Annotated in this window: 86 protein-coding genes, 1 tRNA gene and 2 pseudogenes; 54 read left to right on the forward strand and 35 right to left on the reverse strand. The window is 69.2% G+C overall.

The window, feature by feature from the left end; translation table 11 throughout:
• The 4 genes from F4X11_26570 to F4X11_26585 all read right to left on the reverse strand — a co-directional run.
• Positions 1 to 287, reverse strand: a 287-nt coding sequence (locus F4X11_26570) for a hypothetical protein (protein ID MYN68538.1), incomplete at its 3' end; no start/stop codon positions are given.
• A 41-nt stretch (positions 288 to 328) separates the two neighbouring features.
• On the reverse strand, positions 329 to 958 hold the full coding sequence (locus F4X11_26575; GenBank protein ID MYN68539.1) for a hypothetical protein: 630 nt from the start codon (positions 956 to 958) through the stop codon (positions 329 to 331).
• A complete protein-coding gene (locus F4X11_26580; GenBank protein ID MYN68540.1) occupies positions 958 to 2,331 on the reverse strand; it encodes a PQQ-binding-like beta-propeller repeat protein in 1,374 nt (457 codons plus the stop codon). The genes F4X11_26575 and F4X11_26580 overlap by 1 nt, the downstream gene beginning before the upstream one ends.
• Before the next feature lie 52 nt (positions 2,332 to 2,383).
• Positions 2,384 to 3,532 carry a histidinol-phosphate aminotransferase family protein gene (locus F4X11_26585; GenBank protein ID MYN68541.1) on the reverse strand — a complete coding sequence of 383 codons (1,149 nt, stop codon included), beginning with the start codon at positions 3,530 to 3,532 and terminating at the stop codon, positions 2,384 to 2,386.
• 146 nt (positions 3,533 to 3,678) lie between these two features.
• Here F4X11_26585 and F4X11_26590 point away from each other — a divergent pair, with 146 nt between their 5' ends.
• Positions 3,679 to 5,943: a PQQ-binding-like beta-propeller repeat protein gene (locus F4X11_26590; protein ID MYN68542.1), complete on the forward strand. Its 2,265-nt coding sequence runs from the start codon at positions 3,679 to 3,681 to the stop codon at positions 5,941 to 5,943.
• Between the two features lie 107 nt (positions 5,944 to 6,050).
• On the opposite strand, the gene F4X11_26595 is transcribed toward F4X11_26590, so the two are convergent.
• Positions 6,051 to 7,340 carry an alpha-hydroxy-acid oxidizing protein gene (locus F4X11_26595; protein MYN68543.1) on the reverse strand — a complete coding sequence of 430 codons (1,290 nt, stop codon included), beginning with the start codon at positions 7,338 to 7,340 and terminating at the stop codon, positions 6,051 to 6,053.
• Positions 7,341 to 7,446: 106 nt separating this feature from the next.
• On the opposite strand from F4X11_26595, the gene F4X11_26600 reads away from it, so the two are divergent.
• Together F4X11_26600 and F4X11_26605 are read left to right on the forward strand one after the other, a co-directional pair.
• Positions 7,447 to 8,352, forward strand: coding sequence for an outer membrane beta-barrel protein (locus F4X11_26600; protein MYN68544.1), 906 nt, complete (start codon positions 7,447 to 7,449; stop codon positions 8,350 to 8,352).
• 32 nt (positions 8,353 to 8,384) lie between these two features.
• On the forward strand, positions 8,385 to 9,170 hold the full coding sequence (locus F4X11_26605; protein ID MYN68545.1) for a TonB-dependent receptor: 786 nt from the start codon (positions 8,385 to 8,387) through the stop codon (positions 9,168 to 9,170).
• On the opposite strand, the gene F4X11_26610 is transcribed toward F4X11_26605, so the two are convergent.
• Positions 9,133 to 9,390 carry a hypothetical protein gene (locus F4X11_26610; GenBank protein MYN68546.1) on the reverse strand — a complete coding sequence of 86 codons (258 nt, stop codon included), beginning with the start codon at positions 9,388 to 9,390 and terminating at the stop codon, positions 9,133 to 9,135. The genes F4X11_26605 and F4X11_26610 overlap by 38 nt on opposite strands.
• A gap of 522 nt (positions 9,391 to 9,912) precedes the next feature.
• Between F4X11_26610 and F4X11_26615 the strand changes: the two are divergent.
• Together F4X11_26615 and F4X11_26620 are read left to right on the forward strand one after the other, a co-directional pair.
• Positions 9,913 to 10,576 (forward strand): annotated as a pseudogene (locus F4X11_26615) (hypothetical protein).
• Between the two features lie 106 nt (positions 10,577 to 10,682).
• A complete protein-coding gene (locus tag F4X11_26620) occupies positions 10,683 to 11,279 on the forward strand; it encodes a hypothetical protein (GenBank protein ID MYN68547.1) in 597 nt (198 codons plus the stop codon).
• Positions 11,280 to 11,404: 125 nt separating this feature from the next.
• Here F4X11_26620 and F4X11_26625 read toward each other — a convergent pair whose 3' ends face one another.
• On the reverse strand, positions 11,405 to 14,116 hold the full coding sequence (locus F4X11_26625; protein ID MYN68548.1) for a serine/threonine protein kinase: 2,712 nt from the start codon (positions 14,114 to 14,116) through the stop codon (positions 11,405 to 11,407).
• Between the two features lie 124 nt (positions 14,117 to 14,240).
• Entirely contained in the window at positions 14,241 to 14,840 is a 600-nt protein-coding gene (locus F4X11_26630; protein MYN68549.1) for an RNA polymerase sigma factor, read from the reverse strand.
• A gap of 552 nt (positions 14,841 to 15,392) precedes the next feature.
• Between F4X11_26630 and F4X11_26635 the strand changes: the two genes are divergently transcribed.
• From F4X11_26635 to F4X11_26665, 7 genes are all read left to right on the forward strand, one after another.
• The gene (locus tag F4X11_26635; protein MYN68550.1) at positions 15,393 to 16,727 is read left to right on the forward strand and encodes a Rieske 2Fe-2S domain-containing protein; all 1,335 of its coding nucleotides are present in this window, start codon (positions 15,393 to 15,395) and stop codon (positions 16,725 to 16,727) included.
• 27 nt (positions 16,728 to 16,754) lie between these two features.
• Entirely contained in the window at positions 16,755 to 17,294 is a 540-nt protein-coding gene (locus tag F4X11_26640; protein ID MYN68551.1) for an aromatic-ring-hydroxylating dioxygenase subunit beta, read from the forward strand.
• A 2-nt stretch (positions 17,295 to 17,296) separates the two neighbouring features.
• Entirely contained in the window at positions 17,297 to 19,957 is a 2,661-nt protein-coding gene (locus F4X11_26645) for a TonB-dependent receptor (protein ID MYN68552.1), read from the forward strand.
• Between the two features lie 56 nt (positions 19,958 to 20,013).
• Positions 20,014 to 21,636 (forward strand): solute:sodium symporter family transporter, encoded by a 1,623-nt coding sequence (locus tag F4X11_26650; protein MYN68553.1) that lies wholly within the window; start codon positions 20,014 to 20,016, stop codon positions 21,634 to 21,636.
• 91 nt (positions 21,637 to 21,727) lie between these two features.
• The gene (locus F4X11_26655) at positions 21,728 to 22,306 is read left to right on the forward strand and encodes an RNA polymerase sigma factor (GenBank protein ID MYN68554.1); all 579 of its coding nucleotides are present in this window, start codon (positions 21,728 to 21,730) and stop codon (positions 22,304 to 22,306) included.
• On the forward strand, positions 22,299 to 25,031 hold the full coding sequence (locus F4X11_26660; protein ID MYN68555.1) for a serine/threonine protein kinase: 2,733 nt from the start codon (positions 22,299 to 22,301) through the stop codon (positions 25,029 to 25,031). Before F4X11_26655 ends, F4X11_26660 begins: the two co-directional genes overlap by 8 nt.
• A 164-nt stretch (positions 25,032 to 25,195) precedes the next feature.
• On the forward strand, positions 25,196 to 28,450 hold the full coding sequence (locus F4X11_26665; GenBank protein MYN68556.1) for a TonB-dependent receptor: 3,255 nt from the start codon (positions 25,196 to 25,198) through the stop codon (positions 28,448 to 28,450).
• A gap of 159 nt (positions 28,451 to 28,609) precedes the next feature.
• Here F4X11_26665 and F4X11_26670 read toward each other — a convergent pair whose 3' ends face one another.
• A complete protein-coding gene (locus F4X11_26670) occupies positions 28,610 to 28,924 on the reverse strand; it encodes a hypothetical protein (GenBank protein ID MYN68557.1) in 315 nt (104 codons plus the stop codon).
• A gap of 80 nt (positions 28,925 to 29,004) precedes the next feature.
• Between F4X11_26670 and F4X11_26675 the strand changes: the two genes are divergently transcribed.
• Positions 29,005 to 29,337: a type II toxin-antitoxin system HicB family antitoxin gene (locus tag F4X11_26675; GenBank protein MYN68558.1), complete on the forward strand. Its 333-nt coding sequence runs from the start codon at positions 29,005 to 29,007 to the stop codon at positions 29,335 to 29,337.
• A gap of 55 nt (positions 29,338 to 29,392) precedes the next feature.
• On the forward strand, positions 29,393 to 29,641 hold the full coding sequence (locus F4X11_26680) for a hypothetical protein (protein MYN68559.1): 249 nt from the start codon (positions 29,393 to 29,395) through the stop codon (positions 29,639 to 29,641).
• Positions 29,642 to 29,682: 41 nt separating this feature from the next.
• Here the strand turns inward: F4X11_26680 and F4X11_26685 are convergent, their stop codons facing one another.
• The 10 genes and pseudogenes from F4X11_26685 to F4X11_26730 form a co-directional block, all read right to left on the reverse strand.
• Positions 29,683 to 30,009, reverse strand: coding sequence for a type II toxin-antitoxin system RelE/ParE family toxin (locus F4X11_26685; GenBank protein ID MYN68560.1), 327 nt, complete (start codon positions 30,007 to 30,009; stop codon positions 29,683 to 29,685).
• Complete coding sequence (locus tag F4X11_26690) at positions 30,009 to 30,281, reverse strand: type II toxin-antitoxin system Phd/YefM family antitoxin (protein ID MYN68561.1); 273 nt, start codon at positions 30,279 to 30,281, stop codon at positions 30,009 to 30,011. Before F4X11_26690 ends, F4X11_26685 begins: the two co-directional genes overlap by 1 nt.
• 118 nt (positions 30,282 to 30,399) lie before the next feature.
• Positions 30,400 to 30,588: a hypothetical protein gene (locus F4X11_26695; GenBank protein MYN68562.1), complete on the reverse strand. Its 189-nt coding sequence runs from the start codon at positions 30,586 to 30,588 to the stop codon at positions 30,400 to 30,402.
• A complete protein-coding gene (locus F4X11_26700; GenBank protein MYN68563.1) occupies positions 30,567 to 30,767 on the reverse strand; it encodes a hypothetical protein in 201 nt (66 codons plus the stop codon). Before F4X11_26700 ends, F4X11_26695 begins: the two co-directional genes overlap by 22 nt.
• Before the next feature lie 543 nt (positions 30,768 to 31,310).
• On the reverse strand, positions 31,311 to 31,784 hold the full coding sequence (locus tag F4X11_26705; GenBank protein MYN68564.1) for a c-type cytochrome: 474 nt from the start codon (positions 31,782 to 31,784) through the stop codon (positions 31,311 to 31,313).
• A gap of 457 nt (positions 31,785 to 32,241) precedes the next feature.
• Complete coding sequence (locus tag F4X11_26710; GenBank protein ID MYN68565.1) at positions 32,242 to 32,583, reverse strand: hypothetical protein; 342 nt, start codon at positions 32,581 to 32,583, stop codon at positions 32,242 to 32,244.
• A gap of 114 nt (positions 32,584 to 32,697) precedes the next feature.
• Positions 32,698 to 33,387, reverse strand: coding sequence for a hypothetical protein (locus F4X11_26715; protein ID MYN68566.1), 690 nt, complete (start codon positions 33,385 to 33,387; stop codon positions 32,698 to 32,700).
• Positions 33,388 to 33,460: 73 nt separating this feature from the next.
• Complete coding sequence (locus F4X11_26720) at positions 33,461 to 34,729, reverse strand: cytochrome-c peroxidase (GenBank protein ID MYN68567.1); 1,269 nt, start codon at positions 34,727 to 34,729, stop codon at positions 33,461 to 33,463.
• Between the two features lie 102 nt (positions 34,730 to 34,831).
• Positions 34,832 to 34,969, reverse strand: a pseudogene (locus F4X11_26725) (IS630 family transposase).
• A gap of 328 nt (positions 34,970 to 35,297) precedes the next feature.
• Positions 35,298 to 35,537 carry a hypothetical protein gene (locus F4X11_26730; GenBank protein ID MYN68568.1) on the reverse strand — a complete coding sequence of 80 codons (240 nt, stop codon included), beginning with the start codon at positions 35,535 to 35,537 and terminating at the stop codon, positions 35,298 to 35,300.
• An 82-nt stretch (positions 35,538 to 35,619) separates the two neighbouring features.
• Between F4X11_26730 and F4X11_26735 the strand changes: the two genes are divergently transcribed.
• The 3 genes from F4X11_26735 to F4X11_26745 all read left to right on the forward strand — a co-directional run bounded on the left by F4X11_26735 (position 35,620) and on the right by F4X11_26745 (position 38,477).
• Positions 35,620 to 37,134 (forward strand): multicopper oxidase family protein, encoded by a 1,515-nt coding sequence (locus F4X11_26735; GenBank protein MYN68569.1) that lies wholly within the window; start codon positions 35,620 to 35,622, stop codon positions 37,132 to 37,134.
• A gap of 430 nt (positions 37,135 to 37,564) precedes the next feature.
• A complete protein-coding gene (locus tag F4X11_26740) occupies positions 37,565 to 37,969 on the forward strand; it encodes a DUF385 domain-containing protein (GenBank protein MYN68570.1) in 405 nt (134 codons plus the stop codon).
• A gap of 4 nt (positions 37,970 to 37,973) precedes the next feature.
• Positions 37,974 to 38,477 carry a TonB-dependent receptor gene (locus F4X11_26745; protein MYN68571.1) on the forward strand — a complete coding sequence of 168 codons (504 nt, stop codon included), beginning with the start codon at positions 37,974 to 37,976 and terminating at the stop codon, positions 38,475 to 38,477.
• Here F4X11_26745 and F4X11_26750 read toward each other — a convergent pair.
• The 7 genes from F4X11_26750 to F4X11_26780 all read right to left on the reverse strand — a co-directional run bounded on the left by F4X11_26750 (position 38,393) and on the right by F4X11_26780 (position 48,672).
• On the reverse strand, positions 38,393 to 41,929 hold the full coding sequence (locus F4X11_26750; protein MYN68572.1) for a DEAD/DEAH box helicase: 3,537 nt from the start codon (positions 41,927 to 41,929) through the stop codon (positions 38,393 to 38,395). The genes F4X11_26745 and F4X11_26750 overlap by 85 nt on opposite strands.
• A 160-nt stretch (positions 41,930 to 42,089) precedes the next feature.
• Entirely contained in the window at positions 42,090 to 43,448 is a 1,359-nt protein-coding gene (locus F4X11_26755; GenBank protein ID MYN68573.1) for a restriction endonuclease subunit S, read from the reverse strand.
• The gene (locus F4X11_26760; protein ID MYN68574.1) at positions 43,441 to 44,412 is read right to left on the reverse strand and encodes a nucleotidyl transferase AbiEii/AbiGii toxin family protein; all 972 of its coding nucleotides are present in this window, start codon (positions 44,410 to 44,412) and stop codon (positions 43,441 to 43,443) included. Before F4X11_26760 ends, F4X11_26755 begins: the two co-directional genes overlap by 8 nt.
• The gene (locus F4X11_26765) at positions 44,409 to 44,987 is read right to left on the reverse strand and encodes a transcriptional regulator (protein MYN68575.1); all 579 of its coding nucleotides are present in this window, start codon (positions 44,985 to 44,987) and stop codon (positions 44,409 to 44,411) included. Before F4X11_26765 ends, F4X11_26760 begins: the two co-directional genes overlap by 4 nt.
• Positions 44,988 to 45,140: 153 nt before the next feature.
• Positions 45,141 to 47,252, reverse strand: a complete 2,112-nt coding sequence (locus tag F4X11_26770) for an SAM-dependent DNA methyltransferase (protein MYN68576.1) — start codon at positions 47,250 to 47,252, stop codon at positions 45,141 to 45,143.
• 36 nt (positions 47,253 to 47,288) lie between these two features.
• Positions 47,289 to 47,693 carry a hypothetical protein gene (locus F4X11_26775; GenBank protein MYN68577.1) on the reverse strand — a complete coding sequence of 135 codons (405 nt, stop codon included), beginning with the start codon at positions 47,691 to 47,693 and terminating at the stop codon, positions 47,289 to 47,291.
• Positions 47,694 to 48,129: 436 nt separating this feature from the next.
• Positions 48,130 to 48,672: a nucleotidyl transferase gene (locus F4X11_26780; protein MYN68578.1), complete on the reverse strand. Its 543-nt coding sequence runs from the start codon at positions 48,670 to 48,672 to the stop codon at positions 48,130 to 48,132.
• Between the two features lie 1,017 nt (positions 48,673 to 49,689).
• Here F4X11_26780 and F4X11_26785 point away from each other — a divergent pair.
• Positions 49,690 to 51,090 (forward strand): hypothetical protein, encoded by a 1,401-nt coding sequence (locus F4X11_26785; protein ID MYN68579.1) that lies wholly within the window; start codon positions 49,690 to 49,692, stop codon positions 51,088 to 51,090.
• A gap of 649 nt (positions 51,091 to 51,739) precedes the next feature.
• Here F4X11_26785 and F4X11_26790 read toward each other — a convergent pair.
• Positions 51,740 to 51,815 (reverse strand) — tRNA-Thr (locus F4X11_26790).
• Positions 51,816 to 51,931: 116 nt separating this feature from the next.
• Positions 51,932 to 52,327 carry a hypothetical protein gene (locus F4X11_26795; GenBank protein MYN68580.1) on the reverse strand — a complete coding sequence of 132 codons (396 nt, stop codon included), beginning with the start codon at positions 52,325 to 52,327 and terminating at the stop codon, positions 51,932 to 51,934.
• Positions 52,328 to 52,481: 154 nt separating this feature from the next.
• Here F4X11_26795 and uvrA point away from each other — a divergent pair, with 154 nt between their 5' ends.
• The 4 genes from uvrA to F4X11_26815 all read left to right on the forward strand — a co-directional run bounded on the left by uvrA (position 52,482) and on the right by F4X11_26815 (position 57,251).
• Positions 52,482 to 55,430, forward strand: coding sequence for an excinuclease ABC subunit A (gene uvrA, locus F4X11_26800; protein MYN68581.1), 2,949 nt, complete (start codon positions 52,482 to 52,484; stop codon positions 55,428 to 55,430).
• A complete protein-coding gene (locus tag F4X11_26805; protein MYN68582.1) occupies positions 55,366 to 56,052 on the forward strand; it encodes a DNA-3-methyladenine glycosylase in 687 nt (228 codons plus the stop codon). The genes uvrA and F4X11_26805 overlap by 65 nt, the downstream gene beginning before the upstream one ends.
• A gap of 61 nt (positions 56,053 to 56,113) precedes the next feature.
• Positions 56,114 to 56,677: an elongation factor P gene (gene efp / locus F4X11_26810; protein ID MYN68583.1), complete on the forward strand. Its 564-nt coding sequence runs from the start codon at positions 56,114 to 56,116 to the stop codon at positions 56,675 to 56,677.
• A gap of 133 nt (positions 56,678 to 56,810) precedes the next feature.
• Positions 56,811 to 57,251 (forward strand): hypothetical protein, encoded by a 441-nt coding sequence (locus F4X11_26815; GenBank protein ID MYN68584.1) that lies wholly within the window; start codon positions 56,811 to 56,813, stop codon positions 57,249 to 57,251.
• Between the two features lie 94 nt (positions 57,252 to 57,345).
• Here F4X11_26815 and F4X11_26820 read toward each other — a convergent pair whose 3' ends face one another.
• A complete protein-coding gene (locus F4X11_26820; protein ID MYN68585.1) occupies positions 57,346 to 57,549 on the reverse strand; it encodes a hypothetical protein in 204 nt (67 codons plus the stop codon).
• Positions 57,546 to 58,148, reverse strand: a complete 603-nt coding sequence (locus tag F4X11_26825; protein ID MYN68586.1) for a CDP-alcohol phosphatidyltransferase family protein — start codon at positions 58,146 to 58,148, stop codon at positions 57,546 to 57,548. The genes F4X11_26820 and F4X11_26825 overlap by 4 nt, the downstream gene beginning before the upstream one ends.
• Before the next feature lie 45 nt (positions 58,149 to 58,193).
• Between F4X11_26825 and uvrC the strand changes: the two genes are divergently transcribed.
• The 12 genes from uvrC (at position 58,194) to F4X11_26885 (ending at position 70,021) form a co-directional block, all read left to right on the forward strand.
• A complete protein-coding gene (gene uvrC, locus F4X11_26830; GenBank protein MYN68587.1) occupies positions 58,194 to 60,098 on the forward strand; it encodes an excinuclease ABC subunit UvrC in 1,905 nt (634 codons plus the stop codon).
• A 210-nt stretch (positions 60,099 to 60,308) separates the two neighbouring features.
• Complete coding sequence (trpS, locus tag F4X11_26835) at positions 60,309 to 61,325, forward strand: tryptophan--tRNA ligase (protein ID MYN68588.1); 1,017 nt, start codon at positions 60,309 to 60,311, stop codon at positions 61,323 to 61,325.
• Between the two features lie 19 nt (positions 61,326 to 61,344).
• Positions 61,345 to 62,226, forward strand: a complete 882-nt coding sequence (locus tag F4X11_26840; protein ID MYN68589.1) for a segregation/condensation protein A — start codon at positions 61,345 to 61,347, stop codon at positions 62,224 to 62,226.
• Positions 62,223 to 62,870, forward strand: a complete 648-nt coding sequence (scpB, locus tag F4X11_26845; protein MYN68590.1) for an SMC-Scp complex subunit ScpB — start codon at positions 62,223 to 62,225, stop codon at positions 62,868 to 62,870. Before F4X11_26840 ends, scpB begins: the two co-directional genes overlap by 4 nt.
• Before the next feature lie 33 nt (positions 62,871 to 62,903).
• Positions 62,904 to 63,701, forward strand: coding sequence for an rRNA pseudouridine synthase (locus tag F4X11_26850; protein ID MYN68591.1), 798 nt, complete (start codon positions 62,904 to 62,906; stop codon positions 63,699 to 63,701).
• Positions 63,698 to 64,378, forward strand: coding sequence for a (d)CMP kinase (locus tag F4X11_26855; GenBank protein ID MYN68592.1), 681 nt, complete (start codon positions 63,698 to 63,700; stop codon positions 64,376 to 64,378). Before F4X11_26850 ends, F4X11_26855 begins: the two co-directional genes overlap by 4 nt.
• Before the next feature lie 246 nt (positions 64,379 to 64,624).
• Entirely contained in the window at positions 64,625 to 66,295 is a 1,671-nt protein-coding gene (locus F4X11_26860; protein MYN68593.1) for a 30S ribosomal protein S1, read from the forward strand.
• A 72-nt stretch (positions 66,296 to 66,367) separates the two neighbouring features.
• Positions 66,368 to 66,820: an integration host factor subunit beta gene (locus F4X11_26865; protein MYN68594.1), complete on the forward strand. Its 453-nt coding sequence runs from the start codon at positions 66,368 to 66,370 to the stop codon at positions 66,818 to 66,820.
• 29 nt (positions 66,821 to 66,849) lie between these two features.
• Positions 66,850 to 67,380 carry an HIT domain-containing protein gene (locus F4X11_26870; protein ID MYN68595.1) on the forward strand — a complete coding sequence of 177 codons (531 nt, stop codon included), beginning with the start codon at positions 66,850 to 66,852 and terminating at the stop codon, positions 67,378 to 67,380.
• Positions 67,365 to 68,519, forward strand: coding sequence for an acyl-CoA dehydrogenase (locus F4X11_26875; GenBank protein ID MYN68596.1), 1,155 nt, complete (start codon positions 67,365 to 67,367; stop codon positions 68,517 to 68,519). Before F4X11_26870 ends, F4X11_26875 begins: the two co-directional genes overlap by 16 nt.
• A 209-nt stretch (positions 68,520 to 68,728) precedes the next feature.
• Positions 68,729 to 69,247, forward strand: coding sequence for a DUF4236 domain-containing protein (locus F4X11_26880; GenBank protein ID MYN68597.1), 519 nt, complete (start codon positions 68,729 to 68,731; stop codon positions 69,245 to 69,247).
• Positions 69,248 to 69,538: 291 nt separating this feature from the next.
• Positions 69,539 to 70,021, forward strand: coding sequence for a hypothetical protein (locus F4X11_26885; GenBank protein ID MYN68598.1), 483 nt, complete (start codon positions 69,539 to 69,541; stop codon positions 70,019 to 70,021).
• Positions 70,022 to 70,123: 102 nt separating this feature from the next.
• Here the strand turns inward: F4X11_26885 and F4X11_26890 are convergent, their stop codons facing one another.
• Both F4X11_26890 and F4X11_26895 read right to left on the reverse strand, forming a co-directional pair.
• Positions 70,124 to 71,671, reverse strand: a complete 1,548-nt coding sequence (locus F4X11_26890) for an ATP-binding protein (protein MYN68599.1) — start codon at positions 71,669 to 71,671, stop codon at positions 70,124 to 70,126.
• Between the two features lie 144 nt (positions 71,672 to 71,815).
• Positions 71,816 to 73,003 (reverse strand): acyl-CoA dehydrogenase, encoded by a 1,188-nt coding sequence (locus tag F4X11_26895; GenBank protein ID MYN68600.1) that lies wholly within the window; start codon positions 73,001 to 73,003, stop codon positions 71,816 to 71,818.
• Here F4X11_26895 and F4X11_26900 point away from each other — a divergent pair.
• From F4X11_26900 to F4X11_26940, 9 genes are all read left to right on the forward strand, one after another.
• The gene (locus F4X11_26900) at positions 73,002 to 75,191 is read left to right on the forward strand and encodes a VWA domain-containing protein (GenBank protein ID MYN68601.1); all 2,190 of its coding nucleotides are present in this window, start codon (positions 73,002 to 73,004) and stop codon (positions 75,189 to 75,191) included. The two genes, F4X11_26895 and F4X11_26900, sit on opposite strands and share 2 nt — an antisense overlap.
• An 8-nt stretch (positions 75,192 to 75,199) precedes the next feature.
• Positions 75,200 to 76,822 carry a methylmalonyl-CoA mutase gene (locus F4X11_26905; GenBank protein MYN68602.1) on the forward strand — a complete coding sequence of 541 codons (1,623 nt, stop codon included), beginning with the start codon at positions 75,200 to 75,202 and terminating at the stop codon, positions 76,820 to 76,822.
• Positions 76,822 to 77,241 carry a cobalamin B12-binding domain-containing protein gene (locus F4X11_26910; GenBank protein ID MYN68603.1) on the forward strand — a complete coding sequence of 140 codons (420 nt, stop codon included), beginning with the start codon at positions 76,822 to 76,824 and terminating at the stop codon, positions 77,239 to 77,241. The genes F4X11_26905 and F4X11_26910 overlap by 1 nt, the downstream gene beginning before the upstream one ends.
• Positions 77,242 to 77,275: 34 nt before the next feature.
• The gene (locus tag F4X11_26915) at positions 77,276 to 78,244 is read left to right on the forward strand and encodes a response regulator (protein MYN68604.1); all 969 of its coding nucleotides are present in this window, start codon (positions 77,276 to 77,278) and stop codon (positions 78,242 to 78,244) included.
• Positions 78,245 to 78,314: 70 nt separating this feature from the next.
• On the forward strand, positions 78,315 to 80,984 hold the full coding sequence (locus tag F4X11_26920; protein MYN68605.1) for a valine--tRNA ligase: 2,670 nt from the start codon (positions 78,315 to 78,317) through the stop codon (positions 80,982 to 80,984).
• Positions 80,981 to 81,838, forward strand: coding sequence for a carboxylating nicotinate-nucleotide diphosphorylase (gene nadC / locus F4X11_26925; GenBank protein MYN68606.1), 858 nt, complete (start codon positions 80,981 to 80,983; stop codon positions 81,836 to 81,838). Before F4X11_26920 ends, nadC begins: the two co-directional genes overlap by 4 nt.
• On the forward strand, positions 81,835 to 82,650 hold the full coding sequence (locus F4X11_26930) for a biotin--[acetyl-CoA-carboxylase] ligase (protein MYN68607.1): 816 nt from the start codon (positions 81,835 to 81,837) through the stop codon (positions 82,648 to 82,650). The genes nadC and F4X11_26930 overlap by 4 nt, the downstream gene beginning before the upstream one ends.
• A gap of 30 nt (positions 82,651 to 82,680) precedes the next feature.
• Positions 82,681 to 83,472 carry a type III pantothenate kinase gene (locus tag F4X11_26935; protein MYN68608.1) on the forward strand — a complete coding sequence of 264 codons (792 nt, stop codon included), beginning with the start codon at positions 82,681 to 82,683 and terminating at the stop codon, positions 83,470 to 83,472.
• A 36-nt stretch (positions 83,473 to 83,508) separates the two neighbouring features.
• Positions 83,509 to 84,261 carry a hypothetical protein gene (locus F4X11_26940; protein ID MYN68609.1) on the forward strand — a complete coding sequence of 251 codons (753 nt, stop codon included), beginning with the start codon at positions 83,509 to 83,511 and terminating at the stop codon, positions 84,259 to 84,261.
• Between the two features lie 37 nt (positions 84,262 to 84,298).
• On the opposite strand, the gene F4X11_26945 is transcribed toward F4X11_26940, so the two are convergent.
• Complete coding sequence (locus F4X11_26945; GenBank protein ID MYN68610.1) at positions 84,299 to 86,299, reverse strand: arginine--tRNA ligase; 2,001 nt, start codon at positions 86,297 to 86,299, stop codon at positions 84,299 to 84,301.
• A 72-nt stretch (positions 86,300 to 86,371) separates the two neighbouring features.
• Entirely contained in the window at positions 86,372 to 86,968 is a 597-nt protein-coding gene (locus tag F4X11_26950; GenBank protein MYN68611.1) for a molybdenum cofactor guanylyltransferase, read from the reverse strand.
• A gap of 149 nt (positions 86,969 to 87,117) precedes the next feature.
• Between F4X11_26950 and F4X11_26955 the strand changes: the two genes are divergently transcribed.
• The 5 genes from F4X11_26955 to F4X11_26975 all read left to right on the forward strand — a co-directional run bounded on the left by F4X11_26955 (position 87,118) and on the right by F4X11_26975 (position 92,521).
• Positions 87,118 to 88,461, forward strand: coding sequence for a nodulation protein NfeD (locus F4X11_26955; GenBank protein ID MYN68612.1), 1,344 nt, complete (start codon positions 87,118 to 87,120; stop codon positions 88,459 to 88,461).
• The gene (locus F4X11_26960; GenBank protein MYN68613.1) at positions 88,458 to 89,213 is read left to right on the forward strand and encodes a slipin family protein; all 756 of its coding nucleotides are present in this window, start codon (positions 88,458 to 88,460) and stop codon (positions 89,211 to 89,213) included. The genes F4X11_26955 and F4X11_26960 overlap by 4 nt, the downstream gene beginning before the upstream one ends.
• Before the next feature lie 2 nt (positions 89,214 to 89,215).
• Positions 89,216 to 89,851 carry an SPOR domain-containing protein gene (locus tag F4X11_26965; GenBank protein ID MYN68614.1) on the forward strand — a complete coding sequence of 212 codons (636 nt, stop codon included), beginning with the start codon at positions 89,216 to 89,218 and terminating at the stop codon, positions 89,849 to 89,851.
• Positions 89,852 to 89,859: 8 nt separating this feature from the next.
• Positions 89,860 to 91,365 (forward strand): apolipoprotein N-acyltransferase, encoded by a 1,506-nt coding sequence (gene lnt, locus F4X11_26970; protein MYN68615.1) that lies wholly within the window; start codon positions 89,860 to 89,862, stop codon positions 91,363 to 91,365.
• A 121-nt stretch (positions 91,366 to 91,486) separates the two neighbouring features.
• Positions 91,487 to 92,521, forward strand: a complete 1,035-nt coding sequence (locus tag F4X11_26975) for a peptide chain release factor 2 (GenBank protein MYN68616.1) — start codon at positions 91,487 to 91,489, stop codon at positions 92,519 to 92,521.
• Positions 92,522 to 92,606: 85 nt separating this feature from the next.
• Here the strand turns inward: F4X11_26975 and F4X11_26980 are convergent, their stop codons facing one another.
• Complete coding sequence (locus F4X11_26980; GenBank protein MYN68617.1) at positions 92,607 to 95,018, reverse strand: PBP1A family penicillin-binding protein; 2,412 nt, start codon at positions 95,016 to 95,018, stop codon at positions 92,607 to 92,609.
• A 96-nt stretch (positions 95,019 to 95,114) separates the two neighbouring features.
• Between F4X11_26980 and dnaK the strand changes: the two genes are divergently transcribed.
• The 6 genes from dnaK to F4X11_27010 all read left to right on the forward strand — a co-directional run bounded on the left by dnaK (position 95,115) and on the right by F4X11_27010 (position 101,373).
• Complete coding sequence (gene dnaK, locus F4X11_26985) at positions 95,115 to 97,067, forward strand: molecular chaperone DnaK (GenBank protein ID MYN68618.1); 1,953 nt, start codon at positions 95,115 to 95,117, stop codon at positions 97,065 to 97,067.
• 27 nt (positions 97,068 to 97,094) lie between these two features.
• Positions 97,095 to 98,210 carry a DnaJ domain-containing protein gene (locus tag F4X11_26990; protein ID MYN68619.1) on the forward strand — a complete coding sequence of 372 codons (1,116 nt, stop codon included), beginning with the start codon at positions 97,095 to 97,097 and terminating at the stop codon, positions 98,208 to 98,210.
• Positions 98,211 to 98,215: 5 nt separating this feature from the next.
• Complete coding sequence (locus F4X11_26995; protein MYN68620.1) at positions 98,216 to 98,671, forward strand: helix-turn-helix transcriptional regulator; 456 nt, start codon at positions 98,216 to 98,218, stop codon at positions 98,669 to 98,671.
• 164 nt (positions 98,672 to 98,835) lie between these two features.
• Complete coding sequence (locus F4X11_27000; GenBank protein ID MYN68621.1) at positions 98,836 to 99,591, forward strand: AAA family ATPase; 756 nt, start codon at positions 98,836 to 98,838, stop codon at positions 99,589 to 99,591.
• Positions 99,210 to 100,808: a radical SAM family heme chaperone HemW gene (gene hemW / locus F4X11_27005; protein ID MYN68622.1), complete on the forward strand. Its 1,599-nt coding sequence runs from the start codon at positions 99,210 to 99,212 to the stop codon at positions 100,806 to 100,808. Before F4X11_27000 ends, hemW begins: the two co-directional genes overlap by 382 nt.
• Before the next feature lie 64 nt (positions 100,809 to 100,872).
• Positions 100,873 to 101,373, forward strand: a complete 501-nt coding sequence (locus F4X11_27010) for a hypothetical protein (protein ID MYN68623.1) — start codon at positions 100,873 to 100,875, stop codon at positions 101,371 to 101,373.
• Positions 101,374 to 101,593: the final 220 nt, after the last annotated feature.

Genomic DNA, 101,593 nt, shown 5'->3' on the forward strand with positions numbered 1-101,593 from the left:
ATCGGGGCGTTCGTCTCGATGTCCATGAGGCCTCGCGCCTCGAAGTGGGTGACGGGGCCGCGCCGCGCGACGACGGTGACGGCGCCGGAGATCTGTTCGGCGTCGATGGCGCGCTCGATCACCGCGCCGATGCGCTGCAGACGCTTCGCGGACAATCCCACGTCCTCGGGCGCCCCGGCGGGCACCTGGGCGCCGGCCGCGGCGACCGCGAGCAGGGAGGCGAGGGCGAACATCGACGACAACCGGAGTACGAAACGGGCTCCGTGACGGGCAGTATCAGCGCGCACCGGCAACTCCTTTGCTCGAGAAATGAACCGCGAGCCGTAGCTTACCGCATCATCGCTGCCGACCCGGTACCGGCTCGACGAATCCGGGGTCCGAGCACGGACAGCGCCGCCGCGGCGGCCACCTTGTGGTCCTTGCGCCACGGCGTTCCCGCCTCCCGGCCGAACCGGGCGATGATCGACGCGACCTCGCGCACGCCGACGCCCATGGCTTCGGCCGCCAGCACCGTCGGGTCGGTCCTGCGCGGATACCGCCGGACCTCCATGCCGATCCCGGCCGCGGCCTCGGCCAGCGACTCGCGGTAGAGCATGCCGTCGGCGGCATACGTCAGGGGACGCGAGCGCAGTACTTCCTCCAGCGAGTCGGGCAGGCGGTCGTACGGACTCGCGGGCAGGATCAGCACCCGGGCGCGACAGCCCGCCAGCAGGGTCGAGAGCGCGGCGCGCGCGTGCTCGGCCACCGACCGCCTCACCCGGTTCACGAGGTCGATTGCCACTCCGATGTCGAGTTCCATAGCCTCGTGATGGTAGGGCGCGCTCGGAAGGCCCTTGTCGATCAGCTCGACGCGCCGCCGATCGAGGAAGACGGGGACGGCGTCCCTTGCCGCGAGGGTGACGAGCTCGGCCCGCCCGTAGTGGTCGGAAGCGCCGATGACGGATTCGGCGAACGACACTACTCGTAGTCCGCGGCCGCCAGCGAGACGCGCACGACCTCGGCGTCGTTGCGCGCGATCACGTGCCGGTTGGCGAACGCCGGGTGCGCCCACAGGACCGGGCGATCGACGCCTCTCCAGCGACCGGAGCCGCCGCCGCGGGTACGGGTCGTGGGCGTCAGCAGGTGCGTGCGGTCGACCTCGTGGTAGCCGACGCGCGAGAAGCGGGCGATGACCAGCTCGCCCGTCTCGACGGAGATGAACGAGCGGTCCTGGTGCCGCACGAGGTGCGAGCTCGCCCAGCGGTCCTCGGGCACGAGCCGGTCGCTCGACCACAGCCGCTCGCCGGTCGCCGCGTCCACGCCGCGCAGCTCGCCGTAGCTGTTGAGCCCGTAGATCGCGTCGCCCACCACGATGGGCGTCGACGTCATGGATCGCTGCACCGGCCGGTCGGTGCGGTTGGGGTTGGCGCCGGTCCAGACCACCCGCGCCGCCGGCCGGTCGGGGTTGAGCGCCAGCATCAGGCCGCCGTTCTCCACCTGCGTGATGAGCAGGAGGCGCCCGCTGCGGACCGGCGTGCCGATGGTCAGCCCGCTGGGGATCGGAAAGTCGTGCTCCCACCAGGTGCGGCCGGTGGCCGGGTCGAGCGAGGTGACCCCGGCCGGGTGCCAGACGATCAACTGCCGCACGCCCCCGGCGGTGGTCACGATCGGCGAGGAGTAGCCCGCTTCCACGTTCGTATCGAGTGCGCGCCACGCCTCGGCGCCCGTCGCCTTGTCGAACGCCACGACCATGGCGTCGGGCTCGCCGCCCAGCAGCGTGATCAGGAGCTCGCCCTCCACGAGCGGCGAGTGCGCGACGCCGTAGACCGGCACCGTGACGTCGTAGTCGGCCGCGGTGTCGATCTGCCAGATCAGATCGCCGCCGGCGGTGTCGAAGCACGACAGCATGCCGGCCGCCCCGAGGATGTAGACGCGGTCGCCGTCGACGGTCGGCGTGGCCCGGGGGCCGGTGGCGAACACCGGGACGATGTTGCGGTAGGTGGCCGGCCATTCGCGCGTCCAGAGGACCGCGCCGGTTTCCTCGTCGAGCGCCACGAGCCGCTCGCGGCCGTCCATCGTGCGGCTGCCCGGCGTCTCCTGGTAGTCGAGGACGAAGACGCGTCCGCCGGCGACGGCCGGTCCGGCGAAGCCGGCGCGCACCGGCGTGCGCCACTTGACGATGAGCCCGTCCTCGGCGAAGCGCTCGACGATACCGGTCTCCTGCCACACGGCGGCCCGGTCGATGCCGCGCCACTGCGGCCAGTCTTCGGCGTCGAGCACGGCGGTCGAGCAGCAGACGGCGGCGCAGGCGAGCGCCGCCGTCATCCGGAAGGGCGTACGATGGTCAGACATCAAGGGACTCCAGATTCTCCCGGGACGAGCGCCGCGGCCATCGTCGGTCCCCCTACGCCAGGACCTCCTTGAACACCTCCATTGCCGCCGCCATCTCTTCCCGGCTGCCGATCGAGATTCGGCAATGCGTGGTGTGCAACGGCGGAAAGTCCCGGCCTACCAGCACCTTGCGCTCCAGGCACGCTTCGCGGAACTCCTGCGCGGGGCGCCCGATGTGGACGAAGATGTGGTTGGTGTTCGAGTCGGGCACGTCGAAGCCCATGTCGCGGAAGGCGGCGATGACGCCGTCGCGAATCTCGGCGTTCTCCTTGACTTCCTTGTCGATGTGCTCCGTGTCCTCGAACGCGGTGATCGCGGCGATCGCGCCCAGCATGTTGACGTCGCCCATGCCCCAGGCGTTGCGGATCTTGGCCAGGGTCTGCTCCTGGCCGAGGCCGTATCCGACACGCAGGCCCGCAATGCCGTGCGCCTTCGAGAAGGAACGGGTGACGAACACGCGCTCGTCCTCCAGGGCCAGGGGCACCGCGGTCTCGATGGCGCCGGGCCGGGCGTAGTTGATGTAGGCCTCGTCGACGTGAATCATGGTGTCGGGCGATTCACGCAGCACGCGGCGCACGAAGCCCTCGACGGCGCCGGGTCCGTGCACCGTGCCGGTCGGGTTGTTCGGATTGCAGAGATAGACCAGACCGGCGCCGCGGGACGCCTCCGCCAGCGCATCGAGATCGATGGCGAGCGAGCTGTCCAGATCCACCTCGATCGTCTTGGCCCCGATCCGCCGGGCGGTGGCCAGGCTGGTCGAGTAGGTGGGCATGGGGGTCACGAAGGCCCTGGTCGCCGAGGAGAATGCCCGCGCGGACCCCTGCAGCAAGGGGGTGGAGCCGGTGGCGAGCTGCACGTTGCCGGTACCGACCTTGTAGTAGTCGGCGATGACCTCTCTCAGCTCGTTGACGTGATCGGGCGAATAGCCGCGGCCCATGCGCTTGTTGGTGTGGGCCTGAATGGCCTGGACCGTCTTCGGGCCGGGGCCGCGCGCGCTCTCGTTCTGGTTGAGCTGGATGACGCCGCCGTCATAGACGCCGGACTTCGCGGCCTCCCGAGTCTGGGCGCTGGCCCGCTTGCCGAACGGTGACGTGCCGGTCAGGGCGCCGGCCGCGGCGCCCAGCGCGATGGTTCCTACGAATCCACGGCGTGTCGTCTTCATTTCGATTCCTCCCCGGGAAGCGATGGCGCCTGCTTCTTCCGCCGCCGGCCGGCGGTGAGCGCCTCGGCACCCGCGCAAGACGCCCCCGTCCCGGTCGTGTCCGTCCGTACGATTCCAGCATTCTATAACGCCTATAATCGCGGGCCATGCGGGCGGCCCGGCGAGGTCGTTCGGAGGGAGAAGCGCCGATGCCGAGACAGACACGCGCGGGACACGGCGGCGGAGCGAGTGACGGTCGGGCGCCGCGGAGGATACGACCGCTCGCCGGCGCCGCGGGTTTGGCCGCTTTCGGGCTGGCGCTCGGCATCGCTGCACCGGCCGCGGCCCAGCCCGCGGCGGGCGGCGCGTTCCTCGACGCGCAGGCCGCAAGCGGACGCACGGCCTACGGCCGCTCCTGTGCCTCCTGCCACGGCACGACGCTGCGGGGCGCGGTTCACGGGCCGGATCTGACCGGTCCGGGCTTTCTGGGCAACTGGGGATCGCAGACCGCGGCGGCGTTGTACGAGTACGTGCGGGCCGAGATGCCGCCGGGGCTCGGCGGATCGCTCCCGAGCGAAACCTACCTGAGCATCGTCGCCTACCTGCTGCAGGTGAACGGCCACGCGGCGGGACCGCGGGCGCTCACCGCGGACGCCGCCGCCATCGTCGGCGAGCCCGGCGCCGCGCCGGCAGGGGGCGCCCCCGCCACGGCGGATGCGTCCGACGCGGCGGCGGCGGACGAGCCCCGTGACGTGGACGCCGTGCCGGCGCGGCGCGCGTTCGTCAACCGCGAGGTCTCCGGCCTCACCCCGGTCACCGACGCGCTGCTCCGGAATCCGCCGGCGGAGGACTGGCTTACCTGGCGGCGCACCCGAGACAACCAGGGCTACACGCCGCTGGACCAGATCGGGCCCGACAGCGTGGCCGGCCTGCGCTTGGCCTGGGCGCTGGCCATGCCCGAGGGCACCAACCAGACCGCGCCGCTCGTCCACGACGGGGTGATGTTCCTGGCGAGTCCCGGCAACGTCGTGCAGGCCCTCGACGCGGCCACCGGCGAGCTGTTCTGGGAGCACCGGCACCAGTATCCCGAGGACGCGGAGAGCCGGCGCGCGACCCGCAGCATCGCCCTCTACCGGGACAAGGTCTACCTGGCCACCTACGACGCGGCCATCGTCGCCCTCGACGCGCGGACGGGCGAGCCGGTCTGGCAGACCACGCGGGCCGACTACCGGAAGGGCTTCGCCCAGACGGGCGGGCCGAGCATCGCGAACGGCATCGTCGTCAGCGGCATCAACGGCTGCGAGCGCTTCGAGGACGAAGGCTGCTTCATCACCGGCCACGACCCGGACACCGGCGAGGAGCTCTGGCGCACCTCGACCATCGCGCTGCCGGGCGACGTCAACAGCGGGACCTGGGGAGACATCCCGCCGCACCTGCGCGGCGGCGGCGACACCTGGATTCCGGGCGCCTACGATGCGGACCTCGACCTCTTCTTCATCGGCACCGCGCAGGCGAAGCCGTGGGTGGCGGCGAGCCGCGGGATGTCGACCTACAACGACGCCCTCTACACCAACTCGACGCTCGCCCTGCACCCCCGCACGGGGCAGGTCGCCTGGTACTTCCAGCACGTGCCGGGCGAGACGCTCGACCTGGACATCGTCTTCGAGCGGGTGCTGGTCGACGTCGACGATCACAAGTGGCTGTTCACGGCCGGCAAGGACGCCATCCTCTGGAAGCTCGACCGGCGCACGGGGGCCTTCGTCGACCTGGCCGAGATGCTGCCCCAGGACATCTTCGATTCGATCGATAGGGAGACCGGCCGCGTGAGCTACCGGCAGGACATTCGCGACGCCGGCGTCGACGACGCGGTGGATGCCTGCCCCAGCCTGTACGGCGGCCACAACTGGCAGGCGTCGGGCTACAGCCCCGAGGCGCAAGTGATCATCTATCCGCTGCACCAGGTGTGCATGACGCTGACCGGCCGTCACGTCGAGCTGGTGGAGGGGGGCGGCGGTCTCGGGGTCTCCGCCATCGAGCTCCACGAGATGCCGGGCACGAACGGCATGCTCGGACGCCTCGCCGCCTACGACGTGCGAACGATGGAGGAGGTCTGGAGCCGCGAGCAGCGCGCCATCTTCCTGACGTCGGTCCTGACGACGGCCACCGGGCTGGCCTTCGTCGGCGACGTCGACCGCTACTTCCGCGCGCTCGACGTGGGCACCGGCCAGGTCCTCTGGGAAACGCGCCTCGGCCAGTCCGGCCACGGGTTCCCGATCTCGTACGCCGCGGGCGGCAGGCAGTACGTCGCGGTCCCGACCGGCGTCGGCATCTTCCGCGGCCTGAGCGGCGTGCTCAGCCCGGACATCTACCAGCCCCCGTCGGGGAACGGGCTCTACGTCTTCGCCCTCCCGGACCGGGCCTCGGCGCCGTAGGGCGGCCCGCACGCGCTGCCGCGCAGGTGGCCGTCCCGGCTGCCCGCTTCGGGTTGCGACTGCTTCGCCGGGAGCCCGGTTTGCACGCCGAGCCTCGCGTCCGGGACCTACCAGGCCGGCATCCGGCGATCGCGCACGTGGGACGACGTGATGCGCCCGAGGCTGGGGGTGCCGGCCTGCCGCATCACCATCCGCAGCTCACTGTCCAGGATGTCGAGCGCCGTCTCGACGCCGGGCTGCCCGAACGCGGCGAGGCCGAAGATGTAGGGGCGTCCCACGCCCACGGCCGTCGCGCCGAGGGCCAGGGCCTTGAAGATGTCGGTGCCGCGGCGGAAGCCCCCGTCGACGATGATCGGGGCGCGCCCGGCCACGCCCGCCGCCACCTCGGGCACGCACTCGACCGACGAGCGCAGGCTGTTCTCCATGCGGCCGCCGTGGTTCGAGACCCAGATGCCGTCGGCGCCGCACTCCAGCGCGAGCTCCGCGTCCTCGCGCGTGACGATGCCCTTGAGCACCACCTTCATGGAGGTGGCGTCCTTCAGCCGCTTGACGTAGTCCCAGGTGGCGATGCGTCCGTCGAGCTGCGGCGGCCCCAGCGGCGGCGTGGTCGTCATCGGCTTCCCGTCGGGGTTGATCGTCGAGCCCAGGAAGCCGGGCAGCGCGAGGCCTTGGTCGTCGGGGTTCAGCGTGTGGCAGGTGCCGCAGAACGCGCGGTCGCGGCGCCGGGCGCGCGCGTGCACGATGCGCTTGCCGCCGCCCTGGCTGTCGATGGTCCAGGCCAGCACGGGGGAGCCGGCCGCCTCGGCGCGCTTGATCATGGCCAGCGTCCGGCTCCAGTCGGGGTCGCGGTAGAGCTGGAACCAGACGGGCCCGCCGCGGGCCGCCGCAACGTCCTCGATCGGCTGGCTCGCCGCGTTCGAGAGCGTCATGATGTGCCCGCGGGTGTTGACCGCGCGGGCCACCTCCACCTCGCCGCCCCGGTGGAAGGCGCTGAGCGCGCCGCAGGGGCAGAGGAGGATCGGGGAGTGCGCGCTCGACCCGAAGAGCGACACCGACATGTCCATGCGGCTGATGTCGACCAGGCGCCGGACGCGGAGCTGATACTGCGTGAACCCTTCCCGGTTCGCGCGGTACGTCGCCTCGTCCTCGGTGCCGCCGAGGAACGCCACGTGCCCGTAGTGCAGCTTCTCCTTGGCGACGGCCTCGAAGTCGAAGACCGTCAGCGCCTCTTCCGGCGACGCGATCAGCTCGCCAGCGGGGCCGCCCTCCCGGAACGGTTCCTGGCCGAGCGCGTGGAGGAGCTTCGGAGAGAGCGTGACGTACGGCAGGGCGGGGCTGGCGGCCAGCATCCGCAGGAACTGACGCCGGTCGGTGTGCGGGGCGCTCGGGTTGGGCATGTCACGCTCCTTTGGACATCGAGCCTTCACAGTATCACGCCGGATCGAACAGGACGCGGTGCCGGTGGCCAACCCGTAGCAGGCCGTCCGGGCTCCACTCGGCCGTATCGGTCGCAAGGTCGTGAATTGCGGTACTCTCTTGGCCGGGAGCTCGACTCCGCGTTTCGGATTCCGCAACGTGCCCACCAGACTGGTTGCCGGCTTCGGTGCCGCGCTGTGCGCCCTCGCGTTCTCGTTCTCGGGCCCGGCTGCGCTGGCCCAGGAACCCGGGGAACCTCGGGCCTACGTCAGTGTTGGAATAGCCGGTGCCTTTCCCGGAAGCGCTCGCTTCTCGGACGGCGAGGACGCCGGCCACGCCAACCTCTACGACCGGCCGGACCTGTTCACGCAGGGGGACTTTGCCGGCGCGCCGCAGTCGCACGCCGCCGCCGGCTATCGCGTCGCATCGCGCCTGCGCACCCAACTGGAGGTCACGATGGGTTGGGCGCACCAATACCGTGGCAACGCGAACTATGACCGGTCGGGCGTCGTCCAGCCGTCCTCGGCGGAGTTCCGCGGATGGCAGTTGTTGGCCATCGGCTTCTACGATTTACCGGCGTGGCGGTTGGGAGGGACACTGCGGGTCGAGCCGTATCTGGGCGGAGGCGCCGGCGTCACCGGCTACCGTCTGGACGACTTCCGGCAGGAGTTTCCCGAGCCCGAGAATCCGGACGGAGGCCTTCGGCGGGGGCCCGCCGCCGAGGTTCCGTACACCCGTCTGCCGCCGGGTCGCGGCCGGACCCGGACGGCGATGCTCGCGGCCGGCGTGGCACTCCCCATCACCGGCCGCGTGCGGCTCGATGTCGGCTATCGTTACACGGATGCCGGCGCTGTCCGCACCGACCCGGGCAACATCCTCGTAGTCCGCTACGGACGCGACGGCGGGCGCCGGGAGATCGGCGTGCCCATCAACGAGACGGCCGCCGACTTCCGGATGCACACACTGCTGGCGACGCTGCGGTTCGGGCTCTGACCAGGACCGCTCGCCGGCTATCTCCTGGCGCCTTGGCGCGAGGAGACGGTGGGTCCGACCGGCTCGGCATCACGAGCAACTTCACGTTGACGCCGGCGGAGATCGCCGAGGTCGTGGCCGGCGGATTCGAGGCGGCGCAGAGCGTGCGGAACTACCGCTTCTTCACCAACGCCTTTTCCACGACGTCGCAGGGCATCGACGTCGTCTCGACCTGGACGCCGCTGGCGCTGCGCGGGAACACGGTCATAAGCGCCGTGTTCAACCACACCGACACCGAGGTGACGGACAACGCCCGGGGTCTGCTCGACGGCCGGCGGCTTGCGGAGTACGCCTACGCCCTGCCGCGCACCCGCTGGAAGGTCGGCGTCACGCAACGCGTCGGGCGGGCGAGCCTGCTCGGCCGCCTCAGCTGCTACAGCGGCTGGTACGACTACGACAGCGGACGCGGAACGGTCTTCGATTCGTCCGGCGGCCTGGAGCAGGGCTTCTTCGACGGCCGGCCGATCGTCGACCTGGAGCTGAGCCTTCCCCTCGGACAGGGAACGACGCTGGCCGTCGGGGGCCAGAACGTCTTCGATACCTACTCGCAGGTGTCCGTCATTGCCAATGCGGTCGGCGAGCAGTACAGCGAGTACATGCCGTGGGGCTACAGCGGCGCTCTACATACTACGTGCGCATCGGTTACGACTGGGGTGGCTGAGGTTTCAACGACACGGGCTCCGGGCTCCGCTCGCAACTCACCGGCAGACGGTCTTGCCGTCGACGATCTGCGTCTTCGGATCACTCGGGGGCATCCCGGCCGTAGTCGCTGGATGTGAAGTCGATCGGAGCGTCGACCTCACGCGCCGGCAGATCGAAATCGACGGCATCGTCGCCGACGATGCGGCGGATCATCGCGCCGGCCGGCTCCACGTCCACGACGGCGTCGGCCAGGATGCGACGCACGGCCTCTTCCACGGACAGGCCGTCGCGCTGCGCCCGCATCTTCAGCCGCCGGAAGACCTCGCCGTCCAGACGGCGTACGCTCAAGCTCGCCATGGTTTCGCTCCGCTGGTTCCCTTGAAAAATGCTAGCACAATCCGTCTAAGTGCTTGCAGTCGACGACGACGGCGACGCTCAAAGCCGCGGTGACCGCGCAGAACCCCGAGATCATCGCCGACAGGCAAGATTTCGTCGCTATTCCCTGGTAGTCATGGGGAAAGCCGGCTCCTCCGATTGGCGCACCAACGTCCCTGACCCGGAAGATGCAGGCGCATGGACGCGAGGCCGAACTGCCGCGGCACTTCCGATGCGACGAAGGGCGACCATGGAAGAGTCCCGACCTGTTCAGAATCGCCTCGCTGACGTCTTGTACATTGAGAGTTGGATCCGGTGGACGCGGCAGGCGGTTCTGGCTGCGGGCGCCAACCGGACTGTACGAGGAGGTGTGCCCGATGGGTAGCGAGAGTCGCGACGATTCCTTCGTCGACTCGGCGGCCGCGCTCACGCTGCGGCAGCAGGTCTCGCAATGACCGAACGATCTGAAGGCCGCGCTGGCTTGAGGCTGTGAGGGTGCGCAGCATGGACATCGGCAGTCTGGTCTACGACCGCCCCGACCTGGGCCGATTCAAGGTGCACCGTTCCACCATGGTGTCGCGGCCCATCCACGAACTCGAGCGTCAGCGGATCTTCGACCGCTGCTGGCTCTACCTGGGACACGAGTCGGAGGTGCCTACTCCCGGCGATTACGCGCGGCGAGTGGTCGCCGAAAGGCCGCTGTTCTTCGTCCGCACCCGCGACGGCGAGGTGGCGGCGTTCCACAACACGCGAGTACCTGGCCGGGGCCGCCGAATACCTCGACATGGCCGTCACCATTCGTGTGTTCCAGCCTACCGGCCCCGCCGGCATGGACGTCACGGCGTGGGAGATGGCCCCCACCGGGGAAGCCGGCGCCAGGCTGCGCCGCCGCCTCGATTCGTTCCTGACCTTCCTGGGACCGGGCGGATTCGCCACGCCGGACGACATCGAAGCCCTGGAGTCGTGCCAGCAGGGATTCCGTTCGGGCGGCGTCGAGTGGTCGGATCTTTCCCGCGGGTTGCACCGCGAGCCGCACGCGAACGACGAGTTGCAGATGCGCTGCTTCTGGCGGCGCTGGCAGTCGCTAATTGCCGGAACACCGCACGTCGAGCAGTACGAAATGGGACTACCGCCCGGCGCGGTCCCGGAGTCTCCAACGTCATGGTGACGATGGTGGAAGGTGACGAAATCGAGGCCACCGCCGCGGTTGCCGTTTGGCGCTTTCGCGCGGGCGAATCACGGCGCCTTGAGCATCATCTTCTGAGATCAGCGCCGTGTTCAACCACACCGACACCGAGGTGACGGACCACGACAAGGGTCTGCTCGACGGCCGCCGGATCGCGGAGTACGCCTACGCCCTGCCGTGCAAATACCGTCTTGTTGTTTCATACCGAGCCGAGAAGTGCGACGGTAGGCTGAATGGCGACAGGGCAGAGCCTCGCCTTAAACAGATGACGGACCAGCGCCTGCGGGTGCCCCCGTGCCCCCGCCGAACCAGCGGGCACGCGTGGCGCCTGGCACGCGAGCGTTCGACGAGGGAGTGCGAGGCCGATGTCTGCCAAGCCTGCGCTCTGGTACGGCTGACCTCGTACCGCACGGGGCAGGTCGTGCGCTACGTGACAGCGGAGCCGATGCCGGCCGGGACCGAGCACACTTCGGGCGGAGGCGAGCTGCCCTCGGTCGCTCTGACAACCCGGTTCCTGGTGCTGTGCCAGCACTACGGCTCCGAAACGCTCGCGGTCCACATCGTGGCCGCAGGGCGCAGTACCGGAATATCGAACCTGCCGCCAGGCGACGACTGGACGAAATGGGACAGGGAGCAGTTGCGAGCGGCCATCGACTACCTCGAACAGAAACGCAGGGGGCGGTAGGCAGCCGACGGTGCCGCCGTCGGGAAACGGCCTGTCGCCGGGCGCCTGCAGTTGCGGCGGCAAGGCCGACAACGAGCCCAAGCAGGCGTCCGGCGCGCCGGAACTCGGCGACGCACCGTGTTCTCTCAGTTGAGAATCTCGGCCAGCGCCCGCCCGAACGCGTGCGCGGTGGCCGCGCGCGCCGAGCGGGGCGACGCCAGCATCGACGCCGTGAACGCGAGCACGCGCGACGATGAGTCCGAGCCCGCCGCAAAGCCGGCGCCGGGAGCGAGGTGCCGACGCCGAATGCGCCCCGCCACCTCCTCGATGTCGCCCCCCGCGAACGGATGCTCGCCCGACACCATTTCATGCAGCATCACGCACAGCGACCAGAGGTCGTCGGCCTCGTCGGCCGCGCGGCCGGACAGCACCTCGGGCGACTGATAGGCCAACGTCCCGCCCATCGTGGCGGCGTCGTTGGCCGCGCGAGCCAAACCGAAGTCCAGCAGCTTCGGCGACCCGCCGGACGTGAACCCGACGTTGCTCGGCTTGACATCCCCGTGCAGATAGCCCGCGTCGTGCAGTGCCGCCAGGGCATCGGACAACAGGGCGGCCGCGGCGACCGCCTGCGGCGCCGGCAGCGGGCCGTGCCGCAACCGGTCCTTGAGCGTGCCGCCGGCCAGGAACTCGACGACGAGGAACGGACGGCCCCGCCAGGACTCGACGCCGTAAATCTGGACCACCGCCGGATGTGTCACCGTCGCCATGGCCCACGCTTCCGGCTTCATTCCCATCAGCCGCGAGGCCGACATGCCCGTCAGCGTCTTGACCGCGACGTCGCGCTCGAGCCGGAGGTCGCGCGCCAGATACACTGCGCCCATTCCACCGCGGCCCAGGCGCCGGATCAGTCGATACTTGCCGGCGAGAAGCTTGGGGACCTCGGCCTCGACATACGCCGACCCGCAGTCGCAAGCCGGCGAGTCGGCGGTGTCGGTCACGGCGCGGCACACGGGGCACTCGTGCGCCGCCGCCGCCTCCCGCGGCCGGGCGCCCGGTCCGCGTGTAACGTGCAGGCGCGCGACCGCCAGCCCCGCGGCCGCCCCCAGCGCCTCGAGGAACGGCACGTCGACCGAGCGCACGATCCGGCCGTCGAGGCGACGCCCCACCACCACGACGCCGAACAGCTCCGCGCCGGGTCCGGGCACCGGCACGATCGCATCTGCCCCGGTCTCGATCACCCACGCCGCATCGTCAGGCGGCAGCAAGGCGAAGATCGACGTCCTGTCGCCCGGATGGACGCGCAGCGACCCGCCCGCCGTCTCCAGGATGTGCAAGATGGCCGACGCGCGCGCCAGCGGCGCCATCTTGTCGTCCGGCGCGCGGAAGTCATCCGCTTCCGTGTCGGTGTCGGTCGTGAGCAGCAGGACGGCAGGCGCACCGCAGCCGCGCGTCGCCGTCCGGTGCACCGTTCGGTTGACCGTCGTGATCCGCCCGACCCTGGCCAACGTCGCCGCCGCGTGGGCCAGCACCGCTCTTTGGTCCGTGGTCTCCGGAAAAATCCAGGCGTCGAGACGGAGCAGGAGTTGCTCGCGGCCGACGACCAACAGCAGCATGAGCGCGAGGGCGGCTGCGAGAGACTGCGCCAGCGGATCCGCGATGACCGCCCCCACCGTACGCTCCGGACGGCTCGCCATCAGCCACCCCAGCGCCACCATTGGCGCCACGGCAGCCATGCCGAGCAGGTGGGGGCGCAGCAGCAGCCGTCGGTAGAACGCCCGGACCACCTCGCGCAGGTGCGGCACGCGCACCGCGAGCATCGCATACCAGAGCAGGACCATCCCGGGAAAACGCATCAGCCCGATCACCGTCACCGATGGCGTCCATTCATAGGTGAACAACCAGTTCTCCCCCGGCGAGAACACAGCGATCACGTCGTAGGTCAGCGCCGAGCCCACGTACAGCACAAACCCACCGCTGAACACCAGGACGCGCCTTGCCTCGTCGGCCGGCGCCGAGCGCGCGCGCAGCCCGACGACCGCGAACGCCGCGAGCGCCGACAGATGCAGAGCAGGGATGGTCGCATCGCCGACCGGGAAGACTATCGCCGTTCCGTACCCCGCCGTCGCGAGCTCGAACGATAGAGCGAGCGCGACCCACATCGTGCAGCCGACCCCCAGGCTGACCGGCACCATGCGGCGCGTGAGGCCATCGAGCCGGGTCCGGCGGCGGATACGCGGACACTCGCGAGCGAACGCCCAGAGGAAGGCGGGCGCGAACAGGAACGGCAGTACGTAGACGTGAGCGAGCAGCTTGGCCGGCGCGGGCGCTTCCAGGGCAAACCCGTCGATCAGGTGAGGCTGAATCTCCCACACAGACGCGTACACCATGTGTAGCGGCGCCAGCGTGGCCTTCAGCAGGAAGAACCCCCCGAGCAGCCATGCCCGTTGGTCGCCGCGGCCGGCCAGCAGCAGCACGCAGGCGGTCGCGACATGCCCGAGGAACAGGGTCGTCAGGAAGACGGCAAGCTCGCCATGTGCACCTCGGTAGTCGTTCCATGTCGATGAGAGCACCAGCAGTGCCGCCGCCACGTCGAGAGCGGCGATGGCGAGCAATGCGTGGAGGACGCGGCGAACCCGGGCGCCGGCGAACGGCTCGGTGCTCGTCGGCGGCCCGCTCCGCAGCGCAGCGTCAGCGGCAGGTCGACCCGCGAAGATGGCGCCGAGGCTGCGCAGGCTGTCGAGCACGCGACGATTGGCGGGCGTAGCGAGCCCGGCGCACCGCTCCCACTCGACCTCCTGGTCCAGCGTGAGCGCGTCGGCCACGTCGGTGACCAGATCGTCGCGACCGCTGTTACCCATCGCATGTTGCCTTTGTTCGGTCTGCTCGCCGGCGCGCGGCAGCACCGCGCGCCGCGTCCATCCGAATGACGGCTCTCGTGTAGATAGGACGTCGGCGGGCGGATTCTGAACACGCGGGCTCGCGTTACGAATCCGCGATGGCGTTGCTCAGCCGGATCACCGCCCGCCGCAGCGCCATCCGCGCGGCGGCGGGACTGGGCAGGCGTTCGAGGAGGGCGAGTTGCTCGTCGCTGTATCCCAGCTCCCCGCGACCGACGATCAGCCGGCGCTCGCGGGCCGTCAGGCGCCCCAGGCAGTGCAGGTAGCGCTTCCAGGTCTCCTCGTCGACGAGCTGCCGGTATTGCGGCGCCGCATCGTCCGTGTACCGGACCGACGCGTCCGGCGCGATGCTGTTCCGACGACGGGCCGCGCGCCGCAACTCGTCACGGATTCGGTTCTCGACCGCGCGGCGAAGGTAGGTTCGCAACGCGCTGGCCTGTCTCGCCTCGAAGCCGCCGAGCCGCGCGAACGTCTGCCGCAACGTGTCCTGGACCAGGTCGCTCGTGTCGATGGCGCCGCGCATCCGCTGCGGCAAGCGGCCGCGAGCCCACCGCCGAAGCCACGGTGTGTACCGTTCGAGCAACGCGCCGGCCGCCGAGCGGCTCCCCGTTCTGACCCGCTCGAAGAGGCGCCGCTCGGAACTGGAACTGCTGCGGTCAGGCTCGTTCACGGCTTCCTGAGACAGGCCGGGTTCACGGGCGCACGACCGCGGGCGGGGCGCTGCCGAACTCGGTCGGCGCCTCGAACCCGAGCCGCGGCGCCGACATGTCGGCCGCTTCCTCTTCCTTCACGTGCATCAGGCCCGCCCTCGGTCCGATGGCCGATCACCAATCGGCCTGGTGGTGGGAAACGGGTTGCAACGATGGAGTCGTGCATCTTCACGCATGGACGTAGCGCGAATTCTACAGGACCCGAAAGATGCAGGGCGCATGGACGCGAGGCCGAACCGGCGCCGGCACTCCCGATTCGACGAAGGGTGGCCATGGAAGAGTCCCGACCTGTTCAGAATCGCCTCGCTGACGTCTTGTACTATTGAGAGTTGGATCCGGTGGACGCGGAGGGCGGTCCTGGCTGCGAGCGTCGACCGGACTGTACGAGGAGGTGTGCCCGATGGGTAGCGAGGGTCGCGACGATTCCTTCGTCGACTCGGCGGCCGCGCTCACGCTGCGGCAGCAGGTCTCGCAATGACCGAACGATCTGAAGGCCGCGCTGGCTTGAGGCTGTGAGGGTGCGCAGCATGGACATCGGCAGTCTGGTCTACGACCGCCCCGACCTGGGCCGATTCAAGGTGCACCGTTCCACCATGGTGTCGCGGCCCATCCACGAACTCGAGCGTCAGCGGATCTTCGACCGCTGCTGGCTCTACCTGGGACACGAGTCGGAGGTGCCTACTCCCGGCGATTACGCGCGGCGAGTGGTCGCCGAAAGGCCGCTGTTTTTCGTCCGCACCCGCGACGGCGAGGTGGCGGCGTTCCACAACACGTGCCCCCATCGGGGCGCCCTCGTGTGCCGGACCGACCGCGGCAACGCCGAGGCGTTCCAGTGCTTCTACCACGCCTGGACCTTCGACACGTCCGGCGCTCTGACCGGACTGCCGGGTGGCGACGGGTACGGCCCGGATTTCGACCGCGGCGAAATGGGGCTGCGGTCGCCGCGCTTCGACAGCTACCGGGGCTTCGTCTTCGTCTGCTTCGACCGCGAGACCGAGCCCCTGCGCGAGTACCTGGCCGGGGCCGCCGAATACCTCGACCTGGTGGCCGACCAGGACGCCGTCGGGATGCGGGTCGTCGCCGGCTCGAACCGCTACAGCATCAAGGCCAACTGGAAGCTGCTCGCCGAGAACAGCGTCGACGGCTACCATACGCCTTTCGCCCACCGGAGCTTCTTCGACTACCTGGCCGGCGCCGGCGGGGGAAACCCGACAGCCGTCGGCGACCGCCGGGGGTTCGGTCGTTCCCTCGGCAACGGACACGGCGTGATGGAGGTCGACGCTGCCTTCGGGCGGCCGGTCGCCATGTGGCATCCGTGTTACGGCGAGGATGCCCGCGCCGAGATCGAGAGCATCAAGGACGAACTCATCGCCCGCCACGGGCTCAACAAGGCGCTTCGGATGTGCGAGAAGTCCCGCAACCTGCTGATATTCCCCAATCTGATCATCAACGACATCATGGCCGTCACCATTCGTGTGTTCCAGCCTACCGGCCCCGCCGGCATGGACGTCACGGCGTGGGAGATGGCCCCCACCGGGGAAGCCGGCGCCAGGCTGCGCCGCCGCCTCGATTCGTTCCTGACCTTCCTGGGACCGGGCGGATTCGCCACGCCGGACGACATCGAAGCCCTGGAGTCGTGCCAGCAGGGATTCCGTTCGGGCGGCGTCGAGTGGTCGGATCTTTCCCGCGGGTTGCACCGCGAGCCGCACGCGAACGACGAGTTGCAGATGCGCTGCTTCTGGCGGCGCTGGCAGTCGCTCGTTGCCGGAACACCGCACGTCGAGCAGTACGAGCAGGGACTACCGCCCGGCGCGATCCCGGAAACCGCCCCGTCCCCCGAGTCGACCAGGGGCGCGGAATAGTCCGCTGGCGAGAGCAAGGAGCGGAGCATGGAACCCAAGTCCACTCCGGCCCAGCCGTTCGCGGCCGGACTTCCGGGCGACGCCGCCTCGCTGCTGTTGCAGCTCGAAGTCGAGCAGTTGCTCTATCTGGAAGCGCGGCTGCTGGACGATTGGAGCTTGGACGCTTGGCTGGCGCTGTACACTCCGGACGCGCGCTATGTGGTCCCCACGACCGACCTGCCGAAGGGCGACCCGGGATCCGACCTCGTGTTCATCGACGACGACCGCGACCGGATGGCAGCCCGGGTCGTCAGGCTGCAGGGCCGCCACGCCCACCGCGAGTACCCCTGGTCGCGCACCCGCCGGTTCGTCTCCAACGTCATGGTGACGATGGTGGAAGGTGATGAGATCGAGGCCACCGCCGCGGTTGCCGTCTGGCGCTTCCGCGCGGGCGAATCCGCTCCCTACGTCGGGCGTTACGACGTGCGCCTGCGCCGGGTGGGCGGACGCCTGCGCCTGTGCCGCAAACGCGCCGTCCTGGACCAGGAGACCCTGTCCGATCACGGCGCCTTGAGCATCATCTTCTGAGAATGCACGAGGGTCGTCGTGACCGTGGTGACCCTATGGCTCTTTTTCGGCTGAAGCCGCTGTTCCTGCTGGGTCTGGCCCTGTGGTGCTACGCTCCTACGCTGGCGCAGGACCGGCAACCCGAACCCCTGCCATCGGCCAGGCAGGCCGGGCACGGCGAAACGGATCACAGGCGTGAGCCGGATTCGCCTGGCGGCCATCCCGCACAAGACGATTCGGCGCCGGCACCGCCGCCGCAGTTCGACGAGGAGGTCGTCGTCGTCGGCAGCCGCGCGCAGCCGCGGTCGGTCACCGACTCGACCGTGCCGATCGATGTCATCCCCGCCACCGACGTGCGCCAGGGCGACTCCAATCTGGCCAACCAGTTGCGCGTGCTCCTGCCGTCCTTCCATATCAATCCGCAGGAGGACGGCGCCGCCGTCGTCCGGCCTGCGAGCCTGCGGGGTCTGGCGCCCGACCATACGCTGGTGCTCGTCAACGGGAAGCGGCGTCACCGCGGGGCGGAGATCGCCTGGCAGGGCAGCGGCGTGGCCGACGGCGCGCAGGGACCGGACATCTCGACCATACCCGCGATCGCCTTGCGGGGAATCGAGGTGTTGCGCGACGGCGCGGCGGCCCAGTACGGCTCGGACGCCATCGCCGGCGTGCTGAATTTCCTGCTGAAGGACGACCGCGACGGCGGCAGCGTCGAATTGAGCAGCGGGACGCATGCCGCGGGGGACGGCCGGGGATACGGCGTCGCCGCCAACACGGGCCTGCCGCTCGGCCGGACCGGCTTCGCCAACCTCAGCCTCGAGTACGGCAACACGGCCTCCACGGACCGGAGCGTGCAGCGGACGGACGCGGCGGGCCTCATCGCGGCCGGAAATCGTCACGTCGGCGACCCAGCCCAGCAATGGGGAGCCACGCAAGTCGACGACGATCTCAAGCTCCTCGCCAACCTCGGCCACCTGTTCGCCAACGGCGCGCAGGCGTACGGCCACGCGAACTACGCGCGCCGGGATGTGCTCACGTTCTTCTACTACCGGAATCCCAACACGCGGAGTGGCGTGTTCAGCAACGACGGCGGCCGGACGCTGCTCGTCGGCGATGTGCTGGCCGCGCGCGGCGACGGCTCGGCGCACTGCCCCCCGGTGGCGATCACGAACAACGCGCCCGAGCCGGCTGCGCTCGCGCAGGTCTTCGACGACCCGCACTGCTTTTCTTTCCAGGAGCTGTTCCCGGGCGGGTTCGCGCCGCGATTCGGCGGTGTTGCCCGCGACGCCTCGGTGGTCGGCGGCGTACGCGGACAGCTCGCCGGCGGCGTGCTCTGGGATGCGAGCGTCACGGCGGGCGCGAACACCGCGGACTTTTCCATCCGCAACACGGTCAATGCCTCGCTCGGTCCCGCGTCGCCCACGACGTTCGATGTCGGTCTCTACGGGCAACGGGAAGTCGGTGTCAATCTCGACCTGAGCCGTGCCTTGACCGACCGGGTTCATCTCGCCGGCGGTGGCGAATGGCGCAACGAGCAGTTCCGGATCGGCCTCGGCCAGCCGGAGTCCTGGCGCCAGGGTCCATACGCCGCCCAGGGCTTCAGCGTCGGTTCCAACGGGTGGCCGGGATTCAGCCCGATCGCCGCCGGCCGTTGGGACCGCGCCAACGCCGCCGTGTACGGCGATGTCGAGCTTCGTGGCGAGCGCAACTGGGTCGTCGGGGCGGCGGCCCGGTTCGAGCATTTCGCCGACTTCGGCGCGACCCTGAACGGCAAGCTCTCGGGCCGTGTCCCGCTCTCCGGGCGCGTCGCGTTGCGTGGCAGCCTGAGCACGGGATTCCGGGCGCCGACCCCGGGCCAGCAGAACGCGTTCAACGTGTCCACCCAGTACGTGTTCGCGCTTCACGACCTGGTCAACAACGGCACGATTCCCTCGACCTCGGCGGTCGCCCGGTTGCGCGGCGGTCGACCCCTGACGCCCGAGCGAGCCGTCAACGTCAGCGTCGGCGCCGTGGCCGGCGGCGGCCCGTTCACGCTGACCGCCGACTACTTCCGCATCGATCTGTCCGATCGACTGACGCTGAGCCGGCTGTTCGCGCTCGATGCCGCCGAAGTCGACCGGCTGCTGGCGGAGGGGATCACGAGCGCCCGCAATCTGGCGAACTTTCGCTTCTTCACCAACGACCTGGAAACCCGGACGCAGGGGCTCGACCTGGTCACCGCCTGGACGCCGCCGTCCCTCGGCGGGTCAACGGCGCTCAGCGTGCTCTTCAACTACACCGCTACCGCTGCCACCGACTTCAATCCGGCGCTGCTGAATCCCGACCGATTCGCCGACAGGATTCGGCTGCTGGAGGAGGCGCTGCCGAACACGCGCTGGAACGCCACGCTCGAGCAGGACGTCGGTCGCGGGACGCTGCTCGGCCGCCTGAGCTACTACGGCGGATGGTTCGACCGGCGGGACGTGCGACGCTACCGCGGCAAGCCGATCCTGGACGTCGAGGCCGCTTGGCCCATAAGCGAGGCCGTCTCGCTCACGATAGGCAGTCGGAACGTCCTGAACACCTATCCGGACGACAATCCCAACCCAGGCAGGCTCGGGAACCGCTATCCGCCCTCCACGCCATTCGGCTTCAACGGTGGGTTCTACTACGTGCGCCTTGGGTACCGGTGGCGGACGGCGGGCTGAAGCCCTCGAACTGTTCAAACAACCGAGACCACTTCATCCGCAGCGAGGATATCGACGTGCTTGTGACTACCGTGTCGTTCCTGGGCTTCACCCTGCTGGTCGCGGTTATTTCCTATGCCTGCACGCGACGCGACCGGATGACGACCTGGGACGCGTACTTCCTTGGAGGCCGCAGCCTGTCGGCTTGGGTCATTGCGGGCTCGCTGATGCTCACCAACCTCTCGACGGAGCACCTGATCGGTCTGAACGGGGACGCCTTCAACCACACCATCGCCGTCACCGCCTGGGAGACGACCGCGGCGATCGCGATGGTCGCGACCGCGCTCTTCTTTCTGCCCCGCTACTTGCGCATGGGCCTGTCGACGATACCGGAGTACCTTGCCGCCCGCTACGACAGGGCCATCGGCGTGATCGCCGCGAGCGTGTTCCTGTTCTCGTACGTGCTCGCGATCCTGCCCGTTGTGCTGCTGTCCGGGGCCACCGGCATCGACAGCCTGTTCGGCTTGCAGGAGGCGTTCGGCCTGAACCAGGCGCAGGTGATCTGGCTCCTCGTCTGGGGCGTGGGAACGCTGGGCTCGCTCTACGCGATTCTCGGGGGCCTGAAGGCGGTCGCGATCTCGGACACGATCAATGGCGTCGGGTTCCTCGTGGGAGGCCTGCTGATCCCGCTGCTGGCGCTGATCCAGATCGGAAACGGGAATCCCTGGATCGGGTTGGAGACCGTGTACGTGGAGGAGCGTCCGAAGTTCGACATCACGGGCGACGAACCGGGGTCGTTCCTGCCATTCGGCGCCTTGTTCACGGGTATGGTCGTCAATCAGGTCTTCGCCTGGTGCACCGGCCAGCAGTTCATCCAGCGCGGCCTGGGAGCCAGGAGTCTCAAGGAAGGGCAGAAGGGAGTCCTGATCGCAGCGTGCTTCAAGCTGGTGGGCCCTCTCGTCGTCGTGCTGCCGGGTGTGATCGCGTACCACATGTTCAAGGACACGCTAGGGCCCGAGGACTACCTGCTGGCCTACCCCACGCTCGTGAAGGCGGTCCTGCCGGACTGGCTGACCGGCTTCTTCGCCGCGGTCATGGTCGGTGCCGTGCTGAGCACGTTCAACAGCGTGCTGAACTCGTCGGCCACGCTGTTCTGCCGCGACATCTACGGTGCGGTCCTGCGGCCGGGCGCCTCCCAGCGCGAGTTCGTCCGTGCGGGCCGCGCGTGCAGTATCGCGCTTGCCGTGGCCGCAATGCTCGTCGCGCCGATGCTCGACACGTCGGGCAGCCTGTACAACTATCTGCAGACGATCAACGCGGCGTTCTTCGGTCCGATGCTTGCCGTGATCCTGCTCGGCATGTTCTCGGCGCGCGTCTCGGCGTTCGCGGCCAAGGCGGGCCTGGTCGGCGGCCCGGTCCTGTTCTTCCTGATGGTCTTTACGTTCGACGATCCCGTGCAGTCGTTCCTGCAGGGCGTATTGGGGACGAACGACGAAATCCACTTCCTGCATTTCCTCGCAATCGTCTTCGTGGTGGTGGTCGCGTTCATGCTGGTGTCTGCGAGACTCCGGCCCGCCCGAAGCCGTGACGCGGAACCTGGCGCGGCACCGGTGGACATGACGCCCTGGAAGCACGCGACAGCGATGGGCGTCTTCGTGAGCGTCTGCTCGATCGGCTGCTATCTCCTGCTCGCGCAGTGAACAGGACGTTGACGCGCCGCTGTGCGTTCTGGCTCTGCCGCAGTCGGCGCGAGACAACAACGCCGGGGCCTGCGCACGGTGAGGGAACCCGATGGGCCCTGATTCCCGTGGTTCAACCTCGGAGCGGCATCTGCTGGAGCGTGCGCGTCGGGGGAGCCACCCGGCGGTCGACGTACTGTTCGAGCGGTACAGGTTGTGGCTGCGGCGCTGGGCGCGAGGCCGCCTGCCGCGCCGGGCGCGCGGGGCCGTCGACACCAGCGATCTGGTGCAAGAAACGCTGCAGCGCACGTTTGCGCACCTGACGTCGTTCAAGTCCACCCAGGCCAGGGCGTTGCGCGTCTACCTCCGGCGCGCCGTCGAGAACCGGATCCGGGACGAGATGCGGCGCGCGACGTTCCGCCAGGGCGTCATCCTGCCGGAAGGCACGGTTCGTACCTCGGACGCCTCGAACCCGCAGCGGCAGCTCATCGACGACGAGACCTGGCGGCTTTACCTCGACGCGGTGAAGCGGCTGCCCGATCGCGACCGCCGCCTGGTGGTGGCCCGAGCCGAGCTGGGGTACAACAGCGCGCAGCTCGCGTTCCTCGAACGGCTGTCGAGCCCGGCCGTCGCACGGGTGACCCTGCGGCGTGCGATGCTGCGGCTGAGCGCCCTGATGTCGGATGAATGAGGACGATCGCGACGACCTCGTCTCCGAGGTGGCCGATGCCGTCGCCTGGAACGAGGAGGTGGACTGGGATCGGTGTGCGAGACGTGCCGCTCCAGCCCGCCGCCGGATGCTCGACAACCTGCGCGCGCTGGCCCCGGTCTTCGCAACCGGCGACGCGGCGGGAGCCGATTCGGCGGCGTCGGTGCGGGCCGCCGAGCCTGCCGCCGGCGGATTCGTCCACCGTGCGGTGGCCGTGCTCTTCGGCATCGCCGTGCTGGAGCTGGCGGCGGCGGTCGTGCTGCTGCCCTGGCGCTGGGGCGAGTACCATCGGGCCCACGGCGACGTTGCTGTCTACGTCTCGATCCTGCTCGCCGGGCACGGCGCAAGCGCCGTCCTGCTGCTGTTCGCGGGCCGTCGCGAGCGGCGGACCTGGCTCCTCGGGGGCTACTTCCTCTTCCGGGCCACGCTGGCCCCCCTGCACATGCTCCCGGCCTTCCTGGGGCAGATGCCGCCGGCCGACCTGCTGCAGGGGGCCGTCTGGGAGATCCCGTGGCCGACCATGGCGGTGCTGCACCTGTGCGGATTGCCGCTGGCGCTGGCGATACCGCCCGCCTTCCTGTGGGCGTTCGCCAGAGAGTGCCCGCGGGTGCATCGGCGCACCCGGCTCGACGACCTGGCGCGCCGGATGGTGCCGGTCAGCGTGGCGGTCGGCGGCGCGATGTGCGCCGGGGTCGCAGCGGCGTACGTGGCGGGGCTGGTCGAGGAATCGGCGAGCGCAGCGTTGTACGGCGCGCTTCTCGAGGCGGCCATAGCCGTCTCGAACGTGCTATCGCTCGCCGCGGTGGTGGTCGTCGCGCTGCGCGCGCACACGGCGCCGGCCGCCGAGGTGCGGCGTGTCGTCCTGTTCAGCCTCGGGCTGCTGGTGTGGATGGGCATGGCGACGGCCTACGACCTCGTCGAGGTGTTCTCGCCCGGGTTTTGGCTGTCGAATTACGACTCGGGCTCGATCCTGTGGCTGATGCAGCCGATGCGCTTCCCCGGGATGGTCCTGCTCTGGTACTCGGTCCTCGCGGTGCGGGTGCCGCACCCGCGCGAGGCGGTCCGGGCGTCTTGCCGGCGGCTGCTGATGCGCCGGGGCCGACTCTGGCTGACGGCGGCGGCGTTGTGGGCGGCCCTGGGGGGGCTGGCGGCGGGGTATCGCGAGCAGACGCTGGGCGCGGTCCTGGCGGACCCGCTGGCGCAACTGGTGTTCGTGGCGGCGGCGGTCACGCTGCTGCTGCTCGCCGGCCGCGAGGAGATCGTCACCCGCCTGGACGCATGGATCTGTCCCCAAACGGCGGACCAGCGGCGCCTGCTCGCCTCGGCCACCGCGATGCTGGGGCAGGCGGGACAGCTTGCGACCGTGGGCCGCACCGTGGCGCGAACGGTCAGGCGCGGTTCCGGCTCGCCGGCCACCCTGCTGCTGGCAGCGGGCGCCGAGACGGCCGGCCGCGGCTTCAGGACGCCGGACGCCGCGATGCCACCCCTGCCTGTCGGGTCGGCGATCGTCCACATGCTGGAGACGGCCGGCGGATCGTTGCGGGTGCATCCGAGCGACGCGACGTCGGTCTTCAAGTTGCTGCCGTTCGAGGAGGCGGCGTGGGTGGTGGAGACGGGGGCCGACGCGATCGTGTCTGTTCCCGGTCCGGGGACCGAGCTGGTCGGGATTCTCGTGGTGGGACGGCGGTTCGATGACCGGACGGTGAGACCGGTCGACGTCCCCTTCCTCGAGGCGCTCGCGGCGGCCGCCGGGCTCGCCCTGGCGCGGCTGCACCTGCTGGAGGCGCCGGCCGAGAGGCCGTCGGAGTCGCCCCCGGCGCAGGAGTGTCCGGCGTGTGGATGCGTGACCGGGTCCGATGAGCCGCCCGGCTGCGGTTGCGGGTCGGCGTACACCGAGATCAGCGCGCCGAAGCTGCTGGCGGGCAAGTACCGGCTGACGCGGCGCCTGGGGGCCGGGGGAATGGGCGCGGTCTATCTGGCACGGGACCTGCGGCTCGAGCGCGACGTCGCCGTGAAGACGCTCGCCGGCGTGTCCGTGGCCGGGCTGATGCGACTGAAGCCGGAAGCCTGGGCGATGGCGACCGTCACGCATGCCGCGGTGGCGCAGATCCATGGCATCGAGTCGTGGCGCGGCCGGCCGGTGCTCGTCGTCGAGCACCTGGCCGGCGGCACGCTCGCCGACCGGTTGCGCCAGGGGCCGGCACCGGCGGCCGAGGCGGTCGCGATGGCCGCCGTGCTCGGCGACGCGCTCGCCGCGCTGCACCGCGCGGGGTATCTGCACGGGGACGTCAAGCCGAGCAACATCGGCTTCACAACCGACGGGTCGCCGAAGCTGCTCGATTTCGGCCTGGCCCGCGAGACCGCCGACACCGATGTGTGGGGCGGCACGCTGCGCTACATGTCGCCCGAGGTGCTCGCCGGCCGCCCGGCGGAGGAGGCCGACGACGTCTGGTCGCTGTGCGTGGTGCTGCACGAGATGGTGTCGGGGCGGCATCCGTTCGCAGACGGCGGCAGCGCGGCCGACGTGCAGGACCGCATCGGGCGGCAGCGACTGGCTGCCGACGACTCGTTGCCGGTGGGCTCCGGGTTGCCGTCGGCCGTGCTGGCGTTGACCGCCTCGCTGCTGACAGCGCGGCGGCCGGCCCGGCCGGCGACGGCGCAAGCGTTCATCGGCGCGCTCGAGGCCATGGCCGCGGCGCAACGCTAGATCGCCTTTCCTCCCCGTTTTTCTCTCGATCCCCTGTTTCGTTCCGAGGCGTCAGGCGTCTGTACCCCACGGACAGACCGGTTGAAGGAACGTCCCGCCGGACGAGCGGTTGCGGGGAGCGGCCGTTCCGGAGGGCGGAGGAGACAGGGGAGAACGCTGAGCGGATGAGCGACGACAACGTGCGCGATTGCCTGGCACGGGCGCGAAACCTGAACGACAGGGACGTGCGCGAGCTGAACCCGCAAGTCGAAGCGGGTTCGGAACCACGACGAGGCCACTGGCAACGGGAGGGCGCGCCGCGCCGCCGGCGGCCGGCGAGCGATCGCCGGCGCGACGGAGCAGCGCACGACAAGCACGGCAGGGCGCTCGCACACGACGAGCGCAACGCCACGGACCGCCGCGTGCGCGCATGGGCCGCGCGGGCGGTGGTCCTATGTCTGGCGCTTGCGCCGGCCACCGCCGCCGCGCAGCAGATTGGCGGTACGGTGACCGATGCGACCGGCGCGGTCCTGCCCGGGGTGACGGTGGAGGCGCGCAGCCCCGCGCTGATCGAGCAGGTGCGGACCGCGGTCACCGACGGCAACGGCCAGTACCTGATCGTCGCCCTCGAGACCGGCGCCTACACGGTCACCTACCGCCTGCCCGGCTTCGGCGTCGTCGTGCGCGAGGGCATCGAACTGAACAGCGGCTTCGGGGCGACCGTCGACGTGCAGTTGGCGGTCGGCGAGCTTGCCGAGACGATCACCGTCTCCGAAGCCAGGCCGTTGGTGGACATCCAGAACGTCGTGCAGCGGGCGGTGATGGACCGTGAGGTCATCGACAGCATCCCGACCGGCAAGTCGCTGGCCAGCTACGGTCTGCTCGTGCCGGGCATGGTGGGGGCCGAGTCGTACGGCACGAGCCTCGCCCAGGATTCGGGCGGGCTCACGTCGCAGACCATGCAGCGGATGTCGATTCACGGCGGCTCGCGGCACGACCAGCTCCTCCACCTCAACGGGCTGGACGTCGGCGACGCCTGGACGCAGGGCGCCAGCCTGGCCTACTTCCCCGACACCAACTTCGAGGAGATCTCGTTCGACTACTCGGCGAACGGCGCCGACGTGGAAACGGGCGGCGTCGTCGTCAACATGATCCCGCGCGAAGGCGGCAACCGGTTCAGCGGTTCGACGTTCACAATCTTCACGTTCCCGGCGCTGCACGCCGACAACCTCGATCAGGCGCTGATCGACCGCGGGCTGCCGTCGGGCACGCTGGTCGACGAGAACTGGACCGTGTCGCCCTCGGTCGGCGGTCCGCTCGTCCGCGACCGCCTCTGGTTCTTCCTGACGCACACCCGGCAGCGCGCCGACCTGAAGGCGCCCGGCGTCTTCGAGGCCGTAGACCCGCGCGCGCTGGTCTTCGAGCCCGACCCGGCCAGACCGACCGTCGACGAGGCGCTCGTCACCGAGCAGTCGATCAACTTCACGCTCCAGCCGACGGCCAGGGACAAGTTCAAGGCGTACTGGACGAACAGCGCCACGGACCGGCCGCGCCAACTGCAGGGGCGGACGCTGGGCTCGGTCTTCATCACGCCGGACGCGGCGGGCGCCGCCGAGGTGCGGACCAACGTCTACCAGGCGACCTGGGTGCGCCCTCACACCAACCGGCTGTTGTTCGAGGCGGGCGCATCGCGGCAACCGATTCGCCTGGTGTTCGGTCCCTCCGCCACCGCCGTCACGGAGTTGCCGGGCGTCTTCGAGGTCGCCCCGTTCCGCGCGTCCCGGAACATGTCCGGGTGGCTCTCGGGCCCGACGAGCCGGCGGAGCCCCAAGAACATCCGGTCCTACCGCGCCTCGCTGTCCTACGTCACCGGCAGCCACAACCTGAAGGTGGGCGCGACCCTGCTGCAGCAGCGGATCGCCGTGAGCGAGGAGAGCGACGCCAACTGGCTCTCGCTCTGGACCCTGCGCGGCGCGCCGTTCCGCGCGACCTACTGGGGTACGTCGGATTCGGCGAACTACGCGAGCCCGACGCTCGGGATCTACGCGCAGGAGCAGTGGACGCGCGATCGACTGACGGTGAACGCCGGTCTGCGCTGGGACTACGTGAAGGCCGGCTATCCCGACCAGGTGCGTCCCACGAACGACTGGGTGCCGCAGACTTTCGTCATTCCGGGCGCCGTCGTCGTGTCCTGGAAGGACCTGCAGCCGCGGCTCGGGCTGGCCTACGACCTGCGGGGCGACGGCCGCACCGCCGTCAAGTTCTCCGCCAGCCGCTACGGCGCGCGGGAGTCCTCGGACTGGGCCGAGCGCGTGAATCCGGCGGTGAGCAACCGCCGGCAGGACCGGTCGTGGAACGACGGCGCGACCTGCCTCGCCGCCGCCGTGTGCATCCCCGGCGACGGTCTGCCGCAGGGCGACCCGACCGACCCCGCGCCCAACGGCGAGCTGTTGAGCCCCAACGTCAACCTGGCGTTCGGCGAGCCCCTGATCACGCTCGTCTACGATCCGGAATGGGCGTTCGGATGGGGCAGCCGGCGGTCGAACTGGGAGTACGCGGCGAGCTTGCAGCACGAGCTGGCCGCCGGCCTGTCGCTCGACGTCGGCTACTTCCGCCGCAATCAGGTCAACCACAGCGTACGGGACGACCGTGCGGTCGGCCTCGACGATTTCGATGTCGCCTCGGTCACGGTTCCGGCGGACCCGCGGCTGCCGGGCGGCGGCGGCGGGACGCTGCGCTTCTACGATCTGAAACCGGGCTCGGTGCGGCTTCCCGACCAGACGCAGACGAGCGCCGCCGCCTACGGCGGCGAACGGGAGACCTGGAACGGCGTGGACCTCACCCTGGGCGCCCGTCTGGCGGTGCTGCTGCTGCAGGGCGGCGTGAGCACGGGACGGGCCTCGCTCGACTACTGCGGCGTCCAGGACGCCCTGCCGGAGCGGACGTGGCTCTACCGCGATCCGACGGACCCGTCGCAGTTCGTGGCCGGCGACGCGACCCCGCTGGAGCACTGCCGGCAGGACCACGACTGGCTGACGCAGGTCAAGCTGATCGCATCCTACGCCCTGCCGTACGGCGTTCAGGTCGCCGGGACGGTGCAGAGTCAGCCGGGACCGGAGCGCTCGGCCCTGCTGCAGTTCACCGACACCTCGCTGGGGCGCGACCTGACCAGCTACCCCGGCGGTGTGCAGTTGAACCTCGTTCCGCCCGGCTCGTTCTATGGCGAGCGGTTCAATCAGATCGACCTGCGGTTGACGAAGGTCCTGGACGTCGGCGCCGGCCGCCTGCGGGCGATGTTCGACGTCTTCAACGTGTTCAATGCGAACACGGTGACCAAGGAACAGTACGGCATGGCGTTCGCCGGCGATCCGAACTGGCTGGCGCCGCAGGTGATCATGCCCGGCCGATTGGGCAAGGTCGCTTTCCAGCTCGACTTCTGACTGCAGCCGGCGGCGAAACCGCGGCAGGCGGCGCGGGGAGCGGGGCCGAGGAGAGGGTTGTTCGACATGCGGCGCATCGACGTAGTGGTGCTGCTGGCCGTCGTGCTGGCGCTCCCTTGGCCCTTGCGGGGCGGGCGCCTTCTCGCTGTCGACAGGACGTCAGCGAGCCGGAGGTAGCGTCCAGGGCTCGTCGAAGGTCAGGCGCACGTTCTCGCGGGCGTTCACCTTGGCGCTGGCGTCGAGGCCGGCGTCTTTTTCGAGGGCCGCGCGGATTTGCTCGGGCGTGACGCGGTGCTCGGGGCCCAGGTTCAGTCCAAAGCGCTCGTTCAGCGCCTCGATGATACGCGAGAGCGCCTCCAGCTCCTCCGCAGCGCCGCCGGCGCGCGGCTTGCTCCCGGCAGGTTCAAGCGGCTCGCCGTGTCGTTCCAGCTTGATCCGGCCGCGGCTGGTCCGCTGGATGCGATGATCGTGCATCGACCGCATCCCGCGCCGGCAGTGGGCCGGGCGACGGTGCGCGACATCGTCGCCTTTCTCGAAGTGGCAGGAGTAAAGCCATGATGGAGTACAAGGGCTACGTAGCCGCCATCGAGTTCGACGACTCGGTGGACCGCCTTCACGGCCGGGTCGTCAACAGCGGCCCGTATCCCATCGCCACGTTCGAAGCGACCGACGTGGACGGGATTCGACTCGAGTTCCAGCGGTCCATCGACGAGTACCTCGCTTCGTGCAAGGAAGACGGGGTCGAACCAAGGAAGCCGTTCTCGGGCACGCTCAACCTGCGGCTTGGTCCCGACCTGCACCAACGGGCCGCCCTGTCCGCCAGCGCACGCGGCATGAGTTTGAACAGTTGGATCAAACTGGCGGTTGAGGAGAAGGCGTCGAGGTGACGGCGCGGACTCCGCATCGCGGGTTCGCAACTCGCCGCTTGCATGTGACAGTTCGGTGTCACAGCACCCTTCAGGGTGGAGCGGTCCACTTCGGCCGAGACGGAGAGGCGGTAAGGAGGCGTGGTGCCGGCGTTTTCCGGCCTACCCCGAGTACAAGGACTCTGGCGTCGATTGGCTTCCCGAGGTCCCCGCGCACTGGGAGATGAAGCCCATCTCCGCTGCCTCGCGCGGGCGGAAGAAGGTCTTCGCGCCGAGGCCTTGCGGACCTGAGCATAGCCCAGTGCGCACGAGTGGATCAAATTGACGGCACGTATACGCAGTTGCCGACATTTCATGCCAGCAAGGCTATGCCCGGAACAGGCGCCGCTGCAGCAGCGCCCGCATGTCACGACGTCCGTCCGCGATCACCATCACATAAACGCCGTCGTCCATCACGCGGTAGATGATCCGGTACGGCTTGAAGAAGACTTCCCGGTACTCCCGGACTCCCAGATCCAGCAGTTCCCTCGGGTAGCTGCCGCGCTCGGGGAACGCGGACAACGCCTGGAAGGCCTCTTCCATTCGGTCCAGCACACGTTCCGTTCTACTCGGCGCGTCTCGCCGGGAGACGTAGTCGAAGATCTCTTCCAGGTCACGGGCGGCGTCATCGGTCAGCCGGACCGTGACGGGCATCAGTCAGCCTGCCGGTTCCGAAGCCGAGCAATGACTTCCGCCGCCGGCTGCGCCCGACCGGCTTCGATCTGACGATTCCCCAGCGCGAGCATCTTGAGAAGAGCCATGCTCTCCTGCATCTGCTCATAGCTGTCGATGTCTTGCACGACGGCTTTGGCCTCGCCGTTCTGGGTCACGATCAAAGGCTCCGGCTGGTCCGCGAGCGTGCGGATGATCTCGGCCGCGTGGGCCTTCAGGTAGCTGATCGGTTTGATTCGGTCGGACAATGGCATGCTACGGCCTCCCGCAAGGACCAAATATAGTCCCTGAACAGGTCTTCCGGCAACGCCGCGGGGTCACCCCGTCATCTCGCGCGGCATGGCCACGATCTCCTTCTCCACCTGCTGGATGTCAGCCTCGATCTCCCAGCGGCCGGGGCGGGCGGTACTCGTAGAAGTAGCGGTTGAAGTTGATCTCGTAGCCGACGAATCCGACCTCGCGGTCCTGCGGATCCCGGCGCGTCGTGTCGATCCAGGCGTCGGGAACGTGCGGCTTCGCCTCGCGCGCGAAGAACGTCTCTACGGACTCTCGTAGAGGCACTTTCTCCGTGTCGCGCCGCTCCGGATCCGGCTCGGGGCGACCCTCTCGATCCCGGCAGATCTCCGCCTCGTCATTTTCTCGAAGTCGTAGCGCGACCTGTTGTAGAAGGCGAATCCGGAGGCGCGCCGGAGCTGCGGGTCGAGGTTGTCGATCTTGCCCGCGTACTTGCGGACGATCACGACCCGCTCGCGCGGGCTGGCACATCCCCCGCGCACGCGGGGCGACGCTCTCGATGTCCGTGGCGGCGACGTTTACGGCTGGCACATCCCCGCGCACGCGGGGCGACGGTGTTGCCCCGTTGCCGTGGTACGAAGACGAGACCGGTTCCTCCCCGCCCGGGCGGGGAAGAACCGTAGGCTTGTGCCCCAGCAGGTCTTGCAGCACGGGTCCATCCCCGCGTGCGTGGCCGGCTGCTGCAGTGGCGGTGATCGGCGGCACTCATGCAAGCCACTACCCGGAGTCGTGCCTCGAGTTCAGCGATTACGTCGTCTTCGGGGAGGGCGACGAGACGATCCTCGACCTGGTCGACGCCCGGTCAGGGGGCGGGACGTGGCGGATGTACCCGGCATCGCCTACCGGCGCGGCGATCGAGTCCTGCGCACAGCCGCCCGTCCGGGGCCGGAACGGTTTGACACCGTTCCCGACTTCTCGTTGATCGGCGGCTACCGGGCGGGCGCGGTCCAGAGCCGGCACCACCGGGGTCGCCGCCCGGCCGCCCGCCGTCACTCGGCGGCGACGATCATGATCTTGTCCATCTCCGCCTTGTCCGTGGACAGCTCGTTCTCTCCCGCCGGATAGTCGCTCCGGTCGAGCAGGTAGGCCACGACGTCGGTGTACTCCTGGTCCGACAGGCGGCCCGGCTCGTCCTCGGGCATCGTCAGCTTGATCCGATTGAACAGGTCCCCCAGCCGCACCTCGGTCCACCAGACGATGAAGTCGGCGCCGGCGAGGCTCGGCGCCATCTCGCCGCCCCGCAGGCGCTGCCCGTGGCAGGACGCGCAGTTCTGGTCGTAGACCCGCTGCCCGCGGCGCGCCTGGGCCGAGGAGAACACGCCGTCGAGGGTCGAGCTGGTGGTCTCCTGCACCGCGGCCGGGAAGGCCGCCCCGACCCCCGACGCGGTCTCGACCGCCGCGCCGCCCATGAGCACGAACGCCGACACCGCCGCCGCACCGCACACGGTCAACCACCTGCTCATCCGTCGTCTCCTGTCCCTCGGGAGGCGCCGTCACGGGACGGCGAGGACTGCCCGAGGATCGGGTGCCCGGACCAGGCGCCGCGAGGGGGCCGGCGGCCCGGCTGATTCTGCCTGCTCGATATGCGCATTCTGGCATTCTCGCCTCGCCCGATCAACCCGCCCGGCCGGCCGTGGCGAAGTCCCCGCGGCATCGATGCGGCGATGCAGCCCGCCTCGCCGGTTCGCCGGCGCCCTCCGGGCGCGGTGCAGCGCGGGATTCCGCCACGGACCGCCCGCCGGCCGGCCGTGACATCGTTCCCCGCCGATGAGCACTGCCGCACGCCGCCAGTCCGCCCGCGCGCTTCAGGTTCTCTCGCTCACAAATCGGCGACGACCGAGATCGGTCCCACGGGCGAGCGGTTTGTGCGGTGGGGGTTGGTCGGGCTCTAACCGTGTGGATGCCGGGAGGATCGATGGGTCACTTGGCCGCGGTCATTGAATTGACCTGGATCGTGTTGGTCTCGGAGTCCAGCGTGCCGACGACTGCCACTTTCTTTCCGGCAAACTCTCTTGATTTGTCCTGGTCGCTCAACCGATAGATTGCTTTGCCGTCAAACAAAACGAACGGGACGCTGTGGTCATCGACGCAAGCGATGGCGCAGGCAGCGTCGGTCGACCCCATCCGCATTCCGGAATGATCGGCTATGGGGCACTCGTCATCGGTGATCGTGCCTGAGAACGTCTGTCTGCTCTGGGCTGCAAACATCGTGGCGGAGGCAAGAAGAGCGGAGGCAAGAAGACCTGTCAGTAGATACTTCATAGAGCTCACCCAAAGCGATGTCATTCGCAACCTGCGGAAAATCAGGGGAAGGTGTCACACACCTTCCCCTGATTCGTGGTCGAAAACCCCGAGGCCGAGAAACTCTCTGCCGGTTTATCGGCCCGGCAACATGACGTGGGCTTCCGGCGTGCCCTCAAACATCAGCCAGGCGCCGCCCGCGTCGCGGTTGTTCGGCAGTCCGATGTCTTCCGCCATGAAGTTCGGCATGCCGATAAACGTGTGCCAGATCGCGGTGTCCTGGCTGTCGCCCCGGAGGTTATACCAGATGGACCCGACTTCGGGCAGCTCACGCGTTCCGTCTTTCCCGGCGGCCACAACCAGATCCCTAATCCCTCCGGTGCCGCTGCTCGACAAGACAGGCAAACCGGCGCGCCTGGGGTCGTCTTGCCCAAGCAATGGCGTGGCCTTGGCCCCCATCTCCGCGAACGCTCGATTCTGCATGATGCGCGGCAGGTTGGCATCGCTGCTGGTGCACTCCACCGACCACGGCCGCTCTCCGGGAAAGCCGGTCAGGTCGTAGCAGACCATACGGCCGGGGCCGGGCCTCAAAACTTCAAACGTAAAGTCGGCAGCCGTGACGTCGTCCTCCGGACTCTTCTCCGGATTCCGAATCCACTTAACGACCGTGGCGTCCCTGGCCATGGCCGCGTTCGGAGCGGCGAGCAACGGCTTTTGGATGGGGTCATCCGTATCAATCCGGCGCTCCTCGTAGACCTGCGCCTGCGCCGGCGCGGCCATCGCAACCGCCATTACGCCGAGTACACACAGGGAAAACCGTTTCATGTGAGCCCTCCAATCGCTATGCCCCAAAATTGGGTGTTCAACAGCCAGCCTACCACGACGGCGCGTACTCTGTCTAGCGAATTCTTCCGCCGACTTGCAGGCCGCTCGGTACGCGCTCGGGAATCGTACGGTCGAACGAGCTGTCGCTCAGAGCAAACAAGAACTCGATCAGATCCGTGTCTTCTTCGTCGACGTTCTGCAACGCGCGAAGCCGCGGATCGAGCTCCTCGTAGCTGACGTTCGGGTTCCGGGACTCCCCGGCGATGGTGGCTTCATAGAACCCCACGACGGCGCGGAGCGTCCGGAACATGCCATTGTGCCCGTATGGGAAGGTCAATTCGAGGTTTCGCAGCGACGGCGTGCGAAACGCATAGCTGTCGCACGCTGCTCGGGACGCTGCAGTGCGCGGCTCCTCAGGAGCTGCCGCGCAAGGAGGGTTCTGCGCGCCTCCGTCGGAGGCGGGCGTTGTGAGACCTGATGCAAGAGCGGGGTTGTCGGGCACGCCCATGACATGCAGTTTGTAATCGGAGAACATGGGCCCGTTGTGGCACCTGATGCACCCGATCTCGTCGAAGCGCTGCATTCCCCTGACCTGTTGGTCCGTCATGGCGCTGCGGTCGCCGCGCATGTAGCGGTCGAACGGCGAGTTGTTGGCCAGCAGCGACCGCATGAACGCCGCTATCGCCCTGCCCAGGTTTTCCGCGTTGACCGGCTGTTCACTGCCGAAGGCCTCGGCGAACAGGCTCTGGTACTCGGCGTTGGCCTGGAGCTTCGCCACCACTCTCGCGACAGCCTCATCCTCCGGGTAGGTGTCCCCTCGCATTTCCTCAAACGACTTGAGCGGTTCGAGCGCCTGCGATTCGAGGCTCCTGATGCGATTGTCCCAGAACGCCGGCGCAGTCGCCGGGTCGTAGCGGCCCGATTCATCGATGCCGTTGAAAGCAACGTTCAGAACCGTCGGACTATTGCGTTTGACGAGATGCCCGTCACGCCGGAAGCGGCCCAGGCCGATGCCCGTCACGCCGGTCGACAGGTCGCGGTCATCTGAATAGGCGAATTCGGGATGATGGCACGTCGCGCAGGCTACGTCTTGGGGTCCCGACAAGAGCGGGTCCCAGAACAGCAGCCTGCCCAGCTCAACTTTTGCTGGGGTCGTCGGGTTGTATCCCGGCTCCTGCTGAGTCTCTGGCAGCGCCGACACACTGTGTTCAACGGCACCAGCTTCTTGTCCAACGGCGCCAACTTGCATGAAAAGGAGTACGGCGACCGTAGCTGCTGCGACCAGCAGTCCGGTAGGGTGTTTCGCTCCGAACAAAACCTCACGGAATTGGCTTCTCGTCATTGCTGCCTCCTATCGCACGCGCTACTACGATTTCTGGCTCTTCCGCAGAATCTGTGGACCCCAATCGGCACCAACGGACCGCGTCATGCCGTTCTTGCGCCCGCCGCAGCGGCCCGGCTTCATCGGCAGGCCCGGCTGCGTGCGGTCCAGGGCCTGAATCTGGCTCTTCTCATCCACGCGCAGCACCACGGCCTGGTCCGGCGGGTTCAGGTACGGGCCCACGATGTCGGTCAGCTTCTGGACGGACGTCGGCCGGCCGATGCCGAGTGCGGTCGCGATGCGACTGTTGGCAACGCCGTCACCGGCCATCAGCAATGCCTTGCCCTGCGACACCACGCGGTGCGGCGCTGTCGCACTGCGCGCCCACATCTCCAGCGTGCTCCTGTCTTCGGCGTCGAGCGACAGCAGTGCGGCGGGGTGCTTCATGCCCACCCGCATACTACTCAAGGCGCGGCTAACCGTCAAGCAGTCTTGGGGACACACCGCTAGACGGAAGTCTCAGCAGCTTAACGCGTGTAAGTCACTCTTATTGTTGCAGTTGTCCGGTTCTTGGGGGTGTCGGTTCTGGCTACGTTCGCGGCGTCACCCCCAAGAGCTCGAAGCAGCGCTGCTGGAGTAGCGTGGGCTGTGTCTGCAGCGTGAAGGTGGCCTCGCTGTCGGCGACCTGCATCGTGTTCGCCGCCAGCGTCCCGAGGTCGGTCAGCAGCGTGCGGAAGCTGTGGACCGGCAGGTCACGACCAGGCCGGGCGTGTTGAAGACCGAGCTTCCTGTCCGTCGCCTGCCTGCTGCGCAGCTGCGCGGGGATCACGGTGCCATCGCCGAGGGATCTCGTTGGCCGAAACACCGCGCCGCCGGCGGCACGAAGCCGAAGCCGATGGTACGATCCGTGGATGGTGCGCAGCCGTGGCGATGGAGAAGGAAACGTACCGAGGTCGGTGTGGACGACCGCGCGCGCGTTGCTCGCCGCGCTGTCGGCACTTGCAGTGCTGGACGCGAACCCGGCCGGCGCGCAGTCGCTGCAGCCGGCGGGCTGGGACGCCGGCATGCGGATGGCGGAGGCGGTGGACCGCAATCCCGACCCCAACGTCGTCGAGGTGGACTTCGAGGCCCGGGTGGCGACGGTCGAGATCGCGCCCGGACTGAAGGTGGACGCCTGGACCTACAACGGCACGATTCCGGGCCCGATGATCCGGGTGAAGGTCGGCGACCGCCTGATCGTGCACTTCACGAACAACCTGTCGCGGCCGAGCACCATCCACTGGCACGGCCTGCGGGTCCCCATCGACATGGACGGCGTGCCCGGCTATTCCCAGGAACCGGTCCAGCCGGGCGGGACGTTCACCTACGACTTCGTGGTGCCGGACGCCGGCATCTTCTGGTACCACCCGCACGTGATGTCGGCCGCGCAGGTCGGCTTCGGCCTCTACGGCGCCTTCCTGGTGGAGGACTCGACCGAGACCGAGACGATCGGCATCGCCGACGATCTCGTTCTCGTGCTCAGCGACATCGATGTCGACGACGACGGCGCGCTGCTGCCCGCCGACACCGGCGGCACGGTCGGTATGCTGTTCGGACGCGAGGGCAACCGGGTGCTGGTCAACGGCCGCCGGCTGCCGGAGCTGGTCGCGCGGTCGGGAGCGCCGCAGCGCTGGCGGGTGGTGGACGCGGCCAAGAGCCGCTACTTCAAGCTCGACCTCGGCGAGGGGCACGTCTTCCGCAAGATCGGCGGCGACGGGGGCCTGACGGAGTACTCCGAGGACCACGACTTCATCGTGCTCGGGGCCGGGGAGCGGGCCGACGTGCTGGTGACGCCGACCGGCGAGCCGGGCGGCGAGGGACTGGTCCGTTCGCTGCTGCACGACCGCGGCTACGGCAGCATCTTCGGGCGCGACTTCGAGAGCCTGTTCACGATCCGCTTCGCGGACGAGCCACCGTACGACTCGGGCCCGCTGCCCCGCACGAGCCGCGAGATGGAGCCCTACGACCTCGACGGGGCGACCGGGATCGACCTGGAGCTGACCCTCCAGGAAGACCCGTACGACCGGACCTTCGCCTACGGCATCAACCACGTGCCCTTCTGGAGGGCGAAGCCGATCCTCGCCGGTCTCGGCGAGACCCAGGTCTGGAACGTGACCAACTCCACCGCGTGGTCGCATCCGCTGCACCTGCACGGCTTTTTCTTCCTGGTCCTCGACGAGGACGGCGAGCCGGTCCGCCCGCTGGAGTGGAAGGACACGGTGGACATCCCGCACGAGCGGACGGTGCGCCTGGCGGTGCGCTTCGACGAGCGTCCGGGCACCTGGATCTTCCACTGTCACATCCTCGATCACGCCGACGGCGGCCTGCTGGGCGCGGTGCACCTCGGGCTGCCGCCGGAGGAGTTCCGAAACCTGGCCGAGCACTAGCAGCAACGGGCCTGGCACCGGGCACAGGCCGTGGCGCCGTTGCACGCCCGGAGGAGACGCGCGGTCGAGCCGGATAGCTTCGCACTGGGCTTGGTGCATCAAGAGTGTAGTGGCGCCGGTGGCGATGAAGATCCCAGGTGTTCCAGGTCGACCCCGACCACTCCATGCCGGCCATGCAACGGCCACTGGATCGGGGTCCCGTTGCGGCGGTGATCGAGCGGGCCGCCGCGCCGGCGTGCTCTCGGCCAGGCGCGCCGCGGCGAGCATCGTCCGCAGCGCGAGGATCGGACCAGACGGCTTGCAGAAGCGAAAGACCGCGACGGGTGGGCTTTGACAATGCGGTGGGCGGAATCCGACAGTGGAGCAGGACGATGCTGCGAAGCGAGATCGAAACGGCTCCAGGATCCGGAGCGCGTGAAGGGAGTGTGCCGTGAGAGCCGTCAAGATCGGTGGCATCGTGCTCGTCAGCTACGTGCTGATCGTCGTCGCCTTCGAGTCCCTGATTGGCTTCTTTCAGCCCGAGGGGCCCGATACGCTGGTGTTGACCACGGTGGACGAGAATGGCGCCGCCATCGACCGCGTGCTCCAGTCGCTGCACAGCAACGGGCAGCTCTACGTAGCGGTCAATCACTGGCCCCGTGCCTGGTACCGTCGCGCCCTGGCGAATCCCAGGGTGCAGGTGACGCGCGGCTGGGAGACGCGAAACTACATGGCCGTTCCGGTGACTGGTGACGAGTACGCGCGGGTCGCGAGCGAGTATCCACACCCTCTCGCGTTTCTTTTCCTGACCGGCTTTCCGCCTCGCCATTTCGTGCGATTGGACGAGGCGGGCTGACGGGGTGGGCCGCGGCTACCGGTTGTCCGCCGACCCGCTCGAGGGCGACCTGGTGGATCTGCTCAGCCCGACGCCGGGCCGCTACGGTCCCCGCGAGATGGTCGGGGTCAGCAACGCGAAGGACCCGGTCGGCGACGACCTGTTCCTGGTCAACTCGGGCCACGACTACGACCTGACCGATCCCCGGCAGCTCGAGGTCGGGCTGAAGGCGGACGTCGGCGGCCACACGGAGGTGACCGCCGCGGTGTTCGACATGGAGCGGGACGACGTGCTGGAGGCGTACGGGCCGGACAGCGTCTACACGATCGGCGGCATCCAGTCGCGGGGCGTGGAGCTGTCGATGGTGTCGCGGCCCAACGCCAACGCGTACTTCGGGGCCAGCGTCGCGTTCACGAACGCGGAGCTGGTGGCGGGGGTCTGGAATCACTTCGATGGGAATCGAGTGGCGACGTACTTCTTGGCATCCTCTTCACCGAGCCGCACCGAACCGGGCCCGGTTCGGACGTAGAGGTCGCCGCCGTCGGTTTTCTCCACGCCCTTCCAGCGCAGGTACACGGGATCCGGACTCCGCTGGCAGCTCACCAGGCAGACGGTCTTGCCCTCGACGATCTGCGTCTTCGGATCGATACAAGTGCCAGCGCGGTCGCCGAGACCGTTGCGCACGGCCTGGGCGAGGTGGCGCATGAACTTGTCGTCGTTGTCCAGGCGGTCGTGCTCGATGCCGAGCACCTTGCGGTCGTCGTCGACGCCGATCAGCAGGTCGCCGCCCTCGGTGTTGAGGAACGCGGCGATGGTCTTGAGCGCCGCGTGCGTCACGTGCTTGTCGTCCTTCCGGTCCTCCTGCAGGTTCCAGCGCAGGCTCGACTTGAACTCGAGCGTCTTCGACTCCTGGAGCTTCAGCAGCTCCTCGGCGCGCCGGTGCCGCCGCATGTAGTCGTCGAACAGGAGGTTCTTCAGCGCCCGGCCAAAGTCCGGGTCGTCGGTGATGCGCTTGTAGAGGTCGAAGTTGGTCTCGACGATCTCCTGGATCTTGTCCTCGACCTTGGGGTCGAAGGTCAGGCGCACGTTCTCGCGGGTGTTCACCTTGGCGCTGGCGTCGAGGCCGGCGTCCTTTTCGAGGGCCGCGCGGATCTGCTCCAGCGTGACGCGGTGCTCGGGGCCCAGGTTCAGCCCGAAGCGCTCGTTCAGCGCCTCGATGATCCGTGAGAGCGCCTCCAGCTCCTCTGCGCCGCCGCCGGCGCGTGGCTTGCTCCCGGCAGGTTCGAGCGGCTCGCCGTGTCGTTCCAGCTTGATCCGGCCGCGGCTGGTCCGCTGGATGCGAAACGACTCCATGTCGATGTTCTGCTGGACCTCTCGCGGCAGCTCGTCCTTGTCGGCCGGCAGCAGGCGCCGCAGGTGCCGGGCGAAGACGTAGAGCTTTTCCAGGTCGGGGTCGGCGAACGTCAGCACCTGGGAGAGGAACGAGTACAAGCGCACGTAGTCGGTGAGCTGGCCGCGAAAGTCGCCCGCCTCGTCGGGATCGAGGTCGACGAAGCGCTGGCGCGCCGGTTCCAGCGCCGCGTAGAGCCGATCCTGGTTCGCCCTGGGGTCGAAGTAGACGCGTGCGAACGATTCGACGTCGTCCGCCGTGAACACGCCGAAGTCGAGCAGCCGGCCCTGGACCTCGTAGAGCAGGTTGGGGTCGGTCTCCTCCGAGAGCAGGGTGGTTTCGTAGTACGGCTCGAAGGCCTTCTTGATCTCGTCGGCCTCGTTGGCGAAGTCGAGCACCATCGTGCCCTGCTTGCCGGGGTGCGTACGGTTCAGGCGCGAGAGCGTCTGCACGGCGTTGACGCCGCCGAGCTTCTTGTCCACGTACATGGTGTGCAGCAGCGGCTGGTCGAAGCCGGTCTGGAACTTGCTGGCGACCACCAGGAAGCGGTACTCGGGTTTCTCGAACTCGGCTGCCGTCTGCCGGTCGCTGATGACGCGGTCCTGCCCGGCCGAGTTCATGCCCGACTCGGTATAGGACTCGCCGCCGTCCTTCACGGTGCCGGAGAAGGCGACGAGCGCCTTCCAGAAATGGCCCTTCTCGGCGAGGTAGCCGTCCAGGGCGATCTTGGTGCGGACGGCATGGAGGCGCGAGCGGGTGACGATCATCGCCTTGGCCCGCCCGCCGATCCCGGTCGCGACCTGCGCGGCGAAGTGCTCCACGCAGACGGCGACCTTCTCGCCGATGGCGTGGGGGTGCAGCTCGACGAACGACTTCAGCAGGTGCTCGGCCTTGCGCTTGTCGTATCGAGGGTCGTCCTCGATCGTCTTCAGCAGGCGCCAGTACGCCTTGTAGGTGGCGTAGCTGGCGAGCACGTCGAGGATGAACCCTTCCTCGATCGCCTGGCGCATGGTGTAGCGGTGGAAGGGCTCGAACTTTCCGTCGGGCCGCTTGCTGCCGAACAGCTCCAGGGTCTTGGGCTTCGGGGTGGCCGTGAAGGCGAACGTCGACAGGTTCGGCAGCCGCCCGCGGCTGCGGATCTCCTCCAGGACCCGCTCGTCGATCTCCTCCTCCGGGGTCCGGGCGCCCGCTTCCTCCTGCGCGGCCTCCTCCAGGTTCCCCGCCGCGAGGACGGCCTTGAGGCTCTTCGTGCTCTCGCCGGACTGCGACGAGTGCGCCTCGTCCACGATGACGGCGAAGCGCTTGCCGGGAAGCTCGCCGATCTGCTCGGCGATGACGGGGAACTTCTGCAGCGTGGTGACGATGATGGTCCGGCCCGCCTCGAGCGCCTCGCGGAGTTGGCGCGAGGTGTGGTCGATGTTCTCGACCACGCCGAGGGTCTGCTCGAACTGGCGGATGGTGCGCTGGAGCTGACGGTCGAGCACGCGCCGGTCGGTCACCACGACCACCGAGTCGAAGACGCGCCGGTCGTCGGCATCGTGCAGCACCGAGAGCCGGTGGGCGAGCCAGGCGATGGTGAAGCTCTTGCCGCTGCCCGCGGAGTGCTGGATCAGGTAGCGCTGCCCCGTGCCGTGGTCGCGCGCGTGGCCGACGAGCCGGCGCACGCAGTCGAGCTGCTGGTAGCGGGGGAAGATCAGGAAGCGCTTGCCGGTCTTGCGCCCGCGGTCGTCCTCGGCCTCGACCTCGTGGATGAACTGGCGGACGAGGTCGAGCACGCTGTCGCGGGCCCAGATGCGTTCCCACAGGTAGTCGGTGGGGAAGCCCGTGCGGGTGGGCGGGACCGGCGGGTTCCCCGCGCCGCCGAAGCGCCCCTGGTTGAACGGCAGAAAGCGGGTCTTCGGCCCGGAGAGCGCCGTCGTCACGAACACCTGCTCCGGGTCCACGGCGAAGTGGGCGAGGCAACGCCCGTAGCCGAAGAGCGGCTCGCGCGGGTCGCGGTCGTTCCGGTACTGCCGGATGGCATCCTGGACGTCCTGGCCGTTGAGCAGGTTCTTGAGCTCGGCCGTGAAGATGGGGATGCCGTTCAGGAACAGCGCGAGATCGAGGCTCTGGTCGGTCTTCTCGCTGAAGCGGAGCTGGCGTACCACGGCGAAGAGGTTGGCCGCGTGCAGGCGCTGCAACTCCTCGTTCAGTCCGCTGGCCGGCCGGAAGTACGCCAGCCGGAACTTGCAGCCCGAATCCTTGACGCCGTTGCGCAGCACGTCGAGCGCGCCCCGCCGGGCGATTTCGCGCGAGAGGTAGCCAAGAAAGCGCGGCTTGATGTCGGCGCCGTGGTGTTGCTTGAGCTTCTCCCATTCCTTCGGTTGGGTGGCCAGCAGGAAGTCGACGACGTCGGCCGGAAGTAGGCAGAGCGCGCGGTCGTAGTCCTCCGGCCGGCGTTTGCGGTAGCCGCCGGGCAACGGGTCGTCGCCGTATGACGGTGGCGACTCCCGTACCGACTTCGCGCCGCCGCGAAAGGCGTCGGGGCCGTGGCGGAGCAGCGCGGCTTCGATCGCGTCCTCGAAGGCCCGCTCTGAGACCTCGGGAGTCATGCCGGTCTCTCCGCGTCCAGAAGGCGCCTGGGCTGGGGTGTCATAGCCCGATGCCACAGCGTGTCACAGTTCGTTGTCAGGGTGTCACAGCTCCGTTGCCTCGGAATCCACGTGAGATCGGCCGTCATCGCGTGCGTGACCGTGAAGCCCGGCTCGACGCTCAATGAGGCACCCCCTCGCACACGTCGATCTTGCCGGTGACCGCAGCGGAAATGAGGCCGGTGCGGAACTCTTTGAGGAGCCGGATTCCTCTGAGCGTTGCTTCGCACAAGCGATCGAGCTGAGCTACATGTTCATCCAGGTAGGTCGCGACTATCTTCTGCTCTTGCAAAGGGACCAGTGGCAATGGAACTCGCCTGAAGTTCGCGAAGCGCAGGGCCTGTCCGTCCCGTACCAGGTCGGAAGTGCTCTGAAGGGCTTGAACGTATGTCGCCGACTTGAGTACATAAGAGAAATAGCCGCTATCGACTCGGTCAGATGGGCGCACTATTACGTAGGCGGAACTTATGCAACCTCGGTAATTCGAGTACTCAAGGCCGCCTTGGAAACTGCGCATGCTTATTACGAAGTCGTTCGGTTCAACGTGTTTGAGTATATCGGTTCCGGTAACAACCTGTACCACGCTTCGCCCTTCAAGTTCCACAAACTTGCGTTGCGGAATCACCCCGTGCTGCTGGGAAGCGGTCAGTTGCTGGTCATCGGCTAGTGCGCTTTCTTTCCGATGCGTGAACAACATATTGCTTCCAACAACATCCCAATGCGCCGGGATCTCGCCCAGCCACTCGATGCCGGAGTCCTTCATAGGGACGTTCGCGTCGAGGCCTCCGGTGGCGGCGCGGGTAATGAGGGCAGTGCGCTTTTCCTGAAGCAGCTCGATCAGCCGCTCCTTCGTCACCACGAGCGCATCGATCTTCGCCGTCTCGCGGTCGAGGAAGGCAACGATGGCGCGTTGTTCGGGGAGACCGGGCACAGGATGACAGAAATCGCGAATGAAGTCGTCTGAGATGCGCCTCTGGCCGCCTGCCCCGTACATCGAAGCGGTACCGATGCTGCGGAAATGGTCGCTGAAAGTCAGGTAGAGGAGGAAGCGAGGATCTACAAGGAATGAGGCTCGAAGGACGTGTAGCTCAGTCGTTCCGAAGCCGACACCGTTGCACAGGCCGGTCGCCAGGGCGCCCTTACCGTTCTCGAAACACGGGGTGATCTTGGCGACAATGACATCCCCGTTGCGGAAATACGTATAACCATCGACAACGGCCGAGAGTGGCTTCGTCGAAACGAGATCGATGCCACCGTATTCGCGGACAGCTTCCATTGGTACGAACGAAACCTCGGTCTCGGGATCGAGATCGGTTACCTCGCTCTTGGTGATGGTCGTTCCGACGACAAAGCGAAGTCGTTTCGCCTCCCAATGCGCCGGGATTTTGCCCAGCCACTCGTCGCCAGACTCCTTGTACTCGGGGTAACCCCGAAGACGCCAGCGCCGCACCCCTTCGCCCCTGTCGGTCAACTCACTCACCGCCGTGGTCTTGGGTCCGAGCCTGAACCCCTGGCCGCCACAGCCCCCCGGGCGGCCAAGTCTGCGCGAAAGGACGCTCTTCGATCAGACTGTCGCAGATCGGCCCCAGGAACCGGCGCAGTTCCTCGCCTGCATCCTCCAGACGATCCGGCCCGTCGATGCCGCTCGCGATCTGCCGTCGCAGCTCGCGCCAGCGTTGCCCGCGCGCGGGGGACTCGTGTTCGTCGTAGTAGCCGGCGCGTAGCGCGGTCGGCCGCCCGCCCGCGAGCGACGTCCCGCGGTGGCGGAATGCCTCGGCGATGGCGGTGCGCAGGGCGTCGCCGTCGAACGCGAAGCGGCGCGCGAGACAGGCGACGTCCCAGAGGTCCTTCACGCGCGAGTTCGCATCGCCCAGACTGGCCATCGCGTGAAACTTCTCGGCGACCATCGTGTCGCGCGGGTACGTCCAGAGGCGGGGGGCGGGCAGGTCGAGGAGCGTAGGATAGTCCTCCTGCCTGCGCCCGAGCGTGAGGACGTCGCCGAAGCCGATGTCGATCGGAACCGCGAGCCGGACCCGGCCGAGGCCGCCCCGGATACGGACCCGGAAGCCGCCGTTCGGCTGATCGATGCGGATGCTCGTGATCGCGATCGTCGCGGGGTCGAAGACGACGCCGTCCTCTTGACAGGGAACGCCGCAGACGTCCCGCAGGGCGGTGCGAATGGCGGCCTCGTCGCGGGCGCCGCGGGCCAGGAAGTCGATATCCCGGGTGGGCCGCAGCTCCTGCCCGGCCCACACGCGGAGGAGAGCCGCGCCCTTCAGGGTGAATCGGTCCGCCTCGTCCGATGCGGAGAGGCGATAGAGGAAACGCTCGACCGCGTAGCGCTGGAGGACGCCCTCGAAGCGAAGTCGCTGCTCGCGGGCGAGGTTCAGCAGGCGCTGGCGGACGGACGCGGGTACGTCCCGGATGGCCTGTCGGGGAGTCATGCCGTCAGCGCTTCGAGCACCGGGCCGACGAGTGACTTCGCGCGGCACACTTCGGCAGCCCGCCAGATCTGGTCGACGCTCGCCTTGCGGTCGTCCAGGGCGTCGCGCAGCGCCTCGATCGCGACGTCCTTGCCGACCAGCCGCCGGAAGCGGAAACAGTCGACGACGGTGCGGGCCGGGCTCGTGATGCGGACGGGCACTCCTTCGAAGGTCGTGTTCACGACGCCGTAGCGAAGCGCGGCGCCGGAGAAGCGCACCACCCGGATCGGCAGCCCGGACACGCGGGGCGTGCGGGCCTTGTGCGGAATGGCGATCCACTCCTGCCACGGAAGTTGTGTGGTGAGTTCGTGGACGCTCAGAGCGGAAAGCAGACAGACAATGGCGCCCGGAACGCGGGCGCAGACGGCGGCCAGGGTGTAGTGCTCGGTCGGTTCGGCTTCCGCGACGCGATAGAGACCGCGCGCCACACGCTCGACGGATCCGTCGTCGACCAGGCGCCGAAGCGTACGGGAGTCGACGCCCATCGCGGCGGCTTCGCGCGGGCGGAAGAAGGTCTTCGTGCCGAGGCTACGCATGGCGAAGGTGCTCGACCGGGGCTGATATCCGAAAATGTCGGCAGATACAGGCGGTTGTCGATCTTTCGGGGCGGACACGCCCCGAGCATAGCCCGGTGCGCTGGAGGAATCAAATTGACGGCACGTACTCTTAACTGCCGACATTAAGGGACGTCACTCCGTCATCTCCCGTAGCATGGCCACGATCTCCTTCTCCACCTGCTGGATGTCGGCTTCGATCTCCTCCAGCGGGCGAGGCGGGCGGTACTCGTAGAAGTAGCGGTTGAAGTTGATCTCGTAGCCGACGAGCCCGACCTCGCCGTCCTGCGGATCCCGGCGCGTCGTGTCGATCCAGGCGTCGGGAACGTGCGGCTTCACCTCGCGCGCGAAAAACGCCTCTACGGACTCTCGTAGAGGCACGTTCTCCCTGTCGCGCCGCTCCGGATCCGGCTCGGGGCGACCCTCCCGGTCCCGGCAGATCTCCGCCTCGTCATTGCGCTGGGACAGGGCCGAGAGGATGGCTTTCTTGATGGGCGCGGCGAGCTTGAGCTCCGCCGCTCCGGCCGCCTGAGAGAGTGCCGCCTCGAAATCCGCCCGGTCCAGAAACAGCTTATCCGGAAGCCGCGCAACCAGGGCTCGGATGGCGTCCTGCTGCTCCCGGCCCGCCGCCTCGTCCCGGACCCTGGCCTCGCCCCGCTTGCGCGACACGGCGAGGTTGACGAAGGCACGCTCATCGTCGAGCCGCGCGATCCGTTCGGGACTGGCCTGGAAGTCGAGCCGGAGCGGCCGTTCGACGGTGATCTTGCGGAAGCCGAAGTGCGTGGTGGGGTAGACGCGGCTGACGATGGTCTCGCGCTCCTCGCCGTCCCGCTCGACCTTGCGGGTGGCGCCGTCCTGGAAGTCGGCCAGCAGCCGCAGGACGTCCTGCTTCCGCTCGAACGGCACCTCGCGGCGCTTGGCGCCGAGGCTCTTGCGCAGCAGGACCCAGAACGAGGTGGCGTTGACGAGTTGGACCATGCCGCGCCGCTCCGCCCGCTTGCGGTTCGTCAGCACCCAGACGTAGGTGGCGATGCCCGTGTTGTAGAAGAGCTGCTCGGGCAGGGCGATCAGCGCTTCGAGCAGGTCGTTCTCGAGGATCCAGCGGCGTATCTCGCTTTCGCCGCTGCCGGCGTCGCCGGTAAACAGCGGCGAGCCGTTCATGATGATCGCCACCCGCGAGCCGCCCCGGCCCGAGTCCTTGACGTGGGCCAGCATGTGCTGCAGGAACAGGAGCTGGCCGTCGCTGATCCGCGGCAGCCCCGGACCGAAGCGCCCCGCCGCGCCCCGGTCGTGCTCGGCGCGCACCGCGTCCTGGTCGCGCTTCCAGTCCTTGCCGTAGGGCGGATTGGCGATCAGGTAGTCGAAGCCGGTCCCGCCGTGCCGGTCGTTCGACAGCGTGCTCCCGAACAGGACGTTCTCGGCGTCGCGGCCGTCCGCCGACTTCATGAAGAGGTCGGACTTGCAGATGGCGAAGGTCTCCGGGTTGACCTCCTGGCCGAAGAGGTGGATGTCGGCGTCGGGGTTCATTGCCTCGCCGCGGCGCTCGCCGTCGCGCGTCTCGCCGGCGGTGAGGTGCTCCTTGGCGATGGTGAGCATGCCGCCCGAGCCGCAGCACGGGTCGTAGACGCTGAGCACGACCCCCCTGGTGCGCAGCCGTTCCTCGTCGCCGGCCAGCAGCAGGTCGACCATCAGGTGGACGACGTCACGGGGCGTGAAGTGCTCGCCGGGGTTTTCGTTGAGCGCCTCGTTGAACTTGCGGATGAGCTCCTCGAAGATCGTGCCCATCGCGGCGTTGTCGACCGCGTCGGGGTGGAGGTTCACCTGCGGGTCGCCGAACCGTTGCACGACCTGGAACAGGAGCCCCGACTCGTCGAGCTTGGAGATGGTGTTGTCGAAGTCGAACTTCTCGAGCACCTCGCGCATGTTGGGGCTGAACCCGGCGATGTAGTTGCGCAGGTTCTGGGCGATGTGGGGGGCATCAGCCAGCAGCTTCTCGAAGTCGTAGCGTGACGTGTTGTAGAACGCGAAGCCGGAGGCGCGCCGGAGCTGCGGGTCGAGATTGTCGATCTTGCCCGCGTACTTGGCCTGGACCTCCAGTACGCTTCGCTTGGTTGGGGCCAGCACGCAGTCGAGCCGCCGCAGCACGGTGAGCGGCAGGATGACGTCCTGGTACTTGCCCCGCTTGAAGGTGTCGCGGATCAAGTCCGCCACGCCCCAGATGAAGCTGACGATCTGGCTGTGGTTCATGTCGGGTCCGTTCCGAAATCGGATCGCCGGGCGCGGTCAGTCGTCGGTGATCTCGGCTTCGAGGATCACGGCAGCCTCTCTGCCGCCGAACGTCGAGGAGAAGACGGTCATGCCGGCGAAGTTGTACTCGGGCGGGGCCTCGTTCATCTCGCGCTGCATCGTTCCGGTCCGGTTCGTCGCGAGCAGGATGTAGCGGAAACGGCGACCCTCCGGGTCGAGCGTCATGATGACGACCGCTTCGCGACCGCCGAAGGCGGTCTCGCCGCCCTGGGTGCCGGCGAAACGGTAGCCGCGCGCTCCGGCCTCGTTCAACTCGTCCTGCATGGTCCCTGTGCGGTTGGTCGCGAGAAGCAGGTACTTCTCCGGCTGCTGAGCCAGCGCGGATGGTGCCAGGACGAGCAGGGTCACGGTGATTGCGATCGTCGCTTGGAGCTTGCGCAAGGGGTTTCCTTCCTATTCAGGGAAGCACGTTCTACGGAGCCGTCGACGCCGTGCAGTCAATCTGCCCGCCTTCAATGCCGTGCGCGGAGCAACTTGGGAGCGTCGGAGACGTTCGGAGAGGATCCTAACGGACGTGCCGGGCGGCGGTCCGTGCCGTGGTCAAGGACTTCGTTCCCGGTACTCCCGCTCCGGGCGTCGACGCGTCAGCAGTTCCAGGAAACTTGGCTGATCGGGCCGCCCGTACCGAAGCCGTTCGTCTCGGTCCAGGATCGCCAGGCACCTCGTTCGGGTCCAGCAGCCCCGCTCGGCCGCCTCGACCTGGAAGGCTGGAGCCGGCGAGCGGACTCGAACCGCTGACCTGCTGATTGCGAATCCTGATGTAGCCTGTCCAACCACGTCCGGAGGTCAGCGTACGCGACTTCGGCGGGCGATTCGCTCATCGCCGGTTCCTCACCCTCTCGTCGACGATCTTCGACACGAGTTCCCGTCGCCGCGCGTCGACGGTGGCCGTGTGCGGCAGCACCGTCCGGTACATTTCCAATGCCTGATCGGCGCTCGTGATCTCCAGTTGGTCGATCAAGACGCCGATGTCGTCCTCGTCGCTATTCCGGGCGGCGTCGATCTTCATCGCCAGCATGTGCTCCGCCGATGCGCCAGTCACGGCCAGGCCGGGCGTGTTGAAGACCGTGCGCGCCCGATCGTCCTTGGCCGGCGGCATGAACAGTCTGGCGTTCTCGTTGAGCCAGTTCGGGTCCAGATTCTCCTCTTCCGCTATCTCTTCGGCTGCGGCCAGCACCGCGTCCTTCGCGTACTCGATCCGAGCGTCGACGTCACGGGTTGTCCGCTCCCGACCGTAGCCGACGATCATCGCGCTGCCGCCGACGATGTAGAGCTGGCCCCGAATTCCGCGTGCGGCCAGCCTCGCCGAGAGCGTCTCGAACAGCTTCATGATGCGGTTGCGATCCAGGGACCCACTCATGTCGCTCACCCCCCCGGGCATCGAGGCATCTCGGATCCGGCACCGCGCCGTGACGGATGAACGCTGCGGGCGCGAACGCGATCGCCTCCTTCACCATGGTCGGCGTCGTGGGCAGGATCCAGGTGATCTCCAGGAACCGCTCGGCTTCCTCCAGCCACGCTGGCGGCTGTTGCTGGTGGAGTTCGCACAGGTGCTCTACGGTCGCGGCCAGGAGCGCATCCCATCGGGTATCCGTAGTCGGGGGCCTCTGGTTCAGCACTTTCTGCTGTTTTTCTCGCCCGAGCGACCGGAAGTTCCGGGGCAGGTCGTGCAGGATCGCCCGGGTGAGGTCTGCGTCGGTCCACCCGGCGCGTATCGCGTCGGTGTAGTCGCTGAGTGCGACCCGGGCGGGCTCGCGCGGGTGTCGTGCCGCGTCCATCGTGGTCTGGTCCGCTCTCAACGTTTCCAGCCTACGGCTCAACTTCGCCGCCGGTCAATGTGCGGCGAGCGTGCTCCAAGACACCGTGTCCGGGGTTGCGTTCGAGAACGCAAGCCCAACCGGCGAGCCAGGGCTGAGCGGCGACTAGGCATGGAAACGCGGCACGACCATGTCGCGGCCCACAGCAGCCGGTCCGACGTGGTGCTCGACGCAAGAAGCGGGCATCCCCGGCATGCGGCACCTCGCGTTCAAGCGTAGCGACATCGCCCACGGCCGGGCCGGTCCGCGGGAAAGCCGCTCGCTCGGATCTGTGGGGGCGAAAGCCGAATGGCTGAGCTTACCCGACCATCCCCCGCGAGCGAGGCGGGCCGGTACCAGATCACGCACGTACCGGCGCCCGTGCGTTCTCGAGACCGTCGCATGGGACTTCGCGAGCCGGTGCTGCCGCGCTACGAGCGGATCTGTAGCCCATGATAGACTATGCCAAAGTGCAAGAGCTCGGGAATGCAAGGAATCGGATGACACCATCATCAGGATTTCAGGCCTACGCCTGTCAAATTGTCCAAGGGTGTTCTAAACCGAGATAGAGGAGCTACGCAATGGACGGGGACACCTCGGTTGGTTCGGATGAAGAATCTACTGGGTCCACGCCTGTGTCCAGCAGCGACACTGTATCCAAGAACCGGGAGGCGGCTAGTCGCCTGATCGAAAAGGAGATTGACGGCCTAGTTGGACATCTTGATAGTCTCGGAGGGACCCTCCCATTCCTAATGGCGGCATTGGACGCTATAAGGGCGGGCGAGCGGGAGAAGCGGGATAAGTACGAAACAGACAACGCAATGGCCGTAGAGGAAACGGAAACCAAACGAACAGTTACGTTAACTGTAGAAGCTTTTGCGCCGTACAAGCGGTTGATAAAGCATCTCCAAACCGCTAGTCGCGCGACTGTCTTGCTTCCGGAGATCTTTGTTGTCGCGCTAGTCAGTCAGTACGACGCTTTCTTGGGCGGACTCGTGCGTGCGTTGATGAAGGGTAGGCCGGAGATCGTTAATGCAAGCGGCCGTAAGATGCCGTTTTCGCAACTTGTTGGCTTTGAATCCATAGAAGCTGCGCGCGACGCAATAATATATGAGGAAGTGGAGGCGCTGCTGAGGAAGAGTCACGACGAGCAGTTTTCCTGGCTTGAGTCGACGTTCAAATTGAAGCTTAGGGAGGGGCTCCAGCAATGGCCCGATTTTGTTGAGCTAACAGAACGTCGAAACTTGTTTGTTCACGCGAGGGGTATTGTGTCTCGTCAGTATCTTGACGTGTGCCGTCGGCACAGGGTGCGCGTGGGCGAGGAAATGAAGCTCGGAAAGAAACTTCATGTTACGCCGGAGTACTTTGCTAATGCGCACGGCTGCGTGCTTGAGATCGGTGTGATGCTCGGCCAAGTTCTTTGGAGGAAGATGCTTCCGGACTCCTTGCTTGATGCGGATAAGCACCTGAATCGTGTTTGTTATGAGCTCTTGGAAGAACGTCGTTACGATTTGGCGGCGACTCTCCTGGACTTTGCTGCCTGCACTTTCAAAAAAAAGTTCGGGTCTGAAGAGTACCGACGCATGATGGTTGTCAATCGGGCGCAGGCATACAAATGGCTCAAGCAGGGTGGCAAGTGCGAGAAAATTATGCAATCAGAGGACTGGAGTGCATCGCAGGACTCGTTTAGGCTGGCCGACGCGGTCCTGAAAGACGACATCGAGGCCACAACGCAGATGATGAGACGTATCGGAGCGACAGATGAAGTTGTCACAAAGGAGTCGTATCGCGACTGGCCGCTGTTTCGCGAGGTCCGTAAGCAAGAGGAATTTCGGAAAGCGTATCGAGAAATATTTGGCGAACCACTCGAGAGAGTCGAAGTGAAGGCTGGGGGCGACGGAGACGAAGACTGGCAGAACGGAACGCTGGCCGAGGAGGATGCGCCCGACAACGGGAAAGCGTCGCAGGGTCCGATTCACTGACGGTGGGCATCGCAGTTGCCAACGGTGCAACGCATCGAAGCCGGAATCATCCAGGATTCGGTTCAGCCCGGTCGAAAGCAAAAAAGCGCCCGTGGCTCGTTGGCGGTTCCGCCGTGTCCACCGACACCGATCCGCGACTTTCGCCACAGCGTTCAGCCTGCGGTTGGAGACACGAACGCCGAGATCGCGCCGGTGGTGCCGACTCGGTCGTGGGGTGCGATCCGAGCGCCACCATGACCTTCCGGACGCCGGTGGCCCGGGTTCAGGTTCGACGAGGCACGCGCCCATCTGCGCCGCCCGGTACAGGTGCCGCCGGCTGGGTGGCTTTCGGGTCGTCGGCGGGGCCGAGGCGGTCGGCACCATGCGCAACGGGCACCTGAACCCATGCCAGCACGAGCTCGAGGGACTTCGGAGTCGACGGGTTCGAGCCGTCGACTGTCGTTCGGGCTCGAGCCGCCTCTCGTCGCCGGCCTCCACCTGATGATCGGTCGGGGGATGTCGTCGTCAGTGAGCCCTGGATGCCAGAAGGCGACTGTGCCGCGCCGCCACAGGATCGGGATCTGCACCCTATGTGCACCCTACGCGAGCAGGGGCCGCGACCGTAGCGTTCGGCGCGCGCCCGCAAATAACTGAAAAAAAGGAGAAAAGCTGGAGCCGGCGAGCGGACTCGAACCGCTGACCTGCTGATTACGAATCAGCTGCTCTACCAACTGAGCTACGCCGGCTTCTCCTGCGCGAGGAGGAGGGTCGGAGCGCCGCTCGCTGCTGCGCGCCAACCGAAAATGTTAGCACAAGGCCAGGCCGCGCCGGCCGCCGAGCGCGGCTCGAAGCCGGCGCCGGCTCAGCCGGCGGTCGAGCGCCGCTCGAAGAGGACCCGCCCCTCGTCCGACAGCAGCACCCACAGGCCATAGCCCCCGAGCGCCGTGCCGAAGGGGAAGTTGAGCAGGTGCAGCAGCGACAGCACGACGGTCAGCATGCGCGCCCACGGCCGGTACGTCATCAGGCCGAAGCCGGCGGCGATGCCCGGCACCGACAGGGTCAACACGATCATCGTCAGCACCGTGCCGACGATGCCCACTATGGGGACGGCAATCCAGGCGTCGGGATCCGACGCGGCGCCGAGGCCGATCAGGCCCGCTGCGCCGCCGAAGATGAGCAGGATCGCGAGCGCGGCGACCAGGCCGATGGCGCCGAACGCGATGTGGAAGGCGCCGAGAATCGTCACATGTCGTTCCATGGATGGCTCCACCGTGAGCGTCATTGCCAGCGCGCGGCGCAGACTCCTAGAATAGCCTGTTGCCGTCGCCGCGCCGGGCGTCGCCGTGGCGGTCGTCTCGTCCGTCGAGCCCCGGGCGCGCGGCGCGTGCCGCGGCGGGGTCGCCACCATGCGCATGCCGGAGCCGAACCGCCAGCAGCCCGTCGGGCAGATCGTCATCCGGGGCGCCCGCACCCACAACCTCAAGAACATCGACCTGACGCTCCCGCAGGAGCGGCTGATCATCGTCACCGGCGTGAGCGGCTCGGGGAAGTCGTCGCTGGCCTTCGACACGGTCTACGCGGAGGGACAGCGGCGCTACGTGGAGTCGCTGTCGGCCTACGCCCGGCAGTTCCTCGAGCGGATGGAGAAGCCGGACGTCGACCGCATCGAGGGCATCTGCCCCGCCATCGCGATCCGCCAGAAGAACAGCGTGCGGAACCCGCGTTCGACGGTCGGCACGACGACGGAGATCTACGACTACCTGCGGCTGCTCTTTGCGCGGGTCGGCCGTACGATCTGCCGCGGCTGCGGCGTGGAGGTGACGCGCGAGACGCCGGAGGCGGTGGCCGGCAGGCTCGCGGCCCTGCCGGACGGGACGCGGCTGCTGGTCGGCTTCGTCCACGCCGTGGACGGGGCGGCGCGAGTCCGCGCGGCGGGCGACGGGGCGTCCGCGGCTGCCGGCGGCGCGGATCCGGTCGCGGCGACCGGTGGCCCGGGCGCGGCCGCGGCGACCGATGTTCCGGACCCGGCTGCGGCGGCCGCTGACGCGAGCGCGGTCGCGGCGGCGCTCGACGGCCTCCGTCGCAAGGGATTCGGACGGCTCCACGTGGACGGCCGCGCGGTCTCGTTCGACGATCTCGACCCGGAGGCGCTGGCCGGCAGCGACGCGCTGCAGGTCGTGGTGGACCGCATCCGGACCGCGGCGGCGGCGCGGCCCCGGTTGACCGAGGCGATCGAGACCGCGTATCAGGAGGGGGGCGGAAACGCGTTCGCAGTGGAGGTGGGCGGCGCCGAGCCGGCGCGCCACGAGTTCAGCGAGCGCTTCGAGTGCCGCCCCTGCGGAATCGCTTACGAGGAGCCGCAGCCGACGCTATTCTCCTTCAACAGCCCGTTCGGGGCGTGTCCGACCTGCCACGGCTTCGGTAACGTGATCGAGCTCGACATGCGTCTGGTCGTGCCCGACGAGACGAAGTCGATCGCGCAGGGCGCCGTCGAGCCGTGGACCAAGCCGCACTACCGCTCGCATCTGGCCGACCTGAAGCGGGCCGCCCGCCGCCGCGACATTCGGATGACGGTCCCGTGGTCGGAGCTCTCGGACGAGGAGCGGCGCTTCGTGATCGAGGGGGACGGCGCCGGTTACGACGGTATCCGGGGCTTCTTCAGCGCGCTGGAGCGCAAGAAGTACAAGGTGCACGTGCGGGTGTTCCTGAGCCGCTACCGCGGTTACCGCGCCTGTGCGGACTGCGGCGGCACGCGCCTGCGGCGCGAGGCCCGCGACGTGCGGGTCGGCGGCCGGACGATTGACGAAATCGCGGGGTTCACGGTGGCGGCGGCGTGCCGGTTCTTCGAGGACCTGACGCTGTCGGCGAAGGAGACCGCCATCGCCGAGCGGGTGATCCGCGAGATCCGGCGGCGGGTCGGGTTCCTGAGCGGCGTCGGCCTCGACTATCTGACGCTCGACCGGCTGTCGTCGACCCTCTCCGGCGGCGAGGCGCAGCGGATCAACCTGGCGACCTCGCTCGGATCGTCCCTCGTAGGCACGCTGTACGTGCTCGACGAGCCGTCCATCGGGCTGCATCCCCGCGACAACGAGCGGCTGATTCGCATCCTCGGGCAGCTCCGCGACCAGGGGAACACGGTGCTGGTGGTGGAGCACGACGCCGACATGATCCGCGCCAGCGACTACGTGGTCGATCTCGGCCTCGGCGCCGGCACGCGCGGCGGCCGCGTGGTGTATGCCGGCGGGCTCGACGGCCTGTCGCGCGAGACGACGTCGCTGACCGCGAAGTACCTGCGCGGAGACCTGGCCATCCCGATCCCGGCGTCGCGCCGCCGGCGGCTGCCGAACAGCCAGGCCCTGCGGGTGCGCGGCGCGGCCGAGCACAACCTGAAGGGCATCGACGTCGAGATCCCGCTGAACATGCTGACCTGCGTGACCGGCGTCAGCGGCTCGGGCAAGTCGACGCTGGTGCACGACGTGATGTATGCCGCGGTCAAGCGCGCGAAAGGGGCCTGGGAGAAGCGCGTCGGCGCCCACGACGGGATCGACGGTGTGGAGCTGCTGAACGACGTCGTGCTCGTCGACCAGACCCCGATCGGCCGCACCCCCCGCTCGAATCCGGTGACCTACCTCAAGGCCTTCGATCCCATCCGGGAGCTGTTCGCGGCCACGAGGGCAGCGCGGGCGCGCGGGTTCTCCCCGAGCCACTTCTCGTTCAACGTGCCCGGCGGGCGCTGCGACGCGTGCGAGGGGGAGGGGGAGGTCCGCGTGGAGATGCAGTTCCTGGCGGACGTGTTCATGCCGTGCGAGCAGTGCGACGGCAAGCGGTTCAAGCCGCAGGTGCTGGAGGTGACCTGGCGCGGGCTGCGGGTGGACGAGGTGCTGGACCTGACGGCGCGCGAGGCCCTGCAGTTCTTCGGCTCGTCGCCCAAGGTGGTCCGCAAGCTGAAGGTGCTGGACGAGATCGGCCTCGGGTATCTCCGCCTCGGCCAGCCGGCCACGACCCTTTCGGGGGGCGAGGCGCAACGCATCAAGATCGCGGCGCACCTGTCGACGCGCCACGGCGATCGCTCGCTGTACATCTTCGACGAGCCGACCACCGGCCTGCACTTCGACGACATCTCCAAGCTGCTGGCCGCGTTCTCGAGGCTGGTCGACGCCGGGCACACCCTGCTCGTCATCGAGCACAATCTGGACGTCATCAAGACCGCGGACTGGATTGTCGATCTGGGCCCCGAGGGGGGCGAGGCGGGGGGCGAGGTCGTCGTGGCCGGACCGCCGGAGCGGGTGGCGGAGCATGCCGGGTCGCACACCGGGCGCTACCTGCGCGAGGTGCTGGCCGCCCTGCGCGCCCCCGCCTGACGGGACGACCGTGGGCAACGCGGACCGCCTGCCGCGATCGTTCTACCGCGGGCCGCCGCTCGAGGTGGCCCGCGCGCTGCTCGGCAAGGTGGTCGTGCACCGCGGCCGGGGCGGCCCCGCGGCCGGCAGGATCGTCGAGGTCGAGGCCTACGGCGGGGAGGACGATCCGGCGTGTCACGCCGCGGCCGGCCTGACGCCGCGCAACGCGCCGCTCTACGGGCCGCCCGGCTACGCCTACGTCTATCTGAATTACGGCATCCACTACCTGCTGAACGCCGTGACCGGGCCGGCGGGGTTCCCGGCCGCGGTCCTCATTCGCGCCCTCAGCCCCCTGGAGGGCCTCGACGGGATGCGCCGCCGGCGGTCGGGGCGGCGGGGCGCGGCGCCGCCGCCCGACGAGGCGCTCTGCCGGGGGCCGGGCAACCTGACGCGGGCGCTCGGGGTCACGCTGCGGCAGAACCGGTTGGACCTGTGCGGCCCGCGCCTGTTCGTCGAGGATCGCGGATTGCCGGTGGGGCCGGTCCGCTGGGGGCCGCGCATCGGGATCACGGTCGGGACCGGGCGCCGGTGGCGGGGTTGCCTGGCCGATTCCGCGGCGGTTTCGCGGGGCGGGCCGCCTTGAGATTCGGCCCGCCGGCGTCTTGGACCGCGCCGGGCCGCTGTAGTACCATCTGCGGCCGCATATGGAGTCCATTCAGGCCACCCGAATCCGCAAGGGCATGTTGATCAAGATGAACGCGACGCTGTACCGCGTTCTCGAGTTCAACCACGTCACGCCCGGCAAGGGCCGCGCGTTCGTGCAGACGCGGATGCGCAGCGTCGTCGCCGGCACCCAGACCGATCACAAGTTCGCTTCCGGCGATTTCGTCGAGCGCGCGGTGCTCGACACGCGCAAGATGCAGTATCTCTACGCCGACGGCGAGGGGTATCACTTCATGGACACCGAGTCCTACGAGCAGGTGCATCTGACCGGGGAGACGCTCGGCGACGCGGTCAGCTACCTGCTGCCGGACGCGACCATCACCGTGGAGTTCTTCGAGGGCTCGCCGGTCGGGATCGAGCTGCCCCTGACGGTCGACCTGGCGGTCGAGGAGACCGCGCCCGCGATCAAGGGCGCCACGGCGAGCGCGCAGCTCAAGCCGGCGCGGCTCGAGACCGGCCTGGTGGTGCAGGTCCCGCCCTTCGTCAGCAACGGCGACAGGGTCCGTGTGAACACCGACACCGGCGAGTATCTCTCGCGCGCCTGACCGGAGGGGAGACATCGACGTTCCCCGAGCGGTCGGCGTCGCGCTGTTCGCGCTGGGCGTCGGCTTTCTCGTCGCCAACCTGCGCATCCTCGGACAGTTCGTCCTCTATCGCCGGCTGCGCGCATCGGCCCTGTTGACCTGGCCGAGCGAGAAACCGCCGTTGTACGGCTGGCTGCTGGCCCTCGGCGTCGTGGCCGGCGTGCTCGTCTTCATCAAGCTGGTGGTGCAGCAGCAGCCGCCGCAACGGGCGTTCGGCGAGGGAATGATGCTGCTCTACTACGCCTACGCGGTGCCGTTGCGGGTGCGCATCGGGCGGGGGCTGTACGCCGGCGGCATCTGGTCGGACAGCGGCTACGTGCCGTACTCCAAGATCGGCGGCCTGAGCTGGCGCGAGGAGTCCACGATCACGCTGGTCATCATCTACCGGCTGCGCAGCCTCGCCCGGCGGCTCACCGTGCCGCAGGCCCACTACGGCGAGGTGCGCCGGCTGCTGCGGGACAAGATCGCCGCTCACGACATCCACTTCACCGGCAAGACGCTCGACCTGGGGGGCGACCAGCGCGACGTGGTATGAGCCGCGCGCCGGGCGTCTGCGCCGTAGCGTCATGGAGAGGAGAGATGGGCGGGAGCGCCAAGCCGGCGAGGCGTTTCGGCGCGCTCTCGGGGCGCTATTGCAGCAGGGCGGCCAGGATGCCGATCAGGCCGGGTCCGCTCGCCACCGGGTCGCCCAGCCACCCCGGCGGGGTGAGCCAGATGAACGCCAGGATGGCGATGACCATCAGGTCGTACTGCCAGGTCGCGCGCTCGAAGGTCCAGTAGAGCGCGTGCCAGACCATCCGGAGCGGCAGGGTCATCACCCGCGACACGCTCATGCCGGCAGCTCCCGGTTGTCCGAGCGCACCGCTCGCCACGTGAAGTAGATGCGGTCGAGCACGGTCAGCACCGACAGCACCAGGATGACCCACAGGACGGCGGCCATGCGGTTGGTGAACGCCCCGATCATGAACAGCACGATCCGCTCCGGCCGCTCCATGAAGCCGACCTTGCAGAGGGGGATGATCGACTCGGCCCGCGCCCGCGTGTAGCTGGTCATCACCGAGAAGGTGAGCGTGAGGGCCGCGATCAGGACGTAGTCCGGACGCTCGAGCGTGGCGTAGAGGTAGATGAGGCCGGTCAGGATGAACAGGTCCGAGAACCGGTCCATGACCGAGTCCCAGAAGCCGCCGAAGCGGGAGCTCAGCTTCAGCTCGTCGGCCACCTTGCCGTCGATGAAGTCGAAGATGTTCGCCACCAGCATGATCCAGCCGGCGAGGCCGAAGCGGCCCGTGGCCAGCGCCCAGCCGGCGGCCCCGTTGATGATGACGCCGGTCAGCGTCAGCACGTTCGGGTGAATCCGAAGCGCTACGCACAACGCGATGATGGCGCGGAGCGGTAACAGGCAGGCGCGCCCAATGGCGCCGGTGAACGTCATCGATGCTCGTCAGGTGATCGGCCCGGCCCTATATTCTAGAGGCGGATGGCGATTCGGGATCTGCGGGACGCGATCGCCCGGCTGCCGGAGCAGCCTGGAGTCTACCTGTACTTCAACGGTCGTGGGGAGACGATCTACGTGGGGCGCGCGCGCGCCCTGCGCGACCGGGTCCGCAGCTACCTGGGCGCGTACGGCAGCAGCCCGAAGACCGACGCGCTGCTCGACGAGGCGGCCCGGCTGGAGGTGATCGTCACCGATTCGCTGGTCGAGGCGCTGGCTCTCGAGAACAACCTCATCAAGGCGCGATCGCCGCGCTACAACATTCTCCTGCGGGACGACAAGAACTACCCCTATCTGCAGCTCACCACCGCCGAGGCGTTCCCGCGCGTCCTGGTGGCGCGGCAGGTGGCGCGCGACGGCAACGTCTACGCCGGTCCGTTCATGCCGGCGGCCTTCGCCCGCAAGACGATGTCGCTGACGCACCGGCTGTTCGGGATCCGCTCGTGCAACGAGGTGATTACCGGGCAGCGGGACCGGCCGTGCCTGGAGTACGACATCAAGCGCTGCGTCGCGCCCTGCGTGTCCGAGGTCTGCAGCCAGGAGCAGTACGCCGAATCGGTCGAGCAGACGCGGCTGTTCCTGGAGGGGCGCACCGACGAGGTCGTCGGCAGCCTGCGGCGGCAGATGCAGGAGGCGTCCGACGGCGAGCGCTACGAGCGCGCGGCGCAGTGCCGGGACGCGATGCGCACGGTCGAGACGCTGCGCGACCGGCAGCAGAAGATGGCGACGAGCCGGCTCGGCGACCGGGACGCCTTCGGCGTGAAGCTGGGGCCGGACGGCGGGGTGATCCAGATCTTCCAGATGCGCCGCGGCCGGGTCGTGGAGCGGGTCGAGCTGGTGGCCGATGACGTGCAGGCGGCGACCGAGAGCGAGCGCGACCTGGTGCAGGCGGCGGTGCAGCAATTCTACGCGGCGCACGACGTGCCGCCCGAGGTGCACGTGCCGGTCGAGGTGGAGGAGCGCGAGGAGGTGGAGCGCTGGCTCTCCCTGCGCGCGGGGCGCCGCGTGAAGCTGCACGTGCCCAAGCGCGGCGACACCCGCGGCCTGCTGGACCTGGCGACGCGCAACGCCGGGCTGGCCTACGACTCGCGCTACAGCGAGGACGCCCGGGTCCACGCCGGGGCGCTCGAGGAGCTGCAGCGCGTGCTGGACCTGCCGGCGGCGCCGCACCGGGTCGAGTGCTTCGACATCTCGACGGTGCAGGGCCGCGAGACCGTCGGCTCGCTGGTCGTCTGCGAGGACGGGCGGATGCAGCGCGGCGAGTACCGCAAGTTCCGGGTGCAGGGACTCGGTGCGGCCCGCGGGCGGGGCCGGCGGAAGGCCGCGGCCCGCTCCCGCCCCGCGGACTCAGCGGCGCCGGCGCGGGAGCCCCGCGCCAGGCCGGACGACTTCGCGGCGATGGAGGAGGTCGTCCTGCGGCGCTACCGCCGGTTGCTGGAGGAGGGCGGACCGTTCCCGGATCTGGTGGTCGTCGACGGCGGCAAGGGCCAGTTGACGTCGGCGTACCGCGCCTTCGAGACGCTCGGCCTGGGCAATCTCGTCGCCGTGGGCATCGCCAAGCGCGACGAGGAGCTGTTCACGCGCGGGGCGTCCGAGCCGATTCGCCTGCCGAAGACCAGCCCCGCCCTGCACCTGGTCCAGCGCGCGCGCGACGAGGCGCACCGGTTCGCGGTGACGTACCACCGGCGGGCGCGCAGGATGCGCGATTTCGAATCCGAGCTCGACCTCATCCCCGGGATCGGCGCGCGCCGGCGGCGGGCGTTGCTGGAACGGTTCGGGAGCCTCGCGAACGTGCGCCGCGCCTCACGCGAGGATCTGCTGCCGGTGATCGGCCCCAGGCTCGCCGCCGCCGTCCTCGATCATTTCGCGCGGCTGCCCGTCAAGACCTGATCCCGTACGTGCGGACGCCGGCTCCCGGCCCGTCCGGTCGCGTCGAGTCGAGGCGGGGCGGGGCTTGCCCGCCCGCCGGCCCTGCCGTATGCTGATAGCCGGTGTTCGATACCGGCCCCGCGATCATCTGTTTCCTACCGGTTCTCTTTCTCTCCCCGGCGTTCGGCGGCCGGCGCGCGCCCGGGCCGCGTTTCGCGATCCGTTCCGCAGATGGCCGATAGAGCGAAGCCGCGCGTCGTTTCCGGGATGCGCCCGACGGGCAGGCTGCACCTGGGGCATCTGGCCGGCGCCCTCGGCAAGTGGGCGGATCTGCAGGCCGACTACGACTGCATGTACTTCGTCGCGGACTGGCACGCCCTGACCAGCGAGTTCGCCGACACGTCGGGACTGACCGGTTACGCGTACGACAACGTCGCCGACTGGATCGCGGCCGGCGTCGATCCGGAGCAGAGCACGCTGTTCGTGCAGTCGCTGGTGCCGGAGCACGCGGAGCTGTACCTGCTGCTGCAGATGGTGGTGCCGATTCCCTGGCTCGAGCGGGTGCCGACCTACAAGGAGCAGATCGACCAGTTGGCGGAGCGCGACCTGTCGTCGATAGGCTTCCTGGGCTATCCGCTGCTGCAGACCGCCGACGTCATCATCTACGACGCGCGGTACGTTCCCGTCGGCGATGACCAGGTGCCGCACCTGGAGCTGTCGCGCGAGGCGGTGCGCCGCTTTCACCAGTTTTTCGGGGAGGTCTTCGTCGAGCCGCAGCCCCTGCTGACGCACTTCCCGCGCCTGCCGGGCCTCGACAACCGCAAGATGTCGAAGAGCTATGCGAACACCATCGACATGGCGGACGACGCGAAGACGGTGCGCAAGAAGGTGATGCGCATGTTCACGGATCCGAAGCGCGTCCGGGCCGACATCCCCGGCACGGTCGAGGGCAACCCGGTGTTCATCTACCACGACGCCTTCAACCCCGACACCGCCCAGGTGGACGACTTCAAGGCGCGCTATCGGGCGGGCACGGTCGGCGACGTCGAGGTGAAGGTGGCCCTGGCCGACGCGATCAACGCGCGCCTGGATCCGTTGCGGGAGCGGCGGGCCGAGATTCTGGCCCGGCCCGGCCGGATTCGTGAGATCCTGCAGGACGGCTCCGCACGCGCCCGGACGACGGCCCGCGACACGATGGAGCGGGTGCGCGACGCGGTGGGGCTGCGGTACGGCGCGGGGCAGGGGTGAGGAAGCGGGGTCGACCCACATGGCCGAACGCGACGCGCACTTGACGGACGCGGCGGTCGCCGGCGCCGATCCGGACGCGCCGCCCGGCTTCGAGTCGATTCTGCCGGACTACCCGGTCCGGCTCACCAACTTCGAAGGGCCCCTCGACCTGCTGATTCACCTCATCAAGAAGAACGAGGTGGACGTCTACGACATTCCCATCGCGCTGATCTCGCAGCAGTACCTGGAGTACCTGGATCTGATGCGGGAGATCAACCTGGACGTGGCCGGCGAGTTCCTGGTGATGGCGGCGACGCTGATCCACATCAAGTCGCGGATGCTCGTTCCGCGCGTGGAGGCCGGGGCGGAGGCCGACGCGGAGGAGGAGGATCCCCGCGAGGCGCTGGTGCAGCGCCTGCTCGAACACCAGCGGTTCAAGGCCGCGGCGGAGATGCTGCACGAGTGCGAGACGGTGCGCAGCGCGCAGTGGACGCGCCCCGACGAACGGGTCGACGAGATTGCCGGCGCCCCGTTCGAGCGCGAGCTCGAGGTCGATCTGTTCAGCCTGCTCCAGGCCTTCCAGGCGGTCCTGGCGCGGTCGCGGGACCGGCGGAACAGCGTGCCCCTGCCGGCGGACTTGATCTCAATCGAGGCCCGCATGGAGGACATGCTGGGCCGGCTGGCGCAGGGCGGCCCATGCGGATTCGACGACCTGTTCGCCGACGTGTCGTCCCGGCAGGAGATCATCGTGACGTTTCTCGCTACGCTGGAACTGATCCGGACCCGGTTGATTCGCGTGCTCCAGGCCCGTGTCTGCGGGCCGATTCGGATCTACCTGAGCGAGCCGGCGGCCGCGCCGGCGGCAGAGGCGGTGTCCGGCGGCACGGACTCGAACGATGACGTCGGGGAGGAGCCGGGGTGATCGACGCGCTGGCCGATCTGAAAGCGACCATCGAGGCATTGATATTCGCGTCGCCGGACCCGCTGACGCTGAAGATCCTGCTGAAGACGCTCGACGACGAGCCGCGCGAGCACGTCGAGGAGGCGCTGGCCGCGCTTCGCCGGGACTGGGACGACAGGCCGGGCGGCCTGCAACTGGTCGAGGTGGCCGGCGGCTATCAGATCGTCACCCGGCCGGAGTTGCACGACCGCGTGCGGCGGCTGTTCCACGAGCATTCCAGCCAGCGCCTCTCGGTACAGGCGCTCGAGACGCTGGCCGTCATCGCCTACCGCCAGCCGGTCACCGGACCGGAGATCGCCGAGATTCGGGGCGTCAACACCTCGGGAGTCATCGGTACGCTGGTGGACCGGCGCCTGGTCAAGGTGGTCGGACGCAAGGCGGTGATCGGCCGGCCGTTCCTCTACGCCACCACCCGCGAGTTTCTCGATCGCTTCGGGTTGAAGGACCTGACCGATCTGCCGAAGGTGGAGGACATGGCCGAGGCGTTGGGGATGGAGGTGCCGCCGGCCCTCGCCGCCGACGATCCGCGGGACGCGGCGCTGCCCTTCGAGCCGCCGCCCGGGAGCGTCGCGGGGCCGGGCGCCGGCGCCGGGAAGGTCCACTGAGTCCCCGCACCCGGCATGTCTGCTGCTGAACCGATGGTCGAGCCGGCGGTCCCTCTCGCGGGGCTCGTGCGACTGCAGAAGCTGCTGTCGGCGGCCGGGGTCGCCTCCCGGCGGGCGGCCGAGCAGCTCATCGCGGACGGCCGCGTGACGGTGAACGGACGGACCGTGCGGGAGCAGGGCACGCGCGCGGACCCGGCGCGGGACGACGTGCGCGTCGACGGGCGGCGGATCGCGCGGGAGGTGCGGCGCCGGTACGTCGTGCTGCACAAGCCGCGCGGCTACGTCACCACGCGGAGCGATCCCCACCGGCGGAAGACGGTACTGGATCTGGTCCCCGACGTGCGGGAGTACGTCTATCCGGTGGGCCGGCTCGACTACGAGTCCGAGGGGCTGCTGCTGTTGACCAACGACGGGGCGCTGGCCGCCGTTCTGACACATCCGCGCCACGGGGTCGCCCGCGTCTACGAAGCGACCGTGCGCGGCGTTCCGAGCGTCGCGAGGCTGCGCCGCCTCGCCGCCGGGGTCGAGATCGACGGCCGCCCGACCGCGCCCGCCGAGGTGCGGATGCTGCGCGGCGGCGCGCCGGGGCGGACCGCCGAGGCGCGCGTACGCATCGTGATCCGCGAAGGACGCAACCGGCAGGTCCGCCGCATGTTCGACGCGATCGGACATCCGGTGCGGCGGCTGCGCCGGACGCGCCTGGGTCCCATCAGCCTGCGCGGGCTGCGGCCCGGCGCGGCGCGTGAGCTGACGCCGGCCGAGGTCGGCGCGCTGCGCCGCGCGGCGCGGCCCGCATCGCCGGGGACGGCATTGGAACAGGGGCGGGCATGAGCGCCCCGGACGTCATCGCCATCGACGGGCCGTCCGGCGCCGGAAAGGGCACGGTGGCGCGGGCCGTGGCGCAGGCGCTCGACTGCCGCCACATCGACACCGGGGCGATGTACCGGGCCGTCGCCTGGCGGACCCTCCAACAGGGCGGGGCGCTCGACGACGAGCCGGCCGTCGCCGCGGTCGCCGCCGGTGCGGACTTCGACCTGGACGGGACACGCGTCGCCATCGACGGGCACGACGTCAGCCGGACGATCCGCACCCCGGAGATGGACGTCGCGGCGGCCGCCGTGGCGAGGCTGCCGCGGGTGCGGGCGGCGCTCGTCGCCCGCCAGCGGAGCCTCGCCGTCGCCGGCAGCGTCGTGATGGAAGGGCGCGACATCGGGACCACCGTTTTCCCGGAGGCGCCGGTGAAGATCTACCTAGACGCCTCCCCGGAGGAGAGGGCGGCCCGCCGCGCGCGGGATCCGGCGCACCGGTTGTCGCCGGGCACCGGCGTGGCGGAGGTGGCCCGCGCCCTCGACGCGCGCGACCGGCTCGACCGGACCCGGCGCGCCTCGCCGCTGGAGCAGGCGCCCGACGCGGTGCGGATCGATACCACGGGGCTGCCGGTGGACGCGGTGGTACAGCGGGTGATGAAGGTCGTCCGCGAGCGCTGGCAGGGCGCCCGCGGGAGTTGACGCGCTTTCGGTAACTGACGTACAGTCATGCGCTTACAGCGCATCGGGGGATGCGTGAAGCGGGGCTGACGGCCGCCGCGCCGGTGGCTGCATCGATAGCGGGAGCCGGATCGGGAGGAAGGACAGAACAGGATGATGGACGTACCAGACGACGCGGCCCAGGTGGAGGCCGCCGGCGCCGTGGAGAGCCCCTCGGCCGCGCCGAAACCTCCCGAGCCGGCGCGATTCGTGGATCCGGACGAGGAGATGGTCGATCCGGAAGAGCACGCCCGCCTGGTGGCTCTCTACGAGGGCAGCCTGAAGAACATCGCCGAGGGCGAGGTCATCAAGGGCACCGTGCTCAGGGTGTCCGACTCCGAGGTGATCGTCGACGTCGGCTACAAGTCGGAGGGCCTGATTCCCCTGTCGGAGTTCTACGACGAGAACGGCGATCCGATGGTCCATCCGGGCGACACCGTCGACGTGCTGCTCGAGCGGACCGAGGATCGCGACGGCCATATCGTGCTCTCGCGCGAGAAGGCCGAGAAGATGAAGATCTGGGACGAGGTCGAGAAGGCCTATGCGGATCGCAAGGTCGTCATCGGCCGCGTGATCGAGCGCATCAAGGGCGGCCTCGCGGTCGATATCGGCGTGCGCGCGTTCCTGCCCGGCTCGCAGATCGACGTCCGTCCCGTCCGCAACCTCGATTCGCTGCGCGGCCAGGAGCTGCGCATGCGCGTGATCAAGGTGAACAAGAAGCGGGGCAACATCGTGCTGTCCCGCAAGGTGCTCATCGAAGAGGAGAACGCGGAGAAGAAGAAGGACACGCTCGCGAACCTCGCCGAGGGCAAGGTCATGCAGGGCGTGGTGAAGAACATCACCGACTACGGCGCCTTCATCGACCTCGGCGGCATCGACGGGCTGCTGCACGTCACCGACATGTCGTGGGGCCGGGCGCAGCACCCCTCCGAGCTCTTCAACGTGAACGACGAGGTGGAGATCATCGTCCTGAAGTTCGATCCGGCGACCGAGCGCGTGTCGCTGGGCTACAAGCAGCTCCACGCCGATCCGTGGACGTCCGCCGCGGACCGCTACCCCGTCGGGCAGCGGCTGCAGGGCAAGGTGGTCAGCCTCACCGACTACGGCGCCTTCGTCGAGCTCGAGCCGGGGGTGGAGGGCTTGATCCACGTTTCGGAGATGTCCTGGAGCAAGCGGGTCAAGCACCCGTCCAAGCTGCTCAACGTCGGCGACATGGTCGAGTCGATGGTGCTCGGCGTCGACCCGAACGCGCGTCGCATCGCGCTCGGGCTGAAGCAGATCGAGAGCAACCCGTGGCAGCAGCTCGGCGACAAGTACCCGGTAGGCTCGAAGATCACCGGCACCGTCCGCAACCTGACCGAGTTCGGCGCGTTCGTCGAGGTGGAGGAGGGCATCGACGGCCTCATCCACATCTCGGACATGTCCTGGAGCAAGCGGCTGAAGCACCCCTCCGACGTCATCAAGAAGGGTGAAGAGGTCGAGGCGATGGTTCTCAACATCGATCCCGAGAACCAGCGGCTCTCGCTCGGCCTCAAGCAGCTTGCGACCGATATCTGGGACGACTTCTTCTCCACGACGAAGGTGGGCGACGTCGTCGAGGGCAAGGTGGTGCGGATCACCAGCTTCGGCGCGTTCGTCGAGCTGGCCGAGGGGATCGAGGGCCTGATCCACGTCTCCGAGTTCGAGGACCAGGGGCGCGGCGACAAGACCGAGCTCACGGTCGACGAGACGATTCAGATGCGGGTGATCAAGCTCAGCCCGTCCGAGCGGAAGATCGGACTGAGCGTGCGGGCGCTGACCAGCGAGAACTTCGAGGCCGACTGGCGCAGCTATGCCAGCAGCGAGTCGCCCGAGGTGACGCTGGGGGATCACTTCAAGCAGCAGACGTCGTCCGACTAGTGGCGCGGACGTCGTCCGGCAGGGGCGCGGGGCTGGCGCGCTGAATCGAGGGAGGGCGTGGACCGGGGCAGCATGACCAAGGCGGTGTTGGTCGAGGAAGTGGCCCAGGTCACCGATCTCACCAAGAAGCACGCCGAGGTCATCGTCGAGACGGTGTTCCGCAGCATCGTCGATGCATTGCACCGCGGCGAGAAGATCGAGCTGCGCGGCTTCGGGAGCTTCAGGCTCCGGCAGCGCGAGCCGCGCCGGGGACGCAATCCGAAGACCGGCGACCGGGTCGACGTGCCGCCCAAGAAGGTCCCCTACTTCAAGCCCGGCAAGGAGCTCAAGGAGCTGATCAACCGCGACCCGGACGGGCTCTCGCCGCCGGGCGCGGCGGACGTCCAGTCGCCGGCGCCGCCGGTGGCCGGTGGCGCCGACGCATTCCCGAAAGCGGATCGCATCGCGCACGAATCGGAGCCCCCGCGCCCGTTGCGGGGCGTACGCCCGCCGGTGGGCCTTCGCCGTCAGGCATCGCCCCGTTGATCCGCCGCCTGCCGTGAGGGTGCTTTTCGGTGCAACGCCTCTGGGCCCCGTGGAGACTGGAGTACGTGACCGGCGCCGCCGGCGGTGAGTCGGCCGCATGCGTCTTCTGCGCCGCCCTCGACCCGGCGAACCCGTCGCCGTACATCGTGTTTCGCGGAGAGCGCACCTTCGCGATCCTGAACAAGTACCCGTACAACAACGGCCACCTGATGGTCGTCCCGATGCGGCACGTCGCCCGTCTCGCGGATATGACCACGGCGGAGCTGACCGAGCTGATCACGCTCACGCGGGTCGCCGAAATGGCCTTGACGGAGTCCTACGGCGCGCATGGCATCAACGTCGGCATGAACCTCGGCCGCCCGGCCGGCGCGGGCGTGGTGGGCCATCTCCACGTGCACCTCGTGCCGCGTTGGGACGGCGACACCAACTTCATGACGGTCGTCGGCGATACGCGCGTGGTTCCCGAGGAGCCTGCCGCAAGCGTGGCCCGCCTGCGGCCGGTCTTCGAGCGCCTGGCGGCGGCGCCGTCGGGCGGGGATGCGCCATGCAGCTCGAGCTGACGGCGGAGCAGGCGCGCTTTCAGCAGGCGGCGCGGGATTTCGCCGACACCGCGGTGGCGCCGCGCGCCGCGGAAATCGACGCGTCCGACCGTTTCCCGGCGGATCTCGTGTCCGCGGCGGCGGCGCGGGGGCTGCTGGGCGTGACGGTTTCCGAGGCATGGGGGGGCGCCGGCCGCGACTACGTCAGCTACGCGCTGGCGATCGAGGCGGTGGCCGCCGCCAGCGCGACGCTGGGCGCCGTCCTGGTGGTCAACAACTCGCTCGTGGCCGAGGTCCTGCAGCGCTTCGGCGCCGCGGAACAGAAGGACCGCTGGCTCGCGCGGCTCGCGTCGGGACGGGCCGTCGGCGCGTTCGCCCTTTCCGAGGCCCAGGCCGGGACCGATGCCGCCCGGCAGGAAACGACCGCGGCGGCGGCGGGTGACGGTTACGTGCTGCGGGGGCGCAAGGTCTGGGTGGCCAACGGCGCCGCGGCGGAGGTTGCGGTCGTCTTCGCGGCGACCGGGCCGGCCGCCGCCGGCCGCGGCGTGAGCGCTTTCCTCGTCCCGACGGACCGGCCGGGGCTGACGCGCGAGCCGACGGCGGATCCGCTCGGTGTGCGCGGTCTCGGATGCGTCGATCTGCGGTTCGACGACGTCGAGGTCGGCGCGGACGCGTTGTTGGCCGGCCCCGGCCGGGGATTCGACGTCGCGAAGTGGGCGTTGGACGGGGGCCGCATCGCCATCGGGGCCGAGGCGCTGGGCGTCGGGCGGGCGGCGTTCGACGAGGCGTTGCGTCACGCCCGGACCCGCGAGACCTTCGGCCGTCCCATCGGCCGATACCAGGCGGTCCAGTGGCCGATTGCCGACACCGCCACCGAGCTGGAGGCGGCGCGCATGCTCGTCCTGCGCGCGGCGGCGGCCAAGGACGTGCGGGAGCGGATCCCCCTGGAAGCCTCGATGGCCAAGCTGGCCGCCTCGGAGGCGGCCCTGCGCGCCGCGGATCGCGCGATGCGCATCCTCGCCTCGGCCGGCTACCGGTGCGGCACGGTGGTGGAGCGGCTGCTCCGGGACGCGCGGGCGCTGGAGATCGTGGCCGGCACCTCCGAGGCGCAGCGGATGATCATCGCCGCGCAGGTGTCCGGCGGGACGGGTTCCCGCTGAGGGGGCCGCGACATGCGACTCGAAGACCTGCAGCCCAGGAGCGCGGTCCGGGGCGTTTACCCGGACGGTCCTGTCACCGTCGTCAGCGTGCAGTGGTTCGGCTCGGAGGCGCTGGAGCTGACGTACAAGACAGCTTCGGGCACGGTCGCCGACGAACTGCTCTACCGCCACGACGAGACCCGCCTGGATTGGTCCGGAGGGATTGCTCAGTGGGGTTCTATCTCAGAAAATCGTTTCGGGCCGGACCGATTCGGTTCAATCTCTCGAAGAGCGGCATCGGTGTTTCCGGGGGCGTCACCGGCGCCCGTCTCGGCATGTCGTCTACCGGCGGGGCCTATGTGCACGGGGGACGCGGCGGACTCTACTACCGTAAGTCGCTCGGTTCCGGGTCCCGGCGTGGCAGGTCGGGTGCAGCAGGGGACGGTGCCCGGCAGGAAGCCGCTTCTCGGGAACAGATCGAGCTGATCGAGGAGACCGGCGCCACGTACAGCGCCCCGGAGCTACCGGAGCAGACCGACGGAATCGGGAAGCCCACGCGGTCCGGGTCCGCGTCCGGCCCGGCCATGCTGTGCCTGGTCGGCGCGTTTCTGCTGGCGGCAACTCGTCCTGCTCCTCGAGGAGGAATCGATGCAGGTTCTACGGTTACGCTGAGATCCGCTTCCCGAGGTGTCCGACCTTGGAGGCGCATCTCGGGGTTCGGGTGGCCGGCGGCGCAAGCGTTTGCATGACTCCTCTGCACAGTTTGCGCCTCGGACTGATCCAGAACAGACACATCGCATTCATGCAATACGTTGGATTGAGACCTGTCGGCGGACAATGTGTTCTTCGTCTTCAATCACGAATCGGAATCGGTCGAACGGCTGCTTGCGCACAAGAAGCAGCAGTGGGAACACAACATTACTCCGGGAAGCGATGTTCCTGTCGACCGTTTGCGAAACACCTTTCAGGTTGCCTTCAAGAACTACAAGGCACGTACCCGTACTTGACTGCCAGTTGGTGACCTCCGAGAGAACCGTGGCATGAACAGCGCATCGACCGGCTCCGCGCCGTATTCGGACGACGAACTCGCGGCCATGATGACGGACCTGGAGTCCGACCTCGTGGAGCGGAAGGAAGCGTTGCGCGGCGATGCGCCCGTGAAGATCCGTGATTCGACCTGCCCCTTGGACGCCGTGCAGCAACTCGTGCGGAACGCGGTCATGCACCGGACCTACGAAGACACGAACGCGCCTACGCACGTGTACTGGTTCGACGATCGCATCGAGATCGGCAGTCCCGGCGGTCCGTACGGCGTGGTCAACGCCGGCAACTTCGGGCAGCCGGGGGTTGTTGACTATCGGAACCCGATTCTCGCCGAGGCGATGCGCGTGCTCGGCATGGTGCAAAGGTACGGGTTCGGCATCCCGGCGGCGCGCCGGCTCCTGCGTGCCGCCGGCCATCCGGCGCCGGAGTTCCGCGTCGACGCGAGCCGGGTGCACTGCACGGTCCGAGCGCGCGCATGACCGGGGCCCTCGCCGGCCGGGTCGGATTGGCGATTGAATCCTCGGAACCAGTGCCGAACATCGTCCCTCGCGCAGGGCGGGATCACCGGGTGGCGCCTCGAGTCAGCATCGTTCCGTCTCGAACGCCGCGATGTTGCGCGCTTCGCGGCTGAACTCCACCCCGGTCAGGCGTATCTGTCGTCCGGCGCCGCGATACTTGTCCGCGTAGCCCCGCGCCTTCAACTGCGCCAGCGCCGCGCCCTTGGGCGCCTGCTCCAGCACCTTGAACTCGAACAGATACACCCGGCCGGCGAACCGCACGGCCATGTCCAGCCGGCCGTGGCTGCCGCTGTCTTCGACCACGATGTCCAGGCCGAGTGCAGCGAAGTACGAGTAGAACACGCTCGCGTAGTAGCCCTCGAAGCGGGCGATGTCGTTCCGGGTATGCCATTCGTAGGGAATGCCGGCGAACAGCGACTTCAACAACGCCTCCAGGCCGTCCATGTCGTCCGCCCGCAGCAGTTCCAGCAGCCGGACGCCGTTCTCTTCCCGCCTCGGCGCGGGCAGCAGATGGTCCAACAGGCTGTCGTTCAGGCTCTGCCGCACTTCGCGGTTCGGAAATCCGAGCCGGTACAGGGTGCGTCCGCCCTGGCGCTCGGCGTCTCGAATCGTCAGGTAGCCGCTCTGGAACAGCAGCGCCTCGGTGCCGACGGCGCCCACGTCGAAGGCGTCGAGCCTGGCGTCTCCGATGCGTAGATTCTCCAGCGCCGTCGATTCCACGCCCCGGCGGGTCAGCGTCTCTACCAGGAAGGCCGGCGTCCCGCTCCGGTACCAGTGCGCCTCGAACCGGCGGGTGCGGAACAGATGGAGGATGTCGTAGGGGTTGTATACGCGCTCGTCTCCCAGCCAGTTGTAGCCGTTGTACCAGTCGCGGATCTTGTCGCGGTCCAGTCCCGGCAGTTCCGCCGCGAACACGGCGTCCAGGTCCGCCTCCGTATAGCCGCAGAGCGCCGAGTAGTCCGGATCGAGGGTGATGTCGGTGAGGTTGTTGAGATCGGAGAACAGACTCAGCTTCGAGAACTTGCTCACACCGGTAAGGAACGTGAACTGCACCTGGGCGTCGCAGGCCTTGATGGTCCCGTAGAGGCCGCGCAGGTCGTCACGGTTGGCCCTCGCGACGTCCGGTGCGTCCAGCGTGTCCAGTATGGGTTTGTCGTATTCGTCCACCAGGACCGCCACGCGGCGGCCCGCATGCTCGCACAGTGCCTGTATCAGCCGCCGGAACCGTACCGGCGCGCTCCCGGCGCCGCCCCGACCGATGCCGGCCCGCCTTCCGATGTCCTCGATCTGTGCGGTTGCGTGTTCCTCCAGAGAACCCGGCTTGCGGAAGTTGCCGCCGCTGAAGTCGAGCCGCACCACCGGATGACGTTTCGACCAGTCCCAGCCGCCGTGGACGTCCAGTCCCCGGAACAACGGTTCGCTGCCCTCGAAGAGCTCCTTCAGCGTGTCCAGGAACAGGCTCTTGCCGAAGCGCCGCGGGCGGGAGAGGAAGTAGTGCGTGCCCTCGTCGACCAGTCGTGCGATGTAGGCGGTCTTGTCGACGTAGTAGCAGTCGTCCTCGCGAATCCTGCGGAGCGTCTGGATGCCGATGGGCAACTTGCGTCTGGGCACGCAGACATATTATCGCTGCACGCTGGCTCTCTTCGCCCGGTGGCGCTCACCCGCGCCCGGGTCGGCGACGGGGGGAGTGGTTCGGTTTCCGCGCAGGTTGTGCGGCCGCGGCGCGTCGTGCACCGCGCTGTGGCTGCCTGCGCGTCAGCGGCGGCGCAGCAATTGCTTGGCGATGGTCTGAAGCTGAAGGTTCGACGTCCCCTCGTAGATCTGGCCGATCTTGGCGTCCCGGTACAGCTTCTCCACCGGGTAGTCCTTCGTGTAGCCGACACCCCCGAAGAGCTGCACGGCCAGGGAGCTGACCCGCTCGGCCACCTGCGAGCTGAAGAGCTTGGCCATGGCTCCCTCGGTCAGGAAGGGCTCGCCGGCGTCGCGCAGGCGGGCGGCGTTGTACGTCTGGAGGCGCGCGGCCTCGATCTCGGTGGCGGCCTGCGCGAGCTGGAACTGCACGGCCTGGAAGTCGGCGATGGCGCTCCCGAACTGCCTGCGTTCCTGCACGTAGCGCAGCGTGTGGTCGAGCGCGCCCTGCGCGAGGCCCACCATCTGCGCCGCGATCCCGATGCGTCCTTCGTTGAGCGTCTCGATGGCCACCTTGTAGCCGCGGCCGACCTCGCCGAGGACGTTGGCGGCGGGAACGCGGCAGGCGTCGAGCGACAGCTCGCAGGTGCTGCTGGCGCGGATGCCGAGCTTGTCCTCCTTCCTGCCGACGGCGAAGCCTTCGAAGCCGCGTCCGACGAGAAACGCCGTGATGCCCCGGTAGCCCGCCGCCGGGTCGACGGTGGCGAACACGATGAACCAGTCGGCCTCGGCCGCGTTCGTGATCCAGAGCTTGCGGCCGGTCAGCACCCAGTGGTCGCCGTCGCGGACCGCGCGCGTCGTCAGGGAGAACGCGTCGCTGCCGGAAGCCGCCTCCGACAGGGCGTAGGCGCCCACCGCGCGCGCGGCCAGGGCGGGCAGCAGCCGGTTGTGCTGTTCTTCCGAGCCCCACCGCAGGATCGCGTTGATGACGAGGGTGTTCTGCACGTCGCAGACCACCGCGACGGCGGGGTCGACGCGTGCGAGCTCCTCCACCGCGAGGACCGAGAGGAAGAAGTGCCCGCCCGCGCCGCCCCAGCGCTCCGGGATCTCGATGCCCATGACGCCGAGCCCGAAGAGCCGGTCGATGAGCTCGCGGGGCATGCTGCCCTCGGCGTCCATGCGGCGCGCGAGGGGAGCGATCTCGGCCTCGGCGAATGCCCGCACGCTCGCGCGCAGCAGGCGTTCGTCCTCCGCGAGGCGCGTGAGCGGGGCGGCGGCGGTTGCTGCGGGTACGGGCGTCGCGACGGTGCTCATGCGGCGCGATGGTATCATTGGAGCAACGCGCCAGCCTGCGAGGTCACCTATGAATACACGCTGGATCGCCGCCTGTCTGTGCGTCGGGCTGCTGCTGATGGTGTCCGCGAACGCCGGGCAGCGCCAGCCCGCCGCCGAGCCGCAGTCCGAGCCCCGCTCCCAGGGAACGGACGCCACCCCGCCCGGAGAGACCGCCGACCTCCAGGGCAGCGTCCCCGTCTTTCGGAGCGGCATCAACTACGTCCGCGTCGATGCCTTCGTGACCGACGAGGACGGCAACCCGGTGTTCGATCTCACGCAGGACGACTTCGAGGTGTACGAGGACGACGTCCTGCAGACGGTGGACTCGTTTCAGGTGGTTCAGGTCGATCCGACGCCCCAGCTCTCGGGCGAGCCGCTGACCAGCGTGGGGGTGACGCGGTCCGATCAGCAACTGGCCGCGTCGCGGCCGGACATTCGCGTCTTCGTGATCTTCCTCGACGACTACCACGTACGGGACGGCAACAGCATCCGGGCCCGGCGGATGCTCGTCGACTTCATCCAGAACGACCTGATTCCGACCGATCTGGTCGGCGTGATGTATCCCCTGATGCCGGTGTCGGACGTGCGCCTGACCCGCGATCACGACGCGGTGATCAACGCCATCCGGCGGTTCGAGGGGGTCAAGTACGAGTACGAAGTGCGCAACCTGTACGAGGCGCGCTACAACATGTATCCGACCGAGGTCGTCGAGCGGATCCGGAACGAAGTGTCGCTGTCGGCCCTGCGGGGGCTGATGACGATGCTGGGCGGACTTCGCGAGGGTCGCAAGTCCGTGCTGCTCGTCAGCGAGGGCTACACCTACTACGTGCCGCCGCAGTTGCGCAGCCAGGTCGCCGACCTGCGGGCGGATCCCAACGTGAATCCGCAGGTGCTCGACCCGTTCGCCGGCGACAACCCCTTCGAGGAGACGATGTCGTTCTTCGAGGGGAGCGCGATGCTGCAGGATCTGCGGCGCGTGATCGAGACCGCCAGCCGCTTCAACGCGTCGGTCTACTCGGTGGACCCGCGCGGCCTCGCCGCCTTCGAGTTCGACATGGATCAGCCGCAGATCAGCTACCGCACCGATTCGCGCGTCCTGCGCTTCACGCAGGACACGTTGCGGGTGCTGGCCGAGGAGACCGGCGGGCGCGCCATCGTGAACCAGAACGATCTGCGTCCCGGCCTGCAGCAGATGCTGGACGACGCGAGCGGCTATTACCTGCTCGGCTACAACTCGATCGCCGCGCCGACCGACGGGGAGTTTCACGAGATCGAGGTGCGTCTGAAGCGTCCGGGCCTGCGCGTGCGCGCTCGCGATGGGTACTGGGCGGTCACCATGCGCGACGTCGAGCGGTCGCTCACGACCCGCGCCCACGAGCCGCCCAAGGCGGTCGACGTCGCGCTGGCCGCGCTTGCCGAGCCGCGCCGCGGCCGGCTCGTCCGCACCTGGGTCGGCACGTCGCGGGCGGAGAACGGCAGGACCCGGGTCACCTTCGCCTGGGAGCCGACCGAGTCGCGAGGGCGGCGGGACAACGCGTCGCGCGTTCTCGTGACCGCCATGGGAGACACCGGCGGCGCCTATTTTCGGGGTCGCGTGCCGGAGCAGACCCGTTCCTCGGGCCGCGGCACGACCCGCAGGCGCAGCCGTCGCGCGGCGGCGGCCGTCGCCCCCCCGATCACGCGCGTGGAGTTCGAGGCGGATCCCGGCACGATGCAGATGAACCTGGCCATCGAGGGCGAGGCGGGAGAGGTGCTCGATCGGGATCGCGACGAGATCGTCATTCCGGACTTCACCGGACCGGACATCGTTCTGAGCACGCCCTACTTCGTGCGCGCGCGGAATGCGCTGGAGTTCAACAGGCTCGTCGCCGACTGGAACGCGCCTCCCACCGTATCGCGGAACTTCCGCCGCACCGACCGCCTGCTCCTGCGATTCGACGTCTACGCGCCGGGCGACGCGGCGCCGGATCTGGAGGCGAACCTGCTGAACCGGGGCGGCGACGCGGTGTTTCCGCTCGACGTTCGCACGGCCGAGGACGGCGGCGCTTCCCGCCAAGTGGAACTGGCGCCGGCGTTCCTGCCGCCCGGCGAGTACATCCTCGAGATCCGGGCGTCCCTCGGTGACGGCGAAGCGAGCGAGATGATCGCGTTTCGCCTCGGCGCGTGACCCGTTCCATGGCTGTCGCGAGCAGACCGGCGCCTGCCGGGACCCGCGCCGAGGGGGCGTCGGGCGGCCCGCCGGCGGATGTGCGTCCGCTGTACGGGCCGGCGGATCTCGCCGGCCTCGACTACGCCCTCGATCTCAACGATCCCGGGGGTTTTCCCTACACCCGCGGCATCCATGAATCCGGCTACAGGGGCAAGCTCTGGACCATGCGCCAGTTCTCCGGCTTCGGCACGCCGGAGGAGACGAATCGCCGCTATCGGGAGTTGCTGGCGGCGGGCGGAACGGGACTGAGCGTCGCCTTCGATCTGCCCACGCTCATGGGCCGCGACCCGGACGATCCGCTGTCGCAGGGCGAGGTGGGCAAGTGCGGCGTCAACGTGGCGTCCCTGCCCGACATGGAGCGGCTGTTCGACGGGATCGACCTCGAGCGCGTCACGACGTCGATGACCATCAACGCCCCGGCGGCGATGATCTTCGCCATGTACCTGGTCGTCGCCGAACGGCAGGGCGCCGACTGGTCGCAGCTTTCCGGCACGCTCCAGAACGACATCCTGAAGGAGTACATCGCCCAGAAGGAGTACATCTATCCGCCGCGGCCGTCGATGCGGCTCGTCACCGACGTGTTCGCCTTCTGCGCGGAGCGGACCCCGCGTTGGAACACCATCTCGGTCAGCGGCTATCACATCCGGGAGGCGGGCGCGACCGCGCTCCAGGAGCTGGCGTTCACCCTCCGCGACGGCATCGAGTACGTGCAGTACGGCGTCGACGCCGGTCTCGACGTCGACCGGTTCGTGCCGCGGATCTCCTTCTTCTTCAACGCCCACAACCGGTTCTTCGAGGAGATCGCCAAGTACCGGGCCGCGCGCAAGCTGTGGGCGCAGGTCATGCGCGAACGCTTCGGCGCCCGGGAGGAGCGTGCCTGGAAGCTCCGCTTCCACGCCCAGACGGCCGGCGTGTCGCTGACCGCGCAGCAGCCGTACAACAACGTCGTGCGCACGGCGGTGCAGGCGCTGGCGGCGGTGCTGGGGGGGGCGAACTCGCTGCACACCAACGCGCTCGACGAGGCGCTGGGGCTCCCCACCCGCGAGGCGGCGCTGCTGGCTCTGCGGACGCAGCAGGTCATCGCCCACGAAAGCGGGGTGCCGGCGGCGGTGGATCCGCTCGGCGGGTCTTTCTTCGTCGAATCGCTGACCCGCGAGCTCGAGGCCGGCGCGCGCGAGTACATGGACAAGATCGACGCGCTGGGCGGCATGGTGCCGGCCATCGAGGCGGGCTATCCCCAGCGGGAGATCGCCAACAGCGCGTACCGGACGCAGCAGGCCATCGAAACGGGCGAGCAGTCCGTCGTCGGCGTCAACCAGCACGTCGACGAGACGCCGCCGGCGCTGGAGACCCTCTACATCGACGAGAGCGCCGCCGAACAGCAGTCGGAGCGCCTGGCCCGGACGAAGGAGACGCGCGACGCCCGGCGGGTCGAGCGGACGCTCGATGCATTGCGGCGCACCGCGGCCGGCGAGGGCAATCTCATGCCGCCGCTGCTCGACGCGGTGCGGGCGACCGCGACCCTCGGCGAGATGTGCGCGGCGCTGCGCGACGTGTGGGGCGAGTACGAGGAGGCGCCGTCGGTCTGATGCGCAGACTTCGCGTCGTCATTGCCAAGCCGGGACTCGACGGTCACGACCGGGGGGCCAAGGTGATCGCGCGATCCCTGCGGGACGCGGGCATGGAGGTCATCTACACGGGCCTGCGGCAGACCCCGGAACAGATCGTCGAGGCCGCGCTGCAGGAGGACGCCGACGCCATCGGGGTGTCGATCCTGTCCGGCGCCCACAACCACGTCTGCCCGCGGGTGATGGCGCTGCTCGCCGAGAAGGGCGCGCAAGACGTGCTGGTCGTCGTCGGCGGCATCATTCCGGACGCCGACATTCCGCGCCTGCGCGAGATCGGGATCGAAGGGGTGTTTCAGCCGGGGACGTCGATGCAGACCATCGTCGACTTCATCACCACGCACGTGCGGGCCGACGCCCACGCGCCGCCGGACGCTTCTTGACGGTCGCCGGTCCCGCCGGTACGCTGCCACGAGCATGCCCCATACGCTGTTGCTGGCCGACGACAGCACCACGATCCAACGCGTGGTGGAGCTGACGTTCGCGAGCGAGGACATCGACGTCGTGACGGTCGGTGACGGAACGAAGGCCATCGAGGCCATCGAGCGCGGCGAGCCCGACATCGTGCTCGCCGACGTCAGCATGCCGGGCCGGGACGGCTACGAGGTGGCGTCGTTCGTGCGGAGCGATCCGGCGCGCGACCGGATTCCCGTCGTGCTGCTGACGGGGGCGTTCGAGCCTCTCGACGAGTCGCGGTGCGACGCCATCGGCCGCCACGAGGTGCTGGTCAAGCCGTTCGAGCCGCGCCAGGTCGTCGGCAAGGTGCGGGAACTGCTGGATCTTCCCCCGAAGGAAGCGCCGGCCGCCGTCCCGCCGGCCGCCGTTGCCCCGGCCGGGGAGCTCGTGGCGGACCCGCCCGAAGCCGTGGTGGCGGCCGGAACCGCCGTTGCGGTCGAAGCGGCCGTGGGGGAGGCGCCCGCGGCGGATGCGGCGGAGCCGGTCGGCGCATCGGTGCCGGAAGAGCCGGCGTCGGACAGCGCCGGTGCGGTCGAGGAGGCCGTCCCCGACGGATCCGAAGCGGGCTCCGGCGAGGGGATGGCGGAGGTGGCCTCCGAAGCACCTGCCGCCGCGGCGGAGACGGTTGCCGGCGGGGGGGTGGGCGTTCCGCCGGTCGGCGCCGGCGGTTCGGTCCTGGCGCAGTCTTTCGTGACCTTTCTCGCCGTGGAGCAGGGCGCCGAACCGCCCGCGCTCACCCGTGCTCCCGGTGCGGAGGGAGAGGCGCCGGGGCCGCAGGTTACCGACGAGACGATGGACGAGCTCGTCGATCGCGTCGTCCGGCGGCTCCGCGAGACCGTTCTGCGGGACACGGTCGCCGAGGTCGTCTCGCGCCTCGGGGAGCAGCTCGCGCAAGCCGAGATACCATCCGCCGCCCCCGACGCCGAGTGAGCCGCACCCGTTCCGCACGCCGATCCCGCCCGCCCGGAACAGCCACTGCTCCTGATACGATCCCGGTCCGATGCGAGAGTTGACGAAGGTATTCGAGCACGCTGCGGTCGACCCCAGGTGGTATGCCTACTGGGAGAAAATCGGGGCGTTTCGGGCCGATCCCGACTCGGGCCGGCCGCCGTTCAGCATGGTGCTGCCGCCCCCCAACGTGACCGGCTGGCTGCACATCGGCCACGCCCTGAACCAGACGCTGCCCGACGTCGTCGCCCGCTGGAAACGCATGACCGGGCACGATGTGCTCTGGCTGCCCGGCACCGATCACGCGGGCATTGCAACGCAGAACGTCGTCGAGAAGCAGTTGGCGGCGGAAGGGAAGTCGCGCCACGACCTCGGCCGCGAGGCGTTCGAGGCGCGGGTGTGGGAGTGGGTCGCGAAGAGCCGCGGGACCATCACGAGCCAGATGCGCAAGCTCGGGTCGTCGGTCGACTGGTCGCGCGAACGGTTCACGCTCGACGAGAACCTCTCGCGCGCCGTGCGGCGCGTCTTCGTGACGCTCTACGACGACGATCTGATCTACCGGGCGAAGTACCTGGTGAGCTGGTGCCCGCGTTGTCGGACCGCGCTGTCCGACCTGGAGGTGGTGCATGCGCCGGCCCGCGGCAAGCTCTACCACATCCGGTATCCCTACACCGACGGCGGCGGTGCGATCACCGTGGCGACGACACGGCCGGAGACGATGCTGGGCGATACCGCCGTCGCCGTGCACCCGGGCGACGAGCGCTATGCGGCAGTCGTCGGCCGGACGCTGACCCTGCCGGTCATCGGCCGCGCCCTTCCGGTGATCGCCGACGACTTCGTCGACCCCGCCTTCGGCACCGGCGCCGTGAAAGTCACGCCGGCCCACGATCCCAACGACTTCGAAATGGGAGAGCGCCACCAGCTCGAGCGGGTGTCCGTCATCGACGAGGACGGCCGGATGACGCGGGAGGCCGGGCCGTACGCGGGGCAGGACCGCTTCGCGGCCCGCAAGGCGCTCGTCGCCCGGTTGGAGGCCGAGGGCCTGCTCGTCGGGGTGGAGGATCACGAGCACGCCGTGGGGCAGTGCGAGCGCTGCTCGACGGTCGTCGAGCCGCTGTTGTCGACGCAGTGGTTCGTGCGCATCGACCCGTTGGCGAAGCGGGCGCTGCAGGCGGTGGCCGACGACCATACGCGCTTCGCGCCCGAGAACTGGACCCGCACCTACAACGAGTGGATGACGAACATCCACGATTGGTGCATCTCGCGCCAGCTCTGGTGGGGACACCGCATTCCCGCCTGGTACTGCGATGCGTGCGGAAAGCTGCACGTCGCCGAGGAGGCGCCGGACGCCTGCATCTGCGGGGGGGCGCTGCGGCAGGATACGGACGTTCTGGACACCTGGTTCAGCTCCGGGCTGTGGCCGTTCAGCACGCTGGGCTGGCCGGACGAGACCGCGGACCTGGCGCGCTACTATCCCACGAGCCTGCTCATCACCGCCCACGACATCATCTTCTTCTGGGTCGCGCGCATGATGATGCTCGGCCTCTGGTTCAAGCAGGACGTGCCGTTCCGCTCCGTGTACGTGACGTCGCTGGTCCGCGACGAGCACGGCCGGAAGATGAGCAAGTCGAAGGGCAACGTCGTCGATCCGCTCGAGGTGATGGGGGAGATCGGCGCCGACGCGTTCCGCTTCACGCTGGCCGCGCTGGCATCACCCGGCATGGACATCTCCCTGTCCGAGGGGCGCCTGCGGGCCTATCGGCAGTTCATCAACAAGGTCTGGAACGCCTCGCGCTTCGTCCTGATGCACGTGCCGGATACGCTCTCCGAGAGGCCGGCGCCGCCGCCCCCGGAGGCGCTGGACGTGATTCACCGCTGGATGCTGCATCGGGTCAGCGACCTGGCGGGGGAGATCGACGACGCGCTCACCCGGTTCCGGTTCGACGTGGCCGCGGACCGTCTCTACCACGTCTTCTGGCACGAGTACGCCGACTGGTACATCGAGCTGGTCAAGCCCGAGCTGCAGGCGGGCGGGGCGGAGCGCGAGCGCGCCGTGGCGGTTCTCCTGGAGGTCCACGACCGGCTCCTGCGCCTGCTGCATCCGTTCATCCCCTTCGTGACCGAGGAGGTGTGGCAGGTGCTGCCGCCGCGGGCCGGAGACGGGGCGGCCCCGCCGGAGAACGGCCGCACCATCACGCTGTCGGCGTTCCCGGCGCCGGTCGAGGCCTGGAAGGACGTCGACGCCGTCGCGACGATGGGGTTGCTGCAGGACGTGGTGACGGCGGTGCGGACGGTGCGTTCCGAGTGGGGAGTGCCGCCGGCGCAGAAGATCGACGTGCTGGTCCACGGCGCGGACGCGGCGACGGCGGCGACCTTGCGCCGGCATGCGGGCCACGTGACCCGACTTGCCGGTCTGGCTCGACTCGACGTGGCGGCAGAGGCGCCGCGGCCCGAGCCGGACACGGTGCGCCGGGTAGTGCGCGGCTTCGAGGTGCACGTGCCGCTGGCGGGAGTCGTGGACCGGACGAAGGAGGCCGATCGCGTGGCCCGCGAGCTGACGAGGCTGACGAAGCAGCGCGGCGGCCTGCAGGCGCGGTTGGCGAACCCGGCGTTCCTCGAGCGCGCGGACCCGGACGTCGTGCGCGACACCCGCGACCAGGAGGCGGAGGTGGGCCGGCGGCAGGAGAAGCTGGAGCGGATCCTCGCGGAGCTCGGGTCATGACCGGCGCGGCCTTCGCGCCGCTGGACCCGGCCGACTACCGCGACGTCGTGCGCCGCGCCCTCGATGAGGATCTCGCCGGCGGCGACGTGACCTCCGACGCGACGACGACGCCCGGCCAGCGCGGCCGCGGCGAGATCCGCGCCAAGCAGGCGTGCCTGCTGGCGGGAAGCGAGGTGGCGGCCGAGGTGTTTCGCCAGCGGGATGCGAAGGCCGTCATGCGCTGGCGTCGGCGGGACGGCGAGTCGTGCGCCGCCGGCGAGGTGATCGCCACCGTCGAGGGACTCGCCGCGGCGTTGCTGAGCGCCGAGCGGACCGCCCTGAACTTCCTGCAGCGCCTGTCCGGGATTGCCACCGTCGCGCGGCGCTACGTTGCGGCGGCGGACGGCCGGACCACGATTCTCGATACCCGCAAGACGACCCCGACGCTGCGCGCACTCGAGAAGTACGCCGTGCGAGCCGGCGGCGCGACCAATCACCGGTACGGGCTCGGCGACGGCCTCCTGATCAAGGACAACCACGTGCGGCTCGCCGGGTCCGTCAGCGAGGCGGTGCGTCGTGCGCGGGCCGTCGCACGCGGGATGCCGGTCGAGGTCGAGACGCAGAGTCTGGCGGAGGTCGACGAGGCGCTCGACGCGGGGGCCGACGTCGTGCTCATCGACAACCTGTCGGACGCGCGGACCGGCGAGGCGATCGCGCGCTGCCGGGGGCGCGCCCGCACGGAGGTCTCCGGCGGGGTGACTCTCGGGCGGCTGCCCGCGCTGGCTGCCCTGGCCCCCACCTACGTGTCGGTCGGGGCGTTGACGCATTCGGCGCCCGCGGTCGACATCAGCTTCGAGATGGCGCCGGGGTCATGAACGGGAAGCCTGCCGCGTTGCCGCCGGACCTCGCCGCGGCGCTGGCCGCCCGACCGGAGCTCGGTGCGGCTGCCGTACGGTATTTTCCGGAGCTGGCGTCGACCAACGACACCGCGGCGGCCCTGGCCGCGGCCGGCGCCGCGGACGGGACCGTGGTGCTGGCCGACCGCCAGACCGCCGGCCGCGGCCGGCGCGGCCGGGCCTGGGACTCCCCCTCGGCGGCCGGGCTGTACCTGTCGGTCGTCCTGCGGGGACGCCAGTCGCCGGTGATCACGCTGCTGGCGGGCGTAGCGGTGGCCGAGGCGGTACAGGGGACAGCCGGCGTAGCCGTCGATCTGAAGTGGCCGAACGATGTCGTGGCGCCGCCGGCGGGCGGACGGTCGGCGTCCTTGGGACCGAAGGTCGCCGGTATCCTGACCGAGGTGGTGCCGGCCGAAAGCGAACGGGACGATGCCACGGTGATCGGGATCGGCGTCAACGTGCGGACCCGCGCCTTTCCCGCGGCGCTGGCCGGCCGTGCGGCGGCGCTCGAGTCGCTGGCGGGGCGGCGCGTGGCCGGTTTCGCGTTGTGCGCCGACCTGCTGGTGCGATTGGCCCGTTGGCGCCGGCGGCTGGCGGCGGAGGGAGACGCGTTCGTCGTCGCGCGCTGGCGGGCGCTGGCGCCGAGCAGCCGGGGTGCGCCGGTGTCGTGGGACGCGGGTGGAACCTGCCGGCGCGGGGTGACCGCCGGCGTCGACGACGGCGGGGCGCTGCTGGTGTCGTGCGGCGGGCGCACCGAGCGCATAGTGGGCGGAGAGGTGCGATGGGAGTGACGAGGGGCCGGATGGCCGAGGTCGGATCGGATGCTGCTCGCGATTGACGTCGGCAACACCAACGTCGTTCTCGGGCTCTTCGCCGGAGCGGCCCTGGAGCGCCGCTGGCGGCTCGCTACCTTGCCCGATCGCACCGCGGACGAGCTCTGGGTGCTGGTCAGCCGGCTGCTCGCCGAGCACGAGGTCGATCCCGCCCGGATCGACGGCGTCGTGATGTCCTCCGTCGTGCCGGCCCTGACGCGGGCCGTCTCGGACATGATCGGGCGCGGACTCGGACAGGACGTGCTGCGGGTCGACGCCGGCAACGCGGGTCTGCCGGTCGGCTACGAGAACCCGGCGGAGGTGGGCGCCGACCGCCTCGTCAACGGGGTCGCGGCGGTGCGGATGTACGGGGACGCGGCGCGTCCGATCGTGGTCGTCGACTTCGGGACGGCGACCACGTTCGACGTGATCTCGGCCGGCGGCGAGTACCGCGGCGGCGTGATCTGCCCGGGCATCGAGATCTCGGCCGACGCGCTCTATCACCGGGCCGCGCAGTTGCCGCGGGTAGAGGTCCGGAAGCCGGCCGCGGTGATCGGGCGCAGCACCGTCGCTTCGATGCAGTCCGGGCTCTTCTATGGCTACGTGGCGATGGTCGAAGGCATCGTGCAGCGGCTCCGCGACGAGATCGAGGGCGGCGACGGGTTGTTGTGCATCGGCACGGGCGGGCTGGCCGGCGACATAGCGGCCGAGACGTCGCTGATCGACCACGTGGAGCCGGACCTCACGCTGGCCGGCCTGCGCTTCGTCTGGGAGCGTATCCGGGAGGGCGGCGTTGGTTGAGCGACGGCGATTCGGACGCCGGACGTCCGGTCCGTGATGCGGGGCAGTCGAGTGGACCCGGGCGAGCTGTGCCGGGCGGTCGAGTCGTATCTCTGCCGCAAGAACGACGGTCATCTCATTCGAATCATCGGACCCGCCTTCGAGCTGGTGTGCGGCTGGGCGGCGGCGGGCATCCCGTTGCGCGTCGTCGAGCGCGCCATCGACCGCCGCCACGTGCGATATCACGCCAGGGGGCCGAAGCGGCATCCACTGCGCATCGAGTACTGCGAGGCCGACGTGCTCGACCTGTTCGACGAGTGGAAGCGCGCGGTGGGCCTGAGCACGGCGGCGGGCGCGCGGAACGAGCCTCCGGGCGCGCCGCGGGTCGACGCGGCCGGTACGGAAGGGGGGGCGGGCGGAGCGCGGAGACGCTCCCTCGCCGCGCATCTCGACGATCTCGACGCGCGTCTGTCCGCCTGGGATGCGCCGCCGGGCGCGCCGGCCCTCGATAGTCTCTTGAAGGATGCTCGAGCGGCCGTCGACGCCGCGCGTTCCGGCGGCAGGACGCTGCGGGGCGAGGCGCGCCGGCGGACGCTCGATCGGCTGGCCGAGCTGGACCGGCGCCTGCCGGCTGCCGCGCGCGCCGACGCCGGCGAGGACGTGCTGCGCGAGCTCCGGGAGGAGGCGCAACGTTCCCTGGAGGCGTTTCGGAGCCGGATGGCCGCCGCAGCGTTCGCGAGCGCGCTCGACGCCGCCACCGACCGGCTGCTCGCCGAGCGCTTCAAGCTGCCGCGCCTGGCGTTCGACTGAGCGCCCCGTCGGGCGGGCGGCCTCCGGGGAAGGGGAGCTACATCCGCGGCGGGACCTCGCAGCCCATCAACGCGAGCGCCCGCGTCAATTGGAGCCGGCAGTAGAGCACCGCCCCGGCGCGCCACAGCCTCGTGGGCCCGTCCTCCTCGTTCACCACCGGACAGCGGTGGTAGAACGTGTTGAACGTCTGCGCGAGGCCGAACGCGTACTTGGCGAGCACGGACAGCTCGATCGCGCGGATCGACTGATCCGCGACCTCGTCGAGCCTGGCCGCCTCGAGCAGCAGGGCCCAGGTGGCGGTTGGGTCGCCCGCGCCGGCCAGGGGGCCGGCCGGCAGCGACGCGAGCGCCGCCGTCAGCGTCTCGTCGTTCAGGCCCTCCCGCTCGTACAGCTTGCGCAGGATGTTCGCCGCCCGCACCGCAGCGTACTGCACGTAGGGGCCGCTCTCGCCCTCGAAGCTCAGCGCCTCGTCGATGTCGAACGCGATGAGCTTTCCGCGGGAGTACTTGATCATGAAGTAGCGGATGGCGGCAGTGGCGATGGCCGTCGCGATTCGCGTGGCCTCGGCGCCGTCCGCCGGCAGATCGGCATGGCGCGCGACCACCTCCCCCCGCGCGGCCTCGGTGAGCCGATCGAGGAGGTCGTCCGCCTTCACGCCGAGCCCCTTGCGCCCGGAGACCTCGACGAACGGCCGGTCCGCCTGCGAATCGACGGCATGGCCGAGGGCGCGCGCCGTCGTCGGCGACAGCGCCACCATCTCGTACGAGACATGCACGGAGCGCTCCGCCTCGGCGGCGCGGCCGACGGCGGTGAGCGCCTGCTTCAGTAGCTGCTGGAGATAGGCCTGCCGTGTGTCGATGACGTTGTAGACGGCGTCGGCCCGGCCGAACGCCGCGCCGTCCGGCGCGGTCTCGCCGGCGCTCGACGTGGTCGACCAGAGCGGGCGGCCGGAGCGCTGCACGCCGTGCGGGCGATAGTGGAAGTCGCGCTCGAGCACCCCGAGCTTCCAGAACTGATAGGCGATGTCCTTGCCGACGTAGGTGACCGTCCCGTTCGAACGCACGATCACCTTGGCGCGCGACTTCGGCCCGCCTTCTCCGGCGCCGGGATCGTCTTCCGGCGGCGCGTTGCCGTCGAGCGGCATCACCCAGCAGCCGGCCTGGGGACCGGTGGTCTCGAGTCGCACCGCGCCCGTCTCCTTGAGCACGTCGAACGCGCGGGACCAGAAATGGAGGCGCAGGATGTCGCCCTCCCAGGTCAGCAGGTCGTACTCGACGTTCATCCGGTCCATCGTGGCCAGGTGGCAGCGGACGATGCGGTCGGCGACCAGGCGTCCGATCCGGGCCGTCGGGTCGGTGTCGGTCTCGAGGTCGTGCAGGGCGCCGGCCCTGTGGGCGAGCCGGTCCGCATCCTCCTCGTACCAGGCAGTCACCCGCGCGTACAGATCCCAGCAGTAGTGGTCGAAACGGGGCCGCTCGGCGAGCGCGGCCACCTCTTCGGGCGGCAGCCGCTCGAGTTGCTGGAGGCCGACGACCACGTCCGCCACCTGCACGCCGGTGTCGTCGATGTAGTTCTGCACTTCCACCGGGACGCCGAGAAACCGCAGGAGCCGGACCAGGGTGTCGCCGAGCGCGGCGTTGCGCAGGTGCCCGACGTGGGCCGCCTTGTTGGGATTGATCGCGGTGTGCTCGACGATGGCCTTGCGGATGCCCCGGCCGCCGCCCGTTGCGGAAGGCGGCGGCGCGAGCACGCGGCGGGCGAATCGGGCGCGGTCGAGGAAGATGTTGACGTAGCCGTTGGGCGCCGGCTCGACCCGCTCCACGCCGTCGATCGCGCCGAGGGCGCCGACGATCTCGGCGGCGATGGCGCGCGGCGCCTTGCGCAGCACCCGCGCGAGCTCGAACGCCACGGTGACGCCCAGATCGCCCATTGCACGATCCGGCGGGTACTGGATCGCGACGTCCGGCTGCCGGTCCGGGCCGAGCCCGTACAGTTCGAACAGCACGTCGCGCACGCGCGACCGCACGGCCGCGTGCATGCCGAGAATCATGGCGTGTGCTCCCGTGTGCAGACGAACGCCCGCCGCCGGCGCTCGGGCCGGGGCAGGACCTCACCGGCCATGGTAGGCGGCGATGGCCAGCGCGCGCGCATGGTCGGCCGGCGTGTTGACGTTGAAGAAGAGTGTGCCATCGGGATCGAACGGTGCGATGACGTCCGCGCCGATCTCGTGCCGCTGCAGCGCCTCCACCGCCGCGCTCGTCCGCAGCTTACCGGCCGCGACCCGGCGCTCGATGAGCGAGGCGCACGTCGCCCGATAGCAGGCGCAGAGGGGCTGGTAACCGTCGTCGGTGCGCGGGATCGTAACCTCCGCGGCGCGGTCCGCGCGCCACAGGCGGTCGAGGAACGCGGTGCTCAGAAAGGGCATGTCGCCGGCCACCACCAGCGTCCGCGGCGAGCGCGAGCCGCGCAGGGCCGCGTGCACGCCGCCGAGCGGGCCGGCGCCGCCCAGCACGTCCGGGTGCACGGGCACGCCGAGCCCGCCGTAGGTTGCACGGTCGTTCGCCACGATGAATACCTGATCGACCACCGGCCGGAGCACCGCCAGCAGGCGGTCGACGATGCGCCGGTCGCCAAGGGGAAGCAGCAGCTTGGGCCTGCCGCCGAACCGGCGCGCCCGGCCGCCGGCGAGGATGGCCGCCGTCGACATCGCCGACGGAAACCTTATCAGATCGCCGCGAGAGGCGGCGCGGGCGCGGGTACGCGTTGACACTGTCCGGGGGCTCGGCTACCGTGAGAGTAGCGTCACGTCCAGGGACCGACATGTCGATCAGGCAGGCCCGTCGTCGGATTAGGCGCGTGTTCCGGTGGGGCGCCGCCGTCTGGATGCTGATGGCGATGGCGGCGGTCTGGCCGGGCGCGCAGGAGGAAGCGGCCGGCCGGCCGGTCGTCTACGCCACCGAGGTCGAGGCGCTCATCCATCCCGTTTCCGCCGAGTACATCAGCCAGACGCTCGACGAAGCGGATCGCGCGGGCGCGGATCTAGTGGTCGTGATGCTGCGGACGCCGGGCGGGCTCGTCGATTCCACGCGCGAGATCAACACCCGGATCATCGAGGCGGAGACGCCGGTCGTCGTCTACGTCGGCCCGAGCGGCACCCGCGCCGCGTCGGCGGGCTTCCTGATCACCATCGCCGCCGACGTGGCGGTCATGGCGCCGGGAACGCACATAGGCGCCGCGCACCCGGTCTCCGGCACCGGCTCCGAGATGGACGAGACCGCGGCCGAGAAGGCGGCCTCGGACGTGGCGGCGTATGCGCGGTCGCTGGCGAGCCAGCGGCAACGCAACGTCGAGCTGGCCGAGAAGGCGGTCACCGAGAGCCTGTCGTTCACGGAACGCGAGGCCCTCGAGGCGGAGCCGCCGCTGATCGACCTCATCGCCTCGGATCTCGACGACCTGCTCGAGCAGCTCGACGGCCGCGAGGTGCGCCGCTGGGACGGCAGCGTCGAGGTCGTGCGAACGGCGGACGCGGAGATCGAGACCGTCGCGATGACTTGGCGGCAGAGGCTGTTGAGCGCCATCGCGCACCCGCAGATCGCGGTGCTGCTGTTCAGCCTGGGCAGCCTGGGACTGACCATCGAGCTCTGGAACCCCGGCGCCGCCGTGCCCGGCATCGTCGGCGCCGTCTGCCTGCTGCTCGCGTTCTTCGCGTTCCAGATCCTGCCCATCAACTACGTCGGTCTCCTGCTCATTCTGTTCGGGATGGTGCTGCTCGTGATCGAGATGTTCACGCCGACCTATGGCCTGCTGGCCGTCAGCGGCATCGTGAGCATGCTGTTCGGTGCGGTGATGCTGTTCGATTCCCCGGCCCCGGAGATGCAGCTCGGCTGGCCGTTCATCGTTTCCACGATGCTGGCGTTGGCGCTGGTCACTGGAGCGCTGGCCCGGTTGGGGATCAAGGCGCACCAGGTCCGCGCCGTCACCGGGGTGGACGGCATGGTCAACCGGGAAGGGCACGCGATCGACCCGATTCCGGCCGGCGGGCGGGGGAGGGTGTCGACGCGAGGTGAAATCTGGACGGCAGCCGCCGCGCCCGAGGCGGACATCGCCGGAGGCGACCCCGTGCAGGTGGTCGCGGTCCAGGGAATGGTGCTCACCGTACGGCGCGTGGGGCCGCCGTCAGAGGAAGGATCGGAGTCATGAACATCGGCCCGGAGTTCATCGTCCTGCTCGTCGTCCTGCTGTACCTGGCAAACTCCGTCAAGATCCTGAACGAGTACGAGCGGGCGGTGATATTCCGTCTCGGCAAGCTCTATCCCCGTCCGAAGGGGCCCGGCGTCATCCTGGTGTTCGCGCCGATCGACCGCATGGTCCGGGTCAGCCTGAGAACCATCGTCATGGACGTGCCCCCGCAGGACGTCATCACGAAGGACAACGTTTCGGTCAAGGTGAACGCCGTCGTCTACTTCCGCGTGATGGATCCGCAGCGGTCGGTGGTCGAGGTCGAGAACTTTCACTACGCGACGTCACAGCTCGCCCAGACGACGCTGCGCAGCGTGCTCGGTCAGGTGGAGCTGGACGGCCTGCTGTCGGAGCGCGAGCAGCTCAATCAGCAACTTCAGCAGATCCTGGATCTGCACACCGATCCCTGGGGCGTGAAGGTCTCGTCGGTCGAGGTCAAGCACGTCGACCTGCCGGTCGACATGCAGCGCGCGATGGCCGCGCAGGCGGAGGCCGAGCGCGAGAAGCGTGCTAAGATCATCCACGCCGACGGCGAGTTCATCGCTTCCGAGAAGCTGTCGCAGGCTGCCGAGGTCATCGGCAGGCAACCGTTGGCGGCTGTTCTTCGCTACCTGCAGACCTTGACGGAGATCGCCGGAGAGAAGAACTCCACCATCGTCTTTCCGCTGCCGATAGATCTGATGAGCGCATTGTCCGGCAAACGCGACGGGTGAGTGTGGCGCGAAGATCTTACGACGGGAACGGCTTCGGGGCGAAGCAAGTCTTCTTTCTGGCCATGACGAGCGCCGGCATGGCCGTGGTGGTGTTCCTGTTCGGGGTCATGGTGGGTCGCGGCGTGTCGGTCGTCGATATGATCACCGGCCACGGTTCTGCCAGCGCAAACGGAGAGGAACCGGTCGCTGCCGACGAGCGGCCCTCCCTGGTCAGCACCGGCCAGCGTGAGCCCTCGGTCGCGGCGACCCACGGCGCCGAGCTGTCGTACTACGAGCGGCTCGACGAGGATCGAGGGGTGGAGCTCGACGCCCGATTGCAGGCTCCGGAGCCGACGGCCGAAGCGGCGGATGCGCGCGGGGCCGGTGAGGCGCCGGCCGCATCGGCCGGCGCCGCCGCGCCGTTCAGCGGATACTCGATCCACCTCACGACGCTGCGTGAGGGCGCCGCCGCCCACCGCATGGCGCAGGGGCTCGTCGACAGGGGCTATCCCGCGTTCGTCGTCGCCCCGGTAGCGGGCGCGCCCGTGCAGGTGTTCCGGGTTCGCGTCGGGACCTACGCGGACCGGGAGGAGGCCGAGCGCGTCCTGCGGCGGCTCGAAGAGGAAGAGTCGTTCAAACCCTGGATCACGCGCCAGTAACCTGCGCCGTGCCCTCCCTGCCGCTTGCCGCCCTCTCGGGCGTGCTGCTGTTTCTGAGCTTTCCGAACCTGGGCCATCCGGCTGTCGCGTGGCTGGCCGTGGTGCCCCTGCTCGTCGCGGTGGCCCGGGCGAACCCGTGGCAGGGGTTGCGCCTCGGCGCGGTTACCGGCGTCGTGCACTTTGCGGGCACGCTCTACTGGATTCCCGCCGTCATGGTCGACTACGGCGGGTTGCCGGCCGCCGCCGCCTGGCCCGTGCACGCGCTGCTGGTAGCTTTCCTGGCGCTGTTTCCCGCGCTCTTCGCGGCAGGGGTGGCCGACCTGGCCGTCCGCTTCGGAACGCGGGGGCTGCTGTTCGCGCCCGCATTGTGGGTGACGACGGAGTTGGGGCGCATGCATCTCTTCACCGGGTTTCCCTGGGCGTTGCTCGGCTACAGCCAGGTGCCGTTTGCCGCCGTCGCCCAGACGGCGAGCATCGCCGGCGTGCTCGGCGTGTCGGCGTTGGTGGTTCTGGTGAACGCGACCATCGCGTACGCCGTCGTGGCGGCGCCGGGCACGAGACGCACGCCGGTCCTGGCGACCGCTGCCGTGGTCTTGGCCGCCGTGGCGTTCGGCGCCTGGCGCATCGCGGACGGGTCTCTGCTGCGGGCCGGGGATCCGTTGCGGGTGGCGGCGCTCCAGGGCAACGTCCGCCAGGACGAGAAGTGGAATCCGCTGCGCGGCGACGCCATTCTCGACACCTATCTCGACCAGACGCGGCGCGCGGCCGCCGCGGGGGCCGGGCTGGTGGTCTGGCCGGAGTCCGCGACGCCGTTCGCGCTCGATCGGGATCCGCGCGGCGAGGCGGTGCGCGCCGTGGCGCGTGAGACCGCGGCGCATCTCCTCGTCGGCACGACCGAGGTCGTGCGGGAGGGCGGCACGCGGTACTACAATGCCGCCTACCTGATCGAGCCGGAGGCGGGATCGACGTCCGGTGTGTATCGCAAGCAGCGCCTGGTGCCGTTCGGGGAGTATGTGCCGCTGCGGCAGGCGCTCTTCTTCGTGTCGCCGCTGGTGGAGTCGGTGGCCGGTTTTTCCGCCGGCACGGAGCCCCGGACGCTGCCGGTCGGCGGAAGCGCGGTGGGCACCGCCATCTGCTACGAGATCATCTATCCTGGTCTGGTGCGGGATTTCGTGCTCCGCGGCAGCCGCTTGCTGTCCACGGTCACGAACGACGCCTGGTACGGCCGCTCGGCCGCTCCGTACCAGCACTTTCAGCAGGCGACGATGCGGGCGATCGAGCAGGGGCGTTTCCTCGTGCGTGCCGCGAACACCGGCATCAGCGGCGTGATCGATCCCTATGGCCGGGTGCTGGCGCGGTCCGGGCTCTTCGAGCCCGCGGTGGTGGTCGAGGACGTGCGGCTGCTCGATGCGCTCACGGTCTACGGGCGATTCGGGGACGCGCCCGCCTATGCCGGCGCGGCAATCGCCGCCCTCGCCCTGTGGGGTGGGCGGCGGCGCCGGATTCGTGGTTGATGGGACGGAGGCAGACTCGTGGCGATAGCCCTGGACGAGAACGTTCGCCGGTATCAGGATCTGGTCAAGCGCGCGGCTGACTTGCGGAGCTATCTTTGACCCCGCCGCCGTCGAGTCCGAGATGGCGGAGCTGGAGCGGCAGGCCGCCGCGCCGGACTTCTGGAACGACCAGGCCGCCGCGCAGCGCGTGCTGCAGCGGCGCCGCCGGCTGCAGGAGGACTTCGACCTTGCCGAGTCGCTGCGCCGCAAGGCCGACGATCTCGCAGTGCTGTTCGAGTGGGCCGATCAGGGCGAGGACGTAGCCGGAGACCTCGCGGCGGGACTCGTCGACCTGCGCGAGGAGGTGGAGGGCGCCGAGATCCGCAAGATGCTCGGCGGCGAGCACGACCAGCGCAACGCCATCGTCTCGATCCACCCCGGCGCCGGCGGGACCGAGTCGCAGGACTGGGCGGAGATGCTGCTGCGGATGTATCTCCGCTGGGCGGAGCGCCGCGGCTTCTCGCGCGAGGTGATCGACGCGCAGCCCGGCGACGAGGCCGGCGTGAAGAGCGCCACCGTCACCGTCGACGGCGACTACGCCTACGGGTTGCTCCTCGCCGAGGCGGGCATCCACCGGCTGGTGCGCATCTCGCCGTTCGATCAGGCGTCTCGCCGGCATACGTCCTTTGCATCGGTGTTCGTCTGGCCGGAGCTGCCGGACGACGTCGAGATCGACATCGAGGAGAAGGACCTGCGCATCGACACCTACCGGTCGAGCGGAGCCGGCGGGCAGCACGTCAACGTGACCGATTCCGCGGTGCGGATCACCCACCTGCCGACCGGCATCGTCGTCTCCTGCCAGAACGAGCGCTCGCAGCACCGCAATCGGGACGCGGCGATGGCGGTGCTCCGGGCGCGGCTGTACGACCGCCGGATCAAGGAGCAGCAGGATCGGCTCGAGGAGATCGGGGGCGAGAAGAAGGACATCGCCTTCGGCAGCCAGATCCGCAGCTATGTCCTCCACCCGTATCGGATGGTCAAGGATCACCGCACCAGAGTCGAGGAAGGCAATGTCGATCGCATCCTCGACGGCGACCTCGACGCCTTCATCAAGGGCTACCTGATGCAGAAGGCGTCCGGAACGCGCGGGAAGTCCGGGGGAGGCCAAGGCTCCTAGCCCGACAATCGTCGCCTGCGGCTCCGATTGCCGCCCAACCGGGCCTGACTAGCACTCTACGCCGTTCTACGGCGCAGACTCCTAGCTAGCGCGGAAACGCCGTCCCGGGTTCCGTTCCGGCGATGAACGCTTCCTCGATGGGGCGGAACGTTCCCGGTCCGGCGGGCTCGCCGGTTTCCGGATTCACCGAGACGAAGACGATGTTCGTCGGCGGATCGAACTGGGGCTGTACGTCGCGGTCGCCGACGTAGGCCCTCATGAAGTCCATCCAGATGGGCAGCGCCACGCGGGCGCCTTCCTCCCGGTTGCCGATCGTCTTCTTCTGGTCGTGCCCCACCCAGACGCCGAGCGTGATGTCCGGATCGAATCCCACGAACCAGGCGTCGGTGAAATCGTCCACGGTTCCGGTCTTGCCGCCGACCGGCCAGTTCAGGCGCAGCGCCCGGCGGCCGGTCCCCCGCTGCACGACGCCGCGCATGAGGCTGGCCATGATGTAGGCGGTGTCGGGCCGCAGCGCGTCGCGCGACTGCGGGCGGTGCTCCTCCAACAGGTCCCCGTTGCGATCGAGCACCCGTTCGATCAGGAACGGCAGCATGCGTCTGCCCTGATTGGGAAACACCGAGTAGGCGCTGGTCACCTCCATCAGCGTCGCCTCGGCCGAGCCGAGGGCGACGGACAGATAGGGCGGGATAGGAGAGCTGAAGCCGACGCGGCGCGCGAAGTCTACGACCACCTCGGGCCCGACCTCGTTCATGAGCCAGACGGCCGGCACGTTGCGCGAGGTTTCGAGAGCGTAGCGAAGGGTGACCGGTCCCTTGAACTCGTAGTCGTAGTTGCTCGGACGGTACCGCGGCTGACCCGGACCCACCTCGAAGCTGACCGGCTCGTCCCGCAGGATGCTGGTCGTCGTGTGGCCCTGGTCGACGGCGGCGGCGTACAGGACGCCCTTGAACAGGGAGCCGAGCTGCCGGAACGCCTGCGTGGCGCGGTTGAACCGGCTGCGTTCGAAGTCGTATCCGCCCACCATGGCGAGCACGTGGCCGGTCCGGTTGTCGATCGCGACCAGCGCCCCTTCGACCTCGGGTTCCTGGTCGAGCGTGGCGGTTCCGCGTCCGCCACCCTGCGGCAGGCTCGTCAGCGTTACGTCGATCAGGTCGCCCGCCTCCACGAGCTCGTCCGGGGCAGACTTCCGCGTCCAGGCGAAGCCGTCCGCATCGATCTCCGCGGCGTGCGGCCCGACCCGCACCTGAATCGTGTCCGCGGTCGTTCCCGTAACCACCGCCGGCACCATGTCGCCCTCGGCGATGGGGAGTCGCCACCGAAAGTGCTCGAAGGCGTCCATCGACTCGACGGCGTCCTCGCCGCGCAGCACGTTGCGCCGCGCGCCGCGGAAGCCGTGGCGCTTGTCGACGACGCGCAGTCCGTCGGAGACCGCCTTGTTCGCCGCGCGCTGCAGATCGATGTCGAGCGTCGAGCGGACGACCAGGCCATCCTCGTAGAGCCGCTGCGCGCCGTAGCCGGCTTCGAGGTGCTGGCGAATCTCCTCGAGGAAATAGGGCGCGATGGTATTGGCCCGCCGGCTGCGCGGTGCGAGCACGATCGGCTTGGCGATCTCGGCTGCGGCGACTGCCTCGGTGATGTAGCCTTCGGCGGCCATTCGCCCGAGCGCGTAGTTGCGCCGCTCGGTGGCGCGCTCCATGTTGACGAGCGGACTCCAGCGCGCCGGCGACTGCAGGATGCCTGCGATCATGGCGGCCTCGCCGAGCTCGAGGTCCCCCGCGGACTTGCCGAAGTAGAGCTGCGACGCCGCCTCGACGCCGTGGGCGGCGTGCCGTGCGGTGCCGAGCCATATCTGGTTGGCGTAGAGCGCCAGTATCTCCCGCTTGGTGTAGCGCTTCTCGATGAGGAAGGTGTAGTAGACCTCCCAGGCCTTGCGCTCCCACGCCTTCCGAAGTCCGAGGCTCTCGCCCGCGACCTCGATGTTGCGTGCGAGCTGCATCGTCAGCGTGCTCGCGCCGGCGGCGGTGAGATCGCCGGCGGCCACGTTCTGAATCACGGTCCGGATGCCGGCCGGGATGCTGATGCCCTGGTGGTCGAAGAACGAGGCGTCCTCGGCCGCGATGATGGCGTTGCGCAGCACCTCGGGGATGTCGTCGTAGCCGATGATGTCCCTGCGCTCGGTGGCGAACTCCCCGATCAGCTCGCCGCCGCGCGCGTACACGCGGGTGATGGTGTCGGGCGCGTAGTCGTCGAGCGCCTCGATTTCGGGGAGGTCGGGCGAGTAGGCGAGCAGTACGCCGGTGACGATCCCGAAGAGGGCGGCGCCGGCGAAGAGGCTCAGGATGACGGCTTGACGCACGTAGCGGTTCGGTGCAGGAGCCACGCGGTTCTCCTCGTTGATGCCACGGGGGACGAATCGAATATAGCACGGGCGCGGGATGATCCGGACTCGCCCCGGCGAAACGGCGTATACTTGACAAGAGACAGCTAAGATTATATGTTTTTAGCATTGTATGGTTAGGGCCGCGCGCCAGTGGGGCGCGGTGATTTCGCACGGTGGCAGCCGCCGCCGCGCGCGAAGGAACAGCAACAGATGAGCAAGATAATCGGGATCGATCTGGGCACGACGAACTCCGTCGTGGCGGTCATCGAGGGTGGCGAGCCGACCGTCATCGCCAATCCGGAGGGAAGCCGGCTGACGCCGTCGGTCGTGGCGTTCGCGAAGTCCGACGAACGGCTCGTGGGTCAGGTCGCCAAGCGGCAGGCGGTGACCAACCCCGAGAACACGGTCTTCTCGATCAAGCGGTTCATGGGGCGCCGCTTCGACGAAGTGAACGAAGAGATGGCGATGGTGCCCTACGAGGTGGTGCGCGCGAAGAACGGCGACGCGCGGGTCAAGGCGGGCGGCAAGGAGCTGTCGCCGCCCGAGTTGTCGGCGATGGTGCTGCAGAAGCTGAAGCAGGCGGCCGAGGAGTACCTCGGGCAGTCCGTCACGAAGGCGGTCATCACCGTGCCCGCCTACTTCAACGACGCGCAGCGCCAGGCCACCAAGGACGCCGGGCAGATCGCCGGACTCGAGGTGCTGCGGATCGTCAACGAGCCGACGGCGGCCGCGCTCGCCTACGGGCTCGACAAGAAGACCGACGAGACCATCGCGGTGTACGACTTCGGCGGCGGCACCTTCGACATCTCGATTCTGGAGGTGGGCGAGGGTGTGGTCGAGGTCAAGGCCACCAACGGCGACACGCATCTCGGCGGCGACAACCTGGACCAGGAGGTCATCGACTGGATCGTCGGCGAGTTCAAGCGCGAGGAGGGCATCGACCTCAGCCGCGACCCGATGGCGCTCCAGCGCCTGAAGGAGGCGGCCGAGAAGGCCAAGATGGAGTTGTCGACGGTAGTGGAGACCGAGATCAACCTGCCGTTCATCACCGCCGACGCGTCCGGGCCGAAGCATCTGCAGAGGAAGCTGACGCGGGCGCGGTTCGAGCAGCTCGTCGAGCCGCTGCTGCAGCGGACGGTCGAGCCGGTCAAGCGCGCCCTGCGGGATGCCGGCCTCGACCCGTCGCAGATCGACGAGGTCGTGATGGTCGGCGGATCGACGCGGGTCCCGCGCGTGCAGGAGATCGTGAAGGAGCTGTTCGGCAAGGAGCCCCACCGCGGCGTGAACCCGGACGAGGTGGTGGCGATAGGCGCGTCCGTGCAGGCCGGAGTTCTCGCCGGCGAGGTCAAGGACCTGCTGCTGCTCGACGTGACGCCGTTGTCGCTCGGCATCGAGACCCTCGGGGGGGTCATGACGTCGCTGATTCAGCGCAACACGACCATTCCCACCAAGAAGAGCGAGACCTTCTCGACCGCGGCCGACAACCAGCCCAGCGTCGAGGTGCACGTCCTGCAGGGCGAACGCTCGATGGCGAAGGACAACCGGACGCTCGGCAAGTTCCATCTCGACGGTATTCCGCCCGCGCCGCGGGGCGTGCCGCAGATCGAGGTGACTTTCGACATCGACGCGAACGGCATCGTCAACGTGTCGGCCAAGGACCTCGGGACCGGCAAGCAGCAGCAGATCACCATCACGGCGTCGAGCGGCCTCGGCAAGGACGAGGTCGACAGGATGATGCGGGACGCCGAGTCGCACGCCGACGAGGACAAGGCCCGCAAGCAGGAGGTGGAGACCCGCAACCGTGCGGACCAGGCGGCCTATGCCGCCGAGCGGATGCTGAAGGACGCCGGGGACAAGCTGTCGGCGGAAGAGCGGAAGCCGGTCGAGGAGGCGGTGGCGGGGCTGAAGAAGGCCATCGAGGGCGGCGACGCAGCCGCGATCGACCAGGCGCTGGAGACGCTGAACGCGGCCCAGCAGGCGGCGGCCCAGACGCTGTACGCGAAGACCGCGCAGGCGGCGCCGGGCGCGGGCGGCGGATCCGGACCGGGCCCGGGGCCGGGGCCCGACGCGGGTCCCGAAGCCGGCGCCGGCCCGGGCGGGCCGCGGACCGGGAACGCGGGAGACGTCATCGATGCGGAGGTCGTCGAGGACGGGAAGCCGTAACTCGCCGGACGGTGGAGGTGGCGCCCGGTGGGCCAGGTGGACTTCTACGTGGTGCTCGGCGTTGAGCGCTCGGCGACGCGGGACCAGGTGAGCCGCGCCTACCGCCGCCTCGCCCGCCGCTATCACCCGGGAATCAATCCGGGCGACGGCGAGGCCGAGGCGTTCTTCAGAATCGTGACCGAGGCGTACGAGACCCTGCGCGACCCGGCCCGGCGCCGGGAGTACGACGCGCATGGCGCGCCCGAGGACGTTCCCCGGCCGGCCGCGATCGAGTTCCAGGGGTTCGACTTTTCGCCGAGCGGCAGCGGCGGCGGGAGCTCGGCGACGTTCGAGGAGTTGTTCTCCGACGTGTTCGCGGTCCAGGCGTCGCGCGGGGCGCCGGCCGGCGGTCAGTCCGAGCGCGGGGGGGATCTGTTCGGGGAGATCGCCCTCTCGTTCGAGGAAGCGGTGCGCGGTACCGAACGCCGGTTGACCGTCACCCGGCTCGACGTCTGCGGCGACTGTGGTGGAACCGGGCGGCGCCGCGCCGCCGAGACGCGCTGCGGCGATTGTCAGGGCACCGGCGCGACGCGCCGCCGCCGCGGGCACATGGTGTTCGCGATGCGCTGCGCCTTCTGCGAGGGAACGGGAAGCCTTCGCTTCCGCCCCTGCGCGGCCTGCCGCGAGAGCGGCATCGCGGCGCGCGACGAGGAGATCGCCATCCACGTGCCGGCAGGCGTGGACGACGGCTCACGGCTGCGGATAGAGGCCAAGGGCAACGCCGGGATCCGGGGTGGTGCGCCGGGCGACCTCTATATCGTGGTGAAGGTCGGCCCGCACCGGTTCCTGCGGCGCGAGGGACGGGACCTGCATGTCGATCTGCCGATCGCCATTCACGAGGCGGCACTCGGCGCGGCGGTGGACGTGCCGACCCTCGACGGCACCGCGCGTCTGCGGGTGCCGCCCGGTACGCGCTCCGGCCAGCGGTTTCGGCTGCGGGAGTACGGCGTGCCCTCGCCGCGCGGGGACGGGGGCCGGGGCGACCTCGTCGTGGCGGTGAAGGTCGTGCTGCCCGCCGTCGACGACGAGCGGTCGAAGGCGCTGCTGCGGGAGTTCGGCCGGATCCACGGGGCGGACGTCCGCAAGGACCTTTTCGAAGACTGAGGCACATGCCGGCCAAGCAGACGGGCGCGGGACCGTACATGATCAGCGTGGTGGCGCAACGCTACAAGATCCACCCGCAGACGCTGCGTCTCTACGAGCGCGAAGGGCTGCTCAAGCCGTCGCGCACCGACGGCAACACGCGCCTGTACGGCGAGGAGGACATCGAGCGGCTCGAGACCATCCTCTCGCTGACCCGCGACCTCGGCGTGAACCTCGCCGGCGTGGAGATCATCCTCAACATGCGGGAGAAGATGGCCCGCATGCAGCACGAGGTCAACGAGTTCATGCACTACGTCAAGCAGGAGCTCACCCGCGGTGTGGGCGACTGGGAGCAGCGTCTCGGAACCGCGCTCGTCAAGTCGCCGCCTACCGAGCTCGTCCGGCCCGCTCCGGCCGAGCCGACGGCGGCGCCGGACGCCGACTCCCCGGGGGGCCGCGCCCGCCGCCCGCCGCCCGCCTGAGCTCTCGCGAGGGCTGCTAAGCTTGTCCGGTGGCGGCGAGGCGACGTACACGGGCGGAGGCGGACTGTCCGGACTGCCGGGGCACCGGCTGGCGTACGCGCTCGGTCGCCGGGGCGCGCCGCGCGGAACGGTGCGATTGCTGGCGCGCCGGCGTCGCGCAGCAGATGCTGGCGCGAGCCCGGATTCCGGCGCGCTACTCGAAGTGCGACTTCTCGACGTTCGTCACCTACGAGAACGAGAAGCTGCAGCGCGCCTTCCGGAAGGCGCAGGCGTTCGCCGCCTCGTTTCCGGTCGTAGACAAGGGGCTCCTGTTCATCGGGCCTCCCGGCATCGGCAAGACCCACGTCGCCGTGTCGGTGCTGCGCGAGGTCGTGCTGAAGGGCATGCGGGGCGTCTACTACGACACCCGTTCGCTGTTGAGCACGATCCGCAGCACCTACAATCCGGTCACCCGCGCCTCGGAGGCGGAGGTCCTCCAGGAGGTCATGCAGGCCGAGCTGCTCGTGCTCGACGATCTGGGGGCGGAGCGGCTGACGGACTGGGTCGAGGAGACGATGCACCTCATCGTCAACACCCGCTACAACGAGAAGCGTCCGACGGTGTTCACCACGAACTACGAGGACGTCTCCGATGTCCAGAACCTCGACTCGCTGTTCGTCCGCGTGGGTTACCGCCTCCATTCACGGCTGCGCGAGATGTGCGAGTTCCTCGAGTACGACGGGCCCGACTACCGCGATTTCGAGCACCCGCCGACCGCGGAGTTCCTGTACCAGAAGTGGAAGATGGGGCCGAGCCGTCCCACCGGGCCGTCCGCCCAGCCGTCCGGGCGCCTGCCGCAGCGGACGTCGGGGCGGGCCCGCGCGCGGTTGCCCGAAGGGCAGCTCGATCTCGGTTGGGCGGGAGGCAGGGCCGGCACCTGAATCGGGCCGGCCGCGGCGCACCCGGAGTCGGGGAGGACGAAGTGGGCGTGCCGCGCAACGAGCGGCTCCGGCGCGACGGAGACGTGGAGGGTGGGGGCGCTCTCGGCCTCTACGTGCACGTGCCGTTCTGCGCGGCGATCTGCGCGTACTGCAACTTCAACCGGGGACTGCTGGACGAGGACCTCAAGCGGGCCTACGTGGCGGCGGTGACGCGCGAGATCGAACGCGGCGGCGACGGGCGGCGGGTCGATTCGATCTTCTTCGGCGGCGGGACGCCGTCGCTGCTCGACGTGGAGGAGGTGGCCCGTGTGCTCGACGCCTGCCGCCGGGCGTTCGACGTTGCTCCGGACGTGGAGGCCACGCTCGAGATGAATCCGGAGTCGTGCAGCGCCGACTACGTGTCCGGGCTGCTAGGTACGGGGATCAACCGCATCAGCCTGGGCGTGCAGTCGTTCCACGACGGCGAGCTCGCGCGCCTCGGCCGCGCCCATTCGGCGGAGCAGGCCCGCGCGGCGTTCGCGGCGACCCGCGAGGCCGGGTGCGGGAACGTGAGTCTCGACATGATGCTCTGGCTGCCGGCCCAGACTCGCGCCGCGTGCGCGGCGTCGGTCGAGGCGCTGGTGGCGCTGGCCCCGGAGCATGCGTCGCTGTATATGCTGGAGTTGTACCCGAACGCGCCGCTGCGGGAAGAGGCGGCGCGGCGCGGCTGGTCGCAGGCGCCCGACGAGGACGCGGCCGCGATGTATCTCGACGCCTTCGCGCGGACCGACCTCGCCGGGTACGAGCAGTACGAGATCTCCAACGTCGCGCGTCCGGGCCGGCGGTCGCGCCACAACCTCAAGTACTGGCGGGACGGCGAGTGGCTGGGTTTCGGGTGCGGCGCCCACTCGACCCGGGGCGGCGTACGGTGGAAGAATCTCTCGGAGACCGCGCGTTACGTGGATGCGGTCGAGCGGGGTGCGCCGGTTGCGGAGACACGCCGCCGCCTGTCGCTGGATGAGCGGCTCGGGGATGCGCTGTTCACCGGCCTCCGCCTCGCCGAGGGGATCGACGCCGCCGTCGTCGGGAGGCGTTACGGCGTCGACCTGGAAGCGAGATACGGGTCCGACGTCGGCCGCTTCGTCGACGCGGGCTGGATGATCGCGGCCGGCGGCCGGTGGCGCCTGACCCGCGCCGGGATGCTGATTTCGAACGAGGTGCTGAGTACTTTCGTCTAGGGCGGGCGGTACGGTAAAGTATCCGCTCTTTTCCGGGCACGGGGGATCCAAGGAGGACATGATCATGCGTTGGTTTCGCAAGGAGCGGTCGATGCGGCGGATCTTTCTGGGGGGCGCGTTCGCGGCGACGCTGGCCGCAGGCGTGATGCTGGGAACGTTGATCCCCTCGCAGCAGGTGGAGGCGCAGCCGCAGGTCGCGTTCACCGGAGACGCTGCGGTCATGCTGCACTTCGTCAAGCCGGGGTCCACGTCGGCCTACGAGAGCGTGATGGGGCGGCTCGGCGAGGCGCTGCAGCAGAGCCAGAACGAGCAGACCAACCGGCAGGCGCAGGCCGCCGGGTGGAAGGTCTACCGGGCCGGCCTGGACATCACCGGCCAGGGGAACGTCATGTACGCCTGGGTCATCGACCCGGTCATGGGCGGCGCCAACTACGCCGCGGCGACGATCATGAACGAGGTGTTCCCGGCCGAGATCGAGGACCTGTACAACAGCTACAACGGCTCCTTCACGGACGCCGCGCTGAAGCAGTTGCCGATCAATCTCACGCTGGTTCGGGACTTCTAGGAGCTTGCGCCGCGGAAACGCGGCGCAAGCGGAGCTCCAGGCGCAAGGTCAGGGTGACGGGACGGCCGAAGCGCCGATGCAAACCGTTCCGAACCTCGTAGAGTGCCTCTGCGCTCGGGCGCGGGGGGGGGGCGCCGGGGGGGCGGGCCCCGGCGGCGCGCCCGCCGGCGGGGCGGCGCGCCCGCCGCGGCCCCGCACCCACCCCGCCCCCCCCCGGGCG

Source organism: Acidobacteriota bacterium (assembly GCA_009861545.1).
Classification (GTDB): Bacteria; Acidobacteriota; Vicinamibacteria; order Vicinamibacterales; family UBA8438; genus WTFV01.

Coding starts and splice junctions, on each gene's coding strand:
- F4X11_26580 (MYN68540.1), bottom strand. CDS start 2,331: ATGTCTGACCATCGTACGCCCTTCCGGATGACGGCGGCGCTCGCCTGC.
- F4X11_26585 (MYN68541.1), bottom strand. CDS start 3,532: ATGAAGACGACACGCCGTGGATTCGTAGGAACCATCGCGCTGGGCGCC.
- F4X11_26590 (MYN68542.1), top strand. CDS start 3,679: ATGCGGGCGGCCCGGCGAGGTCGTTCGGAGGGAGAAGCGCCGATGCCG.
- F4X11_26595 (MYN68543.1), bottom strand. CDS start 7,340: ATGCCCAACCCGAGCGCCCCGCACACCGACCGGCGTCAGTTCCTGCGG.
- F4X11_26610 (MYN68546.1), bottom strand. CDS start 9,390: ATGGCGAGCTTGAGCGTACGCCGTCTGGACGGCGAGGTCTTCCGGCGG.
- F4X11_26625 (MYN68548.1), bottom strand. CDS start 14,116: ATGGGTAACAGCGGTCGCGACGATCTGGTCACCGACGTGGCCGACGCG.
- F4X11_26635 (MYN68550.1), top strand. CDS start 15,393: ATGGACATCGGCAGTCTGGTCTACGACCGCCCCGACCTGGGCCGATTC.
- F4X11_26640 (MYN68551.1), top strand. CDS start 16,755: ATGGAACCCAAGTCCACTCCGGCCCAGCCGTTCGCGGCCGGACTTCCG.
- F4X11_26645 (MYN68552.1), top strand. CDS start 17,297: ATGCACGAGGGTCGTCGTGACCGTGGTGACCCTATGGCTCTTTTTCGG.
- F4X11_26655 (MYN68554.1), top strand. CDS start 21,728: ATGGGCCCTGATTCCCGTGGTTCAACCTCGGAGCGGCATCTGCTGGAG.
- F4X11_26660 (MYN68555.1), top strand. CDS start 22,299: ATGAATGAGGACGATCGCGACGACCTCGTCTCCGAGGTGGCCGATGCC.
- F4X11_26665 (MYN68556.1), top strand. CDS start 25,196: ATGAGCGACGACAACGTGCGCGATTGCCTGGCACGGGCGCGAAACCTG.
- F4X11_26670 (MYN68557.1), bottom strand. CDS start 28,924: ATGCACGATCATCGCATCCAGCGGACCAGCCGCGGCCGGATCAAGCTG.
- F4X11_26675 (MYN68558.1), top strand. CDS start 29,005: ATGATGGAGTACAAGGGCTACGTAGCCGCCATCGAGTTCGACGACTCG.
- F4X11_26685 (MYN68560.1), bottom strand. CDS start 30,009: ATGCCCGTCACGGTCCGGCTGACCGATGACGCCGCCCGTGACCTGGAA.
- F4X11_26690 (MYN68561.1), bottom strand. CDS start 30,281: ATGCCATTGTCCGACCGAATCAAACCGATCAGCTACCTGAAGGCCCAC.
- F4X11_26705 (MYN68564.1), bottom strand. CDS start 31,784: ATGAGCAGGTGGTTGACCGTGTGCGGTGCGGCGGCGGTGTCGGCGTTC.
- F4X11_26710 (MYN68565.1), bottom strand. CDS start 32,583: ATGAAGTATCTACTGACAGGTCTTCTTGCCTCCGCTCTTCTTGCCTCC.
- F4X11_26715 (MYN68566.1), bottom strand. CDS start 33,387: ATGAAACGGTTTTCCCTGTGTGTACTCGGCGTAATGGCGGTTGCGATG.
- F4X11_26720 (MYN68567.1), bottom strand. CDS start 34,729: ATGACGAGAAGCCAATTCCGTGAGGTTTTGTTCGGAGCGAAACACCCT.
- F4X11_26735 (MYN68569.1), top strand. CDS start 35,620: ATGGTGCGCAGCCGTGGCGATGGAGAAGGAAACGTACCGAGGTCGGTG.
- F4X11_26750 (MYN68572.1), bottom strand. CDS start 41,929: ATGACTCCCGAGGTCTCAGAGCGGGCCTTCGAGGACGCGATCGAAGCC.
- F4X11_26760 (MYN68574.1), bottom strand. CDS start 44,412: ATGACTCCCCGACAGGCCATCCGGGACGTACCCGCGTCCGTCCGCCAG.
- F4X11_26765 (MYN68575.1), bottom strand. CDS start 44,987: ATGCGTAGCCTCGGCACGAAGACCTTCTTCCGCCCGCGCGAAGCCGCC.
- F4X11_26770 (MYN68576.1), bottom strand. CDS start 47,252: ATGAACCACAGCCAGATCGTCAGCTTCATCTGGGGCGTGGCGGACTTG.
- F4X11_26780 (MYN68578.1), bottom strand. CDS start 48,672: ATGAGTGGGTCCCTGGATCGCAACCGCATCATGAAGCTGTTCGAGACG.
- F4X11_26785 (MYN68579.1), top strand. CDS start 49,690: ATGGACGGGGACACCTCGGTTGGTTCGGATGAAGAATCTACTGGGTCC.
- F4X11_26795 (MYN68580.1), bottom strand. CDS start 52,327: ATGGAACGACATGTGACGATTCTCGGCGCCTTCCACATCGCGTTCGGC.
- uvrA (MYN68581.1), top strand. CDS start 52,482: ATGCCGGAGCCGAACCGCCAGCAGCCCGTCGGGCAGATCGTCATCCGG.
- F4X11_26805 (MYN68582.1), top strand. CDS start 55,366: ATGCCGGGTCGCACACCGGGCGCTACCTGCGCGAGGTGCTGGCCGCCC.
- efp (MYN68583.1), top strand. CDS start 56,114: ATGGAGTCCATTCAGGCCACCCGAATCCGCAAGGGCATGTTGATCAAG.
- F4X11_26820 (MYN68585.1), bottom strand. CDS start 57,549: ATGAGCGTGTCGCGGGTGATGACCCTGCCGCTCCGGATGGTCTGGCAC.
- F4X11_26825 (MYN68586.1), bottom strand. CDS start 58,148: ATGACGTTCACCGGCGCCATTGGGCGCGCCTGCCTGTTACCGCTCCGC.
- uvrC (MYN68587.1), top strand. CDS start 58,194: ATGGCGATTCGGGATCTGCGGGACGCGATCGCCCGGCTGCCGGAGCAG.
- trpS (MYN68588.1), top strand. CDS start 60,309: ATGGCCGATAGAGCGAAGCCGCGCGTCGTTTCCGGGATGCGCCCGACG.
- F4X11_26840 (MYN68589.1), top strand. CDS start 61,345: ATGGCCGAACGCGACGCGCACTTGACGGACGCGGCGGTCGCCGGCGCC.
- F4X11_26850 (MYN68591.1), top strand. CDS start 62,904: ATGGTCGAGCCGGCGGTCCCTCTCGCGGGGCTCGTGCGACTGCAGAAG.
- F4X11_26855 (MYN68592.1), top strand. CDS start 63,698: ATGAGCGCCCCGGACGTCATCGCCATCGACGGGCCGTCCGGCGCCGGA.
- F4X11_26860 (MYN68593.1), top strand. CDS start 64,625: ATGGTCGATCCGGAAGAGCACGCCCGCCTGGTGGCTCTCTACGAGGGC.
- F4X11_26865 (MYN68594.1), top strand. CDS start 66,368: ATGACCAAGGCGGTGTTGGTCGAGGAAGTGGCCCAGGTCACCGATCTC.
- F4X11_26875 (MYN68596.1), top strand. CDS start 67,365: ATGCAGCTCGAGCTGACGGCGGAGCAGGCGCGCTTTCAGCAGGCGGCG.
- F4X11_26885 (MYN68598.1), top strand. CDS start 69,539: ATGAACAGCGCATCGACCGGCTCCGCGCCGTATTCGGACGACGAACTC.
- F4X11_26900 (MYN68601.1), top strand. CDS start 73,002: ATGCGGCGCGATGGTATCATTGGAGCAACGCGCCAGCCTGCGAGGTCA.
- F4X11_26895 (MYN68600.1), bottom strand. CDS start 73,003: ATGAGCACCGTCGCGACGCCCGTACCCGCAGCAACCGCCGCCGCCCCG.
- F4X11_26905 (MYN68602.1), top strand. CDS start 75,200: ATGGCTGTCGCGAGCAGACCGGCGCCTGCCGGGACCCGCGCCGAGGGG.
- F4X11_26910 (MYN68603.1), top strand. CDS start 76,822: ATGCGCAGACTTCGCGTCGTCATTGCCAAGCCGGGACTCGACGGTCAC.
- F4X11_26915 (MYN68604.1), top strand. CDS start 77,276: ATGCCCCATACGCTGTTGCTGGCCGACGACAGCACCACGATCCAACGC.
- F4X11_26920 (MYN68605.1), top strand. CDS start 78,315: ATGCGAGAGTTGACGAAGGTATTCGAGCACGCTGCGGTCGACCCCAGG.
- nadC (MYN68606.1), top strand. CDS start 80,981: ATGACCGGCGCGGCCTTCGCGCCGCTGGACCCGGCCGACTACCGCGAC.
- F4X11_26930 (MYN68607.1), top strand. CDS start 81,835: ATGAACGGGAAGCCTGCCGCGTTGCCGCCGGACCTCGCCGCGGCGCTG.
- F4X11_26935 (MYN68608.1), top strand. CDS start 82,681: ATGCTGCTCGCGATTGACGTCGGCAACACCAACGTCGTTCTCGGGCTC.
- F4X11_26940 (MYN68609.1), top strand. CDS start 83,509: ATGCGGGGCAGTCGAGTGGACCCGGGCGAGCTGTGCCGGGCGGTCGAG.
- F4X11_26945 (MYN68610.1), bottom strand. CDS start 86,299: ATGCACGCGGCCGTGCGGTCGCGCGTGCGCGACGTGCTGTTCGAACTG.
- F4X11_26950 (MYN68611.1), bottom strand. CDS start 86,968: ATGTCGACGGCGGCCATCCTCGCCGGCGGCCGGGCGCGCCGGTTCGGC.
- F4X11_26960 (MYN68613.1), top strand. CDS start 88,458: ATGAACATCGGCCCGGAGTTCATCGTCCTGCTCGTCGTCCTGCTGTAC.
- F4X11_26975 (MYN68616.1), top strand. CDS start 91,487: ATGGCGGAGCTGGAGCGGCAGGCCGCCGCGCCGGACTTCTGGAACGAC.
- dnaK (MYN68618.1), top strand. CDS start 95,115: ATGAGCAAGATAATCGGGATCGATCTGGGCACGACGAACTCCGTCGTG.
- F4X11_26995 (MYN68620.1), top strand. CDS start 98,216: ATGCCGGCCAAGCAGACGGGCGCGGGACCGTACATGATCAGCGTGGTG.
- F4X11_27000 (MYN68621.1), top strand. CDS start 98,836: ATGCTGGCGCGAGCCCGGATTCCGGCGCGCTACTCGAAGTGCGACTTC.
- F4X11_27010 (MYN68623.1), top strand. CDS start 100,873: ATGCGTTGGTTTCGCAAGGAGCGGTCGATGCGGCGGATCTTTCTGGGG.